Source organism: Pseudarthrobacter phenanthrenivorans Sphe3, from assembly GCF_000189535.1.
Taxonomy (GTDB): domain Bacteria; phylum Actinomycetota; class Actinomycetes; order Actinomycetales; family Micrococcaceae; genus Arthrobacter; species Arthrobacter phenanthrenivorans.
Genome location: NC_015145.1, coordinates 3,398,063 through 3,511,741, shown reverse-complemented (window position 1 = coordinate 3,511,741; position 113,679 = coordinate 3,398,063). Strand labels below are relative to the sequence as shown.

Annotated in this window: 100 protein-coding genes and 1 pseudogene (2 of these 101 only partly in view); 64 read left to right on the top strand and 37 right to left on the bottom strand. The window is 66.1% G+C overall.

Features of this window, described 5'->3' with window-relative positions; genetic code table 11:
• A protein-coding gene (locus tag ASPHE3_RS16340; RefSeq protein WP_013602301.1) for a LacI family DNA-binding transcriptional regulator crosses the window boundary here: on the top strand, positions 1-55 show its end. It extends 1,001 nt beyond the left edge of the window; 55 of the gene's 1,056 nt are visible here — the last part of the coding sequence; its start codon lies beyond the left edge, outside the window; it ends in the stop codon at positions 53-55.
• Between the two features lie 84 nt (positions 56-139).
• On the opposite strand, the gene ASPHE3_RS16335 is transcribed toward ASPHE3_RS16340, so the two are convergent.
• From ASPHE3_RS16335 to ASPHE3_RS16320, 4 genes are all read right to left on the bottom strand, one after another.
• The gene (locus ASPHE3_RS16335; RefSeq protein WP_013602300.1) at positions 140-1,471 is read right to left on the bottom strand and encodes an ABC transporter substrate-binding protein; all 1,332 of its coding nucleotides are present in this window, start codon (positions 1,469-1,471) and stop codon (positions 140-142) included.
• Between the two features lie 71 nt (positions 1,472-1,542).
• A complete protein-coding gene (locus ASPHE3_RS16330) occupies positions 1,543-2,376 on the bottom strand; it encodes a carbohydrate ABC transporter permease (protein ID WP_013602299.1) in 834 nt (277 codons plus the stop codon).
• A 77-nt stretch (positions 2,377-2,453) separates the two neighbouring features.
• On the bottom strand, positions 2,454-3,389 hold the full coding sequence (locus ASPHE3_RS16325) for a carbohydrate ABC transporter permease (RefSeq protein WP_013602298.1): 936 nt from the start codon (positions 3,387-3,389) through the stop codon (positions 2,454-2,456).
• Positions 3,386-5,437, bottom strand: a complete 2,052-nt coding sequence (locus ASPHE3_RS16320; RefSeq protein WP_013602297.1) for a beta-galactosidase — start codon at positions 5,435-5,437, stop codon at positions 3,386-3,388. The genes ASPHE3_RS16325 and ASPHE3_RS16320 overlap by 4 nt, the downstream gene beginning before the upstream one ends.
• Before the next feature lie 216 nt (positions 5,438-5,653).
• On the opposite strand from ASPHE3_RS16320, the gene ASPHE3_RS16315 reads away from it, so the two are divergent.
• On the top strand, positions 5,654-6,670 hold the full coding sequence (locus ASPHE3_RS16315) for a LacI family DNA-binding transcriptional regulator (RefSeq protein WP_041653134.1): 1,017 nt from the start codon (positions 5,654-5,656) through the stop codon (positions 6,668-6,670).
• Positions 6,671-6,676: 6 nt separating this feature from the next.
• On the opposite strand, the gene ASPHE3_RS16310 is transcribed toward ASPHE3_RS16315, so the two are convergent.
• Both ASPHE3_RS16310 and acs read right to left on the bottom strand, forming a co-directional pair.
• Entirely contained in the window at positions 6,677-7,462 is a 786-nt protein-coding gene (locus ASPHE3_RS16310; RefSeq protein WP_013602295.1) for a DeoR/GlpR family DNA-binding transcription regulator, read from the bottom strand.
• A 105-nt stretch (positions 7,463-7,567) separates the two neighbouring features.
• Positions 7,568-9,580: an acetate--CoA ligase gene (gene acs / locus ASPHE3_RS16305; protein ID WP_013602294.1), complete on the bottom strand. Its 2,013-nt coding sequence runs from the start codon at positions 9,578-9,580 to the stop codon at positions 7,568-7,570.
• A 409-nt stretch (positions 9,581-9,989) separates the two neighbouring features.
• Here acs and ASPHE3_RS16300 point away from each other — a divergent pair, with 409 nt between their 5' ends.
• From ASPHE3_RS16300 to ASPHE3_RS16290, 3 genes are read left to right on the top strand one after another with little or no spacing between them, the layout of a single operon-like run.
• The gene (locus tag ASPHE3_RS16300; RefSeq protein ID WP_013602293.1) at positions 9,990-11,321 is read left to right on the top strand and encodes a hypothetical protein; all 1,332 of its coding nucleotides are present in this window, start codon (positions 9,990-9,992) and stop codon (positions 11,319-11,321) included.
• 38 nt (positions 11,322-11,359) lie between these two features.
• On the top strand, positions 11,360-12,181 hold the full coding sequence (gene nth, locus ASPHE3_RS16295; RefSeq protein WP_013602292.1) for an endonuclease III: 822 nt from the start codon (positions 11,360-11,362) through the stop codon (positions 12,179-12,181).
• On the top strand, positions 12,178-12,855 hold the full coding sequence (locus tag ASPHE3_RS16290; RefSeq protein WP_013602291.1) for an NUDIX hydrolase: 678 nt from the start codon (positions 12,178-12,180) through the stop codon (positions 12,853-12,855). Before nth ends, ASPHE3_RS16290 begins: the two co-directional genes overlap by 4 nt.
• A 2-nt stretch (positions 12,856-12,857) precedes the next feature.
• Here ASPHE3_RS16290 and ASPHE3_RS16285 read toward each other — a convergent pair whose 3' ends face one another.
• Both ASPHE3_RS16285 and ASPHE3_RS16280 read right to left on the bottom strand, forming a co-directional pair.
• Positions 12,858-13,049, bottom strand: coding sequence for a YegP family protein (locus tag ASPHE3_RS16285; RefSeq protein ID WP_041652295.1), 192 nt, complete (start codon positions 13,047-13,049; stop codon positions 12,858-12,860).
• A 159-nt stretch (positions 13,050-13,208) separates the two neighbouring features.
• On the bottom strand, positions 13,209-14,927 hold the full coding sequence (locus tag ASPHE3_RS16280) for a bifunctional 3'-5' exonuclease/DNA polymerase (protein WP_013602290.1): 1,719 nt from the start codon (positions 14,925-14,927) through the stop codon (positions 13,209-13,211).
• Between the two features lie 323 nt (positions 14,928-15,250).
• Between ASPHE3_RS16280 and ssd the strand changes: the two genes are divergently transcribed.
• From ssd to ASPHE3_RS16245, 7 genes are all read left to right on the top strand, one after another.
• The gene (gene ssd / locus ASPHE3_RS16275; RefSeq protein WP_013602289.1) at positions 15,251-16,315 is read left to right on the top strand and encodes a septum site-determining protein Ssd; all 1,065 of its coding nucleotides are present in this window, start codon (positions 15,251-15,253) and stop codon (positions 16,313-16,315) included.
• Positions 16,312-17,712 (top strand): TadA family conjugal transfer-associated ATPase, encoded by a 1,401-nt coding sequence (locus tag ASPHE3_RS16270; RefSeq protein ID WP_013602288.1) that lies wholly within the window; start codon positions 16,312-16,314, stop codon positions 17,710-17,712. Before ssd ends, ASPHE3_RS16270 begins: the two co-directional genes overlap by 4 nt.
• A complete protein-coding gene (locus ASPHE3_RS16265; RefSeq protein ID WP_013602287.1) occupies positions 17,709-18,506 on the top strand; it encodes a type II secretion system F family protein in 798 nt (265 codons plus the stop codon). The genes ASPHE3_RS16270 and ASPHE3_RS16265 overlap by 4 nt, the downstream gene beginning before the upstream one ends.
• Positions 18,503-19,117 (top strand): type II secretion system F family protein, encoded by a 615-nt coding sequence (locus tag ASPHE3_RS16260; RefSeq protein ID WP_013602286.1) that lies wholly within the window; start codon positions 18,503-18,505, stop codon positions 19,115-19,117. The genes ASPHE3_RS16265 and ASPHE3_RS16260 overlap by 4 nt, the downstream gene beginning before the upstream one ends.
• A 157-nt stretch (positions 19,118-19,274) precedes the next feature.
• Positions 19,275-19,637, top strand: a complete 363-nt coding sequence (locus tag ASPHE3_RS16255; protein ID WP_013602285.1) for a DUF4244 domain-containing protein — start codon at positions 19,275-19,277, stop codon at positions 19,635-19,637.
• A gap of 131 nt (positions 19,638-19,768) precedes the next feature.
• Positions 19,769-20,074 carry a TadE family type IV pilus minor pilin gene (locus ASPHE3_RS16250; protein WP_013602284.1) on the top strand — a complete coding sequence of 102 codons (306 nt, stop codon included), beginning with the start codon at positions 19,769-19,771 and terminating at the stop codon, positions 20,072-20,074.
• Positions 20,071-20,436: an Rv3654c family TadE-like protein gene (locus ASPHE3_RS16245; RefSeq protein WP_013602283.1), complete on the top strand. Its 366-nt coding sequence runs from the start codon at positions 20,071-20,073 to the stop codon at positions 20,434-20,436. Before ASPHE3_RS16250 ends, ASPHE3_RS16245 begins: the two co-directional genes overlap by 4 nt.
• Before the next feature lie 82 nt (positions 20,437-20,518).
• Here the strand turns inward: ASPHE3_RS16245 and ASPHE3_RS16240 are convergent, their stop codons facing one another.
• Together ASPHE3_RS16240 and ASPHE3_RS16235 are read right to left on the bottom strand one after the other, a co-directional pair.
• Positions 20,519-22,894, bottom strand: coding sequence for a DEAD/DEAH box helicase (locus ASPHE3_RS16240; RefSeq protein ID WP_013602282.1), 2,376 nt, complete (start codon positions 22,892-22,894; stop codon positions 20,519-20,521).
• Between the two features lie 64 nt (positions 22,895-22,958).
• Positions 22,959-23,651, bottom strand: coding sequence for a GNAT family N-acetyltransferase (locus ASPHE3_RS16235; RefSeq protein ID WP_013602281.1), 693 nt, complete (start codon positions 23,649-23,651; stop codon positions 22,959-22,961).
• 162 nt (positions 23,652-23,813) lie between these two features.
• Here ASPHE3_RS16235 and trhO point away from each other — a divergent pair, with 162 nt between their 5' ends.
• Positions 23,814-24,707 (top strand): oxygen-dependent tRNA uridine(34) hydroxylase TrhO, encoded by an 894-nt coding sequence (trhO, locus tag ASPHE3_RS16230; RefSeq protein ID WP_041652292.1) that lies wholly within the window; start codon positions 23,814-23,816, stop codon positions 24,705-24,707.
• On the opposite strand, the gene ASPHE3_RS16225 is transcribed toward trhO, so the two are convergent.
• Together ASPHE3_RS16225 and ASPHE3_RS16220 are read right to left on the bottom strand one after the other, a co-directional pair.
• Complete coding sequence (locus ASPHE3_RS16225; RefSeq protein WP_013602279.1) at positions 24,704-25,312, bottom strand: hypothetical protein; 609 nt, start codon at positions 25,310-25,312, stop codon at positions 24,704-24,706. The genes trhO and ASPHE3_RS16225 overlap by 4 nt on opposite strands.
• 49 nt (positions 25,313-25,361) lie before the next feature.
• Positions 25,362-25,838, bottom strand: a complete 477-nt coding sequence (locus ASPHE3_RS16220; RefSeq protein ID WP_013602278.1) for a hypothetical protein — start codon at positions 25,836-25,838, stop codon at positions 25,362-25,364.
• A 64-nt stretch (positions 25,839-25,902) separates the two neighbouring features.
• Between ASPHE3_RS16220 and ASPHE3_RS16215 the strand changes: the two genes are divergently transcribed.
• The 5 genes from ASPHE3_RS16215 to proC all read left to right on the top strand — a co-directional run bounded on the left by ASPHE3_RS16215 (position 25,903) and on the right by proC (position 32,985).
• On the top strand, positions 25,903-27,540 hold the full coding sequence (locus tag ASPHE3_RS16215) for a DUF7059 domain-containing protein (protein ID WP_013602277.1): 1,638 nt from the start codon (positions 25,903-25,905) through the stop codon (positions 27,538-27,540).
• 124 nt (positions 27,541-27,664) lie between these two features.
• A complete protein-coding gene (topA, locus tag ASPHE3_RS16210) occupies positions 27,665-30,391 on the top strand; it encodes a type I DNA topoisomerase (RefSeq protein WP_013602276.1) in 2,727 nt (908 codons plus the stop codon).
• 49 nt (positions 30,392-30,440) lie between these two features.
• The gene (locus tag ASPHE3_RS16205) at positions 30,441-30,860 is read left to right on the top strand and encodes an SseB family protein (RefSeq protein ID WP_013602275.1); all 420 of its coding nucleotides are present in this window, start codon (positions 30,441-30,443) and stop codon (positions 30,858-30,860) included.
• 7 nt (positions 30,861-30,867) lie between these two features.
• Positions 30,868-31,857: a Ppx/GppA phosphatase family protein gene (locus tag ASPHE3_RS16200; RefSeq protein WP_013602274.1), complete on the top strand. Its 990-nt coding sequence runs from the start codon at positions 30,868-30,870 to the stop codon at positions 31,855-31,857.
• A gap of 294 nt (positions 31,858-32,151) precedes the next feature.
• On the top strand, positions 32,152-32,985 hold the full coding sequence (gene proC, locus ASPHE3_RS16195; RefSeq protein WP_013602273.1) for a pyrroline-5-carboxylate reductase: 834 nt from the start codon (positions 32,152-32,154) through the stop codon (positions 32,983-32,985).
• A gap of 200 nt (positions 32,986-33,185) precedes the next feature.
• On the opposite strand, the gene ASPHE3_RS16190 is transcribed toward proC, so the two are convergent.
• Together ASPHE3_RS16190 and ASPHE3_RS16185 are read right to left on the bottom strand one after the other, a co-directional pair.
• Positions 33,186-33,824: a potassium channel family protein gene (locus ASPHE3_RS16190; protein WP_009358540.1), complete on the bottom strand. Its 639-nt coding sequence runs from the start codon at positions 33,822-33,824 to the stop codon at positions 33,186-33,188.
• Between the two features lie 40 nt (positions 33,825-33,864).
• Entirely contained in the window at positions 33,865-35,298 is a 1,434-nt protein-coding gene (locus tag ASPHE3_RS16185) for a TrkH family potassium uptake protein (protein WP_013602272.1), read from the bottom strand.
• Between the two features lie 104 nt (positions 35,299-35,402).
• Between ASPHE3_RS16185 and ASPHE3_RS16180 the strand changes: the two genes are divergently transcribed.
• Positions 35,403-36,614, top strand: a complete 1,212-nt coding sequence (locus tag ASPHE3_RS16180) for an acetoin utilization protein AcuC (protein WP_013602271.1) — start codon at positions 35,403-35,405, stop codon at positions 36,612-36,614.
• 28 nt (positions 36,615-36,642) lie between these two features.
• On the opposite strand, the gene ASPHE3_RS16175 is transcribed toward ASPHE3_RS16180, so the two are convergent.
• Positions 36,643-37,296 (bottom strand): hypothetical protein, encoded by a 654-nt coding sequence (locus tag ASPHE3_RS16175; RefSeq protein WP_254362905.1) that lies wholly within the window; start codon positions 37,294-37,296, stop codon positions 36,643-36,645.
• Here ASPHE3_RS16175 and ASPHE3_RS16170 point away from each other — a divergent pair.
• Positions 37,295-37,891: an ArsR/SmtB family transcription factor gene (locus tag ASPHE3_RS16170; protein ID WP_013602269.1), complete on the top strand. Its 597-nt coding sequence runs from the start codon at positions 37,295-37,297 to the stop codon at positions 37,889-37,891. The two genes, ASPHE3_RS16175 and ASPHE3_RS16170, sit on opposite strands and share 2 nt — an antisense overlap.
• An 82-nt stretch (positions 37,892-37,973) precedes the next feature.
• On the opposite strand, the gene ASPHE3_RS16165 is transcribed toward ASPHE3_RS16170, so the two are convergent.
• A complete protein-coding gene (locus ASPHE3_RS16165; protein WP_013602268.1) occupies positions 37,974-39,317 on the bottom strand; it encodes an alpha-hydroxy acid oxidase in 1,344 nt (447 codons plus the stop codon).
• Positions 39,318-39,421: 104 nt separating this feature from the next.
• Between ASPHE3_RS16165 and ASPHE3_RS16160 the strand changes: the two genes are divergently transcribed.
• Positions 39,422-40,132: a FadR/GntR family transcriptional regulator gene (locus ASPHE3_RS16160; RefSeq protein ID WP_013602267.1), complete on the top strand. Its 711-nt coding sequence runs from the start codon at positions 39,422-39,424 to the stop codon at positions 40,130-40,132.
• A gap of 23 nt (positions 40,133-40,155) precedes the next feature.
• Here ASPHE3_RS16160 and ASPHE3_RS16155 read toward each other — a convergent pair whose 3' ends face one another.
• Complete coding sequence (locus ASPHE3_RS16155; RefSeq protein WP_041653124.1) at positions 40,156-41,190, bottom strand: LacI family DNA-binding transcriptional regulator; 1,035 nt, start codon at positions 41,188-41,190, stop codon at positions 40,156-40,158.
• 382 nt (positions 41,191-41,572) lie between these two features.
• Here ASPHE3_RS16155 and ASPHE3_RS16150 point away from each other — a divergent pair, with 382 nt between their 5' ends.
• The 5 genes from ASPHE3_RS16150 to ASPHE3_RS16130 are packed head-to-tail and all read left to right on the top strand — an operon-like array spanning position 41,573 to position 47,509.
• Entirely contained in the window at positions 41,573-43,006 is a 1,434-nt protein-coding gene (locus tag ASPHE3_RS16150) for a Gfo/Idh/MocA family protein (protein WP_013602265.1), read from the top strand.
• A 34-nt stretch (positions 43,007-43,040) separates the two neighbouring features.
• The gene (locus ASPHE3_RS16145) at positions 43,041-44,006 is read left to right on the top strand and encodes an NAD-dependent epimerase/dehydratase family protein (RefSeq protein ID WP_013602264.1); all 966 of its coding nucleotides are present in this window, start codon (positions 43,041-43,043) and stop codon (positions 44,004-44,006) included.
• A complete protein-coding gene (locus ASPHE3_RS16140; RefSeq protein ID WP_013602263.1) occupies positions 44,003-44,908 on the top strand; it encodes a 5-dehydro-4-deoxyglucarate dehydratase in 906 nt (301 codons plus the stop codon). The genes ASPHE3_RS16145 and ASPHE3_RS16140 overlap by 4 nt, the downstream gene beginning before the upstream one ends.
• Complete coding sequence (locus tag ASPHE3_RS16135) at positions 44,908-46,011, top strand: mandelate racemase/muconate lactonizing enzyme family protein (RefSeq protein WP_013602262.1); 1,104 nt, start codon at positions 44,908-44,910, stop codon at positions 46,009-46,011. Before ASPHE3_RS16140 ends, ASPHE3_RS16135 begins: the two co-directional genes overlap by 1 nt.
• Positions 46,012-46,057: 46 nt before the next feature.
• The gene (locus ASPHE3_RS16130; RefSeq protein WP_013602261.1) at positions 46,058-47,509 is read left to right on the top strand and encodes an aldehyde dehydrogenase (NADP(+)); all 1,452 of its coding nucleotides are present in this window, start codon (positions 46,058-46,060) and stop codon (positions 47,507-47,509) included.
• A 155-nt stretch (positions 47,510-47,664) separates the two neighbouring features.
• Here the strand turns inward: ASPHE3_RS16130 and ASPHE3_RS16125 are convergent, their stop codons facing one another.
• From ASPHE3_RS16125 to ASPHE3_RS16110, 4 genes are read right to left on the bottom strand one after another with little or no spacing between them, the layout of a single operon-like run.
• Complete coding sequence (locus tag ASPHE3_RS16125; RefSeq protein WP_013602260.1) at positions 47,665-48,786, bottom strand: M24 family metallopeptidase; 1,122 nt, start codon at positions 48,784-48,786, stop codon at positions 47,665-47,667.
• Complete coding sequence (locus ASPHE3_RS16120; RefSeq protein ID WP_013602259.1) at positions 48,767-50,830, bottom strand: DUF6807 family protein; 2,064 nt, start codon at positions 50,828-50,830, stop codon at positions 48,767-48,769. The genes ASPHE3_RS16125 and ASPHE3_RS16120 overlap by 20 nt, the downstream gene beginning before the upstream one ends.
• Positions 50,830-51,984, bottom strand: a complete 1,155-nt coding sequence (locus tag ASPHE3_RS16115) for an acetylxylan esterase (RefSeq protein ID WP_013602258.1) — start codon at positions 51,982-51,984, stop codon at positions 50,830-50,832. Before ASPHE3_RS16115 ends, ASPHE3_RS16120 begins: the two co-directional genes overlap by 1 nt.
• 50 nt (positions 51,985-52,034) lie before the next feature.
• Positions 52,035-53,330 carry an ABC transporter substrate-binding protein gene (locus ASPHE3_RS16110; protein ID WP_013602257.1) on the bottom strand — a complete coding sequence of 432 codons (1,296 nt, stop codon included), beginning with the start codon at positions 53,328-53,330 and terminating at the stop codon, positions 52,035-52,037.
• Positions 53,331-53,663: 333 nt separating this feature from the next.
• Between ASPHE3_RS16110 and ASPHE3_RS16105 the strand changes: the two genes are divergently transcribed.
• The 3 genes from ASPHE3_RS16105 (at position 53,664) to ASPHE3_RS16095 (ending at position 57,139) form a co-directional block, all read left to right on the top strand.
• Positions 53,664-54,608, top strand: coding sequence for a carbohydrate ABC transporter permease (locus tag ASPHE3_RS16105; RefSeq protein ID WP_013602256.1), 945 nt, complete (start codon positions 53,664-53,666; stop codon positions 54,606-54,608).
• Complete coding sequence (locus ASPHE3_RS16100; RefSeq protein ID WP_013602255.1) at positions 54,598-55,545, top strand: carbohydrate ABC transporter permease; 948 nt, start codon at positions 54,598-54,600, stop codon at positions 55,543-55,545. The genes ASPHE3_RS16105 and ASPHE3_RS16100 overlap by 11 nt, the downstream gene beginning before the upstream one ends.
• Positions 55,546-55,780: 235 nt before the next feature.
• Positions 55,781-57,139, top strand: a complete 1,359-nt coding sequence (locus ASPHE3_RS16095) for an ABC transporter substrate-binding protein (RefSeq protein WP_013602254.1) — start codon at positions 55,781-55,783, stop codon at positions 57,137-57,139.
• Positions 57,140-57,303: 164 nt separating this feature from the next.
• Here the strand turns inward: ASPHE3_RS16095 and ASPHE3_RS16090 are convergent, their stop codons facing one another.
• The gene (locus ASPHE3_RS16090) at positions 57,304-59,319 is read right to left on the bottom strand and encodes a beta-galactosidase (RefSeq protein WP_013602253.1); all 2,016 of its coding nucleotides are present in this window, start codon (positions 59,317-59,319) and stop codon (positions 57,304-57,306) included.
• A 175-nt stretch (positions 59,320-59,494) separates the two neighbouring features.
• On the opposite strand from ASPHE3_RS16090, the gene ASPHE3_RS16085 reads away from it, so the two are divergent.
• The 5 genes and pseudogenes from ASPHE3_RS16085 (at position 59,495) to ASPHE3_RS16065 (ending at position 64,667) form a co-directional block, all read left to right on the top strand.
• The gene (locus ASPHE3_RS16085; protein WP_013602252.1) at positions 59,495-60,784 is read left to right on the top strand and encodes an ABC transporter substrate-binding protein; all 1,290 of its coding nucleotides are present in this window, start codon (positions 59,495-59,497) and stop codon (positions 60,782-60,784) included.
• Between the two features lie 48 nt (positions 60,785-60,832).
• The gene (locus ASPHE3_RS16080) at positions 60,833-61,786 is read left to right on the top strand and encodes a carbohydrate ABC transporter permease (protein ID WP_013602251.1); all 954 of its coding nucleotides are present in this window, start codon (positions 60,833-60,835) and stop codon (positions 61,784-61,786) included.
• Positions 61,783-62,700, top strand: a pseudogene (locus tag ASPHE3_RS16075) (carbohydrate ABC transporter permease). Before ASPHE3_RS16080 ends, ASPHE3_RS16075 begins: the two are co-directional and overlap by 4 nt.
• A gap of 18 nt (positions 62,701-62,718) precedes the next feature.
• Complete coding sequence (locus tag ASPHE3_RS16070) at positions 62,719-63,345, top strand: hypothetical protein (protein ID WP_041652288.1); 627 nt, start codon at positions 62,719-62,721, stop codon at positions 63,343-63,345.
• A 44-nt stretch (positions 63,346-63,389) separates the two neighbouring features.
• The gene (locus ASPHE3_RS16065; RefSeq protein WP_013602249.1) at positions 63,390-64,667 is read left to right on the top strand and encodes an MFS transporter; all 1,278 of its coding nucleotides are present in this window, start codon (positions 63,390-63,392) and stop codon (positions 64,665-64,667) included.
• 32 nt (positions 64,668-64,699) lie between these two features.
• Here the strand turns inward: ASPHE3_RS16065 and ASPHE3_RS16060 are convergent, their stop codons facing one another.
• Entirely contained in the window at positions 64,700-68,089 is a 3,390-nt protein-coding gene (locus ASPHE3_RS16060) for a family 78 glycoside hydrolase catalytic domain (protein ID WP_013602248.1), read from the bottom strand.
• Positions 68,089-69,333 carry a Gfo/Idh/MocA family protein gene (locus ASPHE3_RS16055; protein WP_013602247.1) on the bottom strand — a complete coding sequence of 415 codons (1,245 nt, stop codon included), beginning with the start codon at positions 69,331-69,333 and terminating at the stop codon, positions 68,089-68,091. The genes ASPHE3_RS16060 and ASPHE3_RS16055 overlap by 1 nt, the downstream gene beginning before the upstream one ends.
• A 242-nt stretch (positions 69,334-69,575) precedes the next feature.
• Here ASPHE3_RS16055 and ASPHE3_RS16050 point away from each other — a divergent pair, with 242 nt between their 5' ends.
• The 6 genes from ASPHE3_RS16050 to ASPHE3_RS16025 all read left to right on the top strand — a co-directional run bounded on the left by ASPHE3_RS16050 (position 69,576) and on the right by ASPHE3_RS16025 (position 75,266).
• Positions 69,576-70,244 (top strand): YesL family protein, encoded by a 669-nt coding sequence (locus ASPHE3_RS16050; protein WP_013602246.1) that lies wholly within the window; start codon positions 69,576-69,578, stop codon positions 70,242-70,244.
• Between the two features lie 166 nt (positions 70,245-70,410).
• Positions 70,411-71,940: an extracellular solute-binding protein gene (locus ASPHE3_RS16045; RefSeq protein WP_013602245.1), complete on the top strand. Its 1,530-nt coding sequence runs from the start codon at positions 70,411-70,413 to the stop codon at positions 71,938-71,940.
• The gene (locus ASPHE3_RS16040; protein WP_013602244.1) at positions 71,941-72,915 is read left to right on the top strand and encodes an ABC transporter permease; all 975 of its coding nucleotides are present in this window, start codon (positions 71,941-71,943) and stop codon (positions 72,913-72,915) included. It begins immediately after the preceding gene.
• Between the two features lie 2 nt (positions 72,916-72,917).
• The gene (locus ASPHE3_RS16035; protein WP_013602243.1) at positions 72,918-73,790 is read left to right on the top strand and encodes a carbohydrate ABC transporter permease; all 873 of its coding nucleotides are present in this window, start codon (positions 72,918-72,920) and stop codon (positions 73,788-73,790) included.
• A gap of 39 nt (positions 73,791-73,829) precedes the next feature.
• Complete coding sequence (locus ASPHE3_RS16030) at positions 73,830-74,594, top strand: rhamnogalacturonan acetylesterase (RefSeq protein ID WP_013602242.1); 765 nt, start codon at positions 73,830-73,832, stop codon at positions 74,592-74,594.
• Positions 74,595-75,266: a DUF1961 family protein gene (locus tag ASPHE3_RS16025; protein WP_013602241.1), complete on the top strand. Its 672-nt coding sequence runs from the start codon at positions 74,595-74,597 to the stop codon at positions 75,264-75,266. It abuts the gene before it with no gap.
• Between the two features lie 18 nt (positions 75,267-75,284).
• Here the strand turns inward: ASPHE3_RS16025 and ASPHE3_RS16020 are convergent, their stop codons facing one another.
• From ASPHE3_RS16020 to ASPHE3_RS16005, 4 genes are all read right to left on the bottom strand, one after another.
• Positions 75,285-76,148 carry a hypothetical protein gene (locus tag ASPHE3_RS16020; RefSeq protein ID WP_013602240.1) on the bottom strand — a complete coding sequence of 288 codons (864 nt, stop codon included), beginning with the start codon at positions 76,146-76,148 and terminating at the stop codon, positions 75,285-75,287.
• 74 nt (positions 76,149-76,222) lie between these two features.
• Entirely contained in the window at positions 76,223-77,287 is a 1,065-nt protein-coding gene (locus tag ASPHE3_RS16015; RefSeq protein ID WP_013602239.1) for a spore photoproduct lyase family protein, read from the bottom strand.
• A gap of 39 nt (positions 77,288-77,326) precedes the next feature.
• A complete protein-coding gene (locus ASPHE3_RS21600; protein WP_081459868.1) occupies positions 77,327-77,866 on the bottom strand; it encodes a phosphotransferase in 540 nt (179 codons plus the stop codon).
• Between the two features lie 184 nt (positions 77,867-78,050).
• Positions 78,051-78,260: a hypothetical protein gene (locus ASPHE3_RS16005; protein WP_013602237.1), complete on the bottom strand. Its 210-nt coding sequence runs from the start codon at positions 78,258-78,260 to the stop codon at positions 78,051-78,053.
• A gap of 181 nt (positions 78,261-78,441) precedes the next feature.
• Between ASPHE3_RS16005 and ASPHE3_RS16000 the strand changes: the two genes are divergently transcribed.
• Positions 78,442-78,819: a DUF7793 family protein gene (locus ASPHE3_RS16000; RefSeq protein ID WP_013602236.1), complete on the top strand. Its 378-nt coding sequence runs from the start codon at positions 78,442-78,444 to the stop codon at positions 78,817-78,819.
• A gap of 15 nt (positions 78,820-78,834) precedes the next feature.
• Here the strand turns inward: ASPHE3_RS16000 and ASPHE3_RS15995 are convergent, their stop codons facing one another.
• Positions 78,835-79,857 carry a LacI family DNA-binding transcriptional regulator gene (locus tag ASPHE3_RS15995; protein WP_013602235.1) on the bottom strand — a complete coding sequence of 341 codons (1,023 nt, stop codon included), beginning with the start codon at positions 79,855-79,857 and terminating at the stop codon, positions 78,835-78,837.
• Between the two features lie 153 nt (positions 79,858-80,010).
• On the opposite strand from ASPHE3_RS15995, the gene ASPHE3_RS15990 reads away from it, so the two are divergent.
• The 10 genes from ASPHE3_RS15990 to ASPHE3_RS21595 all read left to right on the top strand — a co-directional run bounded on the left by ASPHE3_RS15990 (position 80,011) and on the right by ASPHE3_RS21595 (position 92,151).
• Positions 80,011-80,358, top strand: coding sequence for an L-rhamnose mutarotase (locus ASPHE3_RS15990; protein WP_041652287.1), 348 nt, complete (start codon positions 80,011-80,013; stop codon positions 80,356-80,358).
• Positions 80,359-80,447: 89 nt separating this feature from the next.
• Positions 80,448-81,614 (top strand): L-rhamnose isomerase, encoded by a 1,167-nt coding sequence (gene rhaI / locus ASPHE3_RS15985; RefSeq protein WP_013602233.1) that lies wholly within the window; start codon positions 80,448-80,450, stop codon positions 81,612-81,614.
• Positions 81,615-81,620: 6 nt separating this feature from the next.
• On the top strand, positions 81,621-83,657 hold the full coding sequence (locus tag ASPHE3_RS15980) for a bifunctional rhamnulose-1-phosphate aldolase/short-chain dehydrogenase (RefSeq protein ID WP_013602232.1): 2,037 nt from the start codon (positions 81,621-81,623) through the stop codon (positions 83,655-83,657).
• A complete protein-coding gene (locus ASPHE3_RS15975; RefSeq protein WP_013602231.1) occupies positions 83,654-85,111 on the top strand; it encodes a rhamnulokinase in 1,458 nt (485 codons plus the stop codon). Before ASPHE3_RS15980 ends, ASPHE3_RS15975 begins: the two co-directional genes overlap by 4 nt.
• Positions 85,112-85,173: 62 nt before the next feature.
• Positions 85,174-87,765 (top strand): glycosyl hydrolase family 95 catalytic domain-containing protein, encoded by a 2,592-nt coding sequence (locus ASPHE3_RS15970; RefSeq protein WP_013602230.1) that lies wholly within the window; start codon positions 85,174-85,176, stop codon positions 87,763-87,765.
• Positions 87,766-87,768: 3 nt separating this feature from the next.
• Positions 87,769-88,788 (top strand): acetylxylan esterase, encoded by a 1,020-nt coding sequence (locus tag ASPHE3_RS15965; RefSeq protein WP_013602229.1) that lies wholly within the window; start codon positions 87,769-87,771, stop codon positions 88,786-88,788.
• A gap of 56 nt (positions 88,789-88,844) precedes the next feature.
• Positions 88,845-90,173: a glycoside-pentoside-hexuronide (GPH):cation symporter gene (locus ASPHE3_RS15960; protein ID WP_013602228.1), complete on the top strand. Its 1,329-nt coding sequence runs from the start codon at positions 88,845-88,847 to the stop codon at positions 90,171-90,173.
• Between the two features lie 215 nt (positions 90,174-90,388).
• Positions 90,389-91,531, top strand: coding sequence for a 3-deoxy-7-phosphoheptulonate synthase (locus ASPHE3_RS15955; RefSeq protein ID WP_013602227.1), 1,143 nt, complete (start codon positions 90,389-90,391; stop codon positions 91,529-91,531).
• A 157-nt stretch (positions 91,532-91,688) separates the two neighbouring features.
• Positions 91,689-91,901: a helix-turn-helix domain-containing protein gene (locus ASPHE3_RS15950; protein WP_013602226.1), complete on the top strand. Its 213-nt coding sequence runs from the start codon at positions 91,689-91,691 to the stop codon at positions 91,899-91,901.
• A 151-nt stretch (positions 91,902-92,052) separates the two neighbouring features.
• Entirely contained in the window at positions 92,053-92,151 is a 99-nt protein-coding gene (locus tag ASPHE3_RS21595; protein WP_003792170.1) for a 30S ribosomal protein bS22, read from the top strand.
• A gap of 124 nt (positions 92,152-92,275) precedes the next feature.
• On the opposite strand, the gene ASPHE3_RS15945 is transcribed toward ASPHE3_RS21595, so the two are convergent.
• A complete protein-coding gene (locus ASPHE3_RS15945; protein WP_013602225.1) occupies positions 92,276-93,094 on the bottom strand; it encodes an HAD family hydrolase in 819 nt (272 codons plus the stop codon).
• A gap of 124 nt (positions 93,095-93,218) precedes the next feature.
• Here ASPHE3_RS15945 and ASPHE3_RS15940 point away from each other — a divergent pair, with 124 nt between their 5' ends.
• Positions 93,219-93,473 (top strand): glutaredoxin family protein, encoded by a 255-nt coding sequence (locus ASPHE3_RS15940; RefSeq protein WP_013602224.1) that lies wholly within the window; start codon positions 93,219-93,221, stop codon positions 93,471-93,473.
• A gap of 103 nt (positions 93,474-93,576) precedes the next feature.
• Complete coding sequence (locus ASPHE3_RS15935) at positions 93,577-94,275, top strand: redox-sensing transcriptional repressor Rex (protein WP_013602223.1); 699 nt, start codon at positions 93,577-93,579, stop codon at positions 94,273-94,275.
• Between the two features lie 66 nt (positions 94,276-94,341).
• Here the strand turns inward: ASPHE3_RS15935 and ASPHE3_RS15930 are convergent, their stop codons facing one another.
• From ASPHE3_RS15930 to ASPHE3_RS15920, 3 genes are all read right to left on the bottom strand, one after another.
• Positions 94,342-95,151: a heme-copper oxidase family protein gene (locus ASPHE3_RS15930; RefSeq protein ID WP_013602222.1), complete on the bottom strand. Its 810-nt coding sequence runs from the start codon at positions 95,149-95,151 to the stop codon at positions 94,342-94,344.
• A 108-nt stretch (positions 95,152-95,259) separates the two neighbouring features.
• Positions 95,260-95,727 carry a hypothetical protein gene (locus ASPHE3_RS15925; RefSeq protein ID WP_013602221.1) on the bottom strand — a complete coding sequence of 156 codons (468 nt, stop codon included), beginning with the start codon at positions 95,725-95,727 and terminating at the stop codon, positions 95,260-95,262.
• A 98-nt stretch (positions 95,728-95,825) separates the two neighbouring features.
• A complete protein-coding gene (locus tag ASPHE3_RS15920; RefSeq protein WP_013602220.1) occupies positions 95,826-96,374 on the bottom strand; it encodes a YceI family protein in 549 nt (182 codons plus the stop codon).
• A 199-nt stretch (positions 96,375-96,573) separates the two neighbouring features.
• Between ASPHE3_RS15920 and ASPHE3_RS15915 the strand changes: the two genes are divergently transcribed.
• The 10 genes from ASPHE3_RS15915 (at position 96,574) to ASPHE3_RS15870 (ending at position 110,724) form a co-directional block, all read left to right on the top strand.
• Positions 96,574-97,254 (top strand): histidine phosphatase family protein, encoded by a 681-nt coding sequence (locus ASPHE3_RS15915; protein ID WP_013602219.1) that lies wholly within the window; start codon positions 96,574-96,576, stop codon positions 97,252-97,254.
• A 35-nt stretch (positions 97,255-97,289) separates the two neighbouring features.
• Positions 97,290-97,868 (top strand): TlpA family protein disulfide reductase, encoded by a 579-nt coding sequence (locus tag ASPHE3_RS15910; protein WP_013602218.1) that lies wholly within the window; start codon positions 97,290-97,292, stop codon positions 97,866-97,868.
• Positions 97,869-97,875: 7 nt separating this feature from the next.
• A complete protein-coding gene (locus tag ASPHE3_RS15905) occupies positions 97,876-98,631 on the top strand; it encodes a cytochrome c biogenesis CcdA family protein (protein WP_013602217.1) in 756 nt (251 codons plus the stop codon).
• Positions 98,631-100,337 (top strand): cytochrome c biogenesis protein ResB, encoded by a 1,707-nt coding sequence (gene resB / locus ASPHE3_RS15900; protein WP_013602216.1) that lies wholly within the window; start codon positions 98,631-98,633, stop codon positions 100,335-100,337. Before ASPHE3_RS15905 ends, resB begins: the two co-directional genes overlap by 1 nt.
• Entirely contained in the window at positions 100,337-101,422 is a 1,086-nt protein-coding gene (gene ccsB / locus ASPHE3_RS15895) for a c-type cytochrome biogenesis protein CcsB (protein ID WP_013602215.1), read from the top strand. The genes resB and ccsB overlap by 1 nt, the downstream gene beginning before the upstream one ends.
• A 153-nt stretch (positions 101,423-101,575) precedes the next feature.
• Positions 101,576-103,687 carry an Hsp70 family protein gene (locus ASPHE3_RS15890; protein WP_013602214.1) on the top strand — a complete coding sequence of 704 codons (2,112 nt, stop codon included), beginning with the start codon at positions 101,576-101,578 and terminating at the stop codon, positions 103,685-103,687.
• A 2-nt stretch (positions 103,688-103,689) separates the two neighbouring features.
• The gene (locus ASPHE3_RS15885) at positions 103,690-105,765 is read left to right on the top strand and encodes a LuxR C-terminal-related transcriptional regulator (RefSeq protein WP_041652284.1); all 2,076 of its coding nucleotides are present in this window, start codon (positions 103,690-103,692) and stop codon (positions 105,763-105,765) included.
• 167 nt (positions 105,766-105,932) lie between these two features.
• Positions 105,933-107,084, top strand: a complete 1,152-nt coding sequence (locus ASPHE3_RS15880; protein WP_013602212.1) for an IniB N-terminal domain-containing protein — start codon at positions 105,933-105,935, stop codon at positions 107,082-107,084.
• Positions 107,085-107,194: 110 nt separating this feature from the next.
• Positions 107,195-109,183, top strand: a complete 1,989-nt coding sequence (locus ASPHE3_RS15875) for a dynamin family protein (protein WP_013602211.1) — start codon at positions 107,195-107,197, stop codon at positions 109,181-109,183.
• Complete coding sequence (locus ASPHE3_RS15870; RefSeq protein WP_013602210.1) at positions 109,180-110,724, top strand: dynamin family protein; 1,545 nt, start codon at positions 109,180-109,182, stop codon at positions 110,722-110,724. Before ASPHE3_RS15875 ends, ASPHE3_RS15870 begins: the two co-directional genes overlap by 4 nt.
• Here ASPHE3_RS15870 and ASPHE3_RS15865 read toward each other — a convergent pair.
• Entirely contained in the window at positions 110,713-111,321 is a 609-nt protein-coding gene (locus ASPHE3_RS15865; RefSeq protein WP_041652282.1) for a hypothetical protein, read from the bottom strand. The two genes, ASPHE3_RS15870 and ASPHE3_RS15865, sit on opposite strands and share 12 nt — an antisense overlap.
• 10 nt (positions 111,322-111,331) lie before the next feature.
• On the bottom strand, positions 111,332-111,724 hold the full coding sequence (locus ASPHE3_RS15860) for a PLD nuclease N-terminal domain-containing protein (RefSeq protein WP_013602208.1): 393 nt from the start codon (positions 111,722-111,724) through the stop codon (positions 111,332-111,334).
• A gap of 62 nt (positions 111,725-111,786) precedes the next feature.
• Here ASPHE3_RS15860 and ASPHE3_RS15855 point away from each other — a divergent pair, with 62 nt between their 5' ends.
• A complete protein-coding gene (locus tag ASPHE3_RS15855; RefSeq protein WP_013602207.1) occupies positions 111,787-112,098 on the top strand; it encodes a DUF4229 domain-containing protein in 312 nt (103 codons plus the stop codon).
• Positions 112,099-112,104: 6 nt separating this feature from the next.
• Here the strand turns inward: ASPHE3_RS15855 and ASPHE3_RS15850 are convergent, their stop codons facing one another.
• Complete coding sequence (locus tag ASPHE3_RS15850; protein ID WP_013602206.1) at positions 112,105-112,986, bottom strand: 1,4-dihydroxy-2-naphthoate polyprenyltransferase; 882 nt, start codon at positions 112,984-112,986, stop codon at positions 112,105-112,107.
• Positions 112,987-113,052: 66 nt separating this feature from the next.
• Positions 113,053-113,679, bottom strand: partial view of an AMP-binding protein gene (locus tag ASPHE3_RS15845; RefSeq protein WP_013602205.1) — the 3' portion only. Its footprint extends 540 nt past the window's final position; 627 of the gene's 1,167 nt are visible here — the last part of the coding sequence; the start codon falls outside the window, past its right edge; it ends in the stop codon at positions 113,053-113,055.

Sequence of the window (113,679 nt, the reverse complement as noted above, 5' to 3'; positions counted from 1 at the left end):
GCAGTCCTGCGGCTGCCCCTGGACGCCTTCGACAGGTGTTCCCCACGGCACATAGTCCTTAAAGGACTGGCCACCACCTCCGCCGTGAGCGGAAGTGGTGGCCAGTTTGAAGTCATGCCTTGACGTTAGTGCGTCGCGGCTACTCCTTCACGGGGATCGACTGGGACTTCAGGGAATCGATGGTCTTCTTCTCACCATTCCTGAGTGCGTCCAAGAGCGTGCCGTCGCCTCCCGCGGCCTTGCCGAACCCATCGGAGACGTCCGTGTAGGTCTGGGTCATGGTGGGGCCCCAGGTGAAGTTCGGATCAACGTTCGAGGATGCCTCGGCGAATACTTCGTAGATCTTCTGGCCACCGAAGTAATCCACGCCGCCTGTGAACGCAGGCAGGTCCGTGGCTGACTTGGCGGCGGGGTAGAGGCCGCCCAGTTCATTGGCCAGGGCCAGCGCTTCAGGGTCGGTGTTCAGCCACAGCGCGAACTTCGAGGCCTCGTACGGGTGCTTTGATCCCTTCAGCACAGCCGTGGAGGAACCGCCCCAGTTGCCGGCCGCCTTGCCGCCCTGTTCCCACTGCGGCATCGGCGCCACAGCCCACTTCCCCGAGGTATCCGGGGCGCCGCTTGCAAGCGTGGAGGCACCCCATACCGCGGAGACCCAGGTCCACTGCTGGCCCTGGTTGAAGGACGCGTTCCACTCATCGGAGAACGAGGGCAGGGTGGATACCTGGTCCTTGGAGAGCAGGTCCTGCCAGTAGTTGGCCACCTTTTCGGACTCGCTGCCGGTGAGGTTCACGTCCCACTGGTCATTTGCGCTGGAGAACCACTGTCCGCCCGCCTGCCAGACGTTGCCGGCGAACCAGTTGACGTCACTGCGCGGGAAGTTGGTGATGTAGGAACCGCGGGCTTTGATCTGCTCCGCGGCGGCGGCGTATTCGTCCCAGGTGGTGGGCACCTTAATGCCTGCTTCCTTGAACAGGTCCGCCCGGTAGAACATGGCCATCGGCCCGCTGTCCTGCGGGACGGCGTAGACGGCCTCTTCCTCGCCAAACGTGACCTGACCCCAGGTCCAGTCAACGAACTTGTCCTTGGCATCGGCAACGCCTTCGCAGGCGGCGATGTTCTCCAAGCCGTCCTGGACCCGGAAGTTGGGCAAGGCGTCATACTCGATCTGCCCCAGGTCGGGGGCGTTGCCTGCCTGCAGTTGGTTGAAGAAGTTCTGGTACGTGCCCGAGTTGCCGTTGGGGCCGGTCTGTACCTTGACCTGGATGTTTTCGTTCTCCTTGTTCCACAGGTCCACAACCTTTTCCATTCCTGGAACCCAGGTGGTGAAGGTCAGCTCGACCGGACCGGAAGCCGGTTCGCAGGTTCCGGCCGCCTGCGTGTCGGAGGCACCCTCGCCGGCTGAGCAGCCGGCGAGGGCCAGCGCTGAAACAATGGCAAAGGCTGCAGTGGCTTTTCCGTAATGCGCGCGCATTTCTTTTCCTATCAATGGGGTGGTGTGCCGCGGCGGGTGCCGCAGGACGTTTGGGTGGGGAGATGGGAGGGCTACTTGACGCTTCCGGCGCCCAGCCCGCTGCTCCAGAAACGTTGAAGCGCCAGGAACGTTGCAATCAGCGGGAGGATTGATACGAGCGCCCCGACGATCACCAGGACGCGGAGCTCGGGAATCTGGCTGATCTGGCTGTTCCAGGCGTACAGCCCCAGCGTGACCGGGAACAGCACCTGGTCGCGGAGCATGATCAGGGGCAGGAAGAAGTTGTTCCAGATGGCCACGAACTGGAACAGGAAGATGGTCACCAGTGCCGGGGCCATGAGGCGGGTGGAGACTGTGAAGAAGGTCCTCACTTCTGAGGAACCATCGAGCCGTGCAGCCTCCAGGAGTTCGGTGGGAACGCTCGCCGCCGCGTAGATCCGGGCGAGGTAGACCCCGAAGGGACTGACCAGGCTGGGGAGGAACACGGCCCACAGGGTGTTGGTCAGTTTCACTTCGCTGAAGATCAGGAACAGCGGCAGGGCCAGGGCGGTTGCCGGAACCAGGACGCCGCTCAGCACGATGTTGAAGATGGCTTCGCGGCCACGGAACTCGTACTTTGCCAAAGCGTAGCCGCACATGGCGGCGATGACCGTACCAAGCAAGGCTCCGAGTCCGGCGTAGAGCGCGCTGTTGGCAAGCCAGCGCCCAAAGACGCCGTCGCTGTAGGTGAAGAGATTTCCCAGATTGGCCATGAAGGTGGGAACAGAATCCATGGTGAACCACAGCGGTGCGGTGCTGGTGATCTCACCACCCGTCTTGGAGGAGGACACCAGCAGCCACCAGATGGGGGTCAGGAAATAGAGCGTGAAGACGCCCATGATGAGCATCGCTGCGCTCCGCGACATGATGCTGTGCCGCGGTCCGCGCGGGGTGGCGGCACGGGGAGCGGACGTGCTTTCCGGTGTTGTGGCCGTTGCTGTACTCACTGGGAGACCTTCCGCTGGGTTGCCTTGAGGAAGACGAAGGAAAGAACGAATGTGGCCAGGGCCAGCACCACCGAGAATGCCGCGGCGAGGTTGTAGTTGGGAACGGACGCCGTGGTGTACACGGCCAGGTTCGGGGTGAAGGTGCTGCTGATGGCGGAGCTGAAACTGCGCAAAGTCTGGGGCTCGGCGAGCAATTGGAGCGTGCCGATGATCGAGAACACTCCGGTGAGGATGATGGCCGGGACCACCAGCGGAATCTTGATCCGTAAAGCGATCTGGAGGTTGCTGGCACCGTCCAGCCGGGCCGCCTCGTAGATCTCTGTGGGGATGGCCAGCAATGACGAGTAGATGATCAGCATGTTGTAGCCCACGTACACCCAGGTCACGATGTTTGCGACCGCCCACAGGACCAGTTCTGCGGAGAGGAGGTTCACCTGCGAGGTGATGGCGTCGAACGGGGAAAGCGAGGGGGAGTACAGGAAGCCCCACATGATGGCGGCAATGACGCCTGGCACCGCATACGGGGCGAAGAAGGCAAGCCGGAAGAACTTCTTGCCCTTCAGCAGGGGTGAATCGAGCAGCAGGGCGAACAGGAGGGCAAGGCCCAGCATGATGGGCACCTGGACAACTCCGAACAAGAGCACGCGTCCCACCGACTCCCAGAATTCCGTGTTCTGGAAAACCTGCTGGTACTGCACGAATCCGCCAAAGACCTGCTGGGGCCGGCCGAAGGTGCCCTTGCGCTCCACCGTCAGCAGGGACTGAACCACCGCGAAGACGATCGGGACAGCGTAGAAGGCAAGGAAGAGGACACCGAAGGGCGCCACGAACAGGAAGACGGCCCGGCGCTGGGCGCCGGTGGTTTTGGCTCTCCGGGTCTTCGGCGCCCCCAGGGCCGGTTCCGGGGCTGTGCTGGTTCTGGTCACTTTCATTTATCCTTTTGGCCGGTGCTTGGGCCGGTTGGGGGTGTTGGATTGGAGGTGCGGACAACGCGAACCGCGCCTGCAGGAATGACGACGGCGTTGGAGACGTCCTCGCCCACAATGAGTTCCCGGCCATGCGCCGCGAACTTGTGCTCGTCCTGTGAGTGGTTAATAAGGAAGGTGTAGCTGCCATTCACACCTGAGCGGACAACAACTTCCAGGCCTTCCGGGGATTCCAGCACGGTGATTCCGGCATCACTGGCGGCTTCGGTGACAATGTCACGCAGCCCTGCCGGGTCGAGTACGGTGCCGATGTACCAGGCGCTCCCGGGTCCGTAGCCGTTCCGGGTTACTGCGGGCGACCCGGCCAGGTGCCCTTCGCTGAACGACACCTTGGCTTCGGCACCTTCGAGCCGCGCGGCCTCGGTCCACAGCGAGGCGGTGGACCCGTTGTCCAGTGCCAGGGTCCGTCCCGGCGGCAGGGGGTAGAACTCCTCGGAGCGGGTGCCCAGCAGGTCGCGGAACGCCCCCGGGTAACCTCCGGTGAACACCGTTTCGTTTTCATCCACGATGCCGCTGAAATACGTGACGACGGCGGTGCCCCCCTTCCTGACGTAATCGGCCAGTACCGCGGCCTCGCGTTCCCGGACGAGATAAAGGCCGGGGACGACCGCCAGTTTGTAACCGGAGAGACTGGCGCCCGGGGCAACGATGTCCACCGTGATGCCGGCGTCCCAGAGTGCCTTGTACATGGCGTGGACCTGGTCGAGGTACCGCACGTCAGAAGAAGGGTGGGACTCCTGGTCGTAGGCCCACCAGGCTTCCCAGCTGAACACCAGGGCCGCCTCTGCCGTGACAGTGGTTCCCGCGACCTCGGCGAGTTTCTCGAGGATGCCGCCCAGTTCCAGGACCTCCCGCCAGATCCGGGAGTCGGTTCCGGCATGGGGCAGCATCGCTGAATGGAACTTCTCGCTGCCCTGGACGGACGCGCGCCACTGGAAGAAGCACAGGCCGTCCGCTCCCCGGGCCAGGTGGGCGAGCGAGTTGCGCAGCATCTCACCCGGTTCCTTGGCGATGTTTCGGGGCTGCCAGTTCACGGCCGAGGTGGAGTGCTCCATCAGCAGCCAGGGCTGGCCCTGGGCCAGCCCGCGGGTGGTGTCGGCGGCAAAGGCCAGTTCCGTGCCGGGAGCAGCAAGGCGGTGGTCCAGGTAGTGGTCATTGGCGATCACATCCATCCGCGGCGCCCAGGACCAGTAATCCAGGTTGCGGATATGCGCCGTGACCATGAAGTTGGTGGTGACCGGAATGCTGCTGTGCTGCCGGAGGATGTCCGCTTCGGCCTGGTAGTAGCCGAGCAGTTCGTCCGAACTGAAACGGTGGAAGTCGAGGACCTGGGTGGGGTTGTTGGTGGAGGCGGTGGTCCGGGGCGGCAGGATCTGCTCCCAGGCGGAGTACCGCTGGGACCAGAATGTGGTGCCCCAGGCTTTGTTGAGTGCATCCAGGGTGCTGTACCGCGCCTCGAGCCAACCGCGGAACGCCGCGGCGGACACGTCGCAGTAGCACAGGGCGTTGTGGCAGCCGAGTTCATTGGAGACGTGCCACAGCCGGACGGCGGGGTGGGCGCCATAGCGGCGGACGGTCTCCCGCACCAGCCTCAGGGCGTGTTCCCGGTAGTGCGGCGAACTGGGGCACCAGGCCTGGCGTCCACCGGGCCAGGCCAGCACTCCTGACGCCGACCGGGGAAGGATCTCCGGATGCAGCGTGGTGAGCCATGCGGGCGTGGATGATGTGCCGGTGCCCAGGTTGACCCCGATTCCGTTGGCGTGGAGCAGTTCAAGAATCTCGTCCAGCCGCTCGAATGAGTAGATTCCGGGGGAGCCCTCGACTTCCGCCCAGCCAAAGATGTTGACGGCCACGAGGTTGACGCCTGCGCGCTTCATCAGCCTGACGTCTTCCTCCCAGACGGACCGCTCCCACTGTTCCGGGTTGTAATCGCAGCCATACACAAAGTTCCCGGTTCCGGACAGTTGCTTGACAGGCGTTCTGCTGGGACTCAACCCTGCTCCTTCGGCTTGCAGCAGTCCGTGCAAGCCGGGGAGGATTTCCCGAGCTGGGGGGACGCTGTTGTCGATACGTTCTGTGAACGTTCCCAGAGGCCACGCTGAAAGGTGATGCAGGTCATCTGGGAACGTTCACAGACTATCCTTGCGGCCGACGGCTGTCAACGCGGCGGCGGAACCAGCACCACCGCCCGGCTCCGCTACAGTACAGATATGTCCCTGACCCGCACCCGCTCCCGCCGCGCCACCATCAACGATGTGGCGCACGCAGCCGGGCTCTCACGTGGAACCGTCTCAAGGGTGGTCAACGGGGAGAAATACGTTTCCGACGAGGCCAGGCAGGCAGTGGAGGAGGCAATTGCCCGCGTGGGCTACGTCCGCAACAGTGCCGCCCGGAACCTGGTCAAGCAGGAGTCCAGGGCGATAGGCCTGATCATCCACGAGCCCCACTCCCTGCTCTTCGAGGACCCGAACATCGGCTCGATCCTGCTCGGGGCCAACGAGGTGCTTTCGAAGGCGGACTACCAACTGGTGTCGCTGATTATCGATTCCGACCGCGACAGCCGCCGGGTGGCGGATTACCTCCGAGGCGGCCTTGTGGACGGGGCGGTGATTATCTCCGCCCGTGCCTCCGACCCCATCGCGGCAGCCGTGGCCGACATCGGTTTGCCGGCCGCCTTTGTGGGCCACCCGGACGGAACCCCGGACCTGCCCTACGCGGCCATAGACAATGTGGAGGCGGCGCGCAACATCACCGGGCGGCTGCTGCAGACTGGCCGGAAGCGGGTGGGGATGATCGCCAGCGCGCTGGACCGCGACTCGGGCCAGGACCGGCTTGCCGGATTCCGTGCCGCCATGGGCGAGGGCTTCGATCCGCGCATGGTTGTGGAATACCCGCTGTACACCTACGCCGCGGGACTGGAAGGAATGCAGGAACTGCTGCGGCGCGATCCTGCCATCGACGGCGTCTTTGCCGCGTCGGATGCGGTGGCCGCCGGTGCGATGACAGCACTCCAGGAGGCAGGACGCCGGGTGCCTGAAGACGTGGGCATTGTTGGCTTCGACGACAGCAGCTGGGCGCTGCGGTGCAGGCCGCAGCTCTCCACCGTGCGCCAGCCGGCCGACCTGCTGGGAAGCGCGGCTGCGGAACTGGTCCTCGCACAGCTTTCGGGAAAGCCCAGCCCGCCGCGCGTGCTGGAAACAGACATCATGTGGCGCGAATCAGCCTAGGCGCCGCTAGGCGGGAACCACCCGAAGCTTGGTGCTCTCGCTGATCAACCTTTGCGCCTCCAGGCCCAGCCCGGAATCGGTGATCACCTCGTCAACGTCCTCCAGCGACGCAATGGAACTGATGCCCAGCAGGCCCCACTTGGTGTGATCAGCCAGCACCACCGTTTTGCGGGCAGCTGCCACGAAAGCCCTGTCGGTTTCGGCTTCAAGCAGGTTGGGGGTGGTAAAACCTGCCTGTCCGTCCATTCCGTGAACGCCCATGAACAGCACGTCCAGGTGGAGCTGTTTCAGTGCCGCCGTGGCAATGGGTCCCACCAAAGCGTCGGACGGGGTGCGCTCGCCGCCGATCAGGATCACGGTGGAGCTGTACCTGGCCGGGCCCGTGGCAGCCGCATGGTGGAAGAGGTCCGCGATCCGCACCGAATTGGTGACCACGGTGATCTGGGGACCGTTGACCAGTTCCTTCGCCAGGGCCCATGTAGTAGTGCCGGCACTGAGCCCCACCGCCATGCCTTCCTGGACCAGCGAAGCCGCCTCCACGGCAATGGCCTGCTTTTCTGCCGTCAGCTGCGTGGACTTCAGGTCGAATCCCGGCTCATGCGTGCTGGTGTCACCCGGGATTTTCGCACCGCCGTGGATCCTCTCCAGCCGCCCGCCTTCCTCCAGCACCTCGATGTCGCGGCGGACAGTCATCAGGGACACACCCAGCTGCTGGGCCAGGTCCGAGACCCGGACAACCCGCTCGCGCTGGAGGGCGTCCAAAATTGCCTGGTGGCGTGCGACGGCGAGCATCTGGGCGGTCCTTCGGGGCAGGGGGCAGGGCTGCTCCCAGCATACGACGACGGCGACGCCCGGCTGGGAGCCAGGAGCCGCCGTCGTGCTTTGAAGCTGCCGGACTTATTTTCTGAGGGAAGCGGCGATCTGCTGCATGATCGTGGGATCCGAGAGGGTGGTGGCGTCACCCGGGTCGCGGCCTTCGGCGACGTCCTTCAGCAGGCGGCGCATGATCTTCCCGGAGCGGGTCTTGGGCAGTTCCGGGACCACCAGGATGGCCTTCGGCTTGGCGATGGGGCCGATTTCCTTGCCCACGTGGTTGCGGAGCTCCTGGACGATGTCGTCGCCGGAGTCCACGGCGTCACCGCGGAGGATGACGAACGCGACGACGGCCTGGCCGGTGGTCTCGTCCGCGGCGCCCACGACGGCGGCCTCCGCGACGGCGGGGTGGGAGACCAGGGCGGATTCGATCTCGGTGGTTGAGAGCCGGTGCCCGGAGACGTTCATGACGTCATCCACGCGGCCGAGGAGCCAGATGTCGCCGTCCTCGTCCTTCTTGGCGCCGTCCCCCGCGAAGTACATGGTTTCGAAGCGGGACCAGTAAGTGTCCTTGAACCGTTCGGGATCGCCCCAGATGCCGCGCAGCATCGCGGGCCACGGTTCGCGGATCACCAGGAAGCCGCCGTGGCCGTTGGGCACTGATTCGCCCATCTCGTCCACCACGTCCACGGCGATGCCGGGCAGCGGCACCTGCGCGGACCCGGGCTTGGTGGCGGTGACGCCGGGAAGCGGGGCAATCATCTGGGCGCCGGTTTCTGTCTGCCACCAGGTGTCCACAATGGGTGCCTTGTCGCCGCCGATGACCTTCCGGTACCACATCCAGGCTTCGGGGTTGATGGGTTCACCCACCGAGCCCAGCACGCGCAGTGAGGAGAGATCGTACTTGTCCGGGATTTCCCGGCCCCACTTCATGAACGTGCGGATTGCAGTGGGGGCGGTGTACAGGATGGAAACCTTGTACTTTTCCACGATCTCCCACCAGCGGCCCTGGTGCGGGGAGTCCGGGGTCCCTTCGTACATGACCTGGGTGGCACCGTTGATGAGCGGGGCGTAGGTGACGTAGGAGTGGCCGGTGACCCAGCCGACGTCGGCCGTGCACCAGTACACGTCCGTTTCCGGGTGCAGGTCGAAGACAGCCTTGTGCGTGTACGCGGTCTGGGTGAGGTAACCGCCGGTGGTGTGCAGGATGCCTTTGGGCTTTCCGGTGGTTCCGGAGGTGTAGAGAATGAACAGCGGGTGCTCGGAGTCATGGCCCACGGCGGTGTGCTCGGCGGAGGCGGCCTCCACCGTGTCGGCCCACCAGTGGTCCCGGCCCTCGTGCCAGTCCACGTCCTGGCCGTTGCGCTTGACCACCACTACGTTCTGGACCGTGTGGCCGTCCTTGGCCAGGGCCTCATCCACCGCCGGCTTCAGGGCGCTGGGCTTGCCGCGCCGGTAGGTCCCATCAGCGGTGACCACCAGCTTGGCTTCGGCGTCGTCGATCCGGGAGCGCAGGGCGTCCGCGGAGAAGCCGCCGAACACCACGGAATGCACGGCGCCGATGCGGGCACATGCGAGCAGGGTGATCACGGCTTCGGGGATCATCGGCAGGTAGACGGCAACCCGGTCGCCCTTGGCCACGCCGAGGGATTCGAAGGCGTTGGCCGCCTTCTTCACTTCTTCGGTGAGCTGCGCGTAGGTGTAGGTGCTGGTATCTCCCGGCTCACCCTCGAAGTAGATGGCCACCCGGTCGCCCAGCCCGTTCTCCACATGCCGGTCCAGCGCGTTGTAGGCCGCGTTGACCTCCCCGCCCACGAACCACTTGGCGAACGGCGGGTTGGACCAGTCCAGCGCCTGGTCGAAGTCCTTGTTCCAGGTCAGCAGCTCACGGGCCTTCTTCGCCCAAAAAGCCGGCCGGTCGGCGTCGGCCTCTGCATACTCGGCCGCGGTCACGACCGCGTTTGCGGCGAACTCCGGCGTGGGCGGGAAGGCGCGGGTCTCATGCAGCAGGTTTTCGAAGGCGTCACCGTGTGCTTCGCCCTGCTGGGCGGCACCGGCCGACGGGGTTGCTACGGCGCTTGAAGTGTCCTGGGACATGTGAACCTCATCATTCATCGATCTTTGCTGCGCGGGACATTCGCCGCCGGCCGGGCTCCGCCGCCTGCACGACGTCGGGCACCGCCGGTCACGGACATACCGCAAAGAGCTGTTCCGGAATCAAGACTAATGCTTGCGCCACCGGCAGTGTGTGCGGAGTCACACGGCAGCCCGTGAACGGCATTTATTAAGCGGTGAATGGTTTGCAGCAGAAGCTTTCCGGGCCGGCGCTGGCGTTGCCCAGCTAGTGATGAGCCAGGCTGTTGACTAGGCTGAGATGGAATTGTGACTTCACTTCGGACCGCTTGGGCCAGGCTCCACAAGGGCCTGGCTGTGCCGGAACCGCTGTCAAGACGGCACGATATCGGGGCCATGCCGGTCCCGGTGCCGCCACGCTAAGGAGAGCAGAATGAACCAGCAAAGCTTCGGCCAGAAGACCGGCCCCGACACAGCGGCAAGTTCCGGCAACAGCACCGGAACAGCCGACGGGGCAGGCGCCCGGGCCGGCAAGGCCTCCGCGGGAGGCAACGCCGTAAAGGCCAACGAGGCCGTGCTGGGTCCGTTCACCATCAGGGACCTCGCCGTGTTCGCCGGCACCCTGATCCTCTTTGTCGCCTCACTGCTGCCGATCTTTGGTGCCCGGTACAACCTGTGGAACCTTAACAACCTGTTCTTCCTGGGGCTGGGCATCATCCTTCCCCTGGTGGTCAGCGCACTCTTTGCCGCCCGCCGGCTCGCTCCCGCCGCGAAGATCCGGATCGGCTCGCTGTCGATCGACCAGTTTGCGTCCGTTGTGGCTTCCTTCGCCGTGGCTTTCTTCTTCCTCTCTGTTGCGGGGGCCTACGTGCCCACCCTCCTGGTGGGCCTGGTGGGTTCGCTGATCCTTTTTGCCGCCACAGTGTTGGGACGCTTCCTGCCATACGTGTCAGGTGACTTCCAGGACCGGACCGAGGTGCCGGCGCATGTGGTGGCCCGGGACGCTGCAGTTCCCATCCAGAAGCCCCGTGTCCCGAAGACGCCGAAGGCTGAGTCCGCTCCCGGGTCGAAAGAGTCGAAGTTCGGTTCGAAGATCTTGTCCGGCGGAGGGCTGTTCGGTGGCGCGGGAACAGGATCGTCAGCGGTCCAGCCCGGTTCTGCCGGGACGCCGGGTCCCGCAGCAACTTCCGGCGGGGCAGGGCAGCGCGGACCGGAGGCCCAGCCGCAGCCGGCGGAGCAGCCCGTCGCTGCCGGGCACGCCGGTGCGTCCTATTCGCCGCCCACCGCGGCAGTCCCCACTGCCGCCCCCGTTTCAACGGCTCCCGAGGCAGCCGAATGGACGCCGGCAGGTGACACGGGCCCCGCGACCCAGGTGGCCGACGTCGTACGCCCCGCCGCAGCACCTGCCGCCGAAGAGACCCAGCGGGGCGGCATCCCGGCAGCCGGCTCTGGCAGGGATGCGTCGGAGCCGCCGGCGGCCACTGCGGTACACCAGCAGGTCCGGACGGAAGAGCCGATCGGTGCCACAGTGGATCCGTCCAGCCGCCCCGAGGAATCCGGTGAACAGCCCATTCATGAGGCCTTCTGGTTTGCCGTGGCACAGCATCGTACCGCTTACGACCCGCGCACGGGCGCCCCGGCGTTCGTCATTGAACCCGGCGGCTGGGTGCTTGCGCTCGAGGACCGGGGCCATGAATTCCTGGTGCAGCACACTGACGGGCGGCTGGGTGTCCTCCGGGACCTCAGCAACATTGAGCGCGGCTGAGCTCCATGGCCGGGCCACGGGCTCAGAAGGCCGGCGTCATGGCGTCCGCCGGCCAGGCTGCCGGCATGCCGGTGGTCTCCTCGGAATCTGTGCTGGCGCTGAAGCGGCGCGCACGCAGGATCAACCGTGCCCTGGCCGAGAAGTATCCCTACGCCCACGCGGAACTTGATTTCCGCAACCCCTTTGAACTGCTGGTGGCCACCGTCCTGTCTGCCCAGACCACCGATGTCACCGTCAACCAGGTCACCAAGGTGTTGTTCCAGCGCTACCCGGACGCCAAGTCCCTGGCCGAGGCTGATCCCGGCGAATTGGAAGCCATCCTCAAACCGACGGGATTTTTCCGGGCAAAAGCCAGGAACGTCATTGCGCTGTGCACCCGCCTGGTTGACGACTTCAACGGGGTGGTGCCGGGGCGGCTGGAGGACCTGGTCACACTTCCCGGCGTGGGCCGGAAGACGGCCAACGTGGTGCTGGGCAATGGTTTCGGCATCCCTGGGATCTCCGTTGACACCCACTTTGCCAGGCTGGCCAACCGCTTTGGCTGGACGCAGTCGAACGACCCGGTGCAAATCGAGCAGGATGTTGCGGAACTGTTCGAGCGCAAGGACTGGACCATGCTGTCCCACCGCGTGATCTTCCATGGCAGGCGTGTGTGCCATGCGCGGAAACCCGCCTGTGGGGCATGCCCCGTGGCCAGCTGGTGCCCCAGTTACGGCATGGGCGAGACAGATCCCGCGAAGGCGGCAAAGCTGCTGAAATACGAGCTTGCACCCGGCAACGAAGCCCTGCTGGAGCAACTCCTCGCCGAAACCCACAGGGCCGCGGAAATCCGGATGGCATCCCAGGCGAGGACACCGTGAGCGCGCGCGAGGACCTGCTTGGGCTGGTCCGCCGGGCGGAGTCTGGAACATCCACCGCGCCGGACCCGCTGTGGGCCGCACTGACAGTGGATGCTGCGCGGGCACGCCGTGCGGCGGTCCTGATGCTCTTCGGCGCCCTGGATGACGTGCCCGCGGCCTCAAGCAAACCATTGGCTCCTGCGGACCTCGACATCCTCCTTTTGGAACGGGCCCATACCTTGGGTTCCCATCCCGGGCAGGTGGCGTTTCCGGGCGGCGCCATTGACGCCCGGGAAACGCCGGTCCAGGCAGCCCTCCGGGAGGCTGAAGAGGAAACCGGCCTTGATGCCGGCGGCGTGGAGGTTCTGGGCAGCCTGCAGGAACTGGGGCTGGCCCACAGCAACTACCTCGTGACGCCCGTGCTGGGGTGGTGGCGCTCGCCGTCGCCCGTCCGGGTGGTGGATTACGCCGAGTCCGCCCAGGTGTTCCGGATCCCCGTCCGGGACCTGCTGGATCCGGACAACCGTGTGATGGCCACGGTCCACCGCGCCGGGCGCAGCTTTGACAGCCCGGCCTTCACGGTGAACGGCGTAGTGGTGTGGGGGTTTACCGGGATCGTCCTGAGCGGATTGTTCGAACAACTGGGCTGGGCCGTTCCGTGGGACCGCAGCCGGCTCCACCCTATGGGTGTCTAGCGTCAGGCCTGCTGCTGCCGGAGGTCCACCACAATGCCGGTGGCGGCGTTCTCCCGTACGGCCTTGATGCCCTCAAGCAGCGTGCTTAGGGACTTGAATTTGGGCGAGACGGCAACGGTGTTGCCCTCCGCATCTGTGAGCCGCAACCGGTACGACTCGTCTCCTGATCGATGTATCTCAAACCTGCCCGCCATATGCCGGGACCTCCCCTGATATGCGTCGTTGCATCAGCGTTCGACCGGTCTGCTTCAGTCGCCGCTTTGAACTGTAATGCCGGTCACGCCGCCGGTCGAGCTACCGCCGGGTAGGTTACTTTAAGGGTCAAATATTTCCGCCACTTGCCGGTCCGGGTACTATTTCGCGTGATCGTAGGAATCCACCACGGCAACGCTGACCGGGAATTCCACCGGGATGGGACCGAAGAGCAGCTCCTTGGCTGCCCGGGCTGCGTCTTCGATGGCCGTGATGCAGGCGTCCACCGCTTCAACAGGGGCATGCACCATCACTTCGTCATGCAGGAAGAGGACGAGCTCAGCGTTAAGGTGAAGGTCCTTCCGGAGGGCGCGCAGCCGTCGTCGTAATTCCGCCAACCAGCAAGCCGCCCAATCCGCAGCCGATCCCTGCACCACGAAATTTCGGGTGAAGCGCCCCCTGGAACGGGCGATCGACTCGGCCCGGCGCTGCTCCTCCGCTGATGCGGAGCGCTGGCTCTGGAACCACCGCTCGGAGGGCGGCGGGCTGCTGCGGCCCAGCCGCGTGGTCACCGTCCCGCCGGACTCGCCCGCACGGGCTGCCTGTTCCACATAGTCCACTGCCCGGGGATAGGTTCGCGCGAGCTGCGGCATGAGGCGGCCGGCCTCGCCGGAGGTTGCGCCGTACATGGCACCGAGCAAAGCCACCTTGGCCTTGGCGCGGTCCCCGCCGAATCCCTTCGCAGCGATGCCCGCGTAGAGGTCCTGGTCGCGGGCAGCTTCCGCCATGGAGGAGTCTTGCGCGAGGGCCACCAGCACCCGCGGTTCCAGCTGGGACGCGTCCGCCACGATCAGCTTGTGGCCAGGATCGGCGTGGACAGCGCCCCTGATGTTTCGCGGGATCTGGAGTGCGCCGCCGCCACGAGAAGCCCAGCGGCCGGATACCACCCCGCCCACCACGTACTCGGGCCGGAACCTGCCGCCCGCCACCCAGGCGTCGAGCCAGGACCAGCCGTTGGCAGTGTGCAGCCGCGAGAGCTGTTTGTAGGCCAGAAGCGGTGCGATGGCAGGATGGCTCGATTCCCGCAGCTCCCACTTGCGGGTGGTCTTGACCTCAATGCCGTTGCGGTGCAGGGCGCGCATTAGGTCCTGCGGCGAATCGGGGTTCAGGGTGGGCGAGTTCAGGAGCCTCCTGAGCTCCTGGTTCAGCACCTCAAGCTTTGCCGGCCGGTGGCCCGCGGGAGGCCGCGGGCCCAGGTGCTCGGCGAGGATCTGCTCGTGCAGGTCTTCGCGCCAAGGAACTCCTGCATGCTGCATTTCGGCGGCGATCATGGCGCCGGCCGATTCCGCCGCCAGGAGGAGCTGCAGACGGCTCCGCTGGTTTTCCTCCTGGCCCACCGTGGCCAGCGCCGCCTGCTGTGCGGCGTATTCGGCACGCAGTTCTTCGGCGGTGTACCGGGGGAGCGGACTGTTCCCAGGGTCCTCGAACAGGGCAGCCTGGTCTGCGGGAGGAGGCGGCGGCTGGGGTGCCTTGGGGGGCAGCAGCGGGTCGTCCAGGGGCGCCCTGTCCGCGTTCCTGGCGTACTCGGTGTGGGCGGCGAAGCGGGAAAAGGCCAGGATGTTGCCGCACAGGCTAAGGTCGTGGCAGCGCTCCAGCTCCACCCCCGCTGCCAACAGGGCCGGGTACCAGTCCTGGGTGCGGTGCCAAATCCACCGGGGCGGCTGCCCGTTCGGCCGGCGGTTCTCCAGGTCATGCACGACGGCGGCCAGCTCGCCACGGGCGATGAGCCTTGGTTCCGGGGTTGACGGCTGGGGGAGTCCCGCCTGCGTGAGTTCCTGCAATGCCGCGCCGTGGGGGTGGGCGGCGAGCAGCAGGTACATGGTCCCATTCTGCCCTGTTTGTGGGGAGCCCAAGGCCTGGGCGGTGGCGGCAGGGCCTGCATGGGTGGCGGGGACCGGCCTGGTTTTCCACATACGGTAATCGTCCCCTTACTGGGTTGCCTGCAGAAGTGGAGAGTGGCGTCATGAGCAGGCACCAGCTAGACCCCTCCCCTTCGGAACCCGGCGCTCCCGATCAAGGCCGTCCGGCACCAGGTCGTAGCGGTGCCTTCGGTGCTGCAAGGGACGTGGGTCCCTCTGGACCCGCTGGAGCCTTTGTGGCGGGGGCGCAGGGCAGAGGGGCGGGATGGGACGGGGACGCGTGGGTGCCGGATGGCGGCAGCGAGATCCTGCTGGTCACCGCGTCAGCCGTGCTCCGGGCTGAGGTGGAACGGATCGTTGCGGCAGCGGGGGCGCAACTGCGCGTCGTTCCTGATGCTGCCGGTGGTGGCCCGCATTGGGACGGTGCCGCAGCGGTCCTGGTGGGAAGCGACATTCGAGAACTGCCGCCACGGCGGCGGGCGCCGGCGGTGCTGGTGGGGCTGGACGGTGAAGGAGACAGCCTGTGGCACCTGGCCGCCGTGCTCGGTGCGGAGAGGGTGGCTGTGTTGCCTGATGCTGCGGCCTGGCTCGCGGACCACCTGAGCCGGTCACGTTCACCGGGTCCGGGCGGGCTCATCCTTGGCGTGACCGGTGGCTGCGGCGGTGCCGGAGCCACCACGGCAGCGATCTGGATTGCCCAGGCCGCGGCCGGGCTTGGTGCACGCGTGCTGCTGGTGGACGGTGATCCCTGGGGTGGCGGACTTGAGCTTGCCCTTGCGGCGGAAGAACACCCGGGCTTGCGCTGGCCGGACCTTTCCGAGGCCAGGGGCAGCATCGATCCCGCGCAGCTGGCGGATTCCCTTCCCGTCGCCGGCGGTTTCTCCTTTTTGTCCTGGCCCGCAAGCCGGGAGCAGCATGTGCCCGCTGCCGCCGCCACCACGGCCGGAGTCCTGGACGCAGCCCGGCGGGGATACGAACTGGTGGTGGTGGATATCGGCCGGGGGACGGAATCAATCCATGCGTTCGCCTGGGACTGTGATCGTATTGCCGTGGTGGTTCCGGCCCAACTGAAGGCTGCTGTTGCCGCCGTGCGGCTGCTCCAGGAGTTCCCGCCAGTGGACGCAGCACTCCTGGTCCGTGGCAAAACCGGCGCGGCGCTGGACGGCCCGCTGATCGCCGAGGCAATCGGCCTTCCCATCCAAGGACGCGTGCCTGAGCTGCGGGGAGTCACTGCAGCCATGGAATCAGGCCGTCTCCTCGAGCTCGGCAAGCGGCGGGGGGTGCGGCAATTTGCCGCGTCCGTGCTGGACCTTTTGGGAGACGAGCTGCTGTCCGCGGAGATGGCATGAGGCAGCAGGCCGGCATCGGCACCCCGGGAACGGACGAGGCGAGCCGGCGGCGCAGCCGGATCCTGGAAACCGGCCCTGCCCATCCCCGCCAGGAGGGCTGGCGCGCCGCCGAGCCTGGTGTGGACGATCGGACTTCGGGCGGGCGCAGTCCAGTGGTGCCCGCCCCGGCTGACCGCGTCGGCGCGGATGCCGTGCCAGCCAACCGGCGGCGGCGCGAGCGCCGCGCCCTGGGCGGGACGGCGATCGATACAGGGCTGCTTGAATCGGTCCGGGAGTCCATGATGGCGGACGCTGCGGCGGTAACACCCTCACGGGTGGCCGCGGCCGTGCAGGCCACCGGAAAGTTGCTGGGCACCGCCGGCTCGCTTGCCGCCGCCGAACGGATCAGCGCGGAGCTGAGCGGCCTGGGACCGCTTCAGGGACTCACCCGCGATCCCGCTGTCACGGATATCTTCGTGAATGCCCCGGACTCGGTTTGGGTGGACAGGGGACAGGGCGTCGAGGCAGTTCCGGTTGCCTTTGACAGCGAACCGCAACTGCGGGCATTGGCCTGCCGCCTGGTGGCCGCAGGGGGCAGGCGCCTTGATGATGGCTCGCCGTGCGTGGACGTTCGGCTGGCGGGCGGTTACCGCATCCACGCCGTGCTGCCACCTGTCTCGACGGCCGGGACTCTGCTGAGTATCCGGATCCGGCGCGAACGTGTTTTCACCATGGCAGAACTTCAAGCCGGTGGGATGTTCAGCGAGGGTCTGCAGGATGTCCTGGAGCGGGTGGTACGGCAGCGGCTGAGCTTCCTCATCAGCGGTGCCACCGGCTCCGGCAAAACAACCCTGCTGTCCACGATGCTCGGTCTCTGCGCTCCCGCGGAGCGGTTGGTGCTCATCGAAGATGCCTCGGAATTGAATCCCGTCCACCCGCACATTGTGTCGCTGGAATCGCGCCATGGGAACCTGGAGGGCGGCGGTGAGGTGGACCTGGGAAACCTCGTGAGGCAGGCGTTGCGCATGCGCCCGGACAGGCTTGTAGTGGGGGAGTGCCGGGGCGCCGAAGTCCGGGAACTGCTCACGGCCATGAACACGGGCCACAGCGGCGGCGGCGGAACCATCCACGCGAACACCGCCACCGCGGTGCCGGCACGGCTCACGGCCCTGGGGGCATTGGCAGGCCTGAATCCGGAAGGGGTGCGGCTCCAGGCAGCGAGTGCTCTTGATGTGGTCATCCATGTGGACCGGACCTCCAGGGGCCGGCAGGTGGCGTGCGTTGGGCTGATTGGAGACGGACCGGACGGACTCACAGTAGTCCCGGCGCTTGAAGGGAACGGTGACGCTCTGGTCGCTGGCCCGGGATGGGCGGCCCTGGCGCCACGGCTTGGACTCGGACCGGGGGAGCCGCAATGATCCTCCTGCTGGCCCTTGCCTTGGGCTTGTCCGCGGTGCTGCTTGTCGGACCGCCGCTGGATGCTCCCGCCAGGCTCCGCCGGGCAGCAGGATTCAGGGCTGCTCCTGCTCAGGCCGCCCCCGGCGTCCTCGGCTTCCAGCTCCGCCGGCTGCTCATGCCCCATCGTCTCCTGCGCGGAAACGGGAAGGGGACAACGCAACCGGTTATCCCCATGACTCTTGTGGTGCAACAACTGGCCGCACTGCTCAAAGGCGGCCGGACCCCGGCGCGCCTCTGGGACGAGATCTGCGCTGTTTACGGGTCGCCGGTTTCGGGCGCGCGCACCGTGTCGGCCGGGTCCGGCACAGTTCTGGCCTCAGCACGTGCAGCGGCCGCTGCCGGCACACCCGTTTCGGAGGCCATGCGGCGGGCGCTGCCCTCCGCCTTTCCCCGGCGGGACAGGGAGTGCCGCATCTGGGCCGAGCTCGCCGCCTGCTTCGACATCGCGGAAGCGAGCGGCTGCCCGCTTGCGGACGTGCTGACAAGATTCGCCGCCCAGCTTGAAGTGGAGGATGACGCCGATGCTGCCCGGCAGACTGCCCTGGCCGGTCCCAAAGCCACCGTCAGCCTCCTCACCTGGCTACCACTGATGGGGTTGGGCCTGGGAATCGCCCTGGGTGTCGATCCGCTGTCCATCCTGCTGGGTACGCCGTGGGGACTGGCCGCGCTCGCCGCCGGTTTCGGACTGACGGTGGCCGGCAGGCTATGGTCGGCCAGGCTGGTGGCCGCAGCAGCAGGTGCCGGCGTGCCATGACGTGGCCCGCCGTTTCGGCCATCGCCCTTTTCCTGTTGTTGGGCATGGCGGCTGGTCTCGTGGAGGGTGGACGTGGCTGGGCCAGGAACCGGCTGCTGACCCTGGCCGCGGGCGGCAGATTCCGGGAGCCGCAAGCGACCGCAAGTACCCCAGGAGGCGGGCCCGGCAGCAGCTCTGCGGGTTTGGGTGACACCGCCATGATGCTGGAACTTGTCGCCGCCATGCTGGATGCCGGCTCAAGCATCGGGCGTGCGCTTGAACTGGTTTCCGGCTCGGCCTCCGACCGGTACTGCCGGGCGCTCCGGCCAGTAGTGTCAGCCCTGGCCATCGGGGCTGACTGGGAGACCGCGTGGCGCAGCAGTGCGGTCCGGCTGCCGGAAGTCCTGGAACTCAGAGACGCGCTGGGGTTCGCAGCCCTGACCGGTGCCCCATCGTCAGCGATTCTCTACGCCCAGGCTGCCAGGCTCCGGCGTGAGCGGTTCCGGGCTGCGGAGAAACGGGCAGCATCACTGGGCGTAAAACTCGTGGTCCCGCTGGGCCTGTGTTCCCTCCCGGCCTTCATCTGCCTTGGTGTGGTGCCGGTGCTGCTGGCCCTGGTCCCCAGCGGTTGACGTGGCGGGCTGGTGGACACTCCACCGTCCACTCCTCCACAAGGGGGAACCAGCCGGCTTTTCCACTTAGCAGCCGGCCGGGCTTACCGGTTCAGGCCGGGCCCGGAAGAGTCGAGGCAGCCGGAAACATCACCGGCCTCAAGGAAAGGAACATCACATGTCCACTAACTACTGTCGCCACTACGCCCAGGGCACCTATGCCCGGGCAACCGCTGCGCTCGCCGCCCATGTTGCCTCCCCGGACCACGGCAGCACCAGCAGGCCACGCACCGGCGAGGCCAGTGGAAGCCGTTCCCTGCCCGCCAACGTGGTGGAGCTGTACCCCGGCGTCACAACTCCACCCGGCCGCAACCGGGGCGTCCGGCTCCTGGGCTCGGAAGCGGGGATGGCAACGGCCGAATATGCCATTGCCACCCTCGCCGCCGTGGGCTTTGCGGGGCTGCTCGTTTTCATCCTCCGCAGCGAGGAGGTCCGGGGCTTCCTGCTGAACCTGATTCGGACCGCCCTGGCCCTGCCGTGACCGGCGCGCCGGCCGTGCTCCCTTACCCAGTTCCTCCTGCCACCCGAAGAAGGGGAGCTCATCCGCGCCGGGTCCGCCCCGGACGCGCTTGGCGGGAGGACTCACGTGGTGCCGTCACCGCTGAGTTCGCGGTGACGCTTCCTGCCGCCCTGCTGTTGTTGGCCATGCTGCTCGCAGGTGCCTCGGCCGGGATAACGCAGTTGCGGCTGGAGGAAGGAGCACGTGCCGGTGCCCGCGCACTCGCCCGCGGCGACGATTCCGCCTCAGTGGAAAGGACTGTCCGTACGCTGGCGGGAGCCACCGCCTCCGCCGCTGTCTCGGCTGACGGGGAATGGCTCCACGTCACTGTCACGGACCGGGTGGGTGGCCCGCTGGGCGCTACCATCCCCTGGCTGCTCAGTGCCCGCGCCTCTACAAGGAGCGAGGCCACAGGATGAGGGCCGGCAGGAATGCGTCTGCCGGCCGGGAGCGCGGGTCCGGTACTGTCCTGGCCGCCGGACTTGCCCTCGTGGTGATGATGGCCATGGCGTTGTTACTGCTGCTGGTCCAGTCTGCTGTCCTTGCCAGCAGGGCGGCCTCGGCTGCAGACCTCGCGGCCCTTGCCGCCGCCGATGCCCTCCGCGGCGTCACTGACGGGGAACCATGCACTGTCGCCGCGGAGGTGGCAGCACGGCACGGAGCAACCATCGTGGGATGTGCCGAGGAACCGGGCCAGACCGTGGAGGTGCGGACCGAACTGGTGGAGCGGAGCGTGTTCGGGCCGGCGAGCGGACGCGCCCGTGCAGGGCCTCCACCCTGACCGCCGGCACGGGCAGGAAGGTCCCTGCGGGCGCCGGGCCATGCGAGGAAGGTGAAGGCGGGCAGCGAGGGCCTGCTCCCGGTCAGCGCTGGGCTTCCACCCTGACGCTGCCGGCTTCGGTGGCCTCTTTGAGGAGGACGTCGAGGAGTGACACTGCCGCGGCCTTGTCCAGGGGGTTGTTCTTGTTCCCGCACTTGGGTGACTGCACGCAGGAGGGGCAGCCCGCGTCGCATTCGCAGGCCTTGATGGCATCACGGGTGGCTGTCAGCCACACCTTGGCCTTGTCGAACCCCCGCTCGGCAAAACCGGCCCCGCCGGGATGCCCGTCATAGACGAAGATGGTGGGGACTCCCGTATCGGCATGCAGCGCGGTGGAAACGCCGCCGATGTCCCACCGGTCGCTGGACGCGACCAAAGGCAGCAGGCCAATGGCCGCATGCTCGGCGGCATGGAGGGCGCCGGGAAACTGGGCTTCGAGGAGCCCGGCGGCTGTGAGCGAGCGGTTGTCCACCACGAACCAGACCGCCTTGGTGAAGAGTTCGCGCGCCCCGAGGTCCAACGGCTCCTCCCCAAGGATCTCGTTGGAGATCAGGGCTTTGCGCTGGAAGGAGACCACTTGCGTCGTCACCTTGACATCGCCGAAGTGCACCGACACGTCACCCCACTCCATGGTCCGCAGGGTCTCCAGGACCTCAATCTGGGTCACGTCCCGGGCTGTGGTGTAGTAGTCCGGATTGGCGCGGCGCACCATCACGCAATGGTCCTCTTCATTCAGGTCCTCCACCACGTAGCTGTCACCCTGGTGGATGTACACCGCCCCGGTATGGGCCTGATAGTGGGTCTGGGGGGAATCCATGGTTCCCAGCAGGGACCCGGTCTGGGCATCCACGATGCTCACCGGTCCGCCGCCGTCTGCCCGCAGGTTCACCATGCCGGCGGCACTCTGGGAGTGCGTCCAGAACCAGCCCGCGGGCCGCCGTCGAAGGTAGCCTTGCGCCACCAGCCGGTCCAAAAGGGTCTCTGCGGTGGCACCGAACAGGTCCAGCTCGGCCGGACCGAGGGGGAGTTCCGCCGCCGCTGCGCACAGGTGGGGTCCGAGCACGTAGGGGTTGGAGGGGTCGAAGACCGTTGCTTCCACTGACACGTCAAAGATCGCCTCGGGATGGTTAACCAGGAAGGTGTCCAGCGGGTCATCGCTGGCCACAAAGGCTGCGATGGCGTCCTGGCCTGCCCTTCCCGCCCGTCCGATCTGCTGGAAGAGGGAGGCGCGGGTTCCAGGCCAGCCTGCCACCAGGACCGCATCCAGGCCGGAGATATCGATTCCCAGTTCAAGGGCGGAGGTGCTGGAGACTCCCAGGAGCTCACCCGACCGCAGGGCACGTTCCACGGCACGGCGTTCTTCGGGCAGGTACCCGGACCGGTAGGCCGCCACCCGCTGGGGCAGGCTGGGATCCACTTCATCAAGGAGGCGTTTTGTAATTGAGGAGATGGTCTCCGCGCCACGGCGGGATTTGATGAAGGCGATGGTGCGGGTCCTTGCCGACACCAGGTTTGCCAGCAGGTCCGCCGTTTCAGCAACGGCTGTCCGCCGCTCCTTGGCGCCGTTTTCGCCGCGCACTTCCGTCAGGGCTGGTTCCCACAGCGCCACCGTGGTGGCACCGTGCGGGGAACCGTCGCGGGACACTGCCGTCACCGGTGCCCCGATCAGCCGGGCGAAGGAGACGTCAGGCTCCGAAGCAGTGGCGGAAGCCGCAATGAACACCGGCTCGGGATAGGAGGTGCCGGCACCGTAGTAGGCGCAGATCCGCCGGAGCCGGCGCATCAGGTTGGCCACGTGCGAGCCGAAGACGCCACGGTAGCTGTGGGCCTCGTCAACGATCACGTAGCGCAGCCGCCGGAAGAAGGAGGCCCACCAGGCATGGTTGGGCAGGATTCCGAAGTGCAGCATGTCCGGGTTGGCCAGTATGAAGTTCGCGTGGTCCCTGATCCAGCGGCGGGACGCCGGGTCTGTATCGCCGTCGTAGGTCTCGGCCCGGACTGTCGGCAGTTTCAGGGCCCGGATGGCGTTAAGCTGGTCGGCAGCCAGGGCTTTGGTGGGGGACAGATAGAGGGTGACGGCCCCGTCGTCGTGGATTTTTCCCGGATCAGCCACCACCCGCAGTTCCGAGCGGTGGATGGCATCGAGTGCCGGCAGCTGGTAGGCGAGCGACTTGCCGGACGCCGTTCCGGTGGCCACCACAACGTGCCCCCCGGCCTGGGCGATATTCGCTGCCTCAACCTGGTGCCGGTACGGCTGCTGGATGCCGAGGGAGCCATAGGCCGCTACCAGGTCGGGATGGACCCAAGCAGGCCACGGTTCGTGCTCGGCCTCACGTGCCGGGATGGTACGGACATGACGGAGCTGCTCCGGATCCGGGCCACGGCCCAGCAAGGGAATCAGGGAGTCATGGGGGTTCACCCCAACATTGTTTCACCCGGTTCCGCGTTGCATGCCCGGGTTCGCCATCGGGGTAACAACCAGGTCAGCTCAGGGAGAGGTCTGCACCGTCATGGGAAGCCGAGAGCATCAGGACTTTGGAAACGGTGGTCCAGCCCAGGTGCGAGTACAGTTTCTGGCCGTCCAGGGAAGCCAGGAGGAGGCCCTCCTGTACGTCATACCCGAAGGCTTGGGCTGCCAGGGCCCGCATGATGAAGCTGCCCAGGCCGCGGCGCTGGAAAGCCGGCTGCGTGATGATTTTGTCGAACACTGCCGTCTCGCCCACCACAAAGACCCGTCCGCTGGCGGCCACGGTCTCTCCCGACCGGACCTCTGCATAGTGGACGCCGTCCTGCTCCCACGTGTGCAGGGCCAGGTCGTCGTCGGACAGCCACGGATCTTCGGCGTCCTGGGTTTCCATGTCCACGATCATCATCGTCTGGGAATCCGATGTGACGTTCAGCCCTTGCCTGGCAGCCAGGGAAGAGTAGCGGGCAACGTCATTGGTAAGGATGGTCAGGACCCTCGCCGGGACTTCGGCCGTCTTGGCAGCCAGCGCCGCGAACTCGTCGTCGGTGGGCTCCGATGCGAAGTATTCCCAGTCACCGTTGGCGTCATTCCGGAGGACCGCGGGGAAGCGCCCCTCGGTGGATGTCGTATAGCCGCGACAACCGGCCCAGCCTGCCACCCACACCTCAAGCAGGCCGGTAATGTCTTCAACCATGGTTTCCGGGGTCATGGGATGAGACTATTCCAGCCCGGTCACAAGCAACAGGGGGTAGGCAGGGCAGAACCCCGGTGCTTATGCAATTGTGATGCGGCAACCGCCCCGCCGCCGGTTCCGGAGGCACATGCAGCCAGGCGGCGGGTTCCTTTGCGCCCTCCCGGTACCCTTAAATACGTGGCTTTGAACAAAATTGTGCTTTTCTACGGGTTCACCCCGATTGCCGATCCTGACGCAGTGCGGCTCTGGCAGCGCGCGCTGTGCGAGAAGCTCGGCCTCACGGGCCGCATCCTGATCTCCAAGGACGGCATCAATGCCACCGTGGGTGGAGAGATCAGCGCGGTCAAGCAGTATGTGAAGACCACGCGGGAGTACAAGGGCTTCCGGGCCATCGACGTCAAATGGTCCGACGGCGGCGCCGAGGACTTCCCCCGGCTCAGCGTCAAGGTCCGGGACGAGATCGTCTCCTTCGGTGCGCCCGGTGAATTGAAGGTGGACGCCAACGGTGTGGTGGGCGGCGGCACGCACTTGAAGCCGGAGGAACTCCACGAGCTGGTGGACAGCAAGAAGGAAAACGGTGAGGACGTGGTCTTCTTCGACGGCCGGAACGCCTTCGAAGCCCAGATCGGCCGCTTCAAGGACGCCATCGTCCCGGATGTCGCCACCACCCACGACTTCATCAAGGAACTGGAGTCCGGCAAGTACGACGACCTGAAGGACAAGCCGGTGGTCACGTACTGCACCGGCGGCATCCGCTGCGAAGTACTGTCCAGCCTCATGGTGAACCGCGGCTTCAAAGAGGTGTACCAACTGGACGGCGGCATTGTCCGGTACGGCGAAACCTTCAAGGACCAGGGTCTCTGGGAAGGGTCGCTGTATGTCTTTGACAAGCGCATGCACCTTGAGTTCAGCGATGACGCCAAGACCATCGGCGAATGCACCCGCTGCGCGGCACCCACCAGCAAGTTCGAGAACTGCTCAAACCCCAGCTGCCGCAACCTCACGCTGTACTGCGCTGACTGTGCCTCCAACCCGGAAACCTTGCGGTGTCCTGAGGGCTGCGCAGCCTAGGGCTGCCCGGAGAGCAGCCGCAGCCGGTAGGCGTAGTTGGCGCCGGTCCTGGCCTCCACCCTGATATCCAGGGCAGTCTCGGCTGAAAGGTAGATGACGTTCTCCCTGTTGATGCCGCAGCGCAGTCCAAGGTCCACCAGGGTGAGTGTCTCGCTGCGCACTGTGAACGTCACCCGCCGCTGGCTGCGGCAGGCCAGGGCAAGCGCATAGGTCCCGGCTCCCAGGGCGGGAGTGGTTTCGGTGCGGACCTCCCCGGCAGCCGCCAGCCCCGCCCCCGAAGCGACTACCCGCTGTCCTGTATCGGGCAGCGTCCGGGCCACCCACGAGCCGAGCTCGGCCTCGCTGACGGGGTCCTTCTGCAGCGGGTCACGGGTGAAGACCGGCCTGGGAGCGCGCGTCGCGTCCGCCTCCACGGGACCCAGGTTCCGGCCGTCGTCGTACGTGTATTCGCAGCCGCCCAGCAGCATTCCAGCCGCCAGCGCAACAATGACGACGGCGGGGCGGCCTTTTCCGGCCAGCGGCGCCCGGGCGGTTCTCGCCGGGACCGTCGTCGCGGAGTGCGCCCGCGGGGGGTGAGGCGCGGAGAACTTCCGCACACTGGGCATAGTCAGACTTTAAGCCTGCGGGATCCGGCAGGCCAGAGCCGAAAGACCGTTACCCTTCGGGTGCCAGGCGGTACGCGTAGATCAGGGGCGCATCCACGCTGGACGTGCTGATTTCCAGGGCGCCCGCCTTTGGAAGCGTGATCCTGGTGGTTTCCCGGCTGCCGTTGCAGGCTGCCCCGGCGTCGGCCAGCATGGTCCCGTCCAGCGACACCGCGAAGAAGGCCTTGCCGCCGCCCTCGCATGTCGCCGTCAGGATATAGCGGCCCGCCGGAACATCTGCGGCTTCCCTGATGATCCGGTCCCGGTTCAGGATTTTGCCCGCGTCCTCGAGGACAGCTCCCGGCGCGGAAGGCAGCGCGGTGGCCTGCCATTGCGGAATATCCGCGTTTTCGATCGAAACCACGGGCGAGCATCCGGCGAGGGCAAAGGCTGTTGCGGCAGCAAGCACAGCGGCCTGCACCGGCGGGCGGAAGCGCGCGGACGGCTGGCGCGGGGCACGCGCAAGGAGGGAAGAACGGGAAGGCATGGCTCAACGCTACCCCGCGGAATGAGCCCCCAATCCGCGCCTGCCGCCCGACTAAACTTGGACGGTGCCCACATCCCCTTTTGAGTTCACCGCCGGCAATACCCCGGACGCACCCCGCAGCGACCTTCCGGAGCTCCTCACCGCCCTTGCCGCGGACCTGCGCCGCCTTGACTACACGCCCGACGGCGTCGCCCGCTTCCTTGGGCCTGGCGCCTCCGCGGCGCTGGACCGGGACCAAACCATCCCTGCCCTGCTGGCGGCCGAACGCGCTGTGCGGCGGGACGAGGCAGTAAGGCACCTTGCCGCCGTCGTCCGCCTCTGGCTGCTTGCCGAGCCGCAACCGGCGGAAACGCTCGACGCCGCCCTGCCGGGGCTCCGCGCGGAAGGCCTCCTGGCACTGGGCCTGGTGGAGCCCGTTCCCGGCAGCGCGCTCCTACGCGCCAAGGTCGACCTGCGGCCTTACGGCTGGGATGCCAACGACGACGGCAGCGGCGGCGCTGAACTCTGGGTGGCCAGCGACCTCGCAGCACACCAGCAGGAAGGCGTGCTCCGGCGGGACCATGTCCTGGGGATCGGGCACGCCTCCACAACCCTGGTGCAAACAACATTCCGCCGCCACACAGAGCGCGCGCTGGACCTGGGCACGGGATGCGGGGTCCAGGCGTTCCACCTGCTGCACCACTGCGAGCACGTTACTGCCACGGACATTTCCGAACGGGCGCTTGCGTTCACCCGTTTCAATATCCTGCTCAATGCCGAGGCTCTCTCCGTTGACCCGGCCCGGCTGGCCGAGAGGGTAAGCCTGCGCCTCGGATCGCTCCTGGATCCCGTGGCGGGCGAGGAGTTCGGGCTTGTGGTGTCCAATCCTCCGTTCGTGATCACCCCCCGCAGCGCGGGGGAGGACGCCGCAGGGCAGTTCACCTACCGCGACGGCGGCCTGCCGGGCGACGAAATTGTCTCCTCGCTTGTCAGGGCACTGCCGTCCGTCCTCGCCCCTGCCGGAACAGCCCAGCTTTTAGGCAACTGGGAGGTCGTGGCGGGAACGTCATGGCAGGAACGGCCCCAAAGCTGGGCCGGCGCGGGCATCGATGCCTGGTTCATCCAGCGTGAGCAGGTGGGGCCGGAGCAGTATGCGGAAACCTGGCTGCGGGATGCCTCCGAGAGCCGGGACCGGCAGCATTACCGGGACGCCTACGCCGCCTATCTTGCAGACTTCGAGTCCAGGAACGTGGAGGGCATCGGTTTCGGCATGGTCTGGCTGCGCCGGCCGGTTGAACCCGGGCAGGCCGCCATCAGCCGGTTCGAGGAAATCACGTACCCCATCGAGCAACCGATCGGGCCCCACCTGGGGGCCGCCGTCGAACGCGCTGACTGGCTGGCCGCGCACCCGCTGGAGGACGCGCACCTGCTGGTGGCAGAGGACGTCACGGAGGAGCGCCACCAGCGGCCGGGCGCCGAACACCCCGGCGTGATCCTGCTGCGCCAGGGCGCAGGGCTGCGCCGGACCAACCTGCTCAGCACTGAGCTCGCCGGCTTTGTTTCAGCCTGCGACGGCGACCTGACGGCGGGGCAGATCACCGGCGCCCTGGAGGCGCTGCTGGGCGGCGGGGACGGGTTCGACGCCGTCACATTCCGGAGCGGCTTACTCACCGAGGTGGCCAACCTGGTGCGCGACGGCTTCCTGATTCCCGCCGCTGCCTGAGGCTGGGAAGGGCCCCCGGGAGACCCCCTTGTTTTCCACATGGATGCGCACATTTCGCCAAAATATGGTGAACTAGGCCAGTATGGGCGCATCTGCCCGAGCAACCTTTTTCTGTAGGAGCACCGTGCCAAGCAAGGCCAAAACCGGCAAGAAACTCGTGATTGTGGAGTCTCCGGCCAAGAGCAAGACCATCGCCAAGTACCTCGGCGAGGGCTTCATCGTAGAGGCCTCCATTGGTCACATCCGCGACCTGCCGCAGCCGTCCGAACTCCCCGCAGAGCTGAAGAAAACGTCGGTGGGCAAGTTCGCCGTCGACATTGAGCACGACTTCAAGCCGTACTACGTGGTCTCGGCTGACAAGAAGAAAAAGGTGACCGAGCTCAAGGCTGCGCTCAAGGATGCAGACGAACTTTATCTCGCAACCGATGGGGACCGCGAGGGCGAGGCCATCGCGTGGCACCTGCTGGAAGTGCTCAAGCCCAAGGTTCCGGTGTACCGGATGACGTTTGGCGAAATCACCAAGGAAGCCATCCAGCGCGCCATGGGCAACCTGCGCGATGTGGACACCGCGCTGGTGGACGCCCAGGAAACGCGACGTATCCTGGACCGCCTCTACGGCTACGAGATCTCTCCGGTGCTGTGGCGCAAGGTGGCCCGGGGCCTCTCGGCCGGCCGCGTGCAGTCCGTGGTCACCCGCATGGTGGTGGACCGGGAGCGTGAACGCATGGCGTTCAAGGCCGCCTCGTATTGGGACCTCACCGGCCAGTTCGGTTCGGACGCCGGGTCCTTCAAGGCGAAGCTCGCTGCCGTGGACGGCGCCAAGGTGGCCAGCGGCCGCGACTTCAACGACGACGGCGTCCTCACCTCAAAGAACGTCGCCCACCTCAACGAGGAGCTGGCAACGTCGTTGGCAGCCGGGCTGCAGGACGCTTCGTTCACCGTCCGGTCCGTTGATACCAAGCCGTACACCCGCCGCCCGGCTGCGCCCTTCACCACCTCCACGCTGCAGCAGGAGGCGGGCCGCAAGCTGCGCTTCTCCTCCAAGAGCACCATGCAGGTTGCCCAGCGCCTGTACGAAAACGGCTACATCACCTACATGCGTACCGACTCCTCGGCGCTGAGCGACGAGGCCGTCACCGCCGCCCGGCGCCAGGCTTCCGAACTGTACGGCCCCGAGTACATCCCGCAGTCACCGCGCGTGTACACCGGCAAGGCAGCCAACGCCCAGGAAGCCCACGAGGCCATCCGTCCCGCCGGTGATTCCTTCCGCACGCCGGCGCAGGTGGCCAAACAGCTTTCCGGCGACGAATTCCGGCTCTACGAACTCATTTGGAAGCGCACCGTTGCCTCCCAGATGGCTGATGCCAAGGGCTCGACGGCGACCATCAGGCTGGGTGCCGTTGCCGTGGACGGGCGGGATGCAGAGTTCTCCGCGTCCGGCACCGTGATCACCTTCCCCGGTTTCCTCGCCGCCTACGAGGAAGGCAAGGACGAAACCCGCGGAGACGACGACTCCGACGAAGCGCGCCGCCTGCCGAACGTTGCCAAGGGCGATTCGTTGGCCGCGTCCGAGATCGTGGCGGTTGGCCACGAAACCTCGCCGCCGCCGCGCTACACCGAAGCCTCGCTGACGGCCGAGCTGGAGAAGAGGGGCATCGGTCGTCCCTCCACCTACGCGTCCACCATCTCCACCATCCAGGACCGCGGATACGTGCGGAAACAGGGTTCGGCACTGGTTCCCAGCTGGATCGCGTTCTCGGTGATCCGCCTGCTGGAACAGCACTTCAGCGACTACGTGGACTACGAGTTCACCGCGGACATGGAAGGCGATCTGGACAAGATCGCCAACGGCCAGGCCGTGGGCGCCTCCTGGCTCCGTCACTTCTACTTCGGCGAGGACTCGGATCCGGGCCTGCTGAGCATCGTGAACAACCTCGGCGAGATCGACGCCCGCGAAATCAACTCCATCCCGATCACGGACGAGATCACCCTTCGCGTGGGCAAATTCGGCCCCTACCTCGAAAGCTCCGCCGCCACCGTCGACCCCAAGACCGGCGAGATCGTCGAGTCGGCGCGCGCCAACGTCCCCGAGGACCTGGCGCCCGACGAACTGACAGCCGCCAAGGCCGTTGAACTGATGGAGACGGCTGCTCCCGAGGAACGCGTGCTGGGCACTGACCCGCACACTGGGCACACCATCGTTGCCAAGAACGGCCGCTATGGCGCGTACGTCACCGAGATCATCCCTGAGATGACCGAGGAACAGATCGCAGCCCAGCCGGTGGAGTACTACAAGAACGGCAAGCCCAAGCCGCCGAAGAAGCCCGTCAAGGCCAAACCGCGGACGGGATCGCTGTTCAAGTCCATGACCGTCGAGTCCGTCACCCTGGACGAGGCGCTCCAGCTGATGAGCCTGCCCCGCGTCCTCGGCGAGGACGCCGAAGGCAACCTCATCACGGTCCAGAACGGCCGCTTCGGCCCCTACCTGAAGAAGGGAACCGACTCCCGGTCCATCGGCTCCGAGGAGGAAATCTTCACCATCACGCTGGAGCAGGCCCTGGAGATCTACTCGCAGCCCAAGCAGCGCGGTGCCCGTGCCGCCGTCCCGCCGCTGGCGGAGTTCGGTCCGGACCCCGTGTCCGAGAAGAACATCGTGGTTAAGGAAGGCCGCTTCGGCCCCTACATCACGGACGGGATCACCAACATCACCGTTCCGCGCGCCACTTCCCTTGAGGAACTGACGCGTGAACAGGCTGTTGAGCTCCTCGCCGAGAAGCGCGCCAAGGGCCCTGTGAAGCGCACCGCCACCCGCAAGGCCCCCGCCAAGAAGAAGGCCACCGCAAAGAAGTAGCGGTGGCCAGGGGTTTGCATGGGGCACGGGATCGTGATCGGGTAGTGGGATGACTGAACAGCCAGGAATTGCCGATACCACTCCGCTCAACGATCTCGAGGAGAATCTTGCCAAGGGCGGCCAGCCTGATGCGAGCCCCGTGGACGTCATCCTGTCCTTCCTGAACAGCGAGGTCTACATCATCAGCTCGGACGGCATCGAGGGCGAGGACTCCCAGGTGGAGCCGCTGGTCCTGGGTAACGCCGACGGCGATCCCGTCCTTGCCGTCTTCTCGCACCCCAGCCGTGGAGACCAGCAGTACCTCGAAGCAGCGCCGAACGTCCTGGGCACGCAGGGCGCCGCCATCATCGCGAACATCGGTGAGGAGCTGGGCATGGTGATCAACCCCGGTGCCGCCTACGGATTCGAAATCAACCCCGAAGGCATTGCCAACATCAAGCGCGACTTCAAGCGGGCTGACGAGCAATAATGGCAGCATGCGGCTAGGCGTCCTCGATATCGGGTCCAACACTGTCCACCTCCTCCTGGTGGATGCCCACCCCGGCGCGCGCCCCGTGCCGTTTGCGTCCCACAAACGGCCGCTCTCGCTGGTCCAGTACCTGGAACCTGACGGCAGCATCAGCGATGCCGGGCAGCACGAGCTCACCGAGTTCGTGCTGGAGGCCTGGGAGTTTGCCGCCCGGCACAAGGCGGAGGACCTTCTGGCCTTCTGTACCTCGGCCATTCGCGAGGCCACCAACGGGCCCGAGGTCCTGGCCCGCGTCAAGCACGAAACCACCGTCACGCTGCAGGAGCTGACCGGCAGCGAAGAAGCCTCCATGACGTTCTTCGCCGTCAGGCGCTGGCATGGGTGGGGCGCCGGGCCCATCCTTAACCTGGACATCGGCGGCGGCTCCTTCGAAATGGCTTTCGGGCAGGATGAGCTGCCTGAGGTGGCCACGTCCGTGCCGCTGGGTGCCAGCAGGCTTACCCGGGACTGGCTGTCCGAAGATCCGCCCTCTGCCAAGAGCGTCAAGGAGCTGCGGCGCTACATCAGGGCCACGCTGAAGCCTGCGGTGCGGGAATTCGACGGACTGGGCCGGGCCAACCTGGTGGCAGGGACCTCCAAGACCTTCCGTTCACTTGCACGGATCGCCGGTGCTGCCCCCAGCGCAGCCGGCCCCTACGTTAAGCGCGAGCTCAACGCCTCGGACCTGGGAGTTTGGGCGCAGCGCATCTCCGCGATGAAAGCCGAGGACCGGCTGCATCTTCCGGGTGTATCAGAAGCCCGGGCCCACCAGTTGTTGGCCGGGGCACTCGTTGCCGAAGCCGCCCTGGAGCTCTTCAAATTCAAGAAACTCCGCATCTGCCCCTGGGCCCTGCGGGAAGGGCTGATCCTTCGCCGGCTGGACCAGCTTGTGTTCGCCGGCCCGCTGGAGCCGGCACCCCATGTGGCCCCCGCGCAACCGGTCGAAGCCGCAGTCTAGGGAAGTTTCCGCAGCCCGGGCTGGCCGTTAAAAGCGGAAGCACCGGCGCCGCCAACAGGAAAAATGGGGGAAAACCTGTTGCCGGCTGCCGGTGCCCTGGCAGGGATCCCCATCCCTGCCGCATCACTCGCACCCTCAATGAGGTACTACCTACAGTAGGGAGGTTAAGTGGGAGGAACCTGCGCCTTACATGTGAGCTGGCTGTGAATGGATTGTTGGGGGTTCCCGCTTTTGCATGTCCACCCGCGGTCATCTATTTCGGCACCGGGAGCGGCTAGCTGTAATGATGGAGCCATGAGCAACCGAATCGCATTCCTTGGCTGTGGATCCATGAACGAAGCAATTCTGAGTGGCCTGCTGGAAGCCGGGACGGATCCGGCGGACGTCGTGGCCACCGTGAGGCGCGCCGAACGGGCGGCGGAACTGGCAGAACGCCATCACGGAGTAACCGCGATCGCCGGGGAGGAGGAGCCTGACAACAACAAGCAGGCCACCAAAGGCTCCGGCGTCGTCATCCTTGGCGTCAAGCCCGTAGGCATCGCGGCCCTTGCCCGGGAAATCAGCGGCGCACTCTCTCCCCACACCGTGGTGGTGAGCGTTGCTGCGGCAGTCTCCATCGCTCAGCTCGAGGCAGCACTTCCGGCGGGGCAGCCGGTGATCCGTTCCATGCCAAATACCCCGTCCAAGGTGGGCCGCGGCGTGATCTCGGTGTCGCCGGGCACCCACTGCACCACGGAACAGCTGCAGAACGTCAAGAACGTCCTGCAGGGGGCGGGCACAGTGGTGGAAGTCCCCGAGGAGCAGGTGGACGCACTCTCGGCCATCAGCGGCTCCGGACCCGCGTACGCCTTCTACCTGGCGGAGGCCATGGCGGCGGCGGGCCGGGAACTGGGCCTGGACGCAGAATTGTCCCTTCTCCTTGCCCGCGAAACCGTGGCAGGCGCCGGAATGATGCTCGCAGAGCCAGGCGCCGACCCCACCGCCCTCCGCAAGGCCGTGACCAGCCCGAACGGCACCACGGAGCGGGCAATCGCCACCTTTGACGAGCGGGGCATGCCGGCCATCATTGCGGCGGGTGCCCGTGCTGCTGCTGACAGGGCAGCCGAAATCACCAAGCAGCTCGGCTAATCCCCACCGGCTCCCTGCCCTCGCAAGCTCGGGCCGGGGCCCTCGCCAGCGGGGGCCCACCCCCGGCTCCCTGCCCTCGCAAGCTCGGGCCGGGGCCCTCGCCAGCGGGGGCCCACCCCCGGCTCCCTGCCCTCGCAAGCTCGGGGCGGGGCCCTCGCCGGCGGGGGCCAACCACCGGCTCCCTGGCCGGGCTTGCCACGTCAGGGGCGGGCGGCGAAGCGTTCCAGCAGGTCCACGTGGCCGGACACGATCAGCATGTCCCGGGAGGAAACCTTGGTCTCCGGCCGGGCGTAGGTGAAGTCTTCGCCGGGTGACTTTACGCCCACGATCGTCACACCGTACTTGGACCGGACCTTGGATTCGTCCAGGGTGAATCCCACTGTTTCGCGCGGCGGGTACATCTTCACGATGGCGAAGTCGTCGTCGAACTCAATGAAGTCCAGCATGCGGCCGGAGACCAAGTGCGCGGCGCGGACACCGGCGTCGGCCTCCGGGTAAATCACGTGGTTCGCTCCGATCCTGGTGAGGATCTTGCCGTGCGAGGGCGTGATGGCCTTCACCCACAGGTGCTCGATGCCAAGGTCCACCAGGTTGACCGTGATCAGCACCGAGGATTCGATGGACGTGCCCACACCCACGACGGCGGAGCTGAACTCCTGCGCCCCAAGCTGGCGGAGGGCGTCGATGTTGGTGGCGTCGGCTTCCACCACATGCGTCAGGAGGGGCGCGAACTTCTGGACGAGGGTCCGGTCCCGCTCGATGGCGAGCACTTCACGGCCCTGCTTGACCAGCTGCTCGGCAGTGGAGGAACCGAAACGGCCCAGCCCGATGACCAGCACCGGAGCGTTGTGGGCGGGCCGCCGCGGGGCGTCTGGGGAACTAGCCAATGATGGGCCTCTCTTCGGGGTAGTGATAGAGCTGGCTGCGCTGGCGGAGGGCCAGGGCGGCGGCGAGGGTTACCGTGCCCACGCGGCCGGCAAACATCAGCGCGGTAAGGACATACACGCCGGAGGGCGCCACTTCAGCGCTGAGGTTGGTGCTGAGGCCCACGGTGGCGAAAGCGGAAATGGTCTCGAACAGGACCCGGTCCAGGGAGGCGCCGCTGATGTGGAGCAGCAGGAACGCGGACACCGATACCAGGGTGGCGCCGGCAACGATGACCGAAATGGCCACCCGCATGGTTCCTTCCGGGATGGTCCTGCCGTACACCTTGACGTCGGCGTCGCCCCGGGCCTCGGCCACGATCGCCAGGAACATCACCGCAATGGTGGTGACCTTGATGCCGCCAGCCGTGGAGGCTGAACCGCCGCCGGCGAACATCAGGGCGTCCGTCAGCAGCATGGTAGTGGACTCCATCTGGTTCTGGTCCACGAGGTTAAAGCCGCCGGACCGCATCATGACCGAAGCGAACAAGGCGTGGGTGACTTTGTCCCCGAGGTTCATGGTCCCGATGGTGCGCAGGTTGTCCCACTCCATGAGGGCCCACAGGAACGTGCCCGCTGCCAGCAGGATGAAGGACACCTGGATGGTCAGCTTGGTGTGCAGGTTCCACTTCTTCCAGTTCAACCCGTTCTGCTGGAGCACCATCACCACCGGGAAGCCGAGGCTGCCCAGGAAAACGCCGAGCATCAGGGGAACCAGGATCCAAAGATCCGTCTCGTAGGGGACGATCCCGTCCGAATGGGGGGTGAATCCTGCGTTGTTGAACGACGAGATGGCATAGAAGATGCCGTGCCACACAGACTGCCAGAAGGGCTCGCCCAGGGTGAGGAACCGGGGGATGAGCGCCAGCGCCAGGATGCCTTCGATCACCACGGACGTGGTGATGACGATGCGCAGCAAGGTACCAACCTCGCCCAGCCGGCCCGCGTTGTTCATGGACTCCGCCGCGATGATCTTGCCGCGGACCCCGAGCCGCTTGCTCACCATCAGTGCCAGCAGGGAGGCCAGGGTCAGCGTGCCCAGGCCGCCAATAAAGACGCCGATCAGGATGACGAGCTGCCCGAAGAAGGACCAGTGGATCGCGGTCGAAACCACCGTGAGGCCAGTGACGCACACGGCCGATACCGCCGTAAACAGCGCCTGGTGAATGGGGGTGGCAGTGCCGGCTGAAGACGAGACGGGCAAGGACAGCAGGAATGTGAACACCAGGCAGACGCCGGCGAACGCGCTGAGGGCGAGCCTGGCAGGCGAGGTGTTCGCGATGTCATCGATGAAGTCGCGCAGCCGCGTAAGGATCCAGAGGCCTTCCCGCTCCTGCGCTGCGGGGTGCCAGCTGGCCGGGTTCCGGGGCCTCGACTGGCTCTGCGTCATGTGTGGCTTTTCCTCGGTAGAAACTGCTTCCCTCAGTAGTAAACCACTAATGACCGCGTAATGACCGGGCAGCAAGTGCCTGAGGCTCGGGTAGCCTGTGATTGATGACATACCTCCCGGGTCTCAGCCTGCCCGCGCCCCCGACGGTGGTGGCGTGGAGCACTGACATGACCGCCTACAACTTTGGGCCTGGCCACCCGATGGCTCCGGAACGGATGGACCTGACGGCCCGCCTCGCGCGAAGCCTGGGGTTGTTCGACCTGGAGCACGTTGCCGTGGAGGCGCCGGACATAGCTTGCGACGCCGACCTGGAGTCCGTGCATTCCGCCGATTTCATCGCGGCGGTTAAGAGGGTCAGCGCCAACCCCGGCGAGACTGATGAGTCCCGCGGCCTGGGAACGGAGGACGATCCCGCCTTTGCGGGCATGCACGACGCCGCGGCCAGGCTGGCCGGCGCCTCCCTCCTGGCGGCCTCCCGGATCCTGGACGGCTCCGCCCTGCGCGCCATCAACTTCGGCGGCGGCATGCACCACGCCGCCCGTGAGCGGGCCAGCGGGTTCTGCATCTACAACGACGCCGCACTCGCCATCCAAAAATTGCTCGACGGCGGTGTCAGCCGGGTGGCATACCTCGACGTTGACGCGCACCATGGGGACGGCACGGAGAGCATTTTTTGGAATGACCCGCGCGTCCTCACGATTTCACTGCACGAAAGTGGCCTGACGTTGTTCCCCGGCACCGGTTTCGCAAACGAGATCGGCGGTCCGCAGGCCGAGGGGACGGCAGTGAACGTGGCGCTGCCCTCAGGTACCGGGGACGCCGGCTGGCTCCGGGCGTTCCATGCCGTGGTGCCGCAGCTGGTGGCTGCGTTCCAGCCGGAAGTCATCGTCAGCCAGCACGGCTGCGACTCGCACCGCAGCGACCCCCTGACCCACCTCAACCTCAGCGTTGACGGGCAGCGGGAGGCCGCCTCCGCCGTCGGCAACCTTGCGGCCAGGCATTGCGACAACCGCTGGATCTCGACGGGAGGCGGGGGATATAACGTCCTCGAGGTGGTGCCCCGCTCCTGGAGCCACCTGATCGGGATCGCCGCCGGACGGCCCGTGCCGCTGCGCACCCCGGTTCCGCAGGACTGGCGGGACTATGTGGAGGAGAAGTTCGGCAGGTCGGCGCCGGCAATGATGAGCGACGACGTGGAGCTGTGGTGGCGGTCCTGGGAAGTGGGCTTCGACCCCAACGACGACGTTGACCGCACCGTCATGGCCACCCGGAAGGCCGTCTTCCCGCTGCACGGGCTGGATCCCTGGTTTGACTGACGCAGGTCTCATCTACCCGCGCCCGTGCTCAGTCACTGGATTTCTCTGTTTGGAACACAACGCCCGCCGCGCCGATGAGCCAGCCCAGCAGCGATAGGGCGAAGGCCCCGATCAGGTCAGTGGAGGCGGTTCCCTTCACAAGCCAGAGCAGCAGGACCAGAAGGCCCACCGCGAGGTACACCACGATGGCTGCGACGATCCGTCCTGAGAGCCTGGCGGTGACTTCGGAAGGACTGACAGCGGGGGCAGCGCCGGAGCCGCGCCCTCCTGCCGCGCCGCCGCCCCCGCGCTCGTCGCGTCGGACCTCGGCGATGGTGAACCCCAGGGCCGAGGCGGTCAGCGAACTCAGCGAGGTGGCCAGTACGCCGGCCGCGGTAACCAGGGCCCCATTAAGGGGCGGCGCCACGGTCCTCCCGTCGGGCACCCAGAACCCGACGCGCAGCAGGACTGAGCCCCAGACCGCCACAAAAAGTCCCAGAAACACAAACGCGATGATGTTGAACAGTTGCTGCCGGAAGAAATCCATCACCACCACCCCTCGGTTCACGCGGGCCGATGCCCGGGATTCCGGCGCAGCGGTGACACCGTTGTAGCACCGCGGGAGAAGCGGGGCAATGGCCTTCGGGTGCAGGCCGAAATAGTTGATGCCTTTCGGCGTATATGTCGCTAGGGTGGGAGGCATGGTGACAGACGACGTATTTGCCGTCATAGCGGAATCGACCCGGCGGGATATCCTGCTCTCCCTGCGTTCAGGGGACAAAGCCGTGGGCGAGTTGGTGGAAGAACTGGCAGCGAGCCAGCCCACCATTTCCAAGCACCTCAAAGTCCTTCGCGAAGCCCAGTTGGTGAGCATGCGGGCGCAGGGCCAAAAGCGCTACTACGCTTTGAATCGCAAGCCGCTTGAAGGGATCGCCAGCTGGCTGGAAACGCTCGACGTCGGATCAGCGGCCCCAGCCGTAACGGCCGGGACAGCGCCGGCCGCCCCGGCAGTTGCCCACGGCGGGACTGCTCCCGCCCCCGCGGCCAAGGCAGGCGCCACCCCCAAGGACACTGAAGGCGCCGGCGCTGTGGCGGCCGAGGCCGTGTCCGCCGGCGTCCTGGCGGCGGACGGCGCGGAGCTGAGCCCCGCCGTCGTCATTCCCGGCGGGACCACGGCGCCCCTGAGCGATGACACCGTGCCGCAACAGATCGGCCGGACCGTGGGCCGCGCCGCCACCAAAGCGGCGGACCTCCTGGCCAACCTCCCCAATCTCCCCAAATTCGGCCGCAAGAAGTAGCCCAGCACCCCAAGTAGGTAGCGCCAAGTGTCGTTTTGAGGGTTGAAAACGACACTTGGCGCTACCCAGTTGGGTTGGGCGCTTAGTTCTTGAGCAGGCGCACGTGGTCCGGAGTGAGCTCCGAGATCCTGGACACGCCGAGCAGGGCCATTGTGCGGGCCATGTCCTTTTCCAGAATCTGCAGCATACGGTCAACGCCGGCACGGCCGCCGGCCATCAGGCCGTACAGATAGGCTCGGCCGACCAGCGTGAAGTCGGCGCCCAGGGCCAGGGCCGCCACGATGTCCGCGCCGCTCATGATGCCGGTGTCCAGCATGATCGCTGCGTCCGTGTTGTCCGCGGTAAAGGCCTGCTTCACCTCGGGCAGCAGGTGGAACGGGATGGGCGCCCGGTCCAGCTGGCGGCCCCCGTGGTTGGACAGGACGATGCCGTCAGCGCCGTGGTCAACCACGCGGCGTGCATCCTCCACGGTCTGGATGCCTTTGACCACCAGCTTGCCCTTCCACGTTTCGCGCAGCCAGTCCAGGTCCTCGAAAGTCAGGGTGGGGTCGAACATCGAGTTGATCAGGTCCGCCACGGTGCCGGTGTACCGGGAGAGTGACGCGAAGGTGAGCGGCTCGTGGGTGAGGAAGTTGAACCACCAGGCGGGCCGGTAGGACGCGTCCAGGACGGTCTTGAGGGTCAGCGCCGGCGGGATGGTCATGCCGTTGCGGACGTCACGGAGGCGGGCGCCGGCCACGGCGGTGTCCACGGTGACCATGAGGGTGTCGTTGCCGGCCTTGGCGGCCCGCTCGATGAGTTCCAGTGAGCGCTCCCGGTCAGTCCACAGGTAGAGCTGGAACCAGTTGCGGCCGTTGGGTGCGGCAGCGGCCACGTCCTCGATGGAGGCGGTGCCCATGGTGGAAAGGGTGTAGGGGATACCGGCGGCTTCCGCCGCCTGGGAGCCCGCGTACTCGCCTTCGGACTGCATCATCCGGGTAAATCCGGTGGGTGCGATGCCGACCGGCAGCCTCGAGGGCTTGCCCAGGATCTCGGTGCTGAGGTCGATCGCGGAAACGTTGCGGAGGATGCCCGGACGGAACTCGATATCCAGGAACGCCTGGCGTGCGCGGCGGAGGGTGATTTCCCCTTCAGCTGCGCCGTCGGTGTAGTCAAAGGGCGCCTGCGGTGTGCGCCGCTTGGCGATGTCCCGCAGTTCCCAGACGGTGCTGGCCCGCTTCAGCCGGGCTTCCTTGCTGAACTCCGGCTTCTTGAACTGCATCAGGGGAGCGAGGTCAGAGTACTTGGGGATCCGCCGCTTGAGGGCGGCAGGCACGGCGGCGGTGGTGGTGGCAGGGGTGGCTGCGGGCGCGGAGGCTACGGGAACATCCGTGGCATCCGGGGCGGGAGTGGCCTCGGGGTTGTTGGGCTGGATGGTGTGGGTCATGGCGTCCTCCGTTGGGCCGGTGACAGGCCCGCAACCGCGGACCCCTGTGTGGTCTAACCACACTCTAGGGCATGTGGTCCGACCACATCAACTAGGATGTCTGCATGAAGACGCATCAGCTTGTCCTGGCCTGGATAGAGAACCAGCTTTCCGAGGGACGCCTCGCCGTGGGCGGCAGGCTTCCCGCCGAACGCTCACTGGCCGAGCAGTTGAAGGTGTCCAGGACATCCGTCAGGGAGGCTATCCGCATCCTGGAAGCCATGGGTGTGGTGCGGGCCGGCGTCGGCTCGGGCCCGGACGCCGGAACTGTCGTCATTTCAGATCCGACGGCGGCACTCGGCTCTGCCCTGCGGCTGCACGTTGCCACCCAGCACCTTCCCGTGGCGGACATCGTGGAAACCCGGGTGTTGTTGGAGTCGTGGGCGGTGGCGCACGCCCGGCGCGATTCACCGGAACTGCAAGCGGCCGCCCGACTCCTCGCCGAGATGGACGCTGAAACTGTTGGCGTGGACGAATTCCTGGCCTTGGATGTCCGCTTCCACCTTGCCCTGGCCGATGCTGCCGGAAACGCCGTGGTCAGTGCCATGATGGGTTCCTTGCGGGAATCCATTACCGGCTACGCGTCAAGGCTCACCGGAAATCTCCCGGACTGGAATGCCACGGCCGCACGGTTGAGGTGCGAGCACCGTGACATCCTGGCCGCCGTGCAGAATGACGACGGCGAGCGGGCGGCACAGTTGGTGGCGGCACACATCGAGGGCTACTACAAAGAGGCGGGGCTGGCTTCCGGAGGTACGGTGCCAATCCGCCCCTAGCCGCCGAGTTTTCGGGCAGGGGGTTAGCCGTGCACCGTTGAGCGCGGGGCTTTGGCGGGGCCGCTGCTGGACCTGACCTGGAGGCGCGGCTGGTACCGGCTGCCGGGCGTGTCGCTCTCCTCGTTGCGGATAAGGGCCCGCAGTTGATGCCACGCCTGCTCGCCGAGTTCGGTGATGGGAACCGCGGCCGTGGTCAGCGCCGGCGTCGTGTATTTGGCAAAGGGGATGTCGTCGAAGCCGGTGACGGAAATGTCACCAGGAACATCGAGGCCGCGTTCGTGAAGCCCGCTCATGAGCCCCATGGCCACGAGGTCATTGAAGGCCAGGATCCCGGTGGCACCGCTTTCCAGTACCGCGTCCACGGCCTCGTGTCCGGTATCGAAGTCCGAGCCGCCCTCAAGCATGATGACCTCGACCTGCGGGTGGGCGGCCTTGAACGTCTCCAGGCCCTGGAGCCGGAGGTTGTTTGAAGCGCTGCGCGGAGGCCCGGAAAGAAAGGCCAGGCGGGTATGGCCAAGTTCCACCAGGTGTTCTGCGATGTCCTGAACGCCCTGCCCATAGTCCACCACCAGGCTGGGAACATCCGCGGCGGCCGTGGTCCGGTTGATCAGCACAAGGGGCCGCAGGGAGGGGGCAATCTCTTCCAGTTCCGCGTCGGTCATGCGGGGAGCGCACAGGACCAGGCCGTCGCACCGGCGCCGGGCTTCGCCGGCAAGGATGGACTCCTCACTGGAGACTTCAAAGGAGTCCGCGATGAGCACCCGGTAGCCGTCCTGGGCCGCAGCCCGGCTCAAGCCCCGCAGGATGGCCTGGAAAGTGGGGTTTGCCAGGTCAGGGACAACGATGCCGATGGTGTCCGTCTTGCCGAGGGCAAGGCTGCGCCCCACCGGATTTGGCTGGTATTTCAGCTCAGCCGCGGCCGCCCGGACCCGCGCGGCAATCTCCGGATCCACCGTGAAGTTGCCGTTCATGACGCGGGACACCGTAGCGTGCGAAACCCCAGCCTTCACGGCAACATCCGCTATCCCGATCCTGCCGGTCGCCGATCTCCTGACCATCCTGGTCCCTTCCTTGGCGCTGCGGGCACCGGGCCCGGCGCATGCTCCTGCCTTGGACATTGCTGCTGCGGTGGCAGTTCCTTTGCCGCTTTGCCCGAGGGCATGTTGGTTCACAGCATATACCGGTACGGGAAAGCGATTTCTATTGTTTTCCAGTGTTTTCCCGCAAGATTCCGGGTCCGCAGGCAGTCACGGTCGGGGCTACTACTAGAAAGCGCTTTCTCCCAAGGCTGATAATGGTTGACGGGAGGCTTCTTGGGTTGGTACAAATCTAATAGCAAACCGAGAAAACGCTTTCTTGGGAAGGGCGCTGCAGAGCGCCCACCGTGAACTTCAGTGGCCGCCGGTGCGGCCGGGTATCAGCTTTCGAAAGGGACCCCTCATGGTCAACACAGCCGAGTCCAGTACTGACGCAGCGGCTGCAGCAGCCGCAGGCACCGCCGAAGGTGCAGCAGGCCGCAGCGGCAAAGCGCGGATCACACTGATCGGCACCGGCGGACGGTCCGAGATGTACATCCGTGCCATCTACGGCAACTACGCCGGCACCGCTGAACTGGTGGCCTTTTCAGACGTCAACCCCGGCCGCGTGGAGTTCTACCAGCAGCTCATCCAGGAACTGGGCGCACCGGGACCGGTTGCATCCTTCGATCCGGCCCAACTCACTGCTTTCATCCAGGCCAACAACATCGACCGCGTCATCGTCACCACTCCGGACTACACCCACGCCGACTACATCGTGGAGGGACTCCGTGCCGGGGCGGACGTCGTCGTCGAAAAGCCCCTCACTATCGACGCTGAAGGCTGCCGCCGCATCACCCAGGCCGTGCAGGAGACCGGCCGGAACGTAGTGGTCACCTTCAACTACCGCTACTCACCGCGGAACAGCGCACTGAAGGAAATCATCCAGAGCGGCGTGATCGGCAAGGTCACCTCCATCGACTTCAGCTGGGTCCTGGACACCGTGCACGGTGCAGACTACTTCCGCCGCTGGCACCGGGAAAAGAAGAACTCAGGCGGCCTGCTCATCCACAAGGCCTCCCACCACTTCGACCTGGTCAACTGGTGGATCGACGACGTCCCGGAGCGAGTCTTCGCCTCCGGCGGGCTGAAGTTCTACGGCGATAAGAACGCAGCAGAGCGTGGCCTGGGCCCGCGTCCTGAGCGCGGCACGCCCGACGCCGAAGCCCCCGCCCGTGAGAAGGATCCGTTCGCGCTTGACCTGAGGGAGGACGAGCGGCTCAAGGCCCTCTTCCTGGACAACGAGCACTACGACGGCTACCGCCGTGACCAGGATGTCTTCACCGGCGGCATCACCATCGAGGACAACCTCGCGCTGGTGGTGGAGTACCAGGGCGGCCCGCGCCTGAGCTACTCGCTGAACGCGCACAGCCCCTGGGAGGGCTACCGCGTGGCGGTCAACGGCACCGAAGGCCGTGCCGAGCTGGAGGTGGTGGAACGCGCCGCCGTCCTGCACAGCACGGACAAGAAGACCGTGGTGGACCCGAGCGCCACGCCCGTGGAGGAAGAGGACGCGGTGCGCCGCAACGGCGAACGCCTGGTGGTCCAGCGCCACTGGGAGGCAGCCTACGAGGTGCCGATCATCAACGGGGAAGGCGGCCACGGCGGCGGTGACGAACTCCTGCTCTCTGACCTGTTCAACGGTCCGGGCGACGATCCCCTTGGGCGCCCGTCGGGCTACCTGGACGGGCTGCGGTCCGTCTCGGTCGGCATCGCCGGCAACCGTTCGCTGGAGTCGTCGCTGCCGGTCCGGATCGAGGACCTGGACCTCGGCGCCGACCTTCGCCGGAGCAACTGATTCCTGCACCGGAACATCTACCAAAGGAACAAGCATGAGCAGGATCTTCGTGACCGGCGGCTCCGGCCGGCTGGGCCGCAGTGTTGTGGCGGGGCTCGCCGAAAAGGGCCACCACGTTATCTCGGTGGACCGGGACGCCGTTCCGGCGGACCAGCTGCCCGCGGGCGTCGTCCAGGAAACCGCGGACCTCCTGGCCCCGGGTGAGGCGCTGCGCCTCCTCCGTGACACAACGCCCGACGCCGTCATCCACCTCGCCGCGATTGCCGTACCTTTCAGCGCGCCAGAGGACGTCATTTTCGCCACAAACACGCGCCTCGCCTTCGCTGTCATCAGCGCCGCCACGGAAGTGGGCGTGCAGAAGATTGTCACCGCCAGCAGTCCCACGGTGCTGGGGTACGGATCGCCCGCAGGCTGGCTGCCGCCGTCGTTCCCGCTGGACGAGCGGACCCCGCCGAAGCCGTGGAACGCCTACGCACTCTCAAAACTCATCGCCGAGCAGACCGTGCAGGCCTTCGCCAACGCCCAAGGTGAGAAGATCCGGTACGCGGCCTTCCGCCCCTGCTACGTCATTTCCCCGGAAGAGTGGGAAGGCGCGCCCACCCAGCAAGGGCACACCCTCGCCGAGCGGCTCGCTGATCCCGCGCTGTCCGCCCCTGCCCTCTTCAACTACGTCGATGCGCGGGACGTGGCGGATTTCCTGGACCTGCTGCTGGAAAAGATGCCCGCCATTCCCAACGGGGAAACCTTTTTCGTCGGAGCCGCAGACGCCCTGGCCACCGCACCCCTGGCTGAACTGATGCCGAAATTCCTGCCGGGGAGCGAAGCCCTCAGCGCAGGACTCACCGGAACCAGCCCTGCCTTCTCCATAGCCAAAGCCCAGGAACTCCTGGGCTGGCATCCCACGCGCAGCTGGCGCACCGAACTCAAGTCCCACACCACCCTCAATGAAGAGAACTCCGCGCTGGTCACTGCCGGCAGCGGAGCCAAGGAGACACCATGAAATTCGACGGCGTACTGTTCTTTCCCGTCACCCCGTTCACGGCCGAAGGTGCCGTTGACGTGGACCTGCTCAAGGAACACATCAGCTCGCGGCTGCCATTCGGGCCCGGCGGCGTCTTCCCCGCCTGCGGGACCGGTGAGTTCCACGCCCTCAGCATCGAGGAGGTGCGCACCGTGGTGACGGCCGCCGTCGAGGTCGTTGCCGGAAAGGTCCCGGTAGTTGCCGGCGCGGGCGGGCCGCTGGGCCACGCGATTGCAGCCGCCCGCGCCGCGGAAGAGGCGGGGGCAGACGCCCTCCTGGTCCTCCCGCCATACCTGGTCACCGGCCCCACCGACGGACTCGTTGCCTACATCGAGGCCGTGGCCAATGCCAGCAGCCTGCCGGTGATTGTCTACCACCGCGGCAACGCCAAATTCACGGCTGCCTCGATGGCGCGGCTGGCTGCCAATCCCAAGGTCGTCGGCTTCAAGGACGGCCTGGGCGATGTGGGCCTGGCCCAGGAAATCGTGTCCGCCGTCAAGGCCACCGGACGCAAGGACTTCGCCTTCTTCAACGGACTGCTGACCGCGGAGCTGACCCAGGGGGCCTACCGCGGCCTGGGCATCCCGCTCTACTCCTCGGCCGCCTTCGCGATGGCTCCGGAGATTGCCAAGGCCTACTACGACGCCTACGAAGCCGGCGATGAGGACCGCCGCAACGCCCTGCTCGAAGGCTTCTACGCACCGCTGGTCCGCCTCCGCGACCAGACGCCCGGCTTCGGCGTTTCGCTGATCAAGGCAGGCCTGCGGCTGGGCGGACTTCCCGTTGGCTCCGTGCGCCCGCCGCTGGTTGACCCCACCGAGGAACAGCTTGTGCAGCTGAAGGCCATCCTCGCCAAGGGCTACGAGCTGGCGGGCCGCTGATGAGCCTCCCCGCGGCTGTTGCTGTCCGGACAGTACGGCGGATCACGGGCCTTTCAACCCGGCTCATCACGGTTCCGCTGCGCCGCAGCTGGGGCGCGGAGGCACCGGAAAACCATGTGATCGCTACCGAAATCCAGACGGACGACGGCGGCGCGGGGCACGGTTTCTCCTGGACGCCCACCATTGGTCCGCAGGCCGTCAAGGCCCTGCTCGAATACGACATCGCCCCGTTCGTCACCGGCCTGCCCGCCAACCCCGAGGTGGTTTGGGACGCCCTGTGGAAACGGCTGCATGAGGCCGGCGGCGGTGGACTGACCACCATTGCCATGGCGGGTGTGGACCTGGCGCTGTGGGACCTGCAGGCCTCCCGGGCACACACCTCAGTCACCGGACTCCTGGGCCAGCGGCACGAGTCAGCGGAGGTGTACGGCTCCGGGGTCAACCTGCATTACACCCTCGAAGAGCTCGTGGCGCAGACCGAACGCTGGGTTGCAGCCGGGCACCGGGCCGTGAAAATCAAGGTGGGCAAGCCGGACATTAACGAGGACGCCGAACGCGTGGCCGCAGTCCGTTCCGTCCTGGGCCCTGACCGGAAGTTGATGATCGACGCGAACCAGCGCTGGGACCTGCCCACCACGCTCCGCGCCCTCGATGTACTGGCCGGCTTCGGGCTGGAGTGGCTCGAGGAACCCATCCGAGCCGACGACCTCTGGGCCTACCGGAGGCTGCGCAAACACTCACCGGTACCGATCGCCCTCGGTGAAAACCTGCACACCATCTACCGCTTCCGGGATTTCATTGAGGCGGAAGCTGTGGACATCATCCAACCCAACATCATCCGGGTGGGAGGCATCACCCCGTTCCGGCGCATTGTTGAGCTTGCCCGCACCAACAGCATCAAAGTGATGCCGCACCTGCTGCCCGAGCTCTCCGGCCAGCTCGCCCTGACCCTCGCCGAGCCCACCCTGGTGGAGGACGTGGAAGAGGCATCCTTTGAGCAGCTGGGAATCCTCGCGGGCCCCGCGCCCGTCAGGTTCAGCAACAGCCTTGTCAGCCTCACCGACCAGCCCGGCCTCGGCTTCCACTTCCGGGACGCACCGTAACGAAGAACGTCCGCACGAACGTCCATCCAGAGAACAGGAACCTGACGTGACAACTGCAACCCTTTCCCTGTCCGAGCTCACGGCTGCCGCCACCCAGGCTGCCAAAATCTCTGCAGCTTCATCGGATGCTGACCGCGCGGCCTGGCTCACGGCCGTGGCTGATGCGCTCGACGCGAACGCCGCCGAGCTGGTGGAGATTGCCGATTCCGAGACCAGCCTTGGCGCAACCCGCCTCACCGGCGAAGTGGCCCGCACCACCGGCCAGCTGCGCCTGTTCGCCCGCGTCATCACCGAGGGCTCGTACCTCGAAGCCATCGTCGACCACGCGGACCCGGACTCCGCGCCCCCCAAGCCCGACCTCCGCCGGATCCTGCGACCCATTGGCCCGGTGGCGGTCTTCTCGGCGTCGAACTTCCCGTTCGCCTTCTCTGTGGCAGGCGGCGACACCGCATCAGCTTTGGCCGTGGGCTGCTCCGTGATCGTCAAGGCCCACTCGGGCCACCTCCGCCTTTCCGAGCGGACGGCTGAAATCGTCGCCGAGGCGTTGCGCGCAGCGGGTGCTCCGGAAGGCCTGTTCGCCCTGGTGAGTGGCCGCGAGGTGGGAACCGCGCTGGTCCAGGATCCGGCCATCAAGGCGGTGGGCTTCACCGGCTCCATCCCCGGCGGCCGTGCCCTCTTTGACCTTGCCACATCCCGTCCGGACCCCATCCCGTTCTACGGCGAGCTGGGCAGCCTGAACCCGGTGGTGGTCACGAAGGCAGCTTTGGCTGCACGTTCCCCCCAGCTTGCCGAGGGTCTGGCCGGATCCTTCACCTTGGGCGCCGGCCAGTTCTGCACCAAGCCCGGGCTCGTCTTCATCCCGGCTGGAACAGACTTTGCCGCGAAGGTGGCGGCGGCCAGCAAGGACAAGCCGGCCCTGGGCATGCTGACCAGCCGGATTGCGGAGGCCTACCCGGACGGGCTGCACAGCTTCGCGTCCGTGGACGGCGTCAATGTGGTGAGCGGCAGCGTGGACCAGGACGCGGTGGCCAACGGGGCGGCTCCCGTGGTCTTTTCCACTACGGCAGCCAAGGTGCTGGAGCGTCCGGAAAAGCTGCTGGAGGAGTGCTTCGGCCCCACCACCATGCTGATCGAATACGCGGACCGGGAGGAGCTGTCCACAGTCCTGGCCAAGGTGCCGGGCAGCCTCACCGCCACCCTGCACGCGCAGCCGGGTGAGGACATTTCAGCCCTCGTCGACCAGCTTTCCGAACTTGCCGGCCGCGTGCTGTTTGACGGCTGGCCCACGGGGGTTGCGGTGAACTGGGCCCAGCAGCACGGCGGCCCCTACCCGGCCACCACCTCGCTGTTCACGTCGGTGGGCGCGACGGCGGTCCGCCGCTTCCAGCGTCCGGTCGCCTACCAGGACGCTCCGGAATCAGTCCTGCACCCGGCCCTGCACGAAAGCAACCCGCTGGGCATCCCGCGCCGGGTGGACGGGGACATCCAGCTCCCCTAGCGACGCTCTCTCACTTGATGTCGCTTTAACCGAAACGCTCCTTCAGTTGATGTGGCTTTAGCCGAAACGCTCTCTCAGCAGTAGCCGGAACTCCGGCCACAACTGAGAGAGCGTTTCTGGTTTTGCTGCAGGAACTGAGAGAGCGTCCGGGCGTCTCAGAGCTCCAGCGTCAGCGGCCGCTGGAGGCCATTCACCGTGGCGGAGGGCCAGCGTGGATCCACCGTGAGGACCTGCAGGCCGGATTCGGTGAGCTGGACAGTGTCCTCGATCTTCACGCCGGGGCCCGAGGGGTTCCACGTGAAGGCCTGGTTCAGGACCACGGTATCGGTGGCGGCAGCGGTGACGCGGGGATCACGGCCCGCATAGCCCGCGGGGCCGCCTTGGTGGTGCTGTTCCCACTGGTCGGCCCCGAAACCGTGCCGGGCGTAGGCTGCCTGGATCTCCGCGAAGATCCGGTCCAACCGGGCGCCGGGAACCGTGGCGTCGAAGATGTCTGCCTCCACTGCTGCGATGCGTGCCTCGGCGTCGCGCTCCTGGGGAGTGCCGGCGTCGAACCTTATCCAGCGGGTGATGTTGGCAACCATGCCGTCCCGGCGGGCGCACACCACGGCCATGGCGCGGCGGCCCAGGGGCGAGTGGGTGGCCAGCGGGTGCCGGAATCCGCTGCGGCTGCTGCCGTTGCACAGCAGGACAAGCGGCTCCGCCCCGGCCGCAACGACGCCACCTGCGAGCCTGGATACCAGTTCGAACTCCGTGGTTTCCGGGCGGGCGGTGGAGAGGACGTCCGTCATGACGGTGGCGACCTCTGCGGACAGTTGCGAGTAGCGCGCGCTTTCACCCGGGAGCAGGTGCTGGCGGGCGGCGCGCAGCTCAGTGGCAACGGCCGCTTCGGCCAGCGGCGCGGCCGCGTCCCCGGCTGAACGTCCGACGGCGGCCGCGGCCTCATGGAGGTTGCCGTACCACGGGACGGAGTGCAGGGTGACGCCTGCGGGCAGTTCCTCGGCCGCGATGCGGCCAGCCTCATTGTTCAAGGTGATCAGGTGGTCGCCGTCCCGGTCCACCCGGAGGGCAGCGATGGGGTCGCCGGCCAGGCTGATATGGACGCGGCTGCCGTCGAGATACCATGTCAGGGCTGTGTTGGTGGTGAGCAGCAGCGATTCCTGGCCCGTGGCATCGAGGATGTCCAGCACACGCTGGCGTTTAATGGCCCGGTCATGGGCGGATGCCGGGGCCGTCCTGCCCTGGAGCGGGATGGTGTCAGCTGTTGTCTGGCTCATGAAGGTTCCCCTGCTGGTTGATGAGTGCTTCGATGTCGGTGGTGCCCAGGATGCCGTCGGCCACGAAAACGGTGATGCCGCGCTGCACCGGATGCCCCGGTTCGGCGATGACCGGGGTGTCCCAGGCAAGTGATTGGCCCACTCCGGGGTAGCCGTCCACCCGGACGAACCAGGGGTCGGCGGACCCCTCAGAGGCTACGAAGATGAGTGTGGCCCCGCCGCCGTCGAACGTTCCTGCCCAGGCAAGCCATGGCGTCACTGAACCATGTATTTCTGATTCACCGGTGCCGGCAGGAGTCCATACTTGTGCTCCTTCACAGGCGGGCAGCCGCCAGAAAAAACCGCCGTAACCACCTTCGAAGCGGCCGTTCGAGCCCGGGCTGCCCAGGCTCACCGGCCGGTCACCCGCAGGGGACAGGGCGAAGTCAAGGGACAGCCGCCAGGTGGAGGCGCTGACCCCGGCCCAGGTCCAGGTGCGGTCCTCCAGCAGGACGGGGGCGCCGTCCGGCCCATCCCAGGACAGCGTCTCCTGCAGCCGGCCTTCCTGCCTTTCAGTGGCATCAGTCTGCTCCACTGCAGCGTCCCGGATAGTGATCCGGCCGTGGTCCGGGCGCCATACGTACTGGCCCGCTGCCCGGGTATACGTGCGGCCACCCCAGAAGTTGATGCCGTCCACATCCTGGAGGGCCACTCCGGCGCCGAGGTGCCACACATGGTCCAGCGGCTGGTGGTCCGTCACCACGGTGCCGGCGAGGGTCCGGACGGGGTGCAGGTAAGGCCGCGGAGAGGACACTGCCCGGATCCGGCTGCCGTCCTGGTAATCAGCTACAGCTTTGCCGTCCAGGGTGAGCGTTCGGACCGGCGGGAGCTTCCGCGCCCAGGGTACGCCGAGTTCCGCAAAGGTGGCCTGGGCCTTGACGGCGCGCTCGATCAGCGGACCGATGCCGCGCACCACCGGGTGGGCGTCGTCGCCCTCGCCCTCCCACGAGATGTGGCCGGGGCTGATTGGTTGCGGTGCGGGCGCTGTCCGGATGGCTTCCAGCACCGTGGTGAAGGCGCCGGTGTCTGCCAGGGCGCACAGCAGCGGCGCCCCGTTGGAGCGGGCAGCCAGAAGGTTCTCCAGCAGGTCAGTGCGGCCGAATGTCTCGCGGCGCTCGCCGTCGGGGGTGCTGATGACCACTTCGTCCTCGGTGTAGAAGAGCGTGATCTCGCCGCGGGTGCCATGCACCGTCACGAAGGGCCGCTGCTGTTCCTGAGCGCACAGCGTCAGTCCGCACAGCAGCGTGGAACCACCAGCGGTGCGGACGCGGATGATGGAGGTGTCGTCACTTTCGGTGCCGTGTGCCCGGTAGAGGTCCGTCTCCACTGATTCGACGTCGGCCATCGTATGGGCTCCGGCCAGATGGAGGCCCGTGGCTACCGCATGGGCAAGGGCGTTGGTTGCCACGCCGTCCACCACGTCGACACCGTCCAGGCTGCGTTTCCCTGCCCAGCGCGAACGTTTGAAGTAGGCCTTGGTGCGCACCCATTCGCCGGTGGCGCTGAGGCCCAGGACTTCGCCGATGCCGCCGGAGTCCACCAGGCTACGGATGGCAGGCAGGGCATGGGATCCGAGGCTCTGGAAGCCTGCCTGGACCAGCCGGCCTGCAGCGGCGGCCGCGTCCAGCACCTCCTTGAACTGGGCAATTGATGCCACCGGAGGTTTTTCCACATAGACGTCCTTGCCCGCTGACAGGGCCGCAAGGGCCAGGGGAGCATGGGTCTGGATGGGGGTAGCAAGAATGACGACGTCGACTCCTGGCCCGGCAGCCAGCAGCTGGGGCAGATCATTGAACACCGCCACCCAACCCGCCAGCTGCCCCGGCGCCGGCGGGTTGGGGTCGGCCACCGCAACCAGTTCCAGCGTTCCGGCCGCTTCAAGCCGGGCCAGGTTGGCAAGGTGCCGTTCACCGAACCCGTGTACGCCAACCAGCGCGATGCGCGGAATGGCTGTCCTGCCGTCCGGATGAGTTCTGGTTTCCGCTGCGGCGGATTGTTGGATCATCAGTTTCCTTGCGTGCTGGAGGTGGAGTGGAGGTTGAGGGTGGTGGCGAGGAAGGCGAGCGCTTCCTGCTGCATCCGGGCGGTGAACACGTGGCCTCCGGGCCAGAAACTGCCGGTGTAGTTCCCGTGCGGGTGCACCGACTCGAGGACGCGGTGGGCATCGCGCATCCCATCCTCGGGGAAGAGTTCGTCGGCCAACGCGTATTGGACCAGCAGGTTGGCGTCGCGGGCCCCGGCCGTGAGCCCGGGCCAGTCGCCCAGTTTCCACAGTCCCGGTGTCTGCAGGAGCCAGGAGTGCGCGTCCAGGTAGGAGGGCAGAAGCGACTGGAAGGTGGCCATCATGCACGTCACCACATAACTCTTGATACGGGGGCTGAGCACGGCGAGGGCGAGGGACCGGCCACCGCCGCCGGAAAAGCCGATGCAGCCCAGCCTGTCCTGGTCCACGTCCGTCAGCGAGGCAAGGATCTCAAGGGCGGCCAGGTCGTCGTGGGCCACCATGCCGGCAAGGCTGGTGCCCAGCAGTCCGGCGGTCTTGGCGACGGTTTCCTCGTGGATTCCGGCGGCAGCGTTGTACAAGTCTGCATCGGAAGGAACGACGCCGTCCTCCCGCCACTGTGCCTGCCTGGCCTCCAGTGCCGAGGCCGTCCGCCAGGGCGGGACGGACAGGTCAAACCGGCGGCTGCCCCAGGCGAACGTGTCATGGGCCAGGACTGCAAAACCCCGCCGTGCCACGTCCGTGGCAAGGGCGCGGCCGTCGTAGTGGCCGGCCTTGGCGGCGTCCGCCGAGGGGTGCTGCTCCGCGAGCTCAACCAGCCGGTCCGCGCCGCCGAATTTGTTGCCGCCGTGGCAATGCAGCGCGAGGACGCCGGGCAGCGGCCCGGAACTGCCTGCCGGCCGGATCAGCCAGCCGGTAGTCCGGGGGCCGAAGCCCAACTGCCAGCTGAGCTGGGAGGTTGTAACGCCGTCGTGCGTTTCCTCCCAATGCACACTAACGTCAGGACGCAGCGGTATTTCCGGGACGCCAATCGCGTCGGCGAATGCCTGCCCTTCCTGGCTGGCTACCCGGTAGCGCGGATGGTTCTGGACGTAGGCAGGCCAGTCCTCGTAACCCGCAATGGCACTTGGCCTGGCAGATCCGGTTGCATGGCTCACTGGCCTGCCTCCTGTTCGGTGTGTTCTGTAATGATGACCGGCGGGCAGGGTCAGCCAAGGTTGGAGTTGACCTCCTGGATGAAGCCCTTGGCAGCATCCCGGGGGGAGATCTTGCCGAACAGGACATCGGTGTTGAACCTGTTCAGGACTTCCATGGTGGCCGAGGAACCTGCGGGGAAGGGCAAGGGAGGTTCAATGTCCATCTCCGCAATGCGGTCCAGGTACTCCGCTTCCTTCTGCTGCGATTCTTTCAGGAGGGGAGTGATGGCCGCCTTGAGTTCGGTGTTGGCCGGCATGCCGCGGTCGCTCTTGATCTTGGTGGCGGCATCCACGTTGTTCACCAGGTAGTTGATGAACATGGCTGCTTCCTTGGGGTGCGGGGACTTGGATGAGATGGCGTACTCCATGGAGGACCGCAGCCAGGTTCCCGGGGTTTTGCTTTCTCCCGGCAGCTTCATCATGACCAGGGGTGACCCCGAGTAGGAGTTCATCTGGTTGCTCCATGAGATCTTCATGCCCTGCTTGCCTTGGCCCATGAGGGTCATTTCCGGCTGGGCGGAGCCGTCCTCCACCGTCTGGGAAGCGGACGGCGCACCGCCGGTTTCCATCAGCTTCTTGTTCAGTTCAAACCACTTGGTTGCAGTGTCCTCGCTGATGCCGAGCTTCTTGCCGTCGTCCGTGTAGAGGTCCTCGCCGTGCTGGCGTGCCCAGACGGCCAGGAAGGAGTCGTTTGCCATGGGGGTAGTGCCGAACGTTCCCGCCGGTGACTTTTGGGTGATCTCCGCGGCGACCTCCGCGTAGTCGTCCCAGGTCCACGTCTCGTCGTCCGGCAGTTCCACGCCCGCGGCTTCAAAGACTTTGGGGTCGATCACCATGGACATGGCATTGACGCCTGCGGTGATGGTGTACTGCTTGTCCTCGATTTTGCCCAGGTCCACAGTGCCCTCGGCGAACTTGGACGTATCAATCTGGTCCTTGACCTCGTCCAGGTCCAGCAGCACCCCGCGGCTGGCGTACTCGCTGGGGTACGCGCCGCTCATGGCGAAGACGTCAGGCGTGGTGCCGCCGGCAATCTGCGTGGCCATCTTGTCCCAGTAGGAGCTGAACTCAGTGTTTTCGCCTTGCACCTTGATGGTGGGGTTCGCGGCCTCGAAGTCCTTGATGACGTCGAGGGTGGTCTTGGCACGGGAGTCGTTACCCCACCAGGCGAAGCGGATGGTGACAGGATCTTCAACGGTCCCCACCTTCCCGGCTTCCGGATTACTCCCGCAGCCGGTGAGAACCAGGGCAAGTGCTGTTGTTGCCGCGGCAGTTCCGAGTACTGATTTCCTGAGACGTAACCGCATTGTCCAGCCCCTTAAATCCTGTGATGTATTCGTAGTGATGGGTCCAACAGAAAACGCTTTCTCAAAAACTAACAAAGGGCTATACAGGAGTCAAGAAAGCGTTTACTTTGGTACGGAGCCGCTTTTTCAAACCCCCGCCGGCTGGTACCCAGTTGGTCTTCCGGCTGGAGGCATGGGCCGCGCGGGGCGGACCTATCGCCCAGGCGATACCAGGAACGTGGAGGCCACGATGACCAAAGGAGACCACATGGCCGCTAAACATTTACCCAGGGCACTGCGCCCGGCAGTCACGCCGGCAGCAGCGGGCCCCATCGCAGGGACGGGACGGCAACCGTGAGCGCCATCAGCGAACTTAGCTCGATAACCCGGCGGAAGGGTAAGGCAACCGCCGAGGAGAAGAAGGCCAACGGCCGCGACAACAAGGCGGCATATATCTTCCTGCTGCCGTGGCTGGTGGGCCTGGTGGCCATCACCATTGGCCCGATGCTGATGTCCCTCTACCTGTCCTTCACCGACTACAACCTGCTCCAGCCTCCGGAATGGACCGGCTTGGACAACTTCACCCGGATGCTCACTGACGCCCGGCTGCACAACTCGCTTGGAGTGACCTTCACGTATGTCTTCATCGGCGTGCCGCTCCAGCTTGCCGTGGCGCTCCTCATTGCGCTGGTGCTGGATAAGGGGCTGCGCGGCCTGCCGTTCTACCGCTCGGTGTTCTACCTGCCCTCCCTCCTGGGCGGCTCGGTGGCAGTCGCCATCCTCTGGAAGCAGATTTTCGGCACCACCGGCCTGGTGAACCAGGTCCTGGCGATGTTCGGCATCCAGGGCCCCGGCTGGATCTCTGATCCCAGCACTGCGCTGGGTTCCATCATCCTGCTGCACGTCTGGACCTTTGGTGCCCCAATGATCATCTTCCTGGCAGGGCTCCGGCAGATCCCGCACATGTATTACGAGGCCGCGAAGGTGGACGGCGCCAACACGCTCCAGCAGTTCTGGCGGATCACGATGCCGATGCTGAGCCCCATCATCTTCTTTAACCTGGTGCTGCAGATCATCGGATCCTTCCAGTCGTTCACGCAGGCGTTCATCGTCTCCGGCGGCAACGGCGGCCCCTCCGACTCCACCATGTTCTTCACGCTGTACCTCTACCAGAAGGGCTTCGGCCAGTTCGATATGGGATACGCGTCCGCCATGGCCTGGTTCCTGCTGGTCATCATCGGCGTCTTCACCGCCATCAACTTCATCGCTTCTAAGTATTGGGTTTTCTATGACGACTAAGCTGGAGACGCTGCCCACCCCGGACAAGAAGTCCGGGGGAAACGGCAAGCCTACGAACCACCGCAAACCCCGCGTCCGGGAGTCCCGCGGAACCCTGGCCTTCAGCCGGGCACAGCGCGGGAAGTCCCTGATAAAGCACGGCATCCTGATCCTTGCCGGCGGGCTCATGATCTACCCCCTGCTCTGGATGGTTGTTTCATCACTGCGCCCCAATGAACTGATCTTCCGCGAGCCCGGGCTGTGGCTCAACAGCCTGGAGATGAGCAACTACACCTCGGGCTGGTCCGCCCTGACCCATCCCTTCGGGCACTACATGATCAACTCGGCCATCGTGGTTATCGGATCGATCCTGGGCAACCTCATTTCCTGCTCCATGGCCGCCTACGCCTTCGCCCGGCTGCAGTTCACGGGGAAGAAGCTGTTCTTCGGCATCATGCTGTTGACCATCATGCTGCCGTTCCACGTGGTCATCGTCCCGCAGTACATCCTGTTCTCACAGATCGGCTGGGTGAACACGTTCTGGCCGCTGCTGGTTCCCAAGCTGCTGGCCACGGACGCATTCTTTGTCTTCCTGATGGTCCAGTTCATCCGCGGTATCCCGCGCGAACTTGATGAGGCTGCCCGGATTGACGGGGCAGGGCATCCGCGGATCTTCCTGCGGGTCATCCTGCCGCTGATGGTGCCCGCCCTGGCCACCACCACCATCTTCACGTTCATTTGGACCTGGAACGACTTCTTCGGCGCCCTGATCTACCTGACGGACCCGGATATGTTCACGGTGCCTGTGGCGCTGCGGGCGTTCGTTGATTCACAGTCGGCCACGAGCTGGGGATCGCTGTTCGCGATGTCCATCGTGTCGCTCCTGCCGGTCTTCCTGGTCTTCCTGTTCGGCCAGCGGTTCCTTATCAAGGGCATCGCCACGACCGGCATCAAGTAGGGGCGGCTTCTGGCGGGCAGCAGTTCGAGATGCCGCCAGCTTGCGATGCAGCGGGGCGGCCTGCCTTACAGCGGGCTGCCCCGACGCCCCCGCAAGTCAAGAAACTCTTGGTCACGTCTTGTACTACAAGTTGCCAACTTATAGCATTAGCCTCAGAAAGCGTTTTCACGCTTTTCCCTCCATAGACAACCGCATCATTCCCCAGCATCGAGATCAAAGAAGATCGGAGTTACCAGTGCAGCTATTTCCCCGCCCTGCGTCTGCTGCCAGGCAACCGGCAGAGCCGAGTCCCCGCCGCGCGGCACCCCGCATACGCAAGACCGGCGTTGTTGCAGCCGCAGCCGCCGTCGTCCTGGCCCTTAGTGCCTGCGGCGGAGGTTCAGCCCCGCAAAGCGCCGACGGCACAGTGGAACTGCGCTTTTCCTGGTGGGGCGGCGACAAGCGCGCACAGCTGACCCAGGAAGCCATCAAGCAGTTCGAGGCTGAGAACCCGAACATCAAGATCAAGCCTGAATTCGGCGACTGGAGCGGTTATTGGGACAAGCTCGCTACCCAAGTGGCCGCCAACGATGCCCCCGACATTATCCAGATGGATGAAAAGTACATCACTGAGTACTCCAGCCGCGGCGCCCTGCTCGATCTGTCCAAATATGAGATCGATACGTCCAAGCTCGACGAAGCTGCGCTCAACGCAGGCAAGGGCGAGGACGGCCTGACCGGCATTCCGGCAGGCATTAATGCAGCCACCATCCTGGCCAACCCGGCAGTCTTCGAAGCCGCCGGCGTTCCGATGCCGGACGATTCCACCTGGACCTGGGAAGATTTCGGGCGCATTGCAGCTGAAATCACGGAGAAGTCACCCAAGGGCACCTACGGTGCCGCCGCGTACGGAACGGACGAAGCTTCGCTGGGCGTCTGGCTGCGCCAGAACGGCAAGTCGCTCTACACTTCAGACGGAAAGCTGGGCTTCGAACCGGGCGACATCGCCGAGTGGTGGGCGTTCCTGAAGGAGCTCAGTGCCAAGAAGGCCGTGCCTTCTGCATCCGAGGTAGTTGAAGCTGAGGCTGCCCCGCTGGACCAGAGCGGGCTGGCCACCGGCAAGAACGCCATGGCGTTTTGGTGGTCCAACCAGGCACCTGCCCTGGAAAAGGCTTCGGGCAGCGACCTGAAGATCCTGCGGTTCCCCACGAAGACAGGGTCTGCAGATGATGCCGGGCTTTGGTACAAGGCCTCACAGTTCTGGTCGGCCTCTTCACGGACCAAGCACCCTGAGGAGACCGCGAAGTTCATCAACTTCCTCACCAACAACGTCAAAGCCGGCGAAACCCTCCTGGCTGACCGCGGCGTCTACCCGAACTCCGAAGTGCGGGCCGCCATCGAACCCAAGCTGACCCCGGCCGACGTCAAAGTGGTCAAGTTCATCGACCAGATCAAGGACGAACTTGGCGAGGCCCCTGCCCCGCCGCCGAAGGGCGCCGGTGCCATCCAGGAAATCATCAAGCGCTACACCTCCGAGGTTCTCTTTGAGCGGCTGTCCACGGAGGAAGCGGGCAAGAAGGCTCACGCCGAAATGTCCGCCGCTATCAGCAGTTAGTCTTCACGCCGCCAACACGGCTCGGAAATGGCGTAGGCGCCGCCTCCGCCCAATAAAGTCCGGCGGCGGGTGGCAGCTCCGTCCCGGCAGGAACCATAAGTTCCTGCCGGGGCGGAGCTGTTTAAGCGGTGGTGGCGCGACGCGGGCCCTCCAAAAGCCCGCGCCTAACTTTCGGCGATCACCGCAACGCTTCCTGCGGGAAGCGAACCGGAGAACTGCTCGCCTGTCAGCAGGTCCGTACCAAGCACTTCAACGGAAGCGTCAGACCTGGTGTGGTTGATGGCGAACAGGAAACTGCTGCCGTCGGCTGAACGCCGCCGGGTCAGTTCCACGCCGTGGTCAGCGACAGCAATGGGGGCAACCCCCGACTCGGCCAGGAGCCGGTCCACGATCGACTCGATGCCGTCACGGTCGGGGAAAGTTGCCAGGTACCAAGCGGCCCCGGAACCCACAACATGACGGGTCAAGGAGGGCACACCCTCCAGGGGATACTCGGTGAAGGCCTGGACTGCCTCCGCCCCTTCAAGATGGACATGCTCGCTCCAGATCGAGGACACAGTGCCGTCACTCAGCTTGAGCTGCGACCCGGCCAGCAGCGGGTGGAACTCCTCCACCCGCACGCCCAGGAGTTCGCGGAACGCCCCCGGGTACCCGCCCAGCCGCACGTGGTCCTTTTCGTCGACAATCCCGCTGAAGTAGCTGACCAAAACGGTCGCGCCTGCGGAGGCAGCAGCCGCAATGCTGGCCGCTGCCTTGTCGGTCACCGAGTACAACGTACAAACCAGGACCAGGTGGTAGCCCTCCAGCGAAGCTGACGGGTGGACTATGTCCACGGCAACTCCCCGCAGGAACAGGGACCGGTGGAAGGCCCGCAGCAGGTCCAGGTACCTCACGTCGATGCTCGGCTTGGAGTCGATTTCGCTGGCCCACCACGCCTCGTAGTCGAACACGATGGCAACGCGGGATTCCACCCGCGAACCCCGAACTGGTTCCAACAGCTTCAGGGCAGCACCGAGGTCCACCACTTCGCGCCACACGCGGGTTTCACGTCCGCCGTGCGGCACCATGGCCGAGTGGAACTTCTCGGATCCCGCAAAGCTCTGCCGCCACTGGAAGAACATCACTGCATCAGCGCCGCGCGCCACGTGCGCCAGCGAGTTGCGCATCATTTCCCCGGGCATCTTGGGCTGGTTGCGTGGCTGCCAGTTAACGGCCGACGTCGAATGTTCCATCAGGATCCACGGGTCACCGCCGGCGATCCCACGGGTCAGGTCCGCGCTGAAGGCGAGTTCGATGTGCCGTTCGGGATCCGCCGCCACGAGGTAGTGATCATTGGCGATGACATCCAGGTCCCCGGCCCAGCTGAAGTAGTCCATGGATTTGGTGGCGCTTGAGGCCATCAGGTTGGTAGTGCAGGGTACGCCGGGGGTGACTTCGCGCAGGACCGCGGCCAGTTCGCGGTAGTAGTCCATCAGTGCCCAGGAATTGAACCGCTGGAAGTCCAGTTGCTGCCCTGGATTCAATGTTGACGGCGCGACGCCCGGCGGGAGGATCTCGTCGAAGGAGCCGTAGTTCTGGGACCAGAACGCCGTCCCCCAGGCCGCGTTAAGCGCCTCAATGCTTCCGTACCGCCTTCCCAGCCAGGCGCGGAATGCAGCCGCGTCCTCCTCGCCGTAGAACTCGGAGACGTGGCAGCCCAGCTCGTTGTCCACGTGCCACAGCGCCAGCGCGGGGTGGTTCTTGTACCGTTCCGCAAGGACCCGTGTAATGCCGGCGGCGTAGCGCCGGTAAACGGCTGACGACGGCGTGTAGTGCCGCCGCGACCCCGGTCCCAGCACGGTTCCGTCAGCAGTGACGGGCAGGATCTCGGGATGCTTGCGTACCAGCCAGGCCGGGGGAGCGGCGGTGGCGGTGGCCAGCGCAACCTTGACTCCAATGCCGTGGAGGTTGTCCATGACCTCGTCCAGCCAGCCGAAGTCGTAGTGTCCTTCGGCAGGTTCCAGCAGTGCCCAGGAAAAGATGCCGACGCTCAGGAAGTTTACGCCCGCCTCCTGCATCAGCTCCAGGTCTTCCAGCCTCACGCTCACGGGCCACTGCTCAGGGTTGTAGTCGCCGCCGAAGGCGATGCCCTCGACGTTGTTCCATACGCTGGCTGGTCTTGGGTTTGCCTGCTGTGTCATGGGGCTCCTTTGTCTGCCGGGAGGATGGAAGCGGGATGAAAACCTGCTGATTGGAAAACGCTTGCCCATTTTCCGGAATGGGGATATTGTATCGTTTCAGAAGCCGTGTAAGCCAGCTCACTACCCGTGTTGTAGATGAGATCAGGGATTGCACACACTGAGCAAGGAGGCTCCCGTGATCAACAGAAGGCATTTCCTCACCACCGTCGCCGTCGGCACCGCATCAGCCGCAGCGCTGGCGGCGTGCGGCACCGGGTCCAGCTCGTCTGGAGAGACCGGTTCCGCTGACAACCCCGTCACCATCAACTACACCTGGTGGGGCAACGACGACCGCGCCGAGCGCACCCGCAAGGCCATCGCGCTGTTCGAGTCCAAGAACCCGGATATCAAGGTCAACGGCAACTTCACAGATTTCCCCAGCTACTGGCAGAAGCGAGCCACCGAGGCTGCCGGCGGGGGCCTGCCGGACGTCATGCAGTGGGACCTCTCCTACCTGCGCGACTACGGCCAGCGCAACCAGCTCCTGGACCTGGGCACCGTGAACATCAACACCGATGCTTTCGAAAAGTCGCTCCTGCCGTCGGGCCAAATCCGGGGTAAGACCTACGGCATCCCCACCAGCACCAACGCCTTTGCCGTTTACTACGACCCCGCCAAGCTCGCCTCCCTCGGCATCGCAGAGCCGGATGGCACCTGGACCTACAAGGAATTCAACCAGTTCCTCACCGAGGTGGGCAGCAAGAGCAACGGTGCACTCTTCGGCTCCACGGACTACACCGGCGTCTGGTGGATGTTCAACATCTGGCTGCGCCAAAACAACATCCAGGCCTTCACCGAGGACGGCAAGCTCGGCTTCACCAAGGATGACCTGAAGAAGTGGTGGAACCTCACCGCAGACCTCCGGGGCACGCCTGCCATCATCTCCGAAGAGCGCGTGACCCAGCTCAAGCCCAAGTCGCCACTGGGCTCCAATGTGACCGTCTCCGAGGTTACCTGGGACAACTTCATGGCCGGATACCTCGGCGACAGCGGGGCCAAGGAACTCAAGCTGGTTCCGGTTCCCTCCGACGACCCGGACAACCTGGGCTTGTTCCTGAAGCCGTCCATGCTGATGGTGGCCAGTGCGAAGACCAAGTTCAAGGATGCTGCCGCCCGGTTCATCGACTTCATGGTCAACGACCCCGAGGTGGGCCAGATCTTCAAGACCTCCCGCGGTGTCCCGGCTTCCAAGACACAACGTGACGGCACCACCTTCGAAGGCACCGACAAGCTGGTTGTGGATTACGAGAAGTCCATCGAGCAGTACCTGAAGGACGCTCCTGAGCCGCCCATCGTGGGCTTCGGCACCCTGGAAGCATCGTTTGGCCGGATCGCCTCGGAATTGAACTACGGGAAGGTGGACGTCAACGGTGCCACCGATGCCTGGTTCAAGGAAGCCGAAGACCTCATCAAGCAGAACGGCTGAGCAGGCACATTGCCTGAGCAAGTCGTTCACAACTGACGGAATGAACTCGTGACTCAAAGCCCAACACTGAGCAGGCGTTCGTCGCAGACCGCCTCCCCGCTGCCGCGCAAGTCGCGGCGGCGGGGGGCGGATGCCCGCGCCGGTTATACCTTCCTGTTGCCCTGGCTGCTGGGATTCATCGCCCTCACCGTTGGGCCGATGGTCTCCTCGCTGTACCTCTCCTTCACCAACTACAACCTGTTCGAGCCGCCTAAATGGATCGGCCTCGACAACTACACCAGCCTCTTCCAGGATGAAAGGTTCCTGCAGTCGGTAGGTGTGACAGTGAGCTACGTTGTGTTCGGTACCCCGCTAAAGCTCGCTGCCGCACTGGCGGTGGCCATGCTGCTGAACAGCAAGCGCCGCGGCCAGGGTTTCTACCGCTCGGCGTTTTACGCCCCCTCCCTGATCGGCGCCTCCGTGTCCATCGCGATCGTCTGGAAGGCCATGTTCGGCGATTCCGGACCGGTGGACCAGGGCCTGTCCTTCTTCGGGATCAATCTCGGCGGCTGGGTGGGCAACCCCACCATGACCATGCCGATGTTCATCCTCTTGACCGTGTGGCAGTTCGGCGCCCCGATGGTGATCTTCCTGGCCGGCCTCAAGCAGATCCCGAACGACCTCTACGAGGCGGCATCCATGGACGGCGCCGGACCGGTCCGGAAGTTCTTCAACATCACCTGGCCCATGCTCTCCCCGGTGATCTTCTTCAACCTGCTGATGGAAACCATCCACGCGTTCCAGATCTTCGCCTCGGCGTACATCATCTCCAACGGTGACGGCGGCCCGGCCGGCTCCACCCTCTTCTACACCCTCTACCTCTACCTGCGGGGCTTCAGTGACTTCCGGATGGGTTACGCCTCGGCCATGGCATGGCTGCTCGTAATCGTCGTCGGCATCATTACCCTGATCTTCTTCCGCACGTCCAAGTCCTGGGTCCACTACAGCGGTGATGCGAAATGACAACCACGGCAACCCCTACACAGTCCGCCCCGGACGCACAGGTGCCGCACTACAACCCCAAGTCCGAATCGGCAGGGGCCAAACGGGCAAAGAGCACCATCTTCCACGTGGTGGCACTGGCGCTCACGGCAATAGTCCTGTACCCGGGCCTGTGGATGATCGCCTCGGCATTCAAGCCCAACTCGGAGATCGGTGGGTCCAACACCTCGCTGTGGTCGAGCAATTTCAGCTTCGACAACTTCGTCACCGCCATGGAAGGAATCGGCGGGGTATCCACCCTGCAGTTCTTCACCAACTCGCTGGTCCTGGCTGTCGGCGCGGTGGTGGGCACCGTCCTCTAAGCGTCCGTCTCTGCGTACGCGTTCGCCAGGATCAACTTCCCCGGCCGCGGAGTGTTCTTCGGCATGATGATCGCCACCCTGCTCCTGCCGTTCCACGTGGTGATCATTCCGCAGTACATCGTCTTCCAGCAGTTGGGCCTGGTGGACACCTACATCCCGCTGCTGATCGGCAAGTTCCTGGCCGCGGATGCGTTCTTCGTGTTCCTCATGGTCCAGTTCATGCGCGGCCTGCCCGCAGAACTCGATGAAGCGGCGCGGATCGACGGCGCCGGGCATGCCCGGATCTTCGGGTCCATCATGTTGCCGCTGATGAAGCCGGCCCTGATCTCGACGTCGATCTTCTCCTTCATCTGGAGCTGGAACGACTTCCTGGGCCCGCTGCTGTACCTGAACACCCCGGACAAGTACCCCCTGCCGCTGGCGCTGCGCCTCTTCGTGGACCAGACCCAGTCCTCGGACTACGGCGCCATGATCGCCATGTCCGTGCTGGCCCTGCTGCCCGTGCTGATCTTCTTCCTGGTCTTCCAGCGGTACATTGTTGAAGGCGTCTCCACCCAGGGCCTCAAGGGCTGACGGAAAACGAGACAGAAAATGAGCGTCATGGACAGCACCACCCCCGCCTCCAACCACCACGAACCCGTCCCGGTGAACCGCTTCGCGCTGTTCTCCGAGACCCTCCTGGCCGGTGTGCTGGTGCTGGTGCTGTCCCTTCCGCTGGTGACCATCCCCGCCGCGTATGCGGCGGGGATCACCCATCTGGAACGGCACCTGTCCGGGCGGGACGATTCAGTCCGCGGCCTGTGGAACATTTTCAGGACTTCCCTGCGCGGCAGCTGGAAGATTGGAATCACGACGGCGGCCGCCGCCGTCGTGATTGTCCTTAACCTGATGCTCGCCTGGGTGGGCCAGTTGCCGGGCAGGGAAGTGGTGTTGCCCGCCACCGTGATCCTTGCAGCCGCGGCGGCCATCCTGCTGCTGCGCACCGCGGCCGCCTGGTCAGATTTCACGGGTTCCGCGGCAGACGGCAGGGAAACCTGGCGTTCCGCCCTCGCGACAGGGCAGGCGCTGTCAGTAAAGGACTGGACCGGTTCCCTCCTGCTGGCTTCCGCGCTCTTCGCGGCAGTGGTGTTCGTCTGGATGCTCGTGGCACTCTTCGTGGTGGTGCCCGGCACGCTGATCCTCGCCGCCGCGGCGGTCAAGCTGCGCTCCTCCCGCTGAACATTTTTCCTGGTCCTGCCCGCCACTATTGAGTTGAGTCCGCCGTGTCTTCCGACCGCCAGCGTTCCGAACAGTCCGTCCATACTCCGCAGAACCAGCCGCGTTGGTACCAGCCGCTGACGCAGCGGAATTACCGGCTCTTCCTTGCCCTGGTGTTTACCGGGGGTGTGGGCGTGTGGATGCAGCGGCTCGCCCAGGACTGGCTGGTGCTGGAGTTGACCGGCAGTCCGGCCGCCGTGGGGGTGGCCGTTGCCCTTCAGTTCCTTCCCATGCTGATTGTGGGCCCGCTGAGCGGCCTGCTGGTGGACATGTTTCCCAAGCGGCGCATCATGCTGGCCTGCCAGGCCGTCATCGCCATCCTGGCCCTGGGCCTGGCGGCATGGGCGGCGAGCGGGACCATCACCGTCTGGGCCGTTTACGCCAGTTGCGCTGCGCTCGGCGTGACGTCGGCCATCAACCAGCCTGCAAGCCAGGTATTCGTTAACGAGGTGGTAGGCGACGCCGCCCTGCGGCCCGCCATTGGCCTCAACAACGCCGTCGGCCAGCTGGGCGCCATGGCGGGGCCGGCACTGGGAGGAGTAGTCATTGCCCAGGCAGGATCAGCCGCGGCATTCGCGGCAAACTCGCTGCTGTGCGTGCTGGTCCTCGGCCTGATTGCGGCCATCCGTCCCGCCGAGCTGCATCCAAGCACCCCGGCGGTTCGCGGGCGGGGCCAGTTGCTGGCCGGTTTCCGATACGTCCGGGAACGTCCCCCGCTGCTGCTGGTCATTGCCCTGGCGGGGCTCCTGGGTATGTTCGGGATGAACGGACCGGTGGTGCTGGCTGCCTTTGCGGAACGGGTGTGGCACAACGGTGTTGAGGGTTTCGGGCTGTTCAACACCGTGAGCGCCCTGGGTGCATTGGCCGGAGCGCTGCTGGCTGCCCGCCTGCGGTCCCTGGGCCGGAAGGGGATTGTGCTTGCGGCCGGTCTTTTCGGGCTGTCCCAGCTGGTGGCGGCGCTGATGCCCACGATCGTTCTGTTCACTGTGATGCTGGTGGTGGTGGGGGTGATGACCCTGCTGTTCCTGACCAGCGCGGCCACCGCCGTCCAGCTTGAGGCCGACCCCGAGATCCGGGGCCGAGTCATGGCGCTCTATCTTCCCCTCCTCCTTGGCGGCCACGCGATGGGCGGCCTGCTGGCGGGATGGCTCACGGAGCAGCTCGGCGTCCGCGCCGGGCTGGTGATTACCGGCGGGCTGGGGATGCTCTCCGCTTTGGTCATTGGCCTGCTCCTGTGGCGGCATGGCCGGAGCCAGGCAGCCCGGCCGGCCGGCCCCTCCTGACCTCTCGAGACGGCATTTCGCGCGGCCGAGGGTTACAGGCCGTCCGCGCTGGGCGTGAAGGTCCACGTGCCGGGGTGGATGCGGAAGTCCACTGGTTCCCGGCCTGTTGCGGGGCTGCCGCCGGGATTCGTCCGGGCTGTGCCGGCACTTTGCGGAACGAAGGGCGCGACGGCGGCCTCCGCCGTCGCGCCGTTGCCCCTGGAACCGACCGTGTAGCTGCCGGCGGGAAGCCGGACAGTCGCGGTGACGCCAGGGGGTATGGTGCACTCCAACTGGATGAGCCCGCCTTCGCGTCTCCAGTTGGCCGCCACGTGGCCGTTGACCGTGGGTACCGATCCGCCCGCGTGGTCCAGCCGGCACAGCGGAGGCACAATCAGCACGTCCGCGCCTCCGCCAGAGGTGTACCGGACGCCGAGCAGGTGTTCCAGGATCTCCTTGACCACCGAGGCTGACCACGCATGGGACTGGCTGTAGTCTGTGCCATCCAGCAGGTCCCAGGCCTCCCAGGTGAACGTGGCGCCGCGGTCCAGGAGCCGCGCCCAGCCGGGCTGGTCCGCCCGGGTCAGGAGGTCCAGCACCGCGTCCGTCAGCCCCTGGGACAGGAGCGCACGGACCAGGCGGTGGACCGTCATGGGTCCCTGCTTCATGCCCAGTGCAGCAAGGCGCCGGGCATCGGCTGCCGCGAATTCCGGATCGGTGATGCCCAGGGACAGCGGGAAGGACGTGGCATGCTGGGACGCGTGCGGACTGGGCCTGCCGTCCGGGTGCAGGCCATCCACCATCACACCGTCCACCCGCAGCGCTGTACGGATTGCGTCCGACAAGCGGCGGGCGGATGAGGCATAGCGGATGGCTGCGTCCTCATCGCCGCCAAGGCTGCAAAGCCTGGCGGTGGACAGCAGCGCTGAATAGGCCTGGGCGTTGACGGTGGTCTTGGCCGCGCACTCCATGTCGTAACCGAACCGGCCAGGCTCGGGCCAGTCCACGATGCCGTGCAGATAGGGGCCGGAGCCGCCGCCCAGCCGGGTGACCAGGCCCGCCGTCGGACCCTCCGCCGGAATGTATCGCAGCGCATAGTCCGCGGTGTTGCACAGGTGCGGCAGCAGTTCCCGGACCAGGTCCAGATCCCCGGTGCGCAGGTGGTACTCCTCAACCCATTCGGGCACCATGAGCGAGAAATCCGGGATGTCACGCTTCCCGTCGCCGTTGGGGTACACGGCGTTGTAGCGGCCCTTGTCCTCCCCGGATGCCCAGTACCGGAGCGCGGACCAGCGGAATTCCTGCAGGGCCTGCGCGGTGTAGGCATGCTCCCCGAAGAGGGCCATGGTGGCATACGAAATGTTCACAGCGTCCGCCAGGAACTGGCCCTTCTCCCGGGTGGGAGTGTCCACGAACTGCTCCTGGACGCCGTAAAGTGCCGAGTCGCGCAGCAGTTTGAAGACCGAGTCCAGAACAGGGTCCGAGCTGGTGAAGCTTCCTTCGTCCGGGTGGGAGCCGTGGACTGCCACGGCTCCCACCCGGGACAGTTCAGCGGCCTCCACCCCAGGAAGTTCAAGATAGCGGAAGCCCAGATGCACGTTGGCCCGGAACTGCTGCGGGCCCGCGGCCTGGGTGTAGGGGAAGGACATGTCCGTGTTCTGGCTTGCCGTCTTCCCGGTGTCCACGCGCCCGCCCGGGGTAAGGCCATAGCCGGCCCGGATCATCAGGGTGCGGCCCGGGACGCCATCCTGGAAATGCACCTCGGGACGGCCGGGCAGGACCTGGCCGAAGTCAGCCACCATGGTGCCGTCATCAGCCGCCAGGAACGCTGCGGGGGCCACGAATTCCTCCGCAAGGACGGTGCGGCGCGGGTGCAGTGCCGGGAACTCGGGTGTCGGGTGACTGCCGTAGCTGATGGCGGCGGGCACGTCTGCACTGGGGGAGGACGGGACGCCGGCCAACGACGCCGCGTGCCCATCCAGGTGTTCCACGGGATCGCCCTCGTCGTTCCGGTAGCCGGACTGGCGGTACGGGGCTTCGCCCGCGGACCATTCCGGTCCCGAACCAAAAACCTCGCGTCGTCCGTCGATGTACTGCACCCTGAGGCTGACCAGGAGGCCCGGCAGGGCCGCAGCCCGGCCCTGGCCCGGACCGTACCAGTGCAGCAGCGCCGTGAGCGGAACCGCCGAACCTGGCGGATGTGCGGCAAGCAGGCCGGTGACGTCCGCGGCATCGTAATACCCTTCGCCCGGATACCCGAAGGAGGTGGTGCTGAGGCAGTGCGTACCGGCCAGGGAAATTTGGGCATGATGATGCGCGGCCATGAACAGCCGTGCACGGCGGACTGTTCCGGTGAGCTGCACGGTGGTGCGGAACAGTGTCCACTCATCCGGCTGCCGATGCGCCGTGGTGGAAGTCCAGTGCGCCAGACACACCCGGGCGTGGTCCCCGCCGGCGTCGAACCGGTGGTCAAGGAGGACTTCGCCCTCGCTGCTGACGCGTAGTGACGCGTATTCAGCCTGGTTCCGCGGTCCTTGGTGCAGGGCCAGTTTTCCGGCGGCTCCGGGCACGGCAGGCAGGTGCACCGACAGCAGTTCCACGCCATCCAGGGAAACGGTGATGGTGTGCCCGTTATCGGTTACGGCAAGGTCCTGCCAGCCGCCGGGCGTTCGGTCTTTGCTGGTCATTCGATCCATGCCGGGCAGCGGTGCCCCGCGGCCCTCCAGGAGCCGGTCCACCCGGCCCCGCGCCAGTTCCGCGGTGTCCGGGACAGCCAAGGCAGGGATGTCCCAAGCCGGCGCGTGGCGGAGAACCACTTCCCCGGCGGCGCTAAGTTCCAGCAGCAGGCCGGTTCCAGGGCCGCTGCTCCGAAGAAGCAGTCCGGCCAGGCCCATGACCGGCCGGAGCCGGGCTTCAAGGCGGAAGCTGCGCAGGGGCCGGCACGGAACCGGCAGGAAAGGGGAACCAGCTACCCGCAGTGCACCTTCCAGGACCTCAAGGGGTGCGCGGCCCCCGGGCGCACGACGGATCCAGTCCGCCTGCCAGGACGCGTCCGAAAGTCCCGTGCTGAACGGCTTGGCCTCGGACCATTCCCCGAAATTCCCGGCCGCATCCCGGACCCGCACGCGCCACGCATAGTCTGTGTCGTCGTCGAGCGCCTGGCCATCGTAAGCGACGCCCCGCTGGGCGGGGGAGGAAACAGGGCCAGAGCTCCAGAACTTGGTCCCGCGCGTGTCCTCCACGGCGATCTCGTAGCCGGTCTGGACAGCACGCCCCGGGTCGGCGTCCTGCGGCTGGGCCAGCTGCCAGCTGAAGGCGGGGCGGGCCGAAGCTGTGAAGCACTCGCCGAGGCCCTCGGTGAGGAGGCCGACGGCGTGGAGCTGCCCCGGAAGAGCGCCCGGCAGCGTCCTGATGGCCGGCGCCTCTGCCCGCTGGCCGGCCATCAGGACGCCGGAAGGCTCAGGGCGTACGGTGCGGACGTCGCCCAGGGCAGGCCGAGTTCGCTGAACGTTGCGTGCTGCCGGCCGGCGCGTTCCAGCGCATCCTCAATGCCAAGGACGACGGCGTGGGCTGCTTCCCCGTCTCCCTCCCACCGGACGTGGGCAGCGTCGATGGCGGCGGGCAGCGGAGCGGTCCGCACTGCTTCCAGGACCAGCATGAAGGCCCCGCTGTCCAGGAGCGGGCTGATCAGCGGAACGCCGTTGGCCCGGTGCGCCAGCAGGTTCTCGGTGAGATCGTCGCGGCGGTAGGTCACCTCGGAGGTGCCTGACTTCGTGATGACGGTGAGCCGGTCCTCGGTGTAGTGGAAAACGGCCGTTCCCGCTGACCCCTGGAGCGTCACGCAGGGCTCCACCGACTCTGCCGCGCAGATGGTCAGGGCGCAGGTGATTGGCAGGCCGGAGGCAGTGCGGATGCGGATCACGGACGTGTCATCGGATTCGATGTCGTTGGCCCGGTACAGTTCTGTCTCCACTGAGGCCACGTCCCCGATGGTCCTGGCTCCGGCAATCCTCAGCGCTGTTGCCACGGCATGTGCCAGGGGATTGGTGGCCACTCCGTCCACCACGTCCACGCCGCCGATGCTGCGCTTTCCGGCCCAGCGTGAGCGCTTGTAGTAGGCGCGGTCACGGACCCAGCGGCCGGTGGCCGAAATGCCCTGCAACGTGCCGATAGTGCCCGCGGCCAGCAGGTCCTCGATGGCCTGCAGGGCATGGGAACCGAGGCTCTGGAAACCGATCTGGACTCCGCGGCCCGATTCTGCCGCGGCGTCGCAGAGCCGGTTGAAATCCGCCAGCGAGGCCACCGGAGGCTTCTCCAGGTAGAGGTCCGCACCTGTAGCCAGCGCCGTAAGCGCAAGCGGGGCATGGGTCTGGATGGGGGTTGCGACAATCACCACGTCCAGCCCCTGGGTGGCGGCGAGCAGTTCGTCAAGCCCGGGATACACCGCGGCCGACGGCGGTACGGACCCAGGTGCCGGGGGCTGCGGATCCGCTACGGCCACCAGCTCGACGGCGCCAGCGGACTGGAGGCGCTCGAGGTTGCGGAGGTGGTGGGTGCCGAAGCCGTGCACGCCTACCAGCGCAACGCGCGGGGGTGCGCCGCCTCCGGAGCCGGGGGCATCGGGACGTGCGGTTGCCCCAGGACGGTCCGCGGAAGCGTGGGGGCGGGTGCCGGTGGGCGTTCCCATGATTCTCCATTCCGCCCCGCAGGGCACACAAAATCCCGGCGTCCGCCCCTTGGCGAGCAAACGCTTTCCACCACCCAGTGTGCGGCACCTGCTCTGTCCGCGTCCAGTTATGTAACGATTCAAAAATGGGCTTGACCTTGCTGTTGCACTGGGTCTAGATTTTCGAGAAAGCGATTACCGGCGTGACGTGGACCACTTCCAGCCTCGCCTCTGCAACGATGGAGACATGAAGGAGCTGCGCGATGCTGCCAGGAACATTCAGTGCCCGGGCCTACTCGTTCTTTGACACCCTCCTCTGGATCGCCTGCCTGAACCTGCTATGGATTGCCTTTACGACGCTGGGTGCGGGCGTCCTCGGTGCCGGCCCTGCCACGGCCGCCGCGCATCTGGCTGTCCGGAAGCGGGTGCGGGGTGACGCGGCCCCCCTCGTCCGGAGCTTCGCGTCCCAGTACTTCAGCAACTTTGGCCGCGCCAACCTGCTCGCACTGCCGGTGATGGCCGCGGCTGTGGCGCTGGCGATGAACTGGAATTATTTCGCCCGGTCCGCCGGCCTCTTCTCCCAGTTCATGGCCGCAGGCGTTTTGGTGGCAGCCATCCTGCTGGCCGGGGCGGCCTGCTACCTCTTCCCAATGTATGCCCGGTACCACCTGCCCCTGCCGCAGTATCTGCTCCAGGCGTCCCGCTTTGCCTTCCGCCACCTGGCCGGAACGGTCATCCTCCTGTTCGTCTCGGCATCGGCGCTCTATGCCAGCAGCGCAGTGCCCGGCCTGATCCCCTTTTTCAGCATCGGCGCGTGGCTGTTCCTGACCGGATGGCTGTGCGACAAGTTCTTCACCGCCAATGACGAGTCTGTGGCCATGGCCGGCGGCCGGGCGGGGGAGGGCTTGCTGCCCGTGGCCTCCGTGGCCTGACCCTGCCTTCTCCTCCCTCGCGAAGGGGGAGGCGATGCATCCAACCCTGCCGCCGCCCGCCGTCGGCCCTCCCTGGCATCGCATAGCGCCGGATGAAATGAAACGTATCAAAAAGAACCCGCAGTTAGCCCAGTCGAAACCCCGAAGAAGTGGAAAAGGAACCAACATGATCCGCAGGAAACTCACCCTGGCAGCCGCCGTCGTCACTGCCACCGCCATATCGCTGACTGCCTGCAGCGGCGGCGAAGCCCCCGCAGCGGACCTCACCACGGTGTCCATCATGGCCCCGTTCCTGGAGGCGCAGCCGCCCAGCGCTGACGGTGCCGTCCAGAAGAAGCTGGAAGAGCTCACCGGCAAGGACATCAACATCACGTGGACGCCCAACGCCTCCTATGAGGACAAGACCAACATCACGCTGGCCTCCTCCGAGATCCCGCACGTCATGGTGATCCAGGGCAAAACGCCCGGCTTCGTCAAGAACGCCGAAGCCGGTGCTTTCTGGGACCTGACGGACAAGCTGGATGAGTACCCGAACCTCAAAACCACGTTCCCCGAGATCCAGGAAAACGCCAGCATCAATGGCAAGGTCTACGGCGTCTACCGCGGCCGCTCTCCGATGCGTGCCGCTGTGATGTTCCGCCAGGACTGGCTGGACAAGCTGGGCCTGGAGGCGCCCAAAACCACCGAGGACCTGTACAAGGTGGCCAAGGCCTTCACCGGGCAGGACCCGGACGGCAACGGCCAGGACGACACCTGGGGCATCACCATCCCTAAGTGGGGCGCACTGGGAACCAACAGCCCCTACGACTTCATCGAGACCTGGTACGGCGCCGGAAACCGCTGGACCGAGAAGGACGGAAAACTGATCCCGAGCTTCGAAACCGAGGAATTCCTCGAGGCCAACCGGTTCGTCAAGAAGATGGTGGACGAGAAGCTCATCAACCCGGACTTCGCCACCTTCGACGGCACCAAATGGAACGAACCGTTCTTCAACGGCAAGGGCGGCATCATCGTGGACGTCGACTCCCGCGTCAGCGTCCTGGTCAGCCTGTTCAAGCAGGCGGATCCCAACAACTACGAGAACAAGGTGGGCTTCGTGGGCAACCTGGAAGGCCCCGACGGCGAGCTGCACGCCCACCCCACCGACGGCTACTCCGGCTTCCTGGCCGTGCCCAAGGCAAGTGTCCGCACCGAGGCCGAGCTGGACAAGGTGCTGGAAGTCCTGAACACCATGAACGGCAAGGAGGTGGCCATCCTGCTGAACAACGGGATCGAAGGCGTGAACTTCACGGTGGAAGACGGCAAGGCTGCCAGCATCAAGCCCGAAACCGAGGAATCAAAGGCCGTCACCACGGACATCAAGAGCTACGCGCAGCTGGGCATGAACGTTACGGGCAACGAGTTCTACCCGGTCAAGCAGCCCACGGACTACGAGCAGCAGGTCTTCGACAAGCGCACTGAGGTGATGGCCGAGGACCTCAAGAGCGCGGTCTACAACCCGGCAGCGCCGTACGTTTCCGCCACCTACGTCTCCAAGGGTGCGCAGCTGGACAACATCGTGGCCGACGCCCGGATCAAGTACCTGGCCGGCCAGATCGATGAGCAGGGACTCAAGGACGCCATCAAGCTGTGGAACACCAGCGGCGGCGACAAGGTCAAGGAAGAGATCAACAAGCTCTGGCAGGACAACAAGTAAATGACAGCCCCTGTCATTGACACCCAGTCCGGGGAGCGGGCGCTGAACCCAGTGCCTGCTCCCCGGAAGCGGGGCAGCTTCTCCGTCCACTTCGCGCACTTCAAGTGGCTGTACCTGCTGCTGCTGCCTGGTGTGGTGTACTTCGCTATCTTCCGTTACGGCCCCATGTACGGGGTCACCATCGCCTTCAAGGACTACGTTCCGTTCCTGGGGGTGAACGGCAGTCCGTGGGTGGGGACCCAGCATTTCCAGGACTTCTTCTCCAACCCGGACTTTCCCAGGCTGCTGGGCAACACCCTGATCCTGGCGTTTCTGAACCTGGGTATCGCGTTTCCGCTGACCATCGTCCTGGCGCTGCTGCTGAACGAAGTCCGCCTCTCGATCCTCAAGCGCACGGTCCAGACGCTCGTCTACATCCCGCACTTCCTGTCCTGGACCATCGTGGCGTCCCTGAGCTTCCTGCTGTTCGCCCTGGACTTCGGCCCGTTGTTCCTGTTCCTGAACAACGTGATGGGCACCAACATCGACTTCCTGTCCGATCCCAACTGGTTCCGGCCGCTGATCGTGCTGCAGGAAATCTGGAAGAACACCGGCTGGGGCACCATCATCTTCCTTGCCGCGCTGGCCACCGTAGACCAGGACCAGTACGAGGCCGCCATCATTGACGGCGCCGGCCGGTTCCGCAGGGTCTGGCACATCACCCTGCCCGGCATCCGCTCCACCATCATCGTGATGCTCATCCTGGCCATCGGGCAGATGCTGAATACCGGGTTCGAGCAGATCTACCTGATGACCAACGCCCTGAACCGGTCCGTGGCCGATGTGTTCGATACCTACGTGTACTTCGTGGGCATCACGCAGGGCGCGTACAGCTACTCCACCGCCGTCGGGCTCTTCAAATCCCTGGTGGGCATCGTGCTGATCTTCGGCACCAACGCCCTGGCCAAGCGCTTCAACCAGAGCGGACTGTTCTAGCCATGAAAATCCACAACACCACCGGCGGGCGGATCTTCGACGCCGCCAACTACGTCTTCCTGTCCGTGATCGGCATCATCACCCTGCTGCCGTTCGTCTACGTGATCGCGGGGTCCTTCGCCAATGAAGCCGAAATCACCCGGCGCGCGTTCTTTGTGTGGCCCGAACAGTTCACCCTGGGCTCCTACGAATACATCTTCTCCACCCCTGCCTTCATCCGTGCTCTGGTCACCACCGTCCTGGTCACCGCCGTGGGAACCCTGGTACAGCTCGCGTTCACCGTGACCATGGCGTATCCGCTGGCCAAGAAGACCCTCCGCGGCCGGCAGGTCATCCTGTCCCTGGTGGTGTTTGCCATGGTGTTCTCCGGCGGCATGATCCCCACCTTCCTGCTGGTCAAGGACCTGGGCCTGCTCAACTCCTACTGGGCCCTGATCCTGCCGGCGGCGATCAACCCGTTCAGCCTGATCATCATCAAGAACTTCTTCCAGGAACTTCCGCAGGAGCTGGAGGAATCGGCCAAAATGGACGGCGCCACCGAGATCGGGATCCTTTGGCGGATCCTGCTCCCGCTGTCCAAACCGGTCCTGGCCACGTTCGCCCTGTTCTACGCGGTAGGCATCTGGAACGACTTCATGTCACCCCTGCTCTACCTGTCCGATAACTCCAAGTGGACCCTGCAAATGTACCTGCGCCAGGTCACCGCATCCTCGGACCTGCTCGGCACCGGCAACGTGGACCCCAACTACATCCCGCCGGAACAGGGCATCAAGTTCGCGGTCATTGTGGTGGCAACCCTGCCCATCCTGATCTTCTACCCGTTCCTGCAGAAACACTTCGCCAAAGGCATGCTCATCGGTTCCGTCAAGGGCTGATGGGACGCCGGCAACCCGGCAACCAACAGAAAGCACAGTATGAAAATCCTCCTCGCCGGTGACTCCACGGTGGCCAACTGCCCCACCTTCGAGTACCCCATGAGCGGCTGGGGAGCGCAGCTTCCACCGCATGTCTATACCTGGGCAGCCGTCCACAACTTCGCCAAGGGCGGTGCCAGCACTGAGTCCTTCCGTGAGGAGGGGCTCTGGGACCGGCTGCTGGCCGATGCGGGCGACGGGGATCTGGTACTGATCCAGTTCGGCCACAACGACCAGAAGAAACCCCACCTCGCCGCCCGTACCGGTTACGCCGCGAACCTGCGCACGATGGTGGCGGACGTGCGGAACCTGGGAGCACGGCCTGTCCTGTGCACCCCGGTGGAACGGCGGCACTTCCTGGACATGCCGCCGTCGGGCGCTGCTGCTGTGGGGCAGGAGGTGGAGGAAAGCCTGGAGGACTACCCGGAGGTGGTCCGGGAAATTGCCCTCGAGCTGGGCCTGCCGGTGATTGACCTCAACGCGTGGACGCGCGGGCTGTACCTGCGGCTGGGCCGGGAGGAATCGAGGAGGCTTTTCTGCCACTTCGAGCCGGGAACCCACGCGCGCTGGCCGGACGGGCTGGCGGACAACACCCACTTTTCCCGGCAGGGGGCCGCGCTGGTGGCCGGGCACGCAGCAGTGCAGTTGCACGCGCTGGGCTTCAGTCCACAGCAGCACGGAGTCAGATACGGCCCGATAACGGCCGGAGACCGGGCCAAAAGGGCCCCCGCGTTGGGGTTAAGTACGACGGCGGGACGCGGCTAAGTGGGGCAGGCTGGCCTGGGAAGGCACATCCTCTACCGCAACGCGTTGGCAGGGCCGGAAGACGTTGCGGACTGGGCGGCGGAAGGCCCGTTACGCCTCGGGGCCCACGGGGATGCGGTGGAGCTGTCCGGCGCAGTGGACGACGAGGAGTTTGGCGACCACGCGCACTGGACTTTCTGGTGCCCGATAGAGTTCCCGGACGGAATCCTTATCAGATGGGAGTTCATGCCGCTGCAGGAGCCTGGCCTGGCCATGCTCTTCTTCGCCGCCAGCGGGCATGGCGGCCGCGACCTGTTCAGCCCCGGCCTGGCGCTGCGGACCGGCTACTACCCCCAATATCATTCGGGGGACATCGACGCCCTGCACATCTCCTATTTCCGCCACAAGTACCAACCCGAGCGGGCCTTCCGGACCTGTAACTTGAGGAAAAGTGCAGGGTTTGAACTGGTGGCGCAAGGAGCGGACCCACTGCCGCCCGCCGGGGATGCCGTTGGTTTCTACCGGATGGAGGTAGTGAAGGACGGCCCCGTGGTGGCCTTTTCGATCAACGGCCTTCCGCTGTTTGACTGGGAGGATCCCTCGGACAATGTGCTGGGCGGAGGCTACCTGGGCTTCCGGCAGATGGCCCCGCTGCGGGCCGCGTACCGGAACCTCGTGGTGGAGAAGCTCTAGCTGCTCGCGCCGGCTCAGTCAGGCCGCCGCCACCGGCAGCACCAGCAGGTACCCCGCCGGCAGTTGGCTGCTCCAGCGGCGCGGCTCGCGGACCACGAACTGCGTGGCAAGCTCCTCCGGGGTGAGCAGGCTGTTGGGGGCCGGCGACGGGCCCCACTGTCCGCTGCCGTGCGGGTACAGCGGATCCTGGACACGGATGCCGGTAACGGAGAACTCCGGGAACAGTGCGGGATCGCCCACCGACTCGAATCCGCTCATCACCCAGGCGTGGCGGCCGCTCCACATGACCAGCCCCACCGGGCGGCCAGTCTCTGTAATGGCCCGCGCCGCCGTCTGCAGGGCGTCCTGATAGCCGGCGACGCTAACCACTTTGTAGGGTCCCAGTCCTACTTCGGTCAGCACCTGCGCCCAGCCGAGCGGGTTGGCGCCGTTGAAGGAATTGGACGACCGTGCCCGTGCCATTTCCCAAAGCTCGCCCTGCTGGGCACTGTCGGTCCAGGTGCCGCCGCCGGTGTCGTCGATGAGGTTATGGGCAATCTGGATGCTTGCTGCCACACACCAGTCAAAGGTGTACTGCGGCACGAAGTCCCCCTCCTGGTAGAGGTTGAGGGCGAATGCCTGGGGGACCGGAGGCGGGGGAGGCGCCGCAGCCGCGGTGGTGGGGACCGGAGCTGCTGTGGTGGTGGCTGTTGCGGCGGGGACCGGAACTGCTGCCCCCTGTGCGCCGGGGTCGGCAGCGGAAGGGGACGGCTGGGCGGCGGAGGTCTGGGGCGCTGGCCCGGTGGCGGCGTCGTCGATTCCGACGGCGGGCGTGCAAGCCCCGAGGAACGTCGCCAGGACGACGAGCCAGGCCAGAAGGCGGGGATGACGGGCATCAGCCATGATTGACCAGTTTAGCGCGCGGTGCCGGACGGCCGGCAGGTGTTCGACGCCGTCGACAGCCTTCCGAAGTTGCCTCAGAAGGCGTAGCGGATGCGGCAGTACGGCGCGATGTCTTTGATGAGCGATGTCAGCTGCCGCACGTAGCCTCCCTTGGCCCCGGTGCGGTAGCGGACGTTGGTGAAGCCGTTGGAGGAGACCTTCGACTCCTGGAGGTCCGGACGCCACAGCACCCGCTCCGCCTGCGGATGCCACCCGAGGTTGACCTCGTGGAGCCGCTCATTGTGGGTGAGGAAAATGACCTCCGCCGCAAGCTGTGCCTTGGCTGCCGGAGTCAGTGTGGCATCAAGTTGGCGCAACAGCTCCGCCCAGTCCTGGAGCCAGGTGTCCGTGACAACTACGGGGGAGAAGTTCACGTGCACCTCATAGCCCGCATCGACGAAATCGTTGACGGCGGCCAGGCGTTCAGCCACTGGAGAAGTGCGGACGTCTATGGATTTGGCCAGATCCGCGGGCATCAGGGAGAACCGGATCCTTGTGTGGCCACCGTGGTCCCAGCCGAGCATTGCCCGGTTCACGTACTTTGTGGCAAAAGACAGCTTCGCGGTGGGCAGGTTGCGGAACAAGGTCACCAGGTCCTGCACGTTGTCACTGATCAGCGCGTCCACGGAGCAGTCGCTGTTCTCACCGATGTCATAAACCCAAAGTTCAGGGTCGCACTGGTTTGGCTCCAGCTTGATCCCCTGGCGCGTGGCGTGCCGTTCCAGGGTCCCGGCGATCTGGTCGATGTTCGCGAACACGGTGACCGGGTTGCTGTACCCCTTGTGGCGCGGCACGTAGCAGTAGGCGCATGCCATGGCGCAGCCGTTCGCGGTTGAGGGCGCAATGAAATCGGCCGACCTGCCGTTCGGCTTGACCGTCAACGCCTTCTTAACGCCCAGGACCAGGGCTTCGGTTTTGATCCGGGACCAGCGGGGCACGTTCGTTTCCTCGCCGTGCACCTCCGGGATGTTCCAGTGGTTTTCAACGGGCACCACATCGGCGTCCGGCCAGCGCTCAACGATTTCTTTGCCCCTGGGCAGTTCCAGGGCTGCAGGCTGGGCGTAGACGCGGCGAATCTGCAGCAGCCTGTTGAATTCCATCAGGCCATTCTCGCAACAGAGCGCAGATGATGGAGGCGGTTAAGCCGAGGGCATCGCCACGATCCGTTCGACCCTCTCCACCCCGGACTGCTGGAATGCGGCATCTCCAATCCGATGCGCCCAGACCACGGTTCCCAACGCCTGGTTCAGGTTTTCCAGGTGCCAGATGCCGGTTTCAGGCCTCGTGATGCGGCGCTCCAGACCGGCATAGAACGCCTCCTCCAGTGCCGGGCGGCCGAGGAACTGTTGGTGCGCCAGCCGAACCACATCATGGACCCAGGGGCGGGCATCGGCCCGGCCGAAGTCGATGACCTTGACCTCACCGTCGTCTTCGAGCCAGTTCCGCGGCTGGTAGTCGCCATGGGTGGTTACCAGTTGCACGGGACCTGGCTCCAGCCGTGCCAGCCAGGAGGACTCCCGCTTGGCGGTACGTCTCCGGGCAATGCTCCGCAGGCGATCCCTCCACGGGGTTGCCCGGAAGGTACTCGGTGACCAGGATGCCCGCCGCCTCGGACGCGTGCCTAAGGAAGGAGGCTTTGCCGCGAAGCTCTGCAGGCAAACCGGGTGTGAGCGCGGCAATCTCCCGACGGATGTGGTGGTTGGTGGTACTCGCCTTGACGATGAAGCTTCCGCCGGCGGGTGTGGAAACGTGAAGTACGGAGGTGTCCTGCAGCGGCCAGGAGTAGTCCTTCACCACCGTGAACGGGCCAAGCCAGGACGTCAGCAGCAGTTTCTGCTCATCTGTAACTGAAGCGGGCATCCATCAGGCTATGCTTTCGAGCGCGAGTTCCTCAACGGCCACGGCGAGGGCGTCCAGGTCGAACCACCCGACGGGCAGCACATCGTGGACGAAGGCGTCGAATTCGAAGGGGTGGCAGCGTCCGCCGTGGTTCCAGTACAGGATCCAGAGGTCGATCAGGCTACGGTCTTTCCGCTGCAGCAGGTCTCTGGCAGTGTGCCGCAGGTCATCCATAACCAATCCTTGCTTCTGCTACCGGCCGCCCACAAGAGCAGCGGCGATCTTCACCGTATTTGTCTGTGATCCACCCGCTGCCCCGGGCATAACCTCCGAGATGATGCAGGGCAGCGGGGCCTTCCGCGGTACGGCAAGATGGGAACGTCAGGGAGGCTGCTCACCGAAGGGAAGCAAGGTTATGGAGCCGGAAATTGTCGACGGCGGCAAGGGGACGGTGGAGTTGCGTCCGGACGGCATCGTCCACCTTATTTGGGAGCCGAACGTCCGGATAGAACAGCAGGACGCCCGGGCGGCCATGGCCGCCGTCAACCGGATCGCAGGGGACAGCACCTACCCGATGCTGGTGGACATGGCCACCACCGAGGCGGTAACCCGGGAGGCCCGCTCGGTATTTTCCATCCCGTGCGCCGCGAACCGGATCGCCCTGCTGGGAGCGAGTCCCGTTGACCGGATCATCGCGAACTTCTTCCTGGGCGTTCATATCCCGCCGTGCCCTACCCGCTTTTTCACCTCCCGGACCGAGTCCATGAAGTGGCTGCAGCAGGCGGATACCTAGCAGGCGCCTGCCCTATCAGCCGGCGGGCGGGGTCCGTGTGCTTTGCCGGACCACCAACTCCGGCGTGAACACCACCGCCCGGTGCGTGGGGTTCTGGGATTCCACCTCTTCGGCGAGGAGTTCGATGGCCGTGCGCCCGAGCGCCTCCGTGGGCTGCCTGATGGACGACAGCGGAACCACGGCCGATACCGCGAAGTCGATGTCGTCGTAGCCAATCAGGGCAACATCCTCGGGAATGCGGAACGTGTGCGTCATGGTCAGGGACTGCATGACCCCCAGCGCCAGGAGGTCGTTCGCGCAGAAGATGCCGTCCGGCAGCTCTTCCCGGCCCCGTTCCACCAGGGTGTTCCCCACGCTGCGGCCGGCCAGTACCGTCATCCCTTCGGCCGCCAGCACTTCAAGGGTGGCGTCGGGTTCTTCCTTGACGGCGCGCTGCGCGCCCTGCAGGCGGTCAGCCACCTGCCGGATGGAGGTGGAGCCCCCCACAAAGGCGAGCCGACGGCGTCCGGTGTCCAGCAGGTGCCGCGCGGCCAGGTACCCGCCGGCGTCGTCGTCCACTGCCACTGAGCTGAACTTTGCCTCGTCAGCCAGCCGGTCCACCAGGACGGTGGGAACGCCGCGCTCGCGGAGGAGGTCCAGCCGCTCCGTCACGTCACCCACGGGTGAAATCAGCAGGCCCTGGACCCGCTGCTCCTGGAAAAGGTCGATGTAGTTGGCCTCGCGGCCTGCGTCGTGCCCGCTGTCGCCCAGGAGCACGGCGCTGCCGTGCAGCGCGGCGGCATCTTCGGCCGCGCGCACTACCGCGGTGAAGAACGGGTTGCCCACGTCCAGGACAATCAGGCCAATGGTGCGGCTGTGGCCGGCGCGCAGCTGGCGGGCGGCGTCGTTACGGACGAAGCCGAGCTCGTCGATGGCTTTCAGAACCCGGTCCTTGGTCCGCTGTGACACCCTGTCCGGATAATTCAGCACGTTGGACACCGTGCCCACCGCCACGCTGGCATGGTTGGCGACGTCCTTGATACTGGCTGAGCGATTCATGATTCTCCGTGCTGGCGTGCGGAGTGCCGCTGCGTTCCGCCCTCGGCTGTGAACCCGTTGCCGGAATGCTTGACACCTACTCATATCCAAGAGTACTTTGAATCGTAACAATGAAACGATTCAAACATTCCGCGAGTTCAGGAGAGTCCAAAGATGAGGGTGTGCTTCCGCTCATCGGTTCAGCCGGCGCTGATCGATGAATACCGCGAGCGCCACGCCGCCGTGTGGCCCGAGATGCTGCGCGCGCTCAAGGACGCCGGCTGGAACAACTACTCGCTGTTCCTTGCGGAGGACGGGCTCCTGGTGGGCTACGTGGAATGCGACGACTTCAATGCTGCCCGCGCACGCATGGCGCTGACGGAGGTCAACGCCCGCTGGCAGGCGGAAATGGCAACCCTCTTCGAAGACTCCGGCCAGGCTCCCGATGAAGGGTTCCAGGTCCTTGAGGAAGTCTTCAACCTCGACAGCCAGCTGGCAGCGGCGCAACCGTCTTCTTCCTGAGCCGGCCGGCTGGAAACACCACAGGCTCCAGCAGCGGGGCAGCGGTCAACTGACAGACCAACAGCATCACAACACCGGAAAGAACCATCATGAATGACGTAGCAACGGCGCTGGGCAGGCTCGAGGAGCTTGCCATCGAGGTCCCTTCGTGGGCCTATGGAAATTCCGGTACGCGCTTCAGGGTGTTCGGCACGCCTGGCACCCCGCGTACCGTGCAGGAGAAGCTTGCGGATGCTGCCAAGGTCCACGAACTCACCGGCCTGGCCCCCACGGTTGCCCTGCATATCCCGTGGGACAAGGTGGATGACTACGCCGCGTTGAAGGAGTACGCCGCCGGCCTGGGTGTTGGACTTGGAACCATCAACTCCAACACCTTCCAGGATGACGAGTACAAGTTCGGCTCCCTGACCTCGTCAAACGAGGCCGTCCGGCGCCGGGCTGTTGACCACCACCTGGACTGCATTGAGATCATGCACGCCACAGGCTCGAAGGACCTGAAGATCTGGCTGGCTGACGGCACCAACTACCCGGGCCAGGACGACATGCGCGGCCGGCAGGACCGCCTGGCCGAGTCCCTGCAAGAGATCTACGCCGCCCTGGGTGAGGAGCAGCGGCTGGTGCTCGAGTACAAGTTCTTCGAGCCCGCTTTCTACCACACGGACGTTCCGGACTGGGGCACGTCCTACGCGCAGACCCTGGCCCTGGGCGAGAAGGCCTTCGTCTGCCTGGACACCGGCCACCACGCCCCGGGCACCAACATCGAGTTCATCGTGATGCAGCTGCTGCGCCTGGGCAAGCTTGGTTCCTTTGACTTCAACTCGCGCTTTTATGCCGACGACGACCTCATCGTGGGTGCCGCCGATCCGTTCCAGCTCTTCCGCATCATGCACGAGGTGATTCGCGGCGGCGGGTACGGCAAGGACTCGGGCGTTGCCCTCATGCTGGACCAGTGCCACAACCTGGAGGAAAAGATCCCGGGCCAGATCCGCTCTGTGCTGAACGTGCAGGAAATGACCGCCCGGGCGCTGCTGGTGGACACCGCAGCCCTGAATGAGGCGCAGCGTGCAGGCGATGTCCTGGCAGCCAATGCTGTATTCAACGACGCGTTTTACACCGACGTCCGGCCGGTCCTGGCCGAGTGGCGTGAATCCCGCGGGCTGCCCGCGGACCCGCTGGCCGCCTTCAAGGCCAGCGGTTACCAGAAGAAGATCAACGAGGACCGCGTGGGCGGCCAGCAAGCCGGATGGGGCGCCTGAAAAGCCATGACGAACAAGACTGTTGAAGACCTGATTACCCGTTCCAACCGCCTGGGCGCGGACAAGCGGAACACCAACTTCGCTGGCGGCAACACCTCCGCGAAGGGCATCGAGAAAGACCCGGTCACGGGCGAGGATGTCCAGCTGCTGTGGGTCAAGGGCTCCGGCGGTGACCTTGGCACGCTGAAGGCCGAGAACCTGGCGGTGCTGCGCCTGGACCGTTTGAACGCGCTGAAGAATGTCTACCCGGGCGTGGACCGCGAGGACGAGATGGTGGCCGCCTTCGATTACTGCCTGCACGGCAAGGGCGGCGCCGCACCTTCCATCGACACCGCCATGCACGGCCTGGTGGACGCCGCGCACGTGGACCACCTGCACCCGGACTCCGGCATCGCCATTGCGACGGCGGCGGAGGGCGAAGCGCTCACGGAAAAGATCTTCGGCAACAAGGTGGTTTGGGTTCCGTGGCGCCGTCCCGGGTTCCAGCTGGGCCTGGACATCGCCGCGATCAAGGAAGCCAACCCGCAGGCGGTCGGCACCATCCTGGGTGGCCACGGCATCACCGCCTGGGGCGCCACCAGCGAAGAAGCCGAGCAGAACTCGCTGTGGATCATCGATCAGGCCGAGAAGTACATCAAGGAGAACGGCAAGGCCGAACCCTTCGGTCCCAGCCTGCCCGGTTACGGCGCGCTGCCGGAGGCCGAGCGGAAAGCCAAGGCCGCCGCGCTCGCACCGGTGATCCGCGGACTGGCCTCCACGGACAAGCCGCAGCTGGGGCACTTCAGCGATGACGCCGTCGTCCTGGACTTCCTGGAAGCCGCCGAGCACCCGCGCCTGGGCGCCCTGGGCACCTCCTGCCCGGACCATTTCCTGCGCACCAAAGTCAAGCCGCTGATCCTGGACCTGCCCGCCGACGCGTCCGTCGAGGACTCCATCGCCCGGCTGCAGGAACTGCACGTGGAGTACCGGAAGGACTACCAGGCCTACTACGACCGCCATGCGGACGCCGATTCCCCCGCGCTGCGCGGGGCTGACCCGGCCATTGTGCTGGTCCCGGGCGTGGGCATGTTCTCCTTCGGCGCCAACAAGCAGACCGCCCGGGTGGCCGGCGAGTTCTACATCAACGCGATCAATGTGATGCGGGGGGCCGAGGCGATCTCCACCTATGCGCCGATCGAGGAATCCGAGAAGTTCCGGATCGAGTACTGGGCGCTGGAGGAAGCCAAGCTGGCCCGGATGCCCAAGCCCAAGTCACACGCCACCCGCATCGCCCTGGTGACGGGTGCGGCCTCCGGGATCGGCAAGGCCATCGCCACCCGCCTCGCCGCCGAAGGCGCCTGCGTGGTCATCGCGGACCTGAACCTGGAGAACGCCGAAAAGGTCGCCGAAGAACTCGGCGGCCCGGACGTTGCCGTCGGTGTCCAGGCTGACGTGACGGACGAGGCCCAGGTCGCTGCCGCGATCGACGCCGCCGTGCTGGCGTTCGGCGGCGTGGACCTGGTGGTCAACAACGCAGGCCTGTCCATCTCCAAGCCGCTGCTGGAAACCACCGAAAAGGACTGGGACCTGCAGCACAACGTGATGGCCAAGGGCTCGTTCCTGGTGGCCAAAGCCGCAGCCAAGGTGATGATTGCCCAGGGCATGGGCGGGGACATCATCTACATCTCCTCCAAGAACTCCGTGTTCGCCGGCCCCAACAACATCGCCTACTCCGCCACCAAAGCGGACCAGGCCCACCAGGTCCGCCTCCTCGCGGCGGAACTGGGGGAGCACGGCATCCGCGTCAACGGCATCAACCCCGACGGCGTGGTCCGCGGCTCCGGGATCTTCGCCGGCGGCTGGGGCGCCAAGCGCGCCGCCGTGTATGGCGTGGACGAGGAGAAACTGGGCGAGTACTACGCCCAGCGCACCCTGCTCAAGCGCGAGGTCCTGCCCGAGCACGTGGCCAACGCCGCCGCCGTCCTCACCAGCAACGAACTGTCCCACACCACCGGCCTGCACATCCCCGTGGACGCCGGAGTGGCCGCAGCCTTCCTGCGATGAGCACGTCGTTTGGCGATGTCGACGGCGGCAAGGTGTTTGCCGCCGTCGACATCGGCGCCTCCTCCGGCCGGGTCATCCTGGGCCGGGTCGGTGACGGCGGCGTGGGGCTGGAAGTGGTGCACCGCTTCCCCAACGGGGTAGCGGAGATCGACGGCGGCCTGCGCTGGGACTTCGACGCCCTCTTCGCCGAGGTGCTCAGGGGTCTCTCAGCGGCGGCCACCGTTGCCGCGGTGCAGGGTGAACGGATCGCCAGTATCGGCATCGACACGTGGGCGGTGGACTACGGGCTGGTCAACGGCGCGGGTGGGCTGGTGGCCCAGCCGTTCAGCTACCGGGATGACCGCAGCCGGACCGCCGTCGAACCCGTCCACCGGGAACTGGACCCCGCGCGCCTCTACGGCACCACAGGCCTGCAGTTCCTGCAGTTCAACACCATCTACCAGCTTGGCGCCGAACCGGACCTCAGCGGGCTGCAGGCGCTGCTGATCCCGGACCTGATCGCCTTCCTGCTCACCGGGCAGCGCTGGACCGAGGCGACCAACGCCTCCACCACCGGACTGTTCGACGCCGTGGCGGGGGAGTGGGCCACCGAGTTCTTCACCGCCTTGGGACTGCGGAAGGACCTGTTCCCGCCGCTCATCCAGCCGGGTGAAACCGTGGGCAAGCTGCTACCGCAGATCGCTGCGCAGGTGGGACTGCCGCAGGACACGCCGGTGGTGGCCGTGGGCTCGCACGACACCGCCTCCGCCGTCGCTGCCGTTCCCGCGCAGGAGGAGGACTTCGCCTACATCTCCTCCGGCACCTGGTCCTTGGTGGGCCTGGAACTGAAGCATCCCGTCCTCACCGAAGCCAGCCGCGAGGCGAACTTCACCAACGAACGCGGTGTGGACGCCACCATCCGCTACCTTCGCAACATGGGCGGCCTCTGGCTCCTCAGCGAATGCCAGCGGACGTGGGCGCAGGAAGGGTTCCAGCCGGAACTGTCGGCGCTGCTCACCGCGGCGGCCGCACTGCCGCCGGGCGGACCCCAGGTCAACCCCGACGACTCCTACTTCATCGCCCCGGACAACATGCCGGACCGGATCCGCGCGGCCGCCCGGCGCAGCGGCGACATACTGCCCGACGATCCGGCGGCCATCACCCGCTGCATCATGGACAGCCTGGCCGCCGGCTACGCCCGGACGATCCGGGACGCCGAGCGGCTCGCCGGCCGGGCCGTCGATGTGGTGCACGTGGTGGGCGGCGGTTCCCAGAACAAGCTGCTCTGCCAGCTCACGGCGGACGCGACGGGCAGGAAAGTGGTGGCAGGACCCGTGGAGGCGACGGCACTGGGCAACGTCCTGGTGCAGGCCCGGGCCGCCGGAGCGGTGGCAGGCGGGCTCGCAGAACTCCGGCGGCTCGTGGTGCACGGCCACGACCTGCAGGAGTTCATGCCGGAACTCTCACGGCTGTAGCTGCTGCTCACCACGTGGTTGGACCTTCCCTTGTCCGCCGGCCAGCCCTAGGATCTGAACCCATGTCCGCAGAACACCGCCTCGCCTATGACGCCCCGGCCGCCGAGTGGCTGGAAGCACTGCCATTGGGAAATGGCAGGCATGGCGCGATGGTGTTCGGGGGCAGCCCGGCGAACGGCGGGATGAGCCACCGGTTCCAGCTCAACGACTCATCCGCCTGGTCCGGATCACCGCACAGCCAGGACCGGGAGCCCGTCTTCAGCCGGGAGGAGGCGGACCGGATCCTCAGCGGAAGCCGGCGCCTGATCAGTTCCGGCGACTTCGCCGGTGCTGCCGAAACCCTCAAGGGGCTGCAGCACCGGCACTCCCAGGCGTATCTACCGTTCGTGGACCTGCACCTCACGGCGGCGCCGGCTGCCACTCCCACGGCGGGACCTGCCGCAGGGCGGCCGTCGGACTATCACCGGGGGCTGGACCTTGCCACGGCGGTCAGCACGAACACGTACTGCCTTGAGGGCCACGCCGTCCGGGTGGAGGCCTTCATCAGCCACGATCCGTCGGTGCTGGTGATCTCCCTGCTGGCCGATGCGCCCGAAGGCGTAAACCTTTCATTGCGCCTGGACTCTCCCCTCCGGGTCCTCCGCCGGACCGAGGACCGCGGCACGTGTTCGCTCGAACTGAAACTGCCCTCCGACGCAGCACCGGCCCACGACGGCGGGCTGGTGGAGTACTCCGAGGACGAATCCCTCAGCCTGCAGGGGGCAGCGGCGGTCTCCTGGGCGCACGACGGCCAGGATGTTGATGCACCGGGTGGCACTGCAGGGCACTACGGCGGCCTGGCCGCCACAGGCGTCCGGCGTGCCGACGTCTTTGTCACCGCAGCGACCACGTTCGCCGGGCTGGGCCGCCACCCGGCGGGTGACGCCGCCAGCGCCGCGGCCGAGGCCCGTGGGGTCCTGGAGCTGGCGCACGCCGCCAGCCCCAGCACCCTGAAGGAGCGGCACCAGGAAAGCCATTCCCGGTTGTACCGGGCCGCCCAAATCGAGCTTGATGTTCCAGCCTGGGAGGGTACGGATACCGGGAGGCGGTTGCTGGCGGCGAACGCCCACCCCGGCGGGCCGCTGGCGGCTGACGCCGGCCTGGCCGCGTTGCTCTTCAACTATGGCCGGTACCTGCTGATTTCCAGCTCGCGGCCGGGACCGGCCGGCTCCGGGAAGGGCAGTGCGTGGCGCGGGGTGCCCGCCAACCTGCAAGGCCTCTGGAACGCTGAGCTCCCGGCGCCGTGGAGCTCCAACTACACCACCAACATCAATCTCCAGATGAACTACTGGGGGGCTGAACCGACTGGGCTGGCAGAGTGCGTGGTACCCCTCTTTGCCCTCATCGAGGCCATGCAGGTAACCGGGGCGGCGGTGGCCCGGGAGTACTACGGGGCACGCGGCTGGACCGTGCACCACAACTCCGATATCTGGGCCTACGCCAAGCCGGTGGGCCACGGCGCCCACTCGCCTGAATGGTCCTACTGGCCGATGGCGGGGCTGTGGCTGGTGCGGCATCTGTGGGAGCACCTCCAGTTCGGTGCCGCGACCGTGGATCGGGACAAGGCCGGTTTTGCCCGGGATGCAGCCTGGCCTGCCATCCGCGGCGCCGCCGAATTCGCCTTGGACCTGCTGGCCGAGTTGCCGGACGGCTCCCTGGGAACCGGCCCGTCCACGTCCCCCGAGAACACTTTTGCCGCCGTTGACCCGTCCTCCGGCCGGCGGATCCAGGGTTCCGTTGCCCAATCGTCCACCATGGACCTCACCCTCACCGGTGACGTCTTCAGGATGCTGGACGCCCTCGGCCGGGACCTCGGCATGGATGCTGATCCGGTGCTCGACGAAGCCCGGCGTGCCCTGCCGCGGCTGCCCGCACCGGAACCGGGACGGGACGGCAAGCTTCGGGAGTGGCTGGCTGATCCGGAAGAGTGGGAACCGGGGCACCGGCACGTCAGCCACCTTTACCTCGCCTACCCCGGGGACACGCCCCTCTCCGCGGAACTTGAGGCGGCGGTCCGGGCCAGCCTGGACGGCCGGGGCGACGAAGCCACCGGATGGTCCCTGGCCTGGAAGATCCTGCTCCGGTCACGGCTGCGCCAGCCGGAAAAGGTCAGCGACCTTCTCCGGCTCTTTTTCCGGGACATGTCCACGCCCCGTGGCGGGCAGAGCGGGGGGCTCTACCCCAACCTCTTCGGCGCCCACCCGCCCTTCCAGATCGATGGGAACCTCGGGTTTGTTGCGGGCCTGGCCGAGTGCCTGCTCCAGAGCCACCGCCTCGTGGACGGGCTTCATGAGATTGAGCTGCTGCCCGCGCTGCCCGCCGAATTGCCCGCCGGCCGGGCCGCGGGGCTTCGTGCGCGGCCGGGAGTGGAGGTGGACCTGGGCTGGCAGGACGGGCGGCTGGTCCGCGCAAGGCTGGCAACCGGCGAACACCGGAGGGTCCTGGTCCGGCACGGCACCGCAGTGCAGGACGTCCGGTTGCGCCCCGGGACGGCGGCAGTCCTGACCGTTTCGCCCGCAGGGACATTGCTCCTGGAAGAGTCCCGCGCCACTGACTCCACCACCACCACTGAAAGTACCGCCCATCGCGGTGCACCAACCCCCATGATTGGATAGCCCATGCCACTCTTTGACCTCCCCCTGGCCCAGCTCCGCTCGTACTCCTCGGAGGTCACGCCGCCGGAGGACCTGGGCGAATTCTGGGATGCCACCCTTGCGGAAGTGCGCTCTTTTCCCCTGGCCGCCACCTTTGAACCGGTGGAAAACTACCTGTCCGTCATCGACACCTTCGACGTGACGTTTGCAGGCTACGGCGGTGCACCCGTCAAGGGCTGGCTGCACCTGCCTGCCCACCGGGAACCGGATGCCGCCCTGCCGGTAGTGGTCCAGTACGTGGGGTATTCCGGCGGGCGCGGGCTGGTCAACCAGGACACCCGGTGGGCACAGGCAGGCTACGCGCACTTCATCATGGACACCCGTGGCCAGGGCTACGGCTTCACCCTGGGCGAGACGCCCGACCCGCACCCGTCTGCCGGGGACGTCGCCCACGCCGGCCTGATGACCAGGGGCATTGGAAGCCGGGAGGACTACTACTACCGGCGCGTCTACGCGGACGCCTTCCGGGCGGTGGAAGCGGCCGGCTCCCATCCCGCCGTCGACCCCTCCCGCGTGGTGCTCGCCGGGGTCAGCCAGGGCGGGGGCATCGTGGTGGCCGTCGCGGGGCTCGTAGCCGGAAGGCTCGACGGCGTCATCGCCGCACTGCCGGACGTGCCCTTCCTGCAGGACTTCCCCCGCGCGATCGACATCACTCCGGGCGGACCATACCCGGAAATCGCCCAGTTCCTCGCCCGGCACCGGGACCGGTATGACGCCGCGCTCGCAGTTCTCCGCTATTTTGACGGCGTCAACCTGGCCCGGTGGGCCACGGCACCTGCGCTGTATTCGGCTGCCCAGATGGACGACATCTGCCCGCCGTCCACCGTTTTTGCCAGCTTCAACGCCTACGGTTCCGGAGCGGACGGCTCCTCAGGTACCGGCGCTGTCAAGGACATTGAGGTGTACAGGTTCAACAACCACGAGGGCGGCCAGGAACACCACTGGATCCGGCAGTTGCTGTTTCTGCGCAAAATTTTGGGGTAAGTTCCTTCTGCAGGGGTGAGAAAACGGTTTCTCACCCGGTTGGGCACAAGGAAGCAATGAAGAGACTTAGCAGGCTCAGCGTTTTCGGCTACGGAGCCGGCGACGCCGCCAACAGCATGATCATCAGTACCGGAAACATGTTCCTGCTGGTCTACTACACGGATGTGGCGGGGATCGGGGCGGCCGCGGCCGGCACGTTGCTGCTGCTGTTACGGGTCTTCAACGCCTTCACGGACATTGCGGCCGGACGGATCGTGGACAGGGTACACAGCAGGCGGTGGGGTAAATTCCGGCCGTTCCTCATGTTCGGCTTCGTCCCCATGCTGCTGAGCGTTGCGGTGTTTCACGTCCCGGATGTTGAGCCGTCCCTGAAACTCCTCTACGCCTACTGCACCTACGGGCTGGTCTGCGTGGCCTACAGCATGGTGAACGTTCCGTACGGCTGCCTGGTAGGGGCCATGACCCGGGATGCCAGGGACCGGGCGCGCCTGGGAGGGGCGCGGACCATCGGCGGGCTGTCCGTGGGTGCAACGCTTGGCTTCTTCATAGCCCCGCTGCTGGGTGCAGGGCAGGACATGCAGCAGATTTTCACCTGGCTGACTGTTGCGTTCGCGGTTGTGGGTTCCGCCCTCTATGCCTTCACGGGCGCTGTCTGTGTTGAGCAGGTTCCCGGCAGAGTCCCCAGGATCACCATGGGCCAGAGCATGGCGGCGCTGAAAGCCAACTCGCCGCTGGTGGTCCTCTGCGTGAGTTCAATCCTGTTTGTCACCGGCACGTCCGCCACTGGAGCAGCCCAGTTCTACTACCTCCGCGATGTGCTGGGCAGGGTGGACCTGTTTCCGGTCATGGCGGCCGCGCAGGTGGTTATCACCCTCGCGTTGGCCGTCCTTATTCCCCGTCCGGTGGCGCGCTGGGGTAAACGTGCTGTCTACAGCGGCGGGGCCAGCCTGGGGGTCCTGGGCGGCGTGCTGGTCTTCCTGGCTCCGACGGGTGCACCGCTGGTTGGTGTGGCCGGCCTCATCCTGGGGCTCCTTGCCTCGGCGTCGGCCAGCATCGTGACCTGGGCCCTGATCGCCGACACTGTTGAATACGGCGAGTGGAAAACGGGGGTCCGGGTGCAGGGAATCAACTACGCGCTGTTGGCCGCCACCCGGAAGCTGGGCATGGGATTCGGCGCCGGCCTGGTCGCTTTCTCGCTGGCCTGGGGTGGCTACGCTTCCGGGCTGCAGGAGCAGTCCGGTCAAGCCACCCTGGCCATCCGCGCCGCGGCCGGCTTGCTGCCCGGTGCCCTGGTGCTGGCCTCGGTGGGGATTATGCACTGGTACCGGCTGACGGACCAGAAGCATGCCGAACTGGTGGCCACCCTGTCGCGTGATGCCACGTAACAGTTTTGCGTGGGCAGCTGCCCGGCGCTATGGTTCATGGCATGACAAACCGTTGGTATGCGTATTTTTCGTTGGCTCTGGAGGGGCCCGCGTCTAACTGACACGCATCCAACTTTCCTTCAGAGCCAACAGGGCAGAGATTATTCTCTGCCCTTCGCCGTTTCTCCGGCGGGTTCTGATCCGGGCCCGCTTCCCATCTGGAACAGGACCCGAACATGAGCACAGCAACAGCAGCACACGTCACAGCAAGCAACGCCGCCGGCACCCAGGCCGCGCAACCGACGTCGAACCTGCGGGTCAGCGAATTCACTGCGCTGCCCACGCCCCAGGAACTCATCGCCCAACTGCCGCTGGACGCCCGGTTGGCGGGCGTCGTCGAACGCGGCCGCGACGAAGTCCGCGCCATCATGGACGGCGTTGACGACCGGTTGCTGGTGATTGTGGGCCCGTGTTCCATTCACGACCCCAAGGCGGGGCTGGAATACGCCCGGCGGCTGGTCAGCCAGGCCGAAAAGCACAGGGAAGACCTCCTGATCGTCATGCGGACGTACTTCGAAAAGCCCCGCACAACCGTGGGCTGGAAGGGCCTGATCAACGATCCGCGGCTGGACGGCAGCCACGACATGGTGACCGGACTGCGTACCGCCCGCCACTTCCTGCAGCAGGTCACCGCGCTGGGACTGCCCACCGCCACGGAGTTCCTGGAGCCCATCAGCCCGCAGTACATGGCCGACCTGATCTCGTGGGGAGCCATCGGGGCCCGCACCACCGAGAGCCAGATCCACCGGCAGCTCGCCTCCGGACTGTCCATGCCCATCGGCTTCAAGAACGGCACCGACGGCGACCTCCAGGTGGCCATCGACGCCTGCGGTGCGGCGGGGGCGGCCCAGGCCTTCCTTGGCATCGATGGCGACGGCAGGGCCGCGCTGGTGGCCACCGCCGGAAACCCCGACACCCACGTGATCCTCCGCGGCGGACGCAAGGGGCCCAACTACTCAAGCGCCGACGTCGAGGCTGCCTCCGCAAAGCTGGCCGGCAAACACTTGAACCCGCGCCTGATCGTGGACGCCAGCCACGCCAACAGCGGCAAGAGCCACCACCGCCAGGCGGAGGTTGCGCTGGAAATCGGTGCCCAGCTCGAGGACGGGGGCGCCTCCGCGCAGGCCATTGCGGGGGTCATGCTGGAAAGCTTCCTGGTGGGCGGCGCCCAGAACCTCGACGTTGCCTTGCACGCAGCCGGCCGGTCGGAGCTGGTGTACGGCCAGAGCGTCACGGACGCCTGCATGGACTGGGATGTTTCCGCCTCGGTCCTGGGCCAGCTGGCGGCGTCGGCGCGCAAGCGTCGGGCCGGGAAATAGGGGAGCCAATTAGGGGGACCCTACTACTTTCACTTCTGCCACAGGAACATCTAGAGTATCTAGATAGGTGGTTGGTGGATGGCTCAGCATCGGAACACCGCATTGGCACGTACCTGGGGTCACTGTTGTCCATCCGTCAGCAAAGGAATATAGGGAAATGTCGGCAGAACAGAACTTCTCCAACGCGAAGTTCCTGACCGTGGCTGAAGTAGCCCAGGTCATGCGCGTCTCCAAGATGACCGTGTACCGGCTGGTCCACTCCGGCGAGATGCCGGCGGTGCGGTTCGGGCGCTCCTACCGGGTTCCGGAAAAGGCCGTGGAACAGTACCTTAAGGGTGCTGTTGTGGACGGCCACACAGAGACCGCCTGACCAGGCTGTCCTGAGCCGCCTCCGGGAAGCGGTACCCTGTTAAAGAACGTTTTACGTCATTGTAAGAATCTGTCAGTTGTTCAGTTCGTAGCTCTGTCCACGAACAATTTCCATCAGACAGGTACTGCATCTAGTTTGGTAAGGAACTTTCGTGGGTTCAGTTATTAAGAAGCGTCGCAAGCGTATGGCCAAGAAGAAGCACCGCAAGCTGCTTCGCAAGACCCGTCACCAGCGCCGCAACAAGAAGTAGAGATACTTCCAACAGCGTGGAAATGCCCGCCGCCTTCCGAGGTGGCGGGCATTTCTGTGTCCCCCCACCCAACTAGGTAGCGCCAAGTGTCGTTTTGGGCGCCCAGAACGACACTTGGCGCTACCTAGATGCGGGGGCCGCGGATGCGGGCGAAGCCCTTCCACAGCCCGTAAACGGCACCGCCGGCCGTGGCCGCCTTGAGTCCGAAGGTGGCTGCCCGGCGTCCGGCACGGAAGTCGTAGACAGGCCAGTTGCGGTCCCGGGCGTGCCGGCGCAGGCGGGCATCAGGGTTGATGGCCACCGGGTGTCCCACCAGGGACAGCAGCGGAATGTCATTGTAGGAGTCGCTGTAGGCCCAGCAGCGCCTAAGGTCCAGGTCCTCAGCGTCCGCGATGCCCTGGACAGCTACAGCCTTGGCGGAGCCATGCAGGATGTCTCCCACCAGCCGGCCCGTGTACATGCCCTCGGATATTTCGCCCACCGTCCCCAGGGCTCCGGTGAGTCCAAGCCTGGACGAGATCACCGTGGCCACCTCGATGGGGGTTGCCGTCACCAGCCAGACCCGCCGGCCAACGCGGAGGTGCTGCTCGGCCAGGGCCTTTGCCCCGGGCCAGATCCTGGAGGCGATCATCTCGTCGTAGACCTCTTCACCGAGGGCCTTGACGTCGTCAACAGTGATCCCGGCGGCAAGGGTCAGGGCGGAGTCGCGCACTGCATGGACGTCGTCGATATTCTCGCCGCGCGCCACGAACTTGAACTGTTTCCAGGCGAAACCGGCAGCCTGGGCCATGGTGAACGCGCCGCGCTGATGCATCTTGCGCGCAACGTGGAAGAGGCTGGCTCCGCGCATCAGGGTGTTGTCCACATCGAAGAACGCCGCCTCGCCCGGCTGCGGCGCAGCAACCGGCTTGGTGACTACGGCGACGTATTTCTCCTCGGGCATGGAGTCGAGTCTAGTCAATACGCCGTCCGTTCCCCTGCGGATCGTCCATTGCAGCGCGGAGTGGCTGGCGCCGTGTAGTGGCGCGGGCGTCGCCGGGGACGGCGAACGGGGCTACCGTTAAGCCATGCCAACACCCCGCGTTGTCCTCATCACCAAAGCAGACTGCCACCTTTGTGAAGAGGCGCGCGACGCCGTGGGGCGGGTTACCGCGTCCCTGGGACTTGAGTGGACGGAAGAGTTGGTGGACAACCAACCGGAACTGCGTGACCGGTACGCGGAGGAAATCCCCGTTGTGCTGGTGGATGGCGTGCAGCGGGATTTCTGGAAGATCGACGAAGCCCGGCTGGAGCGCGTGCTCCAGCGGGCCATGGCGCAGTAGGGGAGCAGCACCGTGATGGCGCGCACGCCGGAGTCATCTGCTTTGTTGGCATCGCCGGTGGGGCCCTAGAGTGGAGTCACAACGCGATGCGAGGGAGGGGCTGGTGGCTTCGCTGGATTCAACCCCCCAGGCTGTCCCGGACCTGCCGGCGGCCCCCGAGGCCAAGCAGATACCACCTGCTGCTGTGGCCCGGCTGACGCTCTACCTGCGTGCCCTTAATACCCTCCTCGCCGAGGGCGTGGAACGCGTCTCCTCCGAATCCCTGGCCGAGGCCTCCGGCGTCAGTTCCGCAACCCTGCGCAAGGACCTGTCCCACGTGGGTTCGTACGGCACCCGCGGTGTGGGCTATGAGGTGCAGTACCTGAGCCGGCACATAGCCGCCGCCCTCGGCCTCACCCACGACTGGAAAGTGGCGATCGTTGGCGCCGGCAACCTGGGCAAGGCCCTGGCGCGGTACGGCGGCTTCGAATCCCGCGGGTTCGACGTCGTGGCCATCTTTGATGCGGACCAGATGGTGGTGGGCAACGAAGTGGGCTGGCTGCGCGTCAGCGACGTGGCGGACATGGAAGCCGTGCTGCACCGGACCGGGGCGAACATGGTGGTGCTGGCCCTGCCGGCCGCCGTGGCGCAGGATATCTGTGACCGCGTGGTGGCGGCCGGCGTCCACAGCATCCTCAGTTTTGCCCCCGTGATGCTCCAGGTGCCGGAGGGAGTCAACCTCCGCAAAGTGGACATGGCTACCGAGTTGCAGATCCTGGCCTACCACGCACAACGGGCGCAGGCTCCGGAGCAGACCGCCTAGGTACCTGGCGGCAGTTCCGTTGCCCACGCCCGCAGGGGTGGTTACTTCTGCTGGTCCGTGCTGCTGTTACCGGCCGTACGGGTTGCCGAAGCCGCCGCCGTACGGGTTGGCGAACGGCTGCTGCTTCCGGAAATAGGGAGCGGCGGCTGGCAGGTAGAGCAGCACAATCGCGGCAATCCCCAGCAGCGTTCCGATGGTGGCAAGGCTGGGCGGGCCAAAGAGGCCGAAAACGGAAAGCCCCGCGAAGACGGTGCCCAGGATGCGGGCCCAGTTTTTGCCCTTGCGGACGAAGAAGGCCACCAGCAGGTACAGGGCCAGGCCGATGATGGCGAACACCACCAGTGTGCCGGCGATGACGCCCTTCATGTCCTCGTAGGTGACGCCGGCCCCGGTACCTTCAACCTGCTGCTCAAAGGCATTGCGGAACATGGGGTCATCCAGCGTGGTCAGCCCGGTCAGCATGGACACCACGAAGATGGCGGCCGAAGCGATCAGCAGCCAGAAGGAGATGTTGACCAGCTGGGGGACGCCGGCGCTCCCGGACGGCTGCGGCTGCTCCGACGGATACTGCGCATAGGGGGACTGGCCATACGGCGACTGGCCGAACTGCTGCTGCCCGTAGCCGGGTGCCGGCGGCGGGTTCTGGCCGTACTGCGGGGCGTTCTGCCCGTACTGGGGAGCGCCGGACTGGCCGTATTGCGGAGGGTTCTGGCCGTACTCGGGCGTTCCGGACTGCCCGTACTGCGGTGCGTTCTGCCCGTACTGCGGGGCTCCCGACTGCTGGCCGTACTGCGGGGCGTTCTGGCCGTAGCGGGGAGCCTGGCCGCCGGACTCGGGATCGTTGGGAACGGGAGGCGGGACGGGGGGAGTACTCATGAGCGGTCCTTTTGCATGTCGGGTTTCCAGGTCTGCCGGGACTAGTCCTGTTCCCCTACCCCCAGCATGGCTTAAGTCCACCGTACCCCCGGGCGGGCCGCTTGGGGGTCATTCCGAAGAGGTATTCCCGCGCCTTCCTGCTGCCGCAAAAAATGCCCGGGAGCCGGGCAGCCAAAGCAGCACCGCGGCAACCAGGCTGACAAGGAAGGCGATCCAGTTCCCGGCCTGGCCCGTGCCAATCGCAGCGTTGGCCACCCCCAGGACCAGAATGGCTGCGGAGAGGGCCGTCAATGCCAGCCGGGCCCAGTTCCTGCCGGCTTTCATCCTGACTGCGAGGACCATCTGGGCAACCCCCACCGCGGCCGCCAGCAGCATCAGGGTAACGACGGCGGCTGCTGCGGAGGGCGCCGCAGAAAAAAGCACCAGGGATGCCAGCATTCCCAGGAACCCGCCAAGCATGCCCAGCAAGCCTCCGATGAACCAGATCCAGAACGAGACCTTGATTTCCGTCGGGCGGCCTGCCACCGAAAACAGCGCATTCAGGGCGCCCTGTCGCGGGCCGGAAGGGTAGCTCATGGCGTTCACTGTAGTACCGCCGTCGTACGTTTAAACGCGGCCACCCCGGCGCCGCATGGAAGCGGTGCCGGGGTGGGGCATCGTTAAGGAGTAGCTGCTTACGCTGCAGGAGCGATGAAAGCGAGTTCGAGGTTGATGGCAACCTTGTCGCTGACCAGGACGCCGCCGGCCTCAAGTACGGCGTTCCAGGTGAGGCCGAAATCCTTGCGGCTGATGGTGGTTTCAGCGGAGACGCCGGCGCGGGTGTTGCCGAAGGGGTCCACGGCAACGCCATTGAACTCGGTTTCCAGGGTGACGGGGCGGGTAACGCCCTTGATGGTGAGGTCCCCGGCCAGCTCGTAGCTGTTGCCCTTGGCCACCAGGCCGTTGGAGACGAAGGAGATCTCGGGGAACTTCTCCACGTCGAAGAAGTCCTCCCCCTTGACGTGGCCGTCGCGGTTTACGTCGCCGGAGTCAAAGCTGGCGGTGTTGATGGTGGCGTTGATCTTGGAATCGGCCACGTTCTCGGCGAGTTCCAGGGTGGCTTCCGCTTCCTTGAACTGGCCGCGTACCTTGCTGATGCCGGCGTGGCGGACGGTGAAGCCGATCTCGCTGTGCGAGTTGTCCAGGGTCCAGGTGCCGGTGGTGACGTCTGCGGGAAGTGCCATGATGGTGCTCCTTCTGTGGTTTGCCTTTGTCGGGTGGAATTGAAGCTTCATCTGTTGAAGACTCAACTAACTGCTGCATCTACTATAAACATGCATTTGCATCTTTTGTTCCCGATTCCGGAACATTTCTTCACAAAGTTCAGTTCTACTCCTTGTAGAAGATTTCGGATCGCACGCCATCTTTGAGAAACTGGTAAACATGCCCCAAGCCACTGTCCATTTGCTCCGCCACGGCGAGGTCCACAATCCTGACGGCGTTCTGTACGGACGGCTGCCCGAATTCCACCTCTCCGAACTGGGGCAGGAGATGGCGCGCATGCTTGCCGAGCACTTCAGCCGCCGCGCTGCGGCCGGCGCCCGGATCACCTACCTGGCCGCCTCCCCGCTTGACCGCGCGCAGGAAACTGCACGGCCGACGTCGGACGCCCTGCGCCTCCAGATCCACACGGACGAGCGGATCATCGAAGCGGAAAACTACTTCGAGGGCATGAAGGTCACCAAGGCCGAACTGCGCCGCCCCAAGCACTGGCCCCGGCTGGTCAACCCGCTCCGGCCCTCCTGGGGCGAGCCTTATAAGAAGCAGGCTGAGCGCGTCATGGCGGCAGTGCAGGCGGCGCGCCTGCGTGCCATTGAACTGGCGGCCGGGGACTTCGGCGCGGACGGTCCCGAGGCGATCATGGTGAGCCACCAGCTGCCCATCTGGGCCACCCGCCTGAGCGCCGAAGGCAAACCCCTCTGGCATGACCCGCGGAAACGCGAGTGCACCCTGACATCCATCACGTCGCTGGTGTTCGACGACGACGGCACGCTTCTGCGCGTGCAGTACAGCGAGCCGGCGGCTTCCCTTCTTCCGGGTGCGGCAAGCACCCCTGGAGCCTAGTTGTGACCGACAGTAAGACCACGTCCCGCAGAAGCATGCTTGCAGCCGCCGGACTCGCCCTCGCTGCGCTGACGGTTGGCCTTTCGGGCTGCGCCCAGGAGGATGCCCTGGCCAAGCAGGCCCGGGCCGGGGACAACAAAAACTACGTGGCCGGGGACGGGTCCGTGACCGAGTTCGCCGCAGGGGACCGGAAATCCGCCATCCAGATCAGCGGCACCCTCTTCAACGGCACCCCAGTGGCGCCGGCCGATTTCCAGGGCAAGGTGACAGTCCTGAACTTCTGGTTCGCCGCATGTGCCCCCTGCCGGGTGGAGGCCCCCATCCTCGAGGAGCTCCACCAGGAGTTCAAGGACCAGGGCGTGCAGTTCTTCGGCGTCAACCTCCGCGACGAGAAAGCCACCGCCGAGGCCTTCGAGAAGACCTTCAACCTGACCTACCCCAGCTTTGACGACAAGGACGGCGGCGTCCTGCTGTCCGTTTCCGGGCTGGTGCCGCCGGGCGCCGTCCCCACCACCCTGGTGCTGGACAAGCAGGGCCGCGTGGCGTCGCGCGTGCTGGGTGAAGTCCAAAAAGGCACCCTGAAGGCCCTCATCGCTGCGGCCGTGGCAGAGTAGCGGACCCGTGAACAGCCCCTTTGCCGAAGCCATCCTGAACGGCTCGCTCCTGCTCGCCATTCCCGTGGCCCTGCTGGCCGGACTGGTTTCCTTCCTGTCCCCGTGCGTCCTGCCCCTGGTGCCCGGCTACCTGGGCTACGTCACCGGGCTGAGCGGAGTGGACCTGGAGAAGCAGAAGCGCGGCCGGATGCTGCTGGGCATCGGCCTGTTCGTCCTGGGCTTCTCCGTGATCTTCGTCCTCCTCGGCGGCGCCTTCGGCCAGCTTGGCACGCTCATCACCGGATCCCAGAACGCCTGGATCACCCAGCTGTTGGGCGTCCTGGTGATCATCATGGGCATCGTGTTCATGGGCGGCTTCAGCTGGCTGCAGCGTGACGCCAAGATCCACGCCAAGCCGCCCGCCGGGCTGTGGGGAGCTCCGCTGCTGGGCCTCACCTTCGGGTTGGGCTGGGCCCCCTGCATCGGCCCCACCTACTCCGCCGTCCAGCTCCTGAGCCTCTCCGGCGGCTCCTCGGCCGCGAAGGGCGCGTTCCTGGCCTTTGTCTACAGCCTGGGCCTGGGCATCCCGTTCCTCCTGATCGCCCTGGCGCTCCGCCGGGGCATGGGGGTGATGGCCTTCTTCCGCAAGCACCGGCTGGCCATCCAGCGGACCGGCGGCGGCATCCTGGTGGTGCTCGGGCTCCTGATGGCAAGCGGCGTCTGGGGAACCTGGGTGACCGAACTCCAGTACTGGTTCCAAACCGATGTGAAGTTGCCGATCTGATGAGCGAGCGCGTGAACATAGAGAACAAGCAGTCCGCCCCGGTGGACGGCAAACTGGCTGAAGCCAAGGCAGAGGCTGCCCTGCCGGCGCTGGGCCCCAAGGAGATGCTGCGCTGGGCGTGGACCCAGCTGACCAGCATGCGTACCGCGCTGTTCCTGTTGCTGCTCCTGGCCGTGGCGGCAGTCCCGGGTTCGCTCTTCCCGCAGCGGCCCGCCAACCCGTCCGTGGTCACCCAATACATCAAGGACAACCCGGACTACGGCAAGCTGCTGGACTCCCTGCAGCTGTACGACGTCTACTCCTCGGCCTGGTTCTCGGCCATCTACCTGCTGCTGTTCATCTCGCTGATCGGCTGCGTAGTGCCCCGCGCCATCGCCCACTACAAAGCCATGCGGTCCCAGCCGCCGCGCACCCCCAAACGCCTGTCCCGCCTTCCGGAGTACGGCACCATGGTCATTCCCGCCGGGGCCGGGCTCCCGGCGTCGGACGCCATCCACAGCGCCGCCGGACTGCTGAAGAAGCGCGGCTACCGCGTGGAAGTGAGGGACGACGACGGCGCGCGGCCGTCTTTGGGAGCCGAGCGCGGCTTCCTGAAGGAAGTAGGCAACCTCGTCTTCCACACTTCGCTCATCGGAGTGTTGGTTTCGGTGGCCGCCGGCGGCCTGTTCGGCTACAGCGGGCAGCGCATCCTGGTGGAGGGGGACACGTTCGTGAACACCCTGGTGGGTTACGACCAGTTCAATCCCGGCACCAACTTCCAGTCCAGCCAGCTGCAGCCCTATTCGGTGCAGCTGGACAAGTTCGACATCACCTTCGACCGTGAGTCCGAGGGCAAGTTCGGCCAGCCCATCGACTTTTCCGCCGCTGTGACCACCAAGGAAAACCCGGATTCCCCCGCCCGGCAGGAAATCCTGAAGGTCAACGACCCCATTACCCTGGGCGGCACCAGCATCTACCTCACCGGCAACGGCTACGCCCCCGTGGTCACCATCCGGGACGGTGCAGGCAACGTGGCCATGCAGGGCCCGGTGGTGGCCAAACTGCAGGGTGACAACTACTACTCCTCCGTGGTGATCAAGGTTCCCGACGCCCGGCCGGACCAGCTGGGCTTCGCGGGCTTCTTCCTGCCCACGGCCTTCGTCACCGACGAGGGCGTCTCCTTCAGCGGGGACCCGGAGCTCTTCAACCCGCAGCTGACGCTCAACTCCTATTACGGCGACCTCGGCCTGGACGACGGCGCCCCGCAGAACGTGTTCGAACTCGATGTGCAGGACCTCACCCCGCTGAACGCCCGCAACCTCGACGCCGGCGGCATCACCCTGACGCCCGGGACCAGCTATACCCTGCCCGACGGCAAGGGCACCATCAGCTTCGACGGCGTCAAGCGCTACATCGGCGTGGACATCCACCACAACCCCGGCCAGCTCTACGCCCTGATTTTCGCGCTGCTGGCCGTGGCGGGCCTGATCCTCTCGCTCTACGTCAACCGCCGCCGCGTGTGGGTCCGGACAGGCACCCACGAGGACGGGCGCACCATGGTTGAATACGGGCTCCTGGCCCGCGGCGAAGACCACCGGCTTGCCGCCGAAGCGGCAGCCCTCCGGAAGCTGCTGGCCGACGAATGGCAGCTGGACCCGGAACAGGCCGCAACTACTTCTTCACCCACCACCCCAGCAGGCCCCACCGGGCCCGAAAAGGACCAGTAATGCCGTACGGAATCAACGAAATCATGGGCCAGTACAGCGAACTCTTCATGCTGCTGGCCGCGGGCACCTACACGGTGGCCTTTATCGCTTTCGCGTGGGACCTGGCCAAGAGCAGCAAGGCCCTGCGCGCGATCGACCTCAAGGCCGCCCAGGCCGGCGAAGCCGGGCGGGTGCCGGTAGCTGCCGGAGCGGGCGCCCGCAGCGAGGCGCACCTTGCCGGGCCTGCTGACCGGGCTGAACGACCGTCGTCGTCCACTGCCACTCTGTCCGGCGCAGGAGGCGGGGGAGCCGCCACCGCCGACGCGGACATGCGGTATGCCGCGGAACGACGCGCTCCGGCGCGGGTTGCGGTGGCCCTGACCATCCTTGGCGCGCTGATCCACGGCGCCGGCGTGGTCACCCGCGCCCTGGGCGCCGGCCGGGTGCCCTGGGGCAACATGTACGAGTTCCTCACCACCGGCGCGTTCGTGGCGGTGGCTGTGTTCCTGCTGGTGCTGGTCCGCCGCGACCTGCGCTTCCTGGGCACCTTCGTGGTGGGCCTGGCCATCATCATGCTGGTTGCCGCCTCCGTGGCGTACTGGACGCCGGTGGGCCACCTGGTTCCCGCGCTGCAGAGCTACTGGCTGATCATCCACGTGTCCATCGCCGTGCTCTCCTCGGCGCTCTTCACCCTGACGTTTGCCATGTCCGCGCTGCAGCTGGTCCAGTCCCACCGCCAGAAAACGGTGGCCGCGGGCGGGGCGGACAAGCTGGGTTTCATGCGCCTCGTGCCCTCTGCCCTGAGCCTGGAAAACCTGTCCTACCGCATCAACGCGATCGCCTTCATCGGCTGGACCTTCACCCTGATGTTCGGTGCCATCTGGGCGGAAAAGGCGTGGGGACGGTTCTGGGGCTGGGACACCAAAGAGGTGTGGACCTTCGTGATCTGGGTGGTCTACGCAGGCTACCTCCACGCCCGTGCCACCCGCGGCTGGACGGGTACCCGGGCTGCCTGGCTCTCGATTGTCGGCTACCTTTGTGTCATTTTCAACTTCACCATCGTGAACCAGTTTTTCAACGGGCTGCACTCGTACTCAGGCCTCTGAGCAGGGGTTTCTTCCGATCCGGCGGACCGCTCACGGAAAATAACAATTCGGTGTAGCAATAGGGGTGTTCGCCGTCCGGCCGTGGTGCTACCTTGGTGACGTTCGCCAGTGATGAAGCTTGCAGGCGAGACAACAGTTTTTCCTGAGGTTCCCATGAGCTACGTTCTCGCCATCGATGTCGGGACCAGCTTCACAGCTGCTGCCGTTGCCCGTTTTGACCAAGGAGCGTCTTCTTCCCCCGAGTGCCTGCCGCTCGGACTCCGCGGTGCCTCGGTGCCCTCCGTGCTTTTTTACCCGGAGGAAGGCCCCGTCCTGGTGGGCGAAGCCGCGGAACGCCGCGGCCTCGACTCCCCGGCCCGGGTGGTGCGGGAATTCAAGCGCCGTGTGGGCGACGCCGTGCCGCTTTCCGTGGGCGCGCTGTCCTTGCCCGCCGAGGACGTCTTCGCCACCATGGCCCGGTGGGTGGCGGACCGCGCGGAAGAGCGCGAGGGGGCGCCGCCGTCGGACATCATCCTGACCCACCCTGCAGCCTGGGGCAGCCACCGGACCACCCTTTTGAAGGCCGCCCTGGCGTCCAAGGGCCTGCAGGACGTAACACTGGTGACCGAGCCGGAGGCGGCCGCCCTGCACTACGCTTCGCAGGTCCGCGTTGATGAGGGAAGCACCATTGCCGTCTACGACCTCGGCGGCGGAACCTTTGACACGGCGGTCCTGAGAAAGGCCGGCACCAGCCGCTTCGAACTGCTCGGCCGTCCGGAGGGCATTGAAAACCTCGGCGGGGCCGATTTCGACGCCGCCGTCCTGCGCTACGTCGCCGGGCATACCGGCGACGTCCTCGCCACCCTGGACCCCGCCGACCCGGGTGCCCTGGCGGCCCTTGCAAGGCTGCAGCGCGAATGCGTGGAGGCAAAGGAGGCGCTCTCCGCGGACAGCGAAGCCAGTATCTCCGTGCTCCTCCCCGGATTCCAGCAACAGGTGCGCCTGGTCCGTTCCGAATTCGAGGCGCTCATCGAAGAGCCCCTGCGGGAGACCGTGGACGCACTGGAACAGTCGCTGGCAGACCTCCAGCTGCAGCCCGCAGACCTTTCCGCCGTGCTCCTGATCGGCGGCTCATCACGGATTCCCTTGGTGGCCCAACTGATTTCGGAGCAGCTGGACCGTCCCATCGCCGTGGACGCGGACCCCAAGTCCTCCATCTGCCTGGGAGCTGCCGTGGCAGCGGTGCTCGCGAGGCAGGCCGCCGCCGCTGCCGAAGCCGCGGCGGCCGCGGAAGCAGCGGCCGCCGTCGAGCCTGATGAGGCGGCCGGGCACACGCCGGGGCGGCTGGCCAGTTGGTCCCGGAAGGGCACGACGGCGGCCGGAGCGTTGGCAGGGTCCGCGCCGCAGGGCCCGGGGCACGGCCATCCCGGGCACGGCACGCGGGGCGGTGCGCACGCACCCAAGCCCAGCGTACGGTTCACCGCCATCGCTGCTGCTGCGGCTTTGTTCACCGTTCTGTCCGCTACGGCAGCACAGAGTCCCGAGGGCCTGAGCAGCCTGACTGCCATTTTTACGCCGGACGCGGGCGCAAGCGAAGACAAGGGTGCCTCAGCCAGCGGTGCCGGCGGTGCCGGCGGAGGGTCGGGCGGACAGGCAGCAGCCGGAGCGGGAGTGGAGGCCCAGGCACCGGCCAAGGGCATCGAGGCGGCCGCAAAGAAAAAGGACGCGGGAGGGGCCGGCCTGGAAGTGGCTGCTTCGCCCACCAGCAAGCCGACCTCCAGCGCATCCGGGGGGAAGGCCGCCGGGGAGAAAGCGGCGGGGGAGAAGGCTGCGGCGGGATCCGACGGCACCAGCGCCGCGCCCGGGTCAGGCACCAGCACGGGTACCGCGCCGGGCACCGCTGCCGGAACGGGCGATGCGGCCCCAGGAACGACGGAGCCCACAGGAACGCCGACCGGAAGCACCGGCACTGCCGGACCGACAACGCCCGGCACCACGGACCCCGTGACCCAGGAGCCTGTACCAACTACGCCCGCACCTGTGGAACCGGCACCCGTGGACCCTGCCCCCACCACACCGGTGGAGCCCGTTCCGGAGCCGGTACCCACCACGCCCGTTGCGGAGCCTGTTCCCACTACCGTGGAACCGGCACCCGTGGAGCCCGCGCCGGTGGAGCCTGCGCCGGTGGAGCCGGTTCCTACCCAGACCCAGACCACGGAGGCGCCCCCGCCTCCACCCCCGTCCGAGACGGTCGCCCCGGTCACGCCTGCCGAACCGGTGGCGTGAGCATGACTGGGCATCACAACCGGCCCTCGGACCGGACTGACTCCCTGCTGCCGGAACTGCACAATGACGCGCCGCCGCAGGGTGCCGCCGAGCAAATGGCGCGGCAGCTCAAGGGCGAAAACGCGGCCGTCCGGGAACTGCTGCTTGCACTGTCCGTCGGTTTCACGCTGCCCGGACCGCTTCCGGCGGACCTGCAGGGCAAGATCGACCGCGGCGAGGTGGAAAGCCTGACCGCCCTGGTGGAACGGGCCGAGGCGGCAGGCCTCCTGACCGCGGACGGCTCCGTTGTGGGCCCGGCACAGCACGCGCTGCTCACCGTCGCCCCTACCGCCAAAGTCCACGCCCTCCAGCGGGAACTCGTAACTGCGTACGCCAGCCAGGGGCAGCCCCTGGGCGACTTCGCCCGCGAGCTGGCCCGTGGCGGCCTGGCGGACCCCCGCGTCGCGGCTGAGCTGGAACACGCAGGGGACAAGGCCCTGGAGCACAACCCGGCGCTGGCCTCGCAGCTCTACGGGGAAGCCCTGTTGGCCGGAGCGGACGAGACCGGCACCGCAGCCCGGCGCGCCCAGGCGGCTGCGGCTGACGGCGACCTGGACGCAGCCACTCGGATCATCGATACGTTGCTGGTGTGCGACAACCCGCCGGATGTCCGCCGGGGTGCCGACGTGGCCGCCGCGGTGTGGGCCCAGCGCGGGATGCTGGCGCGGGCAGCGGATGCGTACAGCTGGCTCGGCGCTACCCGGATGGGACCGTCCGCGCCCCTTGCTGCCGTGGCCATGGTGGGATGCGGCAACAGGGCCGGCGCGGAGGCACTGTTCCGCGCGGACGCTCCGCCCGCTTCTCCCACCCTTTTGGCCGCCACCCTTGCCGAGACCGGCAAAGGCGTCCTCGGTTCCTTGGGGGAGGATCCGTACCAGGCGCTGCCAGTGCTGATCCATGCTGCAGACATGTTCAACGCGGCGGGCGCGGCGCTGCCGCTTCCGGAGACCCCCGCCGCCCTGGCTGCGCTGGTGGCCCTGCACAGTGGGGAGCCGCACCTGGCGGAAGGTGTCTGCCGGGCGGCAACAGCGGCTGGACAGGGCGGCAACGCCGCTAAGCCCCGGCTCTTCCTGCTGCAGGCATGGTCTGCCATGCAGCAGGACAAACTCGAGGATGCGCGGCTCGCAATCAACGAAGCGTCCAAAGCGAACCATTGGCCCCTCGTTCCCCGGGATGAATTCCTGCGGGCCGCCCTGGAAGTGGGCCTGGCCCGGCGGAACGGGGAAGTTCCGGAGCTGGTGATGGCATGGGAGCGGGCACGTGAAGCCATGCTGCACACCTCGGTGGACCTGTACAGCCTCCTCCCCTGGGGCGAGCTGATGATCACGGCTGCCCGGCTCAGGGAGACCCGGAGGGTGGCGCACTATCTCGATGAAGCGCGGCAGCTGCTGGACCGGCTGGGCGATCCGCCGTTGTGGGCAGTCCCGTTCCACTGGGCGGCGGTGCAGGCTGCGCTGTTGGGTGAAAGCCCGGCGCAGCTCGCCCCGCATGCTGCCGCCCTGGCGCGCGCAGCCCGTACCAGCCACCTCGCCGCGGTCCTTGCCGCTGCGGGCAAGGCCTGGGTGTCCGTCCTCGCCGGCAGGTTCACGACGGCGGACGTGGAGTCCGCAGCGCGGGGGTTGGGCAGGGTGGGCATGCCCTGGGAAGGCGCCCGGCTGGCAGGGCATGCAGCGGCAAAAGCGGAAGAACGCAAAGACATGGTGCGGCTGCTCTCCTGCGCCCGGGACCTCCATCCCCAGCCTGGCCCGGCAGGAAACGGAGCAGGGTCCGGACAGGACGCCCGTGCTGTGCCTGCCGCAGAAACCGCAGGCAGCATCCAGCAGGATGGGTCCGGCCTGAGCGAACGGGAAAAGGAAGTAGCCCGGCTGGTGCTCGAAGGCAAGACGTACCGGGAGATCGGTGAGGCCATCTACATCTCCCCCCGGACTGCCGAACACCACATCGCCAGGATGCGACGCCGCCTGGGCGCGGAAAACCGGTCAGACCTGTTGGCACGGTTGCGCCTTGCCCTGGGCTCCGAAAATCCCCCTCAGGAATAAGCCCCTAACCCCCCTAACACCAGGGGGTTCAGGTTCCCCGGCAGGGTGCTTCCCGGTAGGGGGAAACGGCCCGATGCCCGGTCCCCACCCGGGACCATACGTTTGATTCAAGCCCGGCAACGACGCCGGGCGATCCGCAACTCAGAGAGAAGATTGAGGACCATCAAATGACACTCGCAAACGACCTCGTCCAGTTCCTGATGCACCTCTTCGGCGACCGCCAGGCCGCACAGGACTTCCTGGATGATCCGGAAAAGGTACTGGACGAGCACGGCCTGGGTGACGTCTGCTCTGCAGACGTGGACGCCGCAATGCCGGTAGTCCTGGACTACGCACCCGTCACCATCAACACCTCCCGGTTCGACCGTGAGTACAACACCGGCGGCAACACCTCCTGGACCGGCCACATTGGCGGCGGCGGCAGCACCGGCGGCGGAAATCACGGCGGCGGCGGGCACCACGGCGGCGGACACGGTGGGGGTCACCATGACCACGAAGACCACGCCCACGCAGTCCAGCAGCTCCACCACGTGGTGAACAACTACTCCTACACCTCCACGGTGGACGACCGCGACAACATCGTTGACCAGTCCGTCAACCAGAACATCTGGGCCGAAGGCGACGTGGAGCAGTGGTTCGACAACGATTCCGTCATCGCCTCCGGCGACCGCTCCATCGCAGCCGGCGACGACGCCAACGTCGAGGACTCCAACAACATCGAGGATTCCTACAACACGGACAACTCCACGGATAACTCCACGGACAACTCCATCCGTGCCGGCGGCGACGTCAACATCGGCAACGAAGAGACGGACATCGACGACTCCTTCAACACCGACCTGGACGTCGATGTGGAGGATTCGTTCAACGACAACTCGGACAACTCGGTCAACGACTCCTACAACGACAACTCGGACAACTCGGTTGAGAATGATCTCGAGGTGGACGTCGAGGATTCCTTCAACGACAACTCCGTGGAGCTGACCGACAACTCGGACAACTCGATCAACACTGACGTTGAGATCGAGGATTCCTTCAACGAGGACAGCTCCACCAATGTTGAACTGAACGACTCCTTCAACGACAACTCCACCACGGAGACCACCGAGGTTGAGATCGAGGACTCGTTCCAGGACAACTCCACCGATGTGGACGTCGAGGTCGAGGACTCCTTCCAGGACAACTCAGAGACCACGGTCGTCGAGGACAACATTGTTGTCGCCGACAACGAGCTGACCTACACCGAGGACAACTCCACCAACACCGAGGTGGAGGTCGACGCGGACATCGAGGTCGAAGACTCGGCGATCGTCCTCTAACGACAAGTCCCGGGTACCCGTAAGCGCCCGGCAGGAGCACCCAGAACTCCTGCCGGGCTCTTCCCGGCTTATCCCGCATTCCGTGTGAAACCTGAGGCAAAGGACGCGCTGTGGCAGAAGCAGGACTGGCAAAACCTTCAACCCCGGTGACATCGGGGCAGCTCGTGAAACTGGTGGAGCAGGGCCTCCAGCTGGTGGGCACGGGGGACCGGACGGACCTCCGCAAACGCCTGGACCAAACCCTGGTACGGCTCAGGGATCCCAGCATCCGGGTGATCGTCGTCGGCGAATTCAAGCAAGGCAAAAGCAAGCTGATCAACGCACTGGTCAACGCCCCGGTGTGCCCGGTGGACGATGACATCGCAACCTCTGTCCCCACCGTGGTCCGCTACGGTGACCCGGCATCGGCAAGCATCCTGGTTCCAAAGGCCGACGCCGATGCCGTGGACGAGGGCAACGTTGAGCGGCAGCCAATCAACATCGCCGACCTTGCTGCCTTCGTCTCAGAGCGCGGCAATCCAGGAAACAGCAAGAAACTGGTGGCCGCGGAGGTCTGCCTCCCACGGAAGCTCCTCACCGGCGGCCTCACCATCATTGACTCCCCGGGGGTCGGCGGCATGGGATCGTCGCACACCCTCACCACCCTCACCGCCCTGCCCACGGCCGACGCCATGCTCCTGGTCAGCGACGCCTCGCAGGAATACACCGAACCCGAGCTGCGCTTCCTCCGCCAGGCCATGCGGATCACCCCCAGCGTTGTGGGGATCCTCTCCAAGACAGACCTCTACCCGGATTGGCGGCGCGTGGAGGAACTGGACCGCGCGCACCTCGCACAGGTTGCCCAGGACATCCCGCTTTACCCAGTTTCCTCCGACCTCCGCCTGGAGGCCTCCCGGCTGCAGGACGCCGAACTCAACGCCGAGTCGGGCTTCCCGGGACTGATAACCCACCTCCGCAACGAGATCGTGGGGAAGGCGCAGCGCCTCCAGCGGCGCTCGGTGAGCCAGGACTTGCTGTCCGTCACGGAAAACCTCCGTCTCTCATTGCAGTCGGAACTGGAAGCCTTGGAGAACCCGGAGCGGACACCCCAAATGATCGCGGGGCTGGAGCTGGCCAAGGCTGAGGCCGACGACCTCCGGAAACGTTCCGCCCGGTGGCAGATCACCCTTAATGACGGCATCAGCGACCTGATCGCCGATATGGAATACGACCTGCGGGACAGGTTGCGCCGGATCCAGCGGGAAGCTGAAACAGCAATCGACCAGGGCGATCCCGGACCCACCTGGCCCCAGTTCACCAAATGGCTTGAGGAGTGCGCCGCGGCGGCGATCTCGGACACGTTCGTCTGGACCAGCGAGCGTGCCCAGTGGCTCGCCGCCCAGGTGGCAGAACACTTCGCAGCTGATGAAGTGACGCTGCCTGTGTTCCGCGTGTCCGATACCGGGGACGCCCTGGACCCCGTGGATGAGATGCCAACACTGGACGACGGCCGCATCAAACCCCTGCAAAAGGTCCTGATCGGCATGCGCGGGTCCTACGGCGGTGTGCTGATGTTCGGGCTCCTGACCGGCATCTTTGGCATGGCCCTGATCAATCCGCTCTCGGTGGGAGCGGGCCTGCTGCTGGGGCGCAAGGCGTACCGTGAAGACCAGGAGGCCCGGCTCAAGCGCCGGCAGACCGAAGCGAAGGCACTGGTGCGGCGGCAGTTGGATGACGTCACGTTCCAGGTTGGAAAGCAGCTCAAGGACAGGCTGCGGCTGGTCCAGCGTTCCACCCGCGACCACTTTACCGAGATAGCGGACGAGCACCACCGGTCCCTTACTGATTCGGTGGCGGCAGCCCAGAAGGCGGCAACGACCTACGCACTCGAAAAGGATGTCCGCATCCGGGAGATCAAAGCTGAGCTCACGAAGGTGGACGCCCTGTCCCGCGCCGCCCAGGCTGTGGCCGCCGAAACGGCCAAAACTGCCGTACCCGCCGCGCCGGGGGCGGCAGGCACGGCATCCCGGAGTGCGGGCGGAGGGGGAAACGCAGGGTCATCAACGCGAAACCCGGCCCAGCGGACAGCGGGGGCGCCGACAGTGGCGGCCGTAGGATGAAAAACACCACGATCGCCGGCGCGAAGGACCTGGTCCGGGCCGCGCTTGAGGTGTACCGGGATGACCCCGCCGCCTCAGCGGCACTCCAAGACTATGCTCGCAGGCTGTCCGAGCCGTTGCGGGTGGCCATTGCCGGCATGGTCAAGGCCGGCAAGTCCACCTTGCTGAACGCAATCATCGGCGAGGAGATAGCCCCCACGGACACGGGTGAATGCACCCGGATCGTCACCTGGTACCGGCACGGGCACACGCCCCGGATCACTCTCTACCCGGTAGAGGGCGAACCCCGGAACCTTCCGCTCAAGCGCGTGGACGGCCGGCTGGTGTTCGTCCTGGGCGACGTGCAGGCGGAGGATGTCCAGCGCCTTGACGTGCAGTGGCCCGCCCCGGCACTCCAGGCCATGACGCTGATAGATACCCCCGGCATAGCCTCGCTCTCCGGGGATGTCTCCGCGCGGTCCACCAGCTTCCTGGCGCCGGCCGATGCGCCGTCAGAGGCTGATGCCATCATCTACCTGATGCGGCACATGCATGCGTCGGACCTGAGGTTCCTGGAATCCTTCGCCGACACCATGGCGGGGCGGTCGGGAACGGTGAATGCCCTGGCCGTGCTGTCCCGTGCCGACGAAGTGGGTGCCGGACGGATTGATTCCCTCCTCTCCGCCGGGGAAATCGCCGAAAGGTACCGGCGGGACCACAACCTGCGGAAATTGGCGCTGGGCGTCGTCCCGGTGGCGGGACTACTGGCGCAAAGCGCCCGCAGCATGCGCCAGCCTGACTTCGATTCTCTTCGGCTGCTGGCCCAGCTGGACCGCCCGGTCCGGGAAAGGATGCTGCTTTCGGCTGACCGGTTCCTCCGGGCAACGGATCCGGAAGGAATGACGGCGAAGGCCAGGGCCTCGCTGCTGCAAAGGTACGGCCTGTTTGGGATCCGCCTGGCGGTGGTCCTTATCCGCAACGGCTTTGACGAGCCCACGCCCCTTGCCCACGAGCTTGCGCGCCGCAGCGGCCTGGATCCGCTGCTGGAGATGCTTGGCCGGCAGTTCCAGGCCCGCGCGGACGCCCTCAAGGCCCGGACTGCCCTCGTTGCGGTGGACTCCCTGCTGCGCAGTTCTCCCCGGGAGGGCACCGGTGATTTGGCCGCCGCCCTCGAAAGGCTCCAGGTCAATGCGCACGAGTTCCGTGAACTGCGGCTGCTTGCCTCGCTGCGTACCTCCGGGGTGGCACTGAACCCGGAACTGGCTGCCGAGGCTGAACGCCTGATCGGGGGCTGGGGCGCGGCGTCCCACGTCCGGCTGGGGCTGGAACCGGAGGCAACGCCTGAGCAGCTTTCAGACGAGGTCCGCAGCAACCTGGCGCGCTGGCGTGCCCTTGCCGCGAACCCCCTGACGGACAGGGCTGCGCTGGAGGCCTGCCGGGTGGTGATCCGAAGTTGCGAGGGCATCCTGGCAGAAGCCTCAGCCCGGGAACTCCACCGCCAGATCTCGCAGCGCTCAGCCCTGCAGGAACCGGTGCGGCACCCTAAGCCGTTATCTGCCTGACTTCAGCCAGGCGTTGGAGGCGGGGACGAAGAAGAGCACCAGCCCGATGAACGCCAGCAGGGTCTGGAGCCCCCAGAGCATGACCACGTAGCTGCCGCCATCGCCGGCGGGCACCAGGAAGGTTGCGGCCACCAGCATCACCAGCACTTGCCCGGCCAGCAGCGGGACCAGCGCCCAGCGCGCCCAGCCCTGGCGCCCCATGACCACGCCCAACATGGCGGCCTGGAGGAGGATCACCAGGAGCAGGGCTCCCACGCTTCCCCAGAAGACGATGCCTGCGGCAGTGGTAACCGCCTCCGCATCGCCGTCGGGAGCCATGTCCTGCACCACGGTTCGAAGCCGTTCCAGGTGGGAGTCGCGGGTGAGGAAGGATCCCACCAGTACGGCCAGGCCTGCAACGAAGCTGAACAGCCACAAAGTCCTGGCAAGCGTGATGCTGCGCGGTGCCGCTTTGACGGCCACGATGGGCGCCGGCGAAGCATAGGACAGGCCGGGCCGAGGGGGCGGCGCAGGCTGCGCAGGTGATGGCCCGTCTGGCGGGGAGGCTGCTCCTGCAGGGGTGCGCAGGCGATCTTCTCCGTCAGTTTCGTGAGCCATAAACGCGTCCCTACTTCAGTCCGTCGTTGTCGTGTTCGTCTGATTGGTGCTTGTCTTTCCCGCCGCCGTCTTCCTTGGCCTTGGCCTCGAGTTCATCCTTGAGCTTCTTCAGGCGCGCCGCCTCGGCCTCCTGCCGGCGCCGCAGCTCGAGGTTGCGCAGGAAGTCCGGATCGTCGTCCGGGGCGGTGGGGTGGCGGTAGTTCTGGCGCTGCGGGGGAGTGCCGCGCGGCCGCCCGATGAGGAGCCAGAGGATGGCGCCCACCACGGGAAGGACGATCATGACCACGATCCAGGCAGGTTTGGAGATCCCTCGGGTCAGGCGCCCGTCGGTGCGGATCACGTCCACGAGGCCATACACGAAGATGGCGAGGACTGCGACGGCCAAAGCCACACGGAGGAGCATGTCATTAAGTCTATCGTCAGGAGGGGCAAGGGCCGCCGGCGGGAGGCGGCTAAACTTGAATAGTGGCCTTTTTGAAATATTCCCTGATCCGCCTGGCTCTGTTCGCGCCCCTGTTCGTGCTTTTCACGTTCCTGGGCCTGGGCGCCCTGATGTCCGTCATCTGCGCAGCCCTGATCGCCTTCGCCGTGAGCTACCTGTTTTTCCAGAAGCAGCGCGATGAAGCTGCAGCCGCCCTGCAGCACCGTTTCTCCGGCAAGGCGAAACCGCTGCGCAGCGCAAACGAAGTCCAGGACGCCCATGCCGAGGACGCACTGCTGGACGCCAACCCGGATGTATCCATCAGCAACGACGCCAAGGACCGCAGGCGCGCCTGATCCAGGCTAGAACCCGCGGGTCAGTACCAGTCCCGCTGAAAACAGCACGCTGTAGCCGAGGTTGATCAGGCCGGTCTGCTTCAGCACGGGGATGAGGCTCTTGCGCTTGCGGCCGTTGATCATCAGCCAGGCCGGCATCAGGCAGGCCGGAATCAGCAGCAGGACGATCAGCATCCACGGCCGGGCGGGCGCCAGGATCACCACCAGCAGGATGGCCACCGCGAGCATCAGCACGTAGCTTTCCCGTGCATGCTTGTCGCCCAGCCGCACCGCCAGGGTCTTCTTGCCCGCCTGCATGTCGGTGGGAATATCCCGGACGTTGTTGGCCATCAGCAAGGCGGTGGCGATGAGGCCTGTGCCGATCGCGCCGATGATGGCAGGGAGGTTGATCTGGCCCGCCTGGGTGTAGGTGGTGCCCAGGGTGGCCACCAGGCCGAAGAACACAAACACGAAAACGTCCCCCAGGCCCATGTAGCCGTACGGGTTCTTGCCGCCGGTATAGCCCCAGGCGGCCAGTACGCATCCCAGCCCCACCAGGATCAGCCACCAGCTTTGGGTGATCACCACCAGGACCAGGCCGAAGACCATGGCTGCGGCGAACGCACCGAAGGCGGCCCGCTTGACGTGCTCCGGGCTGGCTGCCCCGGACCCCACCAGCCGCAGCGGGCCGACACGGTCATCGTCGGTCCCGCGGATGCCGTCCGAGTAGTCGTTGGCAAAGTTCACGCCCACCTGGAGCAGGAGTGCCACCAGCGCCGCGAGGATTGCGTTGGGCAGGAGGAAGGAACCCATCTCATAGGCTGCGGCGGAGCCGATCAGCACCGGCGCAATCGCGGCGGGCAGCGTCCGGAGTCGGGCGCCTTGGATCCATTGTGCGGCTGTGGCCACGGTCAGTACCTCGCGTGTGGTTGGGGAAGGCGGCGGGAGGGGCCCGCCGGGTGGTGCAGGTCTACTTTACTTTCCCTCGTGGAGGGCGTTGAGCTCGGCGGTCATGGCCAGCCGGTCGGGTTTGCCGTTGGGCAGCATCAGCAGTGAGGGTGCCGCCAGCACCGTCTTGGGCGCCAGGATCCCCAAGGTCCGGTGCCATGCGCGTTCAAGTACGACGGCGTGGTCCCCGCCTTCCGCCGTGGCGGCACCCGCCGCCTGCGGCGCCAACGCCACGTACGCGGCCACAGCCTGCCCCCATTCCGCGGATGGAACGCCCGCCACGAAAGCCGCTGTGACGTCGTCGTACTTTTCCAGTTCCTCCTGTATATGCGCCGCGGACACCTTGACGCCGCCGGTGATGATCACGTCGTCGGCCCTGCCCAGCACGGTCAGCCGGCCGTCGTCGTCGATGCTGCCCAGGTCGCTGGTCCGGTACCAGCGCACGCCGTCGTCCTCGAAGAAGGTTCCGGTGTCCTGGTCCGGTGCTTCCAGGTAACCCGCCGCGATTGTGTCCCCGCCCAGGAGGATCCTGCCGTCCTCTGCCACGCGGACCGAGACGCCTTCCAGCGGGTAGCCGTTGTAGACGCAGCCGCCGGAGGACTCCGCGGACCCGTAGGTGGTGATAACCCGGACTCCGGCGTCGCGGGCCGCGTC

Coding starts and splice junctions, on each gene's coding strand:
- ASPHE3_RS15990 (WP_041652287.1), top strand. CDS start 80,011: ATGAGGGTGTGCTTCCGCTCATCGGTTCAGCCGGCGCTGATCGATGAA.
- ASPHE3_RS15960 (WP_013602228.1), top strand. CDS start 88,845: ATGAAGAGACTTAGCAGGCTCAGCGTTTTCGGCTACGGAGCCGGCGAC.
- ASPHE3_RS16235 (WP_013602281.1), bottom strand. CDS start 23,651: ATGACCCCGGAAACCATGGTTGAAGACATTACCGGCCTGCTTGAGGTG.
- ASPHE3_RS15910 (WP_013602218.1), top strand. CDS start 97,290: ATGCTTGCAGCCGCCGGACTCGCCCTCGCTGCGCTGACGGTTGGCCTT.
- ASPHE3_RS16165 (WP_013602268.1), bottom strand. CDS start 39,317: ATGACCCACACCATCCAGCCCAACAACCCCGAGGCCACTCCCGCCCCG.
- ASPHE3_RS16270 (WP_013602288.1), top strand. CDS start 16,312: ATGAGGCAGCAGGCCGGCATCGGCACCCCGGGAACGGACGAGGCGAGC.
- ASPHE3_RS16205 (WP_013602275.1), top strand. CDS start 30,441: ATGACTGAACAGCCAGGAATTGCCGATACCACTCCGCTCAACGATCTC.
- ASPHE3_RS16335 (WP_013602300.1), bottom strand. CDS start 1,471: ATGCGCGCGCATTACGGAAAAGCCACTGCAGCCTTTGCCATTGTTTCA.
- ASPHE3_RS16150 (WP_013602265.1), top strand. CDS start 41,573: ATGGTCAACACAGCCGAGTCCAGTACTGACGCAGCGGCTGCAGCAGCC.
- ASPHE3_RS16070 (WP_041652288.1), top strand. CDS start 62,719: ATGAGCGTCATGGACAGCACCACCCCCGCCTCCAACCACCACGAACCC.
- ASPHE3_RS16000 (WP_013602236.1), top strand. CDS start 78,442: ATGGAGCCGGAAATTGTCGACGGCGGCAAGGGGACGGTGGAGTTGCGT.
- resB (WP_013602216.1), top strand. CDS start 98,631: ATGAGCGAGCGCGTGAACATAGAGAACAAGCAGTCCGCCCCGGTGGAC.
- ASPHE3_RS16125 (WP_013602260.1), bottom strand. CDS start 48,786: ATGAGCCAGACAACAGCTGACACCATCCCGCTCCAGGGCAGGACGGCC.
- ASPHE3_RS16315 (WP_041653134.1), top strand. CDS start 5,654: ATGTCCCTGACCCGCACCCGCTCCCGCCGCGCCACCATCAACGATGTG.
- ASPHE3_RS16045 (WP_013602245.1), top strand. CDS start 70,411: ATGATCCGCAGGAAACTCACCCTGGCAGCCGCCGTCGTCACTGCCACC.
- nth (WP_013602292.1), top strand. CDS start 11,360: ATGGCGTCCGCCGGCCAGGCTGCCGGCATGCCGGTGGTCTCCTCGGAA.
- ASPHE3_RS16185 (WP_013602272.1), bottom strand. CDS start 35,298: ATGACGCAGAGCCAGTCGAGGCCCCGGAACCCGGCCAGCTGGCACCCC.
- ASPHE3_RS15885 (WP_041652284.1), top strand. CDS start 103,690: ATGACTGGGCATCACAACCGGCCCTCGGACCGGACTGACTCCCTGCTG.
- ASPHE3_RS16040 (WP_013602244.1), top strand. CDS start 71,941: ATGACAGCCCCTGTCATTGACACCCAGTCCGGGGAGCGGGCGCTGAAC.
- proC (WP_013602273.1), top strand. CDS start 32,152: ATGAGCAACCGAATCGCATTCCTTGGCTGTGGATCCATGAACGAAGCA.
- ASPHE3_RS16255 (WP_013602285.1), top strand. CDS start 19,275: ATGTCCACTAACTACTGTCGCCACTACGCCCAGGGCACCTATGCCCGG.
- ASPHE3_RS15920 (WP_013602220.1), bottom strand. CDS start 96,374: ATGGCACTTCCCGCAGACGTCACCACCGGCACCTGGACCCTGGACAAC.
- ASPHE3_RS15965 (WP_013602229.1), top strand. CDS start 87,769: ATGCCACTCTTTGACCTCCCCCTGGCCCAGCTCCGCTCGTACTCCTCG.
- ASPHE3_RS16120 (WP_013602259.1), bottom strand. CDS start 50,830: ATGATCCAACAATCCGCCGCAGCGGAAACCAGAACTCATCCGGACGGC.
- ASPHE3_RS16325 (WP_013602298.1), bottom strand. CDS start 3,389: ATGAAAGTGACCAGAACCAGCACAGCCCCGGAACCGGCCCTGGGGGCG.
- ASPHE3_RS16035 (WP_013602243.1), top strand. CDS start 72,918: ATGAAAATCCACAACACCACCGGCGGGCGGATCTTCGACGCCGCCAAC.
- ASPHE3_RS16015 (WP_013602239.1), bottom strand. CDS start 77,287: ATGGAATTCAACAGGCTGCTGCAGATTCGCCGCGTCTACGCCCAGCCT.
- ASPHE3_RS15970 (WP_013602230.1), top strand. CDS start 85,174: ATGTCCGCAGAACACCGCCTCGCCTATGACGCCCCGGCCGCCGAGTGG.
- ASPHE3_RS16020 (WP_013602240.1), bottom strand. CDS start 76,148: ATGGCTGATGCCCGTCATCCCCGCCTTCTGGCCTGGCTCGTCGTCCTG.
- ASPHE3_RS15865 (WP_041652282.1), bottom strand. CDS start 111,321: ATGGCTCACGAAACTGACGGAGAAGATCGCCTGCGCACCCCTGCAGGA.
- ASPHE3_RS15945 (WP_013602225.1), bottom strand. CDS start 93,094: ATGCCCGAGGAGAAATACGTCGCCGTAGTCACCAAGCCGGTTGCTGCG.
- rhaI (WP_013602233.1), top strand. CDS start 80,448: ATGAATGACGTAGCAACGGCGCTGGGCAGGCTCGAGGAGCTTGCCATC.
- acs (WP_013602294.1), bottom strand. CDS start 9,580: ATGTCCCAGGACACTTCAAGCGCCGTAGCAACCCCGTCGGCCGGTGCC.
- ASPHE3_RS16135 (WP_013602262.1), top strand. CDS start 44,908: ATGAGCCTCCCCGCGGCTGTTGCTGTCCGGACAGTACGGCGGATCACG.
- ASPHE3_RS16220 (WP_013602278.1), bottom strand. CDS start 25,838: ATGCCTTCCCGTTCTTCCCTCCTTGCGCGTGCCCCGCGCCAGCCGTCC.
- ASPHE3_RS16175 (WP_254362905.1), bottom strand. CDS start 37,296: ATGCCTCCCACCCTAGCGACATATACGCCGAAAGGCATCAACTATTTC.
- ASPHE3_RS15870 (WP_013602210.1), top strand. CDS start 109,180: ATGAAAAACACCACGATCGCCGGCGCGAAGGACCTGGTCCGGGCCGCG.
- ASPHE3_RS15925 (WP_013602221.1), bottom strand. CDS start 95,727: ATGAGCTACCCTTCCGGCCCGCGACAGGGCGCCCTGAATGCGCTGTTT.
- ASPHE3_RS15995 (WP_013602235.1), bottom strand. CDS start 79,857: ATGAATCGCTCAGCCAGTATCAAGGACGTCGCCAACCATGCCAGCGTG.
- ASPHE3_RS15930 (WP_013602222.1), bottom strand. CDS start 95,151: ATGAGTACTCCCCCCGTCCCGCCTCCCGTTCCCAACGATCCCGAGTCC.
- ASPHE3_RS15980 (WP_013602232.1), top strand. CDS start 81,621: ATGACGAACAAGACTGTTGAAGACCTGATTACCCGTTCCAACCGCCTG.
- ASPHE3_RS16110 (WP_013602257.1), bottom strand. CDS start 53,330: ATGCGGTTACGTCTCAGGAAATCAGTACTCGGAACTGCCGCGGCAACA.
- ASPHE3_RS16330 (WP_013602299.1), bottom strand. CDS start 2,376: ATGTCGCGGAGCGCAGCGATGCTCATCATGGGCGTCTTCACGCTCTAT.
- ASPHE3_RS16090 (WP_013602253.1), bottom strand. CDS start 59,319: ATGACACAGCAGGCAAACCCAAGACCAGCCAGCGTATGGAACAACGTC.
- ASPHE3_RS16280 (WP_013602290.1), bottom strand. CDS start 14,927: ATGTACCTGCTGCTCGCCGCCCACCCCCACGGCGCGGCATTGCAGGAA.
- ASPHE3_RS15955 (WP_013602227.1), top strand. CDS start 90,389: ATGAGCACAGCAACAGCAGCACACGTCACAGCAAGCAACGCCGCCGGC.
- ASPHE3_RS15915 (WP_013602219.1), top strand. CDS start 96,574: ATGCCCCAAGCCACTGTCCATTTGCTCCGCCACGGCGAGGTCCACAAT.
- ASPHE3_RS16160 (WP_013602267.1), top strand. CDS start 39,422: ATGAAGACGCATCAGCTTGTCCTGGCCTGGATAGAGAACCAGCTTTCC.
- ASPHE3_RS16145 (WP_013602264.1), top strand. CDS start 43,041: ATGAGCAGGATCTTCGTGACCGGCGGCTCCGGCCGGCTGGGCCGCAGT.
- ASPHE3_RS16060 (WP_013602248.1), bottom strand. CDS start 68,089: ATGGCCGGCCAGCGGGCAGAGGCGCCGGCCATCAGGACGCTGCCGGGC.
- ASPHE3_RS15975 (WP_013602231.1), top strand. CDS start 83,654: ATGAGCACGTCGTTTGGCGATGTCGACGGCGGCAAGGTGTTTGCCGCC.
- ASPHE3_RS16100 (WP_013602255.1), top strand. CDS start 54,598: ATGACGACTAAGCTGGAGACGCTGCCCACCCCGGACAAGAAGTCCGGG.
- ASPHE3_RS16050 (WP_013602246.1), top strand. CDS start 69,576: ATGCTGCCAGGAACATTCAGTGCCCGGGCCTACTCGTTCTTTGACACC.
- ASPHE3_RS16180 (WP_013602271.1), top strand. CDS start 35,403: ATGACATACCTCCCGGGTCTCAGCCTGCCCGCGCCCCCGACGGTGGTG.
- ASPHE3_RS15860 (WP_013602208.1), bottom strand. CDS start 111,724: ATGCTCCTCCGTGTGGCTTTGGCCGTCGCAGTCCTCGCCATCTTCGTG.
- ASPHE3_RS16155 (WP_041653124.1), bottom strand. CDS start 41,190: ATGGTCAGGAGATCGGCGACCGGCAGGATCGGGATAGCGGATGTTGCC.
- ASPHE3_RS16285 (WP_041652295.1), bottom strand. CDS start 13,049: ATGGCGGGCAGGTTTGAGATACATCGATCAGGAGACGAGTCGTACCGG.
- ASPHE3_RS16005 (WP_013602237.1), bottom strand. CDS start 78,260: ATGGATGACCTGCGGCACACTGCCAGAGACCTGCTGCAGCGGAAAGAC.
- ASPHE3_RS16260 (WP_013602286.1), top strand. CDS start 18,503: ATGACGTGGCCCGCCGTTTCGGCCATCGCCCTTTTCCTGTTGTTGGGC.
- ASPHE3_RS16170 (WP_013602269.1), top strand. CDS start 37,295: ATGGTGACAGACGACGTATTTGCCGTCATAGCGGAATCGACCCGGCGG.
- ASPHE3_RS16265 (WP_013602287.1), top strand. CDS start 17,709: ATGATCCTCCTGCTGGCCCTTGCCTTGGGCTTGTCCGCGGTGCTGCTT.
- ASPHE3_RS16225 (WP_013602279.1), bottom strand. CDS start 25,312: ATGCCCAGTGTGCGGAAGTTCTCCGCGCCTCACCCCCCGCGGGCGCAC.
- ASPHE3_RS15890 (WP_013602214.1), top strand. CDS start 101,576: ATGAGCTACGTTCTCGCCATCGATGTCGGGACCAGCTTCACAGCTGCT.
- ASPHE3_RS15880 (WP_013602212.1), top strand. CDS start 105,933: ATGACACTCGCAAACGACCTCGTCCAGTTCCTGATGCACCTCTTCGGC.
- ASPHE3_RS16030 (WP_013602242.1), top strand. CDS start 73,830: ATGAAAATCCTCCTCGCCGGTGACTCCACGGTGGCCAACTGCCCCACC.
- ASPHE3_RS15940 (WP_013602224.1), top strand. CDS start 93,219: ATGCCAACACCCCGCGTTGTCCTCATCACCAAAGCAGACTGCCACCTT.
- ASPHE3_RS16055 (WP_013602247.1), bottom strand. CDS start 69,333: ATGGGAACGCCCACCGGCACCCGCCCCCACGCTTCCGCGGACCGTCCT.
- ASPHE3_RS16310 (WP_013602295.1), bottom strand. CDS start 7,462: ATGCTCGCCGTCGCACGCCACCAGGCAATTTTGGACGCCCTCCAGCGC.
- ASPHE3_RS16245 (WP_013602283.1), top strand. CDS start 20,071: ATGAGGGCCGGCAGGAATGCGTCTGCCGGCCGGGAGCGCGGGTCCGGT.
- ccsB (WP_013602215.1), top strand. CDS start 100,337: ATGCCGTACGGAATCAACGAAATCATGGGCCAGTACAGCGAACTCTTC.
- ASPHE3_RS15950 (WP_013602226.1), top strand. CDS start 91,689: ATGTCGGCAGAACAGAACTTCTCCAACGCGAAGTTCCTGACCGTGGCT.
- ASPHE3_RS16200 (WP_013602274.1), top strand. CDS start 30,868: ATGCGGCTAGGCGTCCTCGATATCGGGTCCAACACTGTCCACCTCCTC.
- ASPHE3_RS16140 (WP_013602263.1), top strand. CDS start 44,003: ATGAAATTCGACGGCGTACTGTTCTTTCCCGTCACCCCGTTCACGGCC.
- ASPHE3_RS16300 (WP_013602293.1), top strand. CDS start 9,990: ATGAACCAGCAAAGCTTCGGCCAGAAGACCGGCCCCGACACAGCGGCA.